At 61.0% G+C, this 115,343-nt stretch carries 99 protein-coding genes, 2 tRNA genes and 1 pseudogene (2 of these 102 cut by a window edge); 60 read left to right on the forward strand and 42 right to left on the reverse strand.

Going from position 1 to position 115,343, the window contains the following annotated elements:
- The 3 genes in view from NZ585_05635 to NZ585_05645 are tightly spaced (at most 46 nt apart) and all read right to left on the reverse strand, a layout consistent with a single transcriptional unit that may run on beyond the window.
- Window positions 1-611 carry the 5' portion of a M20/M25/M40 family metallo-hydrolase gene (locus NZ585_05635; protein MCS7079516.1) on the reverse strand. 1,207 nt of this gene lie to the left of the window's left edge, so 611 of the gene's 1,818 nt are visible here — the first part of the coding sequence; it begins with the start codon at window positions 609-611; the stop codon falls past the left edge of the window.
- 46 nt (window positions 612-657) lie between these two features.
- Window positions 658-2,031, reverse strand: coding sequence for a DNA mismatch endonuclease Vsr (gene vsr / locus NZ585_05640; protein ID MCS7079517.1), 1,374 nt, complete (start codon window positions 2,029-2,031; stop codon window positions 658-660).
- Window positions 2,024-3,331 carry a DNA cytosine methyltransferase gene (locus NZ585_05645; GenBank protein ID MCS7079518.1) on the reverse strand — a complete coding sequence of 436 codons (1,308 nt, stop codon included), beginning with the start codon at window positions 3,329-3,331 and terminating at the stop codon, window positions 2,024-2,026. The genes vsr and NZ585_05645 overlap by 8 nt, the downstream gene beginning before the upstream one ends.
- A gap of 303 nt (window positions 3,332-3,634) precedes the next feature.
- Here NZ585_05645 and NZ585_05650 point away from each other — a divergent pair, with 303 nt between their 5' ends.
- A complete protein-coding gene (locus tag NZ585_05650) occupies window positions 3,635-4,612 on the forward strand; it encodes a MoxR family ATPase (GenBank protein MCS7079519.1) in 978 nt (325 codons plus the stop codon).
- A 979-nt stretch (window positions 4,613-5,591) separates the two neighbouring features.
- On the opposite strand, the gene NZ585_05655 is transcribed toward NZ585_05650, so the two are convergent.
- Window positions 5,592-6,542, reverse strand: coding sequence for a lytic transglycosylase domain-containing protein (locus NZ585_05655; GenBank protein ID MCS7079520.1), 951 nt, complete (start codon window positions 6,540-6,542; stop codon window positions 5,592-5,594).
- A gap of 93 nt (window positions 6,543-6,635) precedes the next feature.
- Window positions 6,636-7,118, reverse strand: coding sequence for a transcription elongation factor GreA (locus NZ585_05660; protein MCS7079521.1), 483 nt, complete (start codon window positions 7,116-7,118; stop codon window positions 6,636-6,638).
- A 401-nt stretch (window positions 7,119-7,519) separates the two neighbouring features.
- Between NZ585_05660 and NZ585_05665 the strand changes: the two genes are divergently transcribed.
- From NZ585_05665 to ftsZ, 12 genes are all read left to right on the forward strand, one after another.
- Window positions 7,520-8,977, forward strand: a complete 1,458-nt coding sequence (locus tag NZ585_05665; GenBank protein ID MCS7079522.1) for a PAS domain-containing protein — start codon at window positions 7,520-7,522, stop codon at window positions 8,975-8,977.
- Between the two features lie 70 nt (window positions 8,978-9,047).
- The gene (locus NZ585_05670; protein MCS7079523.1) at window positions 9,048-10,550 is read left to right on the forward strand and encodes a UDP-N-acetylmuramoyl-L-alanyl-D-glutamate--2,6-diaminopimelate ligase; all 1,503 of its coding nucleotides are present in this window, start codon (window positions 9,048-9,050) and stop codon (window positions 10,548-10,550) included.
- A 51-nt stretch (window positions 10,551-10,601) separates the two neighbouring features.
- Entirely contained in the window at window positions 10,602-12,032 is a 1,431-nt protein-coding gene (locus NZ585_05675) for a UDP-N-acetylmuramoyl-tripeptide--D-alanyl-D-alanine ligase (protein ID MCS7079524.1), read from the forward strand.
- 9 nt (window positions 12,033-12,041) lie between these two features.
- On the forward strand, window positions 12,042-13,154 hold the full coding sequence (mraY, locus tag NZ585_05680) for a phospho-N-acetylmuramoyl-pentapeptide-transferase (GenBank protein MCS7079525.1): 1,113 nt from the start codon (window positions 12,042-12,044) through the stop codon (window positions 13,152-13,154).
- A gap of 3 nt (window positions 13,155-13,157) precedes the next feature.
- Window positions 13,158-14,555: a UDP-N-acetylmuramoyl-L-alanine--D-glutamate ligase gene (murD, locus tag NZ585_05685; protein ID MCS7079526.1), complete on the forward strand. Its 1,398-nt coding sequence runs from the start codon at window positions 13,158-13,160 to the stop codon at window positions 14,553-14,555.
- A complete protein-coding gene (gene ftsW / locus NZ585_05690; protein MCS7079527.1) occupies window positions 14,552-15,685 on the forward strand; it encodes a putative lipid II flippase FtsW in 1,134 nt (377 codons plus the stop codon). The genes murD and ftsW overlap by 4 nt, the downstream gene beginning before the upstream one ends.
- 61 nt (window positions 15,686-15,746) lie before the next feature.
- Window positions 15,747-16,811 carry an undecaprenyldiphospho-muramoylpentapeptide beta-N-acetylglucosaminyltransferase gene (murG, locus tag NZ585_05695; GenBank protein ID MCS7079528.1) on the forward strand — a complete coding sequence of 355 codons (1,065 nt, stop codon included), beginning with the start codon at window positions 15,747-15,749 and terminating at the stop codon, window positions 16,809-16,811.
- Between the two features lie 7 nt (window positions 16,812-16,818).
- Entirely contained in the window at window positions 16,819-18,186 is a 1,368-nt protein-coding gene (gene murC / locus NZ585_05700) for a UDP-N-acetylmuramate--L-alanine ligase (protein MCS7079529.1), read from the forward strand.
- Window positions 18,170-19,066 (forward strand): UDP-N-acetylmuramate dehydrogenase, encoded by an 897-nt coding sequence (gene murB / locus NZ585_05705; protein ID MCS7079530.1) that lies wholly within the window; start codon window positions 18,170-18,172, stop codon window positions 19,064-19,066. Before murC ends, murB begins: the two co-directional genes overlap by 17 nt.
- Window positions 19,067-19,083: 17 nt before the next feature.
- Entirely contained in the window at window positions 19,084-20,103 is a 1,020-nt protein-coding gene (locus NZ585_05710) for an FtsQ-type POTRA domain-containing protein (GenBank protein ID MCS7079531.1), read from the forward strand.
- A 3-nt stretch (window positions 20,104-20,106) separates the two neighbouring features.
- Window positions 20,107-21,369 carry a cell division protein FtsA gene (gene ftsA, locus NZ585_05715; protein ID MCS7079532.1) on the forward strand — a complete coding sequence of 421 codons (1,263 nt, stop codon included), beginning with the start codon at window positions 20,107-20,109 and terminating at the stop codon, window positions 21,367-21,369.
- A gap of 63 nt (window positions 21,370-21,432) precedes the next feature.
- Window positions 21,433-22,584 carry a cell division protein FtsZ gene (gene ftsZ / locus NZ585_05720; GenBank protein MCS7079533.1) on the forward strand — a complete coding sequence of 384 codons (1,152 nt, stop codon included), beginning with the start codon at window positions 21,433-21,435 and terminating at the stop codon, window positions 22,582-22,584.
- 339 nt (window positions 22,585-22,923) lie between these two features.
- On the opposite strand, the gene NZ585_05725 is transcribed toward ftsZ, so the two are convergent.
- Entirely contained in the window at window positions 22,924-23,802 is an 879-nt protein-coding gene (locus NZ585_05725) for a polyprenyl synthetase family protein (protein ID MCS7079534.1), read from the reverse strand.
- 102 nt (window positions 23,803-23,904) lie between these two features.
- On the opposite strand from NZ585_05725, the gene NZ585_05730 reads away from it, so the two are divergent.
- The 6 genes from NZ585_05730 to NZ585_05755 all read left to right on the forward strand — a co-directional run bounded on the left by NZ585_05730 (window position 23,905) and on the right by NZ585_05755 (window position 29,479).
- Complete coding sequence (locus NZ585_05730; GenBank protein MCS7079535.1) at window positions 23,905-25,149, forward strand: methyltransferase domain-containing protein; 1,245 nt, start codon at window positions 23,905-23,907, stop codon at window positions 25,147-25,149.
- A 6-nt stretch (window positions 25,150-25,155) separates the two neighbouring features.
- Window positions 25,156-26,478, forward strand: coding sequence for a 5'-deoxyadenosine deaminase (locus NZ585_05735; GenBank protein ID MCS7079536.1), 1,323 nt, complete (start codon window positions 25,156-25,158; stop codon window positions 26,476-26,478).
- A 312-nt stretch (window positions 26,479-26,790) separates the two neighbouring features.
- Complete coding sequence (locus NZ585_05740) at window positions 26,791-26,970, forward strand: hypothetical protein (protein MCS7079537.1); 180 nt, start codon at window positions 26,791-26,793, stop codon at window positions 26,968-26,970.
- A gap of 83 nt (window positions 26,971-27,053) precedes the next feature.
- Complete coding sequence (locus tag NZ585_05745) at window positions 27,054-28,211, forward strand: FAD-binding oxidoreductase (GenBank protein MCS7079538.1); 1,158 nt, start codon at window positions 27,054-27,056, stop codon at window positions 28,209-28,211.
- Between the two features lie 6 nt (window positions 28,212-28,217).
- Complete coding sequence (locus tag NZ585_05750; GenBank protein ID MCS7079539.1) at window positions 28,218-28,958, forward strand: SDR family oxidoreductase; 741 nt, start codon at window positions 28,218-28,220, stop codon at window positions 28,956-28,958.
- Complete coding sequence (locus NZ585_05755) at window positions 28,955-29,479, forward strand: VanZ family protein (GenBank protein ID MCS7079540.1); 525 nt, start codon at window positions 28,955-28,957, stop codon at window positions 29,477-29,479. The genes NZ585_05750 and NZ585_05755 overlap by 4 nt, the downstream gene beginning before the upstream one ends.
- On the opposite strand, the gene NZ585_05760 is transcribed toward NZ585_05755, so the two are convergent.
- From NZ585_05760 to NZ585_05780, 5 genes are all read right to left on the reverse strand, one after another.
- A complete protein-coding gene (locus NZ585_05760; protein MCS7079541.1) occupies window positions 29,422-30,192 on the reverse strand; it encodes a YdcF family protein in 771 nt (256 codons plus the stop codon). The genes NZ585_05755 and NZ585_05760 overlap by 58 nt on opposite strands.
- Before the next feature lie 3 nt (window positions 30,193-30,195).
- Entirely contained in the window at window positions 30,196-32,052 is a 1,857-nt protein-coding gene (gene glmS / locus NZ585_05765; protein MCS7079542.1) for a glutamine--fructose-6-phosphate transaminase (isomerizing), read from the reverse strand.
- Between the two features lie 16 nt (window positions 32,053-32,068).
- On the reverse strand, window positions 32,069-32,644 hold the full coding sequence (locus tag NZ585_05770; protein MCS7079543.1) for a hypothetical protein: 576 nt from the start codon (window positions 32,642-32,644) through the stop codon (window positions 32,069-32,071).
- A 174-nt stretch (window positions 32,645-32,818) separates the two neighbouring features.
- Window positions 32,819-33,991, reverse strand: a complete 1,173-nt coding sequence (locus tag NZ585_05775; GenBank protein MCS7079544.1) for a DUF1343 domain-containing protein — start codon at window positions 33,989-33,991, stop codon at window positions 32,819-32,821.
- 87 nt (window positions 33,992-34,078) lie between these two features.
- Complete coding sequence (locus NZ585_05780; protein MCS7079545.1) at window positions 34,079-34,675, reverse strand: 3D domain-containing protein; 597 nt, start codon at window positions 34,673-34,675, stop codon at window positions 34,079-34,081.
- A gap of 248 nt (window positions 34,676-34,923) precedes the next feature.
- Between NZ585_05780 and trxB the strand changes: the two genes are divergently transcribed.
- The 4 genes from trxB to NZ585_05800 all read left to right on the forward strand — a co-directional run bounded on the left by trxB (window position 34,924) and on the right by NZ585_05800 (window position 38,389).
- Window positions 34,924-35,886: a thioredoxin-disulfide reductase gene (gene trxB / locus NZ585_05785; GenBank protein MCS7079546.1), complete on the forward strand. Its 963-nt coding sequence runs from the start codon at window positions 34,924-34,926 to the stop codon at window positions 35,884-35,886.
- A gap of 68 nt (window positions 35,887-35,954) precedes the next feature.
- On the forward strand, window positions 35,955-36,731 hold the full coding sequence (locus NZ585_05790) for an enoyl-CoA hydratase-related protein (protein ID MCS7079547.1): 777 nt from the start codon (window positions 35,955-35,957) through the stop codon (window positions 36,729-36,731).
- Window positions 36,732-36,779: 48 nt separating this feature from the next.
- Entirely contained in the window at window positions 36,780-37,385 is a 606-nt protein-coding gene (locus tag NZ585_05795; protein ID MCS7079548.1) for a 2,3-diphosphoglycerate-dependent phosphoglycerate mutase, read from the forward strand.
- 29 nt (window positions 37,386-37,414) lie between these two features.
- Window positions 37,415-38,389 carry a hypothetical protein gene (locus tag NZ585_05800; protein ID MCS7079549.1) on the forward strand — a complete coding sequence of 325 codons (975 nt, stop codon included), beginning with the start codon at window positions 37,415-37,417 and terminating at the stop codon, window positions 38,387-38,389.
- 24 nt (window positions 38,390-38,413) lie between these two features.
- On the opposite strand, the gene gyrB is transcribed toward NZ585_05800, so the two are convergent.
- The gene (gene gyrB, locus NZ585_05805) at window positions 38,414-40,927 is read right to left on the reverse strand and encodes a DNA topoisomerase (ATP-hydrolyzing) subunit B (GenBank protein MCS7079550.1); all 2,514 of its coding nucleotides are present in this window, start codon (window positions 40,925-40,927) and stop codon (window positions 38,414-38,416) included.
- An 84-nt stretch (window positions 40,928-41,011) separates the two neighbouring features.
- Window positions 41,012-41,848: a hypothetical protein gene (locus tag NZ585_05810; protein ID MCS7079551.1), complete on the reverse strand. Its 837-nt coding sequence runs from the start codon at window positions 41,846-41,848 to the stop codon at window positions 41,012-41,014.
- Between the two features lie 290 nt (window positions 41,849-42,138).
- Here NZ585_05810 and NZ585_05815 point away from each other — a divergent pair, with 290 nt between their 5' ends.
- Window positions 42,139-42,777: a UbiX family flavin prenyltransferase gene (locus NZ585_05815; protein MCS7079552.1), complete on the forward strand. Its 639-nt coding sequence runs from the start codon at window positions 42,139-42,141 to the stop codon at window positions 42,775-42,777.
- 12 nt (window positions 42,778-42,789) lie between these two features.
- Here NZ585_05815 and NZ585_05820 read toward each other — a convergent pair whose 3' ends face one another.
- Entirely contained in the window at window positions 42,790-42,996 is a 207-nt protein-coding gene (locus NZ585_05820) for a hypothetical protein (protein ID MCS7079553.1), read from the reverse strand.
- A gap of 195 nt (window positions 42,997-43,191) precedes the next feature.
- Here NZ585_05820 and NZ585_05825 point away from each other — a divergent pair, with 195 nt between their 5' ends.
- The 4 genes from NZ585_05825 to truB all read left to right on the forward strand — a co-directional run bounded on the left by NZ585_05825 (window position 43,192) and on the right by truB (window position 46,975).
- Entirely contained in the window at window positions 43,192-44,622 is a 1,431-nt protein-coding gene (locus tag NZ585_05825; protein MCS7079554.1) for a hypothetical protein, read from the forward strand.
- Between the two features lie 139 nt (window positions 44,623-44,761).
- Window positions 44,762-45,160, forward strand: coding sequence for a YtxH domain-containing protein (locus NZ585_05830; GenBank protein ID MCS7079555.1), 399 nt, complete (start codon window positions 44,762-44,764; stop codon window positions 45,158-45,160).
- A gap of 88 nt (window positions 45,161-45,248) precedes the next feature.
- Entirely contained in the window at window positions 45,249-45,887 is a 639-nt protein-coding gene (locus tag NZ585_05835) for a hypothetical protein (GenBank protein ID MCS7079556.1), read from the forward strand.
- Between the two features lie 116 nt (window positions 45,888-46,003).
- The gene (gene truB / locus NZ585_05840) at window positions 46,004-46,975 is read left to right on the forward strand and encodes a tRNA pseudouridine(55) synthase TruB (protein MCS7079557.1); all 972 of its coding nucleotides are present in this window, start codon (window positions 46,004-46,006) and stop codon (window positions 46,973-46,975) included.
- A 591-nt stretch (window positions 46,976-47,566) separates the two neighbouring features.
- On the opposite strand, the gene NZ585_05845 is transcribed toward truB, so the two are convergent.
- From NZ585_05845 to NZ585_05855, 3 genes are all read right to left on the reverse strand, one after another.
- Window positions 47,567-47,821, reverse strand: coding sequence for a DUF433 domain-containing protein (locus tag NZ585_05845; protein MCS7079558.1), 255 nt, complete (start codon window positions 47,819-47,821; stop codon window positions 47,567-47,569).
- 411 nt (window positions 47,822-48,232) lie between these two features.
- Entirely contained in the window at window positions 48,233-49,234 is a 1,002-nt protein-coding gene (locus tag NZ585_05850; GenBank protein MCS7079559.1) for an NAD(P)-binding domain-containing protein, read from the reverse strand.
- 79 nt (window positions 49,235-49,313) lie between these two features.
- Window positions 49,314-49,826, reverse strand: a complete 513-nt coding sequence (locus tag NZ585_05855) for a hypothetical protein (protein ID MCS7079560.1) — start codon at window positions 49,824-49,826, stop codon at window positions 49,314-49,316.
- Window positions 49,827-49,996: 170 nt separating this feature from the next.
- On the opposite strand from NZ585_05855, the gene NZ585_05860 reads away from it, so the two are divergent.
- The 9 genes from NZ585_05860 to NZ585_05900 all read left to right on the forward strand — a co-directional run bounded on the left by NZ585_05860 (window position 49,997) and on the right by NZ585_05900 (window position 58,363).
- Window positions 49,997-50,800, forward strand: coding sequence for a SprT-like domain-containing protein (locus NZ585_05860; GenBank protein ID MCS7079561.1), 804 nt, complete (start codon window positions 49,997-49,999; stop codon window positions 50,798-50,800).
- 10 nt (window positions 50,801-50,810) lie between these two features.
- Complete coding sequence (locus NZ585_05865) at window positions 50,811-51,068, forward strand: hypothetical protein (protein MCS7079562.1); 258 nt, start codon at window positions 50,811-50,813, stop codon at window positions 51,066-51,068.
- Between the two features lie 10 nt (window positions 51,069-51,078).
- Entirely contained in the window at window positions 51,079-52,221 is a 1,143-nt protein-coding gene (locus NZ585_05870) for a cystathionine gamma-synthase (GenBank protein ID MCS7079563.1), read from the forward strand.
- A gap of 325 nt (window positions 52,222-52,546) precedes the next feature.
- Window positions 52,547-53,911, forward strand: coding sequence for a protein phosphatase 2C domain-containing protein (locus tag NZ585_05875; GenBank protein ID MCS7079564.1), 1,365 nt, complete (start codon window positions 52,547-52,549; stop codon window positions 53,909-53,911).
- A 21-nt stretch (window positions 53,912-53,932) separates the two neighbouring features.
- Entirely contained in the window at window positions 53,933-55,117 is a 1,185-nt protein-coding gene (locus NZ585_05880; protein ID MCS7079565.1) for a glycosyltransferase family 2 protein, read from the forward strand.
- 14 nt (window positions 55,118-55,131) lie between these two features.
- Window positions 55,132-55,680, forward strand: a complete 549-nt coding sequence (locus NZ585_05885) for a class I SAM-dependent methyltransferase (protein MCS7079566.1) — start codon at window positions 55,132-55,134, stop codon at window positions 55,678-55,680.
- A 100-nt stretch (window positions 55,681-55,780) separates the two neighbouring features.
- The gene (gene hemC / locus NZ585_05890) at window positions 55,781-56,737 is read left to right on the forward strand and encodes a hydroxymethylbilane synthase (GenBank protein ID MCS7079567.1); all 957 of its coding nucleotides are present in this window, start codon (window positions 55,781-55,783) and stop codon (window positions 56,735-56,737) included.
- Window positions 56,738-56,874: 137 nt separating this feature from the next.
- On the forward strand, window positions 56,875-57,483 hold the full coding sequence (locus NZ585_05895) for a hypothetical protein (protein MCS7079568.1): 609 nt from the start codon (window positions 56,875-56,877) through the stop codon (window positions 57,481-57,483).
- 145 nt (window positions 57,484-57,628) lie between these two features.
- Window positions 57,629-58,363 carry a hypothetical protein gene (locus tag NZ585_05900; protein MCS7079569.1) on the forward strand — a complete coding sequence of 245 codons (735 nt, stop codon included), beginning with the start codon at window positions 57,629-57,631 and terminating at the stop codon, window positions 58,361-58,363.
- 68 nt (window positions 58,364-58,431) lie between these two features.
- Here NZ585_05900 and NZ585_05905 read toward each other — a convergent pair whose 3' ends face one another.
- A complete protein-coding gene (locus NZ585_05905) occupies window positions 58,432-61,854 on the reverse strand; it encodes a hypothetical protein (protein ID MCS7079570.1) in 3,423 nt (1,140 codons plus the stop codon).
- A 258-nt stretch (window positions 61,855-62,112) separates the two neighbouring features.
- Here NZ585_05905 and rplU point away from each other — a divergent pair, with 258 nt between their 5' ends.
- The 3 genes from rplU (at window position 62,113) to obgE (ending at window position 63,874) form a co-directional block, all read left to right on the forward strand.
- Complete coding sequence (rplU, locus tag NZ585_05910) at window positions 62,113-62,451, forward strand: 50S ribosomal protein L21 (protein ID MCS7079571.1); 339 nt, start codon at window positions 62,113-62,115, stop codon at window positions 62,449-62,451.
- Window positions 62,452-62,470: 19 nt separating this feature from the next.
- Window positions 62,471-62,773, forward strand: a complete 303-nt coding sequence (gene rpmA / locus NZ585_05915; GenBank protein MCS7079572.1) for a 50S ribosomal protein L27 — start codon at window positions 62,471-62,473, stop codon at window positions 62,771-62,773.
- A gap of 90 nt (window positions 62,774-62,863) precedes the next feature.
- Window positions 62,864-63,874 (forward strand): GTPase ObgE, encoded by a 1,011-nt coding sequence (gene obgE, locus NZ585_05920; GenBank protein ID MCS7079573.1) that lies wholly within the window; start codon window positions 62,864-62,866, stop codon window positions 63,872-63,874.
- On the opposite strand, the gene NZ585_05925 is transcribed toward obgE, so the two are convergent.
- The gene (locus NZ585_05925) at window positions 63,849-64,076 is read right to left on the reverse strand and encodes a hypothetical protein (GenBank protein MCS7079574.1); all 228 of its coding nucleotides are present in this window, start codon (window positions 64,074-64,076) and stop codon (window positions 63,849-63,851) included. The genes obgE and NZ585_05925 overlap by 26 nt on opposite strands.
- Window positions 64,077-64,173: 97 nt before the next feature.
- Here NZ585_05925 and NZ585_05930 point away from each other — a divergent pair, with 97 nt between their 5' ends.
- Window positions 64,174-64,890, forward strand: coding sequence for a hypothetical protein (locus tag NZ585_05930; GenBank protein MCS7079575.1), 717 nt, complete (start codon window positions 64,174-64,176; stop codon window positions 64,888-64,890).
- A 368-nt stretch (window positions 64,891-65,258) separates the two neighbouring features.
- Here the strand turns inward: NZ585_05930 and lspA are convergent, their stop codons facing one another.
- From lspA to NZ585_05955, 5 genes are all read right to left on the reverse strand, one after another.
- Entirely contained in the window at window positions 65,259-65,762 is a 504-nt protein-coding gene (lspA, locus tag NZ585_05935; GenBank protein MCS7079576.1) for a signal peptidase II, read from the reverse strand.
- A gap of 11 nt (window positions 65,763-65,773) precedes the next feature.
- On the reverse strand, window positions 65,774-66,151 hold the full coding sequence (locus NZ585_05940) for a hypothetical protein (protein ID MCS7079577.1): 378 nt from the start codon (window positions 66,149-66,151) through the stop codon (window positions 65,774-65,776).
- A gap of 430 nt (window positions 66,152-66,581) precedes the next feature.
- On the reverse strand, window positions 66,582-69,464 hold the full coding sequence (gene uvrA, locus NZ585_05945; protein ID MCS7079578.1) for an excinuclease ABC subunit UvrA: 2,883 nt from the start codon (window positions 69,462-69,464) through the stop codon (window positions 66,582-66,584).
- 11 nt (window positions 69,465-69,475) lie between these two features.
- Window positions 69,476-70,018, reverse strand: coding sequence for a peptide-methionine (S)-S-oxide reductase MsrA (gene msrA / locus NZ585_05950; GenBank protein MCS7079579.1), 543 nt, complete (start codon window positions 70,016-70,018; stop codon window positions 69,476-69,478).
- The gene (locus NZ585_05955; GenBank protein MCS7079580.1) at window positions 70,015-70,938 is read right to left on the reverse strand and encodes a cation diffusion facilitator family transporter; all 924 of its coding nucleotides are present in this window, start codon (window positions 70,936-70,938) and stop codon (window positions 70,015-70,017) included. Before NZ585_05955 ends, msrA begins: the two co-directional genes overlap by 4 nt.
- Before the next feature lie 9 nt (window positions 70,939-70,947).
- On the opposite strand from NZ585_05955, the gene NZ585_05960 reads away from it, so the two are divergent.
- Window positions 70,948-71,100 carry a hypothetical protein gene (locus NZ585_05960; protein ID MCS7079581.1) on the forward strand — a complete coding sequence of 51 codons (153 nt, stop codon included), beginning with the start codon at window positions 70,948-70,950 and terminating at the stop codon, window positions 71,098-71,100.
- Here the strand turns inward: NZ585_05960 and NZ585_05965 are convergent.
- Window positions 71,097-71,834 carry a hypothetical protein gene (locus NZ585_05965; protein MCS7079582.1) on the reverse strand — a complete coding sequence of 246 codons (738 nt, stop codon included), beginning with the start codon at window positions 71,832-71,834 and terminating at the stop codon, window positions 71,097-71,099. The genes NZ585_05960 and NZ585_05965 overlap by 4 nt on opposite strands.
- A 199-nt stretch (window positions 71,835-72,033) precedes the next feature.
- Between NZ585_05965 and NZ585_05970 the strand changes: the two genes are divergently transcribed.
- A complete protein-coding gene (locus NZ585_05970; GenBank protein ID MCS7079583.1) occupies window positions 72,034-74,175 on the forward strand; it encodes a serine/threonine protein kinase in 2,142 nt (713 codons plus the stop codon).
- Between the two features lie 14 nt (window positions 74,176-74,189).
- Here NZ585_05970 and mgtE read toward each other — a convergent pair whose 3' ends face one another.
- From mgtE to NZ585_06000, 6 genes are all read right to left on the reverse strand, one after another.
- Window positions 74,190-75,560, reverse strand: coding sequence for a magnesium transporter (mgtE, locus tag NZ585_05975; GenBank protein ID MCS7079584.1), 1,371 nt, complete (start codon window positions 75,558-75,560; stop codon window positions 74,190-74,192).
- A gap of 205 nt (window positions 75,561-75,765) precedes the next feature.
- Window positions 75,766-76,464 carry a hypothetical protein gene (locus NZ585_05980; protein MCS7079585.1) on the reverse strand — a complete coding sequence of 233 codons (699 nt, stop codon included), beginning with the start codon at window positions 76,462-76,464 and terminating at the stop codon, window positions 75,766-75,768.
- 27 nt (window positions 76,465-76,491) lie between these two features.
- The gene (locus NZ585_05985) at window positions 76,492-79,947 is read right to left on the reverse strand and encodes a rod shape-determining protein (protein MCS7079586.1); all 3,456 of its coding nucleotides are present in this window, start codon (window positions 79,945-79,947) and stop codon (window positions 76,492-76,494) included.
- A 38-nt stretch (window positions 79,948-79,985) separates the two neighbouring features.
- Complete coding sequence (locus tag NZ585_05990) at window positions 79,986-81,689, reverse strand: hypothetical protein (GenBank protein MCS7079587.1); 1,704 nt, start codon at window positions 81,687-81,689, stop codon at window positions 79,986-79,988.
- A 213-nt stretch (window positions 81,690-81,902) separates the two neighbouring features.
- Window positions 81,903-83,801, reverse strand: coding sequence for a tetratricopeptide repeat protein (locus NZ585_05995; GenBank protein MCS7079588.1), 1,899 nt, complete (start codon window positions 83,799-83,801; stop codon window positions 81,903-81,905).
- A 294-nt stretch (window positions 83,802-84,095) separates the two neighbouring features.
- Window positions 84,096-85,658, reverse strand: a complete 1,563-nt coding sequence (locus tag NZ585_06000) for an MBL fold metallo-hydrolase (protein ID MCS7079589.1) — start codon at window positions 85,656-85,658, stop codon at window positions 84,096-84,098.
- Between the two features lie 61 nt (window positions 85,659-85,719).
- On the opposite strand from NZ585_06000, the gene NZ585_06005 reads away from it, so the two are divergent.
- Together NZ585_06005 and NZ585_06010 are read left to right on the forward strand one after the other, a co-directional pair.
- Window positions 85,720-86,712: an energy transducer TonB gene (locus NZ585_06005; protein MCS7079590.1), complete on the forward strand. Its 993-nt coding sequence runs from the start codon at window positions 85,720-85,722 to the stop codon at window positions 86,710-86,712.
- Complete coding sequence (locus NZ585_06010) at window positions 86,681-86,875, forward strand: hypothetical protein (GenBank protein ID MCS7079591.1); 195 nt, start codon at window positions 86,681-86,683, stop codon at window positions 86,873-86,875. The genes NZ585_06005 and NZ585_06010 overlap by 32 nt, the downstream gene beginning before the upstream one ends.
- Window positions 86,876-87,336: 461 nt before the next feature.
- On the opposite strand, the gene rsmA is transcribed toward NZ585_06010, so the two are convergent.
- The 3 genes from rsmA to NZ585_06025 all read right to left on the reverse strand — a co-directional run bounded on the left by rsmA (window position 87,337) and on the right by NZ585_06025 (window position 89,802).
- Complete coding sequence (gene rsmA, locus NZ585_06015) at window positions 87,337-88,212, reverse strand: 16S rRNA (adenine(1518)-N(6)/adenine(1519)-N(6))-dimethyltransferase RsmA (protein ID MCS7079592.1); 876 nt, start codon at window positions 88,210-88,212, stop codon at window positions 87,337-87,339.
- Window positions 88,209-89,192 carry a S1/P1 nuclease gene (locus NZ585_06020; GenBank protein MCS7079593.1) on the reverse strand — a complete coding sequence of 328 codons (984 nt, stop codon included), beginning with the start codon at window positions 89,190-89,192 and terminating at the stop codon, window positions 88,209-88,211. Before NZ585_06020 ends, rsmA begins: the two co-directional genes overlap by 4 nt.
- Before the next feature lie 274 nt (window positions 89,193-89,466).
- Entirely contained in the window at window positions 89,467-89,802 is a 336-nt protein-coding gene (locus NZ585_06025) for a hypothetical protein (GenBank protein ID MCS7079594.1), read from the reverse strand.
- 180 nt (window positions 89,803-89,982) lie between these two features.
- Between NZ585_06025 and NZ585_06030 the strand changes: the two genes are divergently transcribed.
- The 3 genes from NZ585_06030 to gyrA all read left to right on the forward strand — a co-directional run bounded on the left by NZ585_06030 (window position 89,983) and on the right by gyrA (window position 94,905).
- A complete protein-coding gene (locus tag NZ585_06030) occupies window positions 89,983-90,741 on the forward strand; it encodes a glucose 1-dehydrogenase (GenBank protein ID MCS7079595.1) in 759 nt (252 codons plus the stop codon).
- 442 nt (window positions 90,742-91,183) lie between these two features.
- A complete protein-coding gene (locus tag NZ585_06035; GenBank protein MCS7079596.1) occupies window positions 91,184-92,368 on the forward strand; it encodes a pyridoxal phosphate-dependent aminotransferase in 1,185 nt (394 codons plus the stop codon).
- An 89-nt stretch (window positions 92,369-92,457) separates the two neighbouring features.
- Window positions 92,458-94,905: a DNA gyrase subunit A gene (gyrA, locus tag NZ585_06040; protein ID MCS7079597.1), complete on the forward strand. Its 2,448-nt coding sequence runs from the start codon at window positions 92,458-92,460 to the stop codon at window positions 94,903-94,905.
- Between the two features lie 23 nt (window positions 94,906-94,928).
- Here the strand turns inward: gyrA and NZ585_06045 are convergent, their stop codons facing one another.
- Together NZ585_06045 and recA are read right to left on the reverse strand one after the other, a co-directional pair.
- On the reverse strand, window positions 94,929-95,753 hold the full coding sequence (locus tag NZ585_06045; GenBank protein MCS7079598.1) for a Uma2 family endonuclease: 825 nt from the start codon (window positions 95,751-95,753) through the stop codon (window positions 94,929-94,931).
- 137 nt (window positions 95,754-95,890) lie between these two features.
- Complete coding sequence (gene recA, locus NZ585_06050) at window positions 95,891-96,940, reverse strand: recombinase RecA (protein MCS7079599.1); 1,050 nt, start codon at window positions 96,938-96,940, stop codon at window positions 95,891-95,893.
- A gap of 182 nt (window positions 96,941-97,122) precedes the next feature.
- Between recA and NZ585_06055 the strand changes: the two genes are divergently transcribed.
- Window positions 97,123-98,259 (forward strand): HEAT repeat domain-containing protein, encoded by a 1,137-nt coding sequence (locus tag NZ585_06055; GenBank protein MCS7079600.1) that lies wholly within the window; start codon window positions 97,123-97,125, stop codon window positions 98,257-98,259.
- Between the two features lie 182 nt (window positions 98,260-98,441).
- On the opposite strand, the gene NZ585_06060 is transcribed toward NZ585_06055, so the two are convergent.
- Entirely contained in the window at window positions 98,442-99,008 is a 567-nt protein-coding gene (locus NZ585_06060; protein MCS7079601.1) for a hypothetical protein, read from the reverse strand.
- A gap of 66 nt (window positions 99,009-99,074) precedes the next feature.
- On the opposite strand from NZ585_06060, the gene sixA reads away from it, so the two are divergent.
- Entirely contained in the window at window positions 99,075-99,569 is a 495-nt protein-coding gene (sixA, locus tag NZ585_06065) for a phosphohistidine phosphatase SixA (GenBank protein MCS7079602.1), read from the forward strand.
- A 294-nt stretch (window positions 99,570-99,863) separates the two neighbouring features.
- Here sixA and NZ585_06070 read toward each other — a convergent pair whose 3' ends face one another.
- Window positions 99,864-101,345, reverse strand: a complete 1,482-nt coding sequence (locus tag NZ585_06070) for an NADH-quinone oxidoreductase subunit N (protein ID MCS7079603.1) — start codon at window positions 101,343-101,345, stop codon at window positions 99,864-99,866.
- Window positions 101,346-101,557: 212 nt separating this feature from the next.
- Here NZ585_06070 and NZ585_06075 point away from each other — a divergent pair, with 212 nt between their 5' ends.
- A complete protein-coding gene (locus tag NZ585_06075) occupies window positions 101,558-103,261 on the forward strand; it encodes an SPOR domain-containing protein (protein ID MCS7079604.1) in 1,704 nt (567 codons plus the stop codon).
- A gap of 25 nt (window positions 103,262-103,286) precedes the next feature.
- Complete coding sequence (locus NZ585_06080; protein MCS7079605.1) at window positions 103,287-104,549, forward strand: ABC transporter permease; 1,263 nt, start codon at window positions 103,287-103,289, stop codon at window positions 104,547-104,549.
- Between the two features lie 252 nt (window positions 104,550-104,801).
- Here NZ585_06080 and NZ585_06085 read toward each other — a convergent pair whose 3' ends face one another.
- From NZ585_06085 to NZ585_06100, 4 genes are all read right to left on the reverse strand, one after another.
- Window positions 104,802-105,692, reverse strand: a complete 891-nt coding sequence (locus NZ585_06085; protein ID MCS7079606.1) for a 50S ribosomal protein L11 methyltransferase — start codon at window positions 105,690-105,692, stop codon at window positions 104,802-104,804.
- A 47-nt stretch (window positions 105,693-105,739) separates the two neighbouring features.
- The gene (era, locus tag NZ585_06090) at window positions 105,740-106,669 is read right to left on the reverse strand and encodes a GTPase Era (protein ID MCS7079607.1); all 930 of its coding nucleotides are present in this window, start codon (window positions 106,667-106,669) and stop codon (window positions 105,740-105,742) included.
- Window positions 106,670-106,833: 164 nt separating this feature from the next.
- The gene (gene surE / locus NZ585_06095) at window positions 106,834-107,589 is read right to left on the reverse strand and encodes a 5'/3'-nucleotidase SurE (GenBank protein ID MCS7079608.1); all 756 of its coding nucleotides are present in this window, start codon (window positions 107,587-107,589) and stop codon (window positions 106,834-106,836) included.
- A gap of 122 nt (window positions 107,590-107,711) precedes the next feature.
- Window positions 107,712-107,788, reverse strand: a tRNA-Pro gene (locus tag NZ585_06100).
- A gap of 198 nt (window positions 107,789-107,986) precedes the next feature.
- Between NZ585_06100 and NZ585_06105 the strand changes: the two are divergent.
- The 8 genes and pseudogenes from NZ585_06105 to NZ585_06140 form a co-directional block, all read left to right on the forward strand.
- A pseudogene (locus tag NZ585_06105) lies at window positions 107,987-109,012 on the forward strand (J domain-containing protein).
- A gap of 963 nt (window positions 109,013-109,975) precedes the next feature.
- Window positions 109,976-110,052 (forward strand) — tRNA-His (locus tag NZ585_06110).
- 196 nt (window positions 110,053-110,248) lie between these two features.
- Window positions 110,249-110,740: an ATP synthase F0 subunit B gene (locus NZ585_06115; GenBank protein MCS7079609.1), complete on the forward strand. Its 492-nt coding sequence runs from the start codon at window positions 110,249-110,251 to the stop codon at window positions 110,738-110,740.
- Window positions 110,737-111,252 carry an ATP synthase F0 subunit B gene (locus NZ585_06120; GenBank protein ID MCS7079610.1) on the forward strand — a complete coding sequence of 172 codons (516 nt, stop codon included), beginning with the start codon at window positions 110,737-110,739 and terminating at the stop codon, window positions 111,250-111,252. Before NZ585_06115 ends, NZ585_06120 begins: the two co-directional genes overlap by 4 nt.
- Before the next feature lie 34 nt (window positions 111,253-111,286).
- A complete protein-coding gene (gene atpH / locus NZ585_06125; GenBank protein ID MCS7079611.1) occupies window positions 111,287-111,820 on the forward strand; it encodes an ATP synthase F1 subunit delta in 534 nt (177 codons plus the stop codon).
- A 27-nt stretch (window positions 111,821-111,847) separates the two neighbouring features.
- On the forward strand, window positions 111,848-113,365 hold the full coding sequence (gene atpA / locus NZ585_06130) for a F0F1 ATP synthase subunit alpha (protein MCS7079612.1): 1,518 nt from the start codon (window positions 111,848-111,850) through the stop codon (window positions 113,363-113,365).
- Window positions 113,366-113,389: 24 nt separating this feature from the next.
- Window positions 113,390-114,280 (forward strand): ATP synthase F1 subunit gamma, encoded by an 891-nt coding sequence (atpG, locus tag NZ585_06135; protein MCS7079613.1) that lies wholly within the window; start codon window positions 113,390-113,392, stop codon window positions 114,278-114,280.
- Between the two features lie 220 nt (window positions 114,281-114,500).
- Window positions 114,501-115,343, forward strand: the 5' portion of a protein-coding gene (locus NZ585_06140) for an iron ABC transporter permease (GenBank protein MCS7079614.1). It continues 192 nt past the right edge of the window; the window shows 843 of its 1,035 coding nt (coding positions 1-843); the start codon lies at window positions 114,501-114,503; the stop codon falls past the right edge of the window.

Genomic DNA, 115,343 nt, shown 5'->3' on the forward strand with positions numbered 1-115,343 from the left:
ATCAGGGCCGCCGCGCCTTGGTTGCGGGCTGTCGTTGCCTTATAGCGCAGCGATAGGAAGGGGCCGAACTTCGTATGCGGGTTTGAGCCGGCTGGGCTGTAAGGCAGCGTCAGAACGATGCGCCCTTTGACATCCAGCCCAGCGTAGTCGTCATACTGCGCGTCTTTGGCGGCGGCGATGCCGTAGCCTGCAAAGACTACCTCGCCTTCCGTTGCGCCGTTGGCGGAAAACGCCAACGGGCGAAAATCGGCGTCGGCCTTGGCTGTCAAGCGTGTTGCGCCGATGGTCGCCGTCAGGGCGTTCCGACGTCCCAGACGGACTTTGGCGATGAAGGGAAATGGCTGCCAGTAGCCTTTCTCGCCCAGCGGGCGCAGTCCGGCGCGTCGGAAGTGGCTGGTGATGTACTGCGCGGCTTTGTCCGCGCCGGGCGTACCGGGCAGGCGTCCGGCGAGTTCAGTGGACGCCAGATAACCGATATGTCGGCGCAAGGCGACTTCAAGGGCGGCGTCGGCCGGGGCGACTTCGGCGAAGTAAGCCGGCGGAGGCGACGACAGCCACAGGGTCAGCAGAGCGACTAGGACAAGGCGATACAGGCGGGCGACAACTGGCATAGACGTACGGCAGGCGGGCGGTAAAAGGCGAACGCGGTAAAGCAGGTCAGCACAGCATCACCAGGACCGCCCGGTTGGTTTCAGCTTGTGTGACGCGACGATTATAGGCTTCCACAACACGCCGAAACACCCTATCAAGCGGTTCCGCCTTCTCCGCCGCAATTTCGATAAGGTTCATCGCCAAATAATCTTCCAGAGCAAAAACAGTGACGCGGTTCTCGATGCCCATGGCTTCAGCCAGCCCGCGCGCTTTAGCGACCTTTTCCCGAAGTGTCACCACAATCGGACGACTCCCTTGACGCAGGTTCGCTTGGCATTTTTCCAAGAGTGGTTGAGTCGGGTTGGCGGTGACATGAATGACAACCTGCCCGTTGAGCAAATCAAAATCCCCACTCCGTCCGGTTTGTTGATCCGGCGCATGAGCCGGCAGCGCCGAAACGTCAAAATCTGGAAAGCGAAGCTCAAGCTTTGCGCCGACCAAGTGCTGTTCAACGACGCCGGTCGAGGTTGTGCGCGCTGCGGTCAGTAGGCGCTCAACCCAGCTTGTTGGGGACTCGTTCACATCAAGGTTAAACTGTAGCCTTTGCGCAGTCTGACTCTCCGCTTCTTGGCGCAGTCGGCTAAGTAGAACGTCAAGTACGGCGCGTCGTTGCCCGGCGTCAAGCGCCGCCAGCGGCGCTCCCCAATCAAGGGCTTCAAACAACCGCCGTCCCTCATGCGGAGCTTGGCGGGTGGTAACTTCTTTGAGGTAATCAGTTGGAAATCCGTGACGTGCGAGCGTCTGGCGCAGTGTGCGCCCGCGTGCGCCCATGATCTCGCCGCCTGAACTAACAACCGTTTTGGGCATGAGAGGAAGCGTTTCGGCGCGGAGGATGTGGTCAATGACGACCACGCCGACAGCCACGGTATTGCGTGAAAGCCTGCCCCTTCGCCGACAAGACTCAAGCCACGTGTCAAACTGCGCGCCGAGGCGCTGTTGAATGGACGCCGTTTCCATATGCTCCTTCCGCTCGGCGAGAACGGCTTGCAGTCGCCGTCGGATGCCCGGCAAGTCACGCGACAACTCATGCTCCCAGAATCTTACAACGCGCCACCCCTGTTCAGTCAGGCGGCGTGTCTGGTCGGCGGCGCGCTCGATGTTGCGGGTGATTTTACGTCGCCAGTCGTCGCGGCGCGTCTCCGGCAACGGCCGTCGGCATACCGGGCAACCGTGCCAAAAACAACCGTCGCTAAAAACGGCGATCTTGAGTGTATCCACGGCGGCGTCGGGTTGACCCGGCAGGTCAGGGGCGTTTTTTCGCCATCCGCGCACGCGCAAACCGGCGAGCAACGACCAGAGGCGGCGTTCGATGCGCGTCCCCTTGCCCTTGACCGCCTGCATTGTACGACGGCGGGCTTCCGGCGAAAGATTGTCAACCATCCGGCAGTAAGCGGGGTTGATAGGCGGCAGTGCTGTAAGCCGCCGGAGCAACGTGAGAACGACCACCGGCGGCTTGTAGTTGGAGCGCCTTTCCAAGATGGTGATCGGCCACCCAAGCGACGGCCGGCACGCACACGGCGTCGCCGAACGCCGTCACCGCCTGCGTTTCACTCAAACCCGTACCATCCAGCGGAATGTCATCCGGGACGCCCTGCAGTCGCACGTATTCACGCGCCGTGAGCGCCCGCATGCGAAGGCGTCCACATCCGGCGCGGACCAAAAACTGCCGGCCGTTGCCGCCGGCCGCCGTCCGTAGGCAACCGGCGATGTCGTCCGTGCGGACTTCGGCGCGTTGTCCATCGGCGCGACGGCGGCGGTAAAACGTCCGGCAGGTTTCAACCGGCGCAGCCGCCAGCTTCTCCACATAAACCCGGTGCGCCGCCGACATCATTGCCAGATGACGCTCGGTTTCCGCCAGGGTCCACCAGCGCGGATCATGTTCGGCGAGTGGTTCAAGGATGTCGTTCAAGCCGCCGGCGCGGAGCGGAGGCGGGAGCGGAAGGGACAGGGCAAACCACGGCAAATCCGCATTCCGGTGAACCGCCTCGCGCAGACGCGGTGAAAGCAGTCCGGCCGGCCGCGCCAACAGTCGGTTGCGGTTGCCGACTTCCGGCGCGGCGAAAAAAGCCTTCCAGCGGGGCGTCACACCGATGAGGAACACGCGCGGGCGGCTCTGCGGCGTAAAGCGCCGCGCGTCGAGCGTCAACACGTCGCAGGCGTAACCGAGGTCGGCCAGCGCGCCGACCGTGACGCGAAAATCGCGCCCGTCGTTGGCGTAGAGCCAGCCGGGGACGTTTTCCAGCAACAGGAGCGGCGGCCGCCGGTCGCCTTGCTGTTCGAGAAGGCGCGCAAAGCCCCAAAAGGCGCTCGACCCGGTTTCCGATGGTCTCTCTTTCGCGCACTTCTCGTCATCCCTCATCCCCCATCCCTCATCCCTCCAGTTGGTCTTCCTGTCTTTGATGCCCGCCATCTTGCCGGCCAGCGACACGTCAATGCAGGGAAATGAACAGGCGGCCAAGGTCGCCGGGGGTACGTCTTCGGGGCGCAAATCAAACACGTCGCCGACGCGATAAACGTCGGTTTCGTGCGGGAAAAACACGCGATAAAACGCCGCTTTCTTCGGCGACACGTCGTTGGCGAACAGGATGCGCCAACCTGAACGGCGCAGCGCCATCCCCACGAGGCCGATGCCGGCGAAGTACTCAACAGCGGTAGGTGGAGGTTGACGACGTTGAACCACGCCTTGCATCCGAGTCCATTTGTTCAGAATAAGTCAGAATCAGAATAAGTTAGCTAGGCGCTAATGCATGGCTCTGTTCAGCCGCTTGGAAACCGGCAGGGCAAGGTATCACTTTCACCCGGTCGCTTCCCAACTGATGTACGCAAACGCCTCTATCCAGAAGCAGTGCGGACTTCTTTGCGTCCGGTGGTCTCACCTACGGAACAAGGTCTTACTGTGCGCTGCCGGACTTGCAACCAAGCTGGCATGGCGTAAGCTCGCGCCGGCTTCAGCAGCTTACAAGGAAAGCGAGTCGCTCACGTCGTGACGCCGTCTTCGACTTCCGTCGCACCAAATCCGACCAGCGCTGCCGAACAGTTACATGCCCTTGAGTCCGCCATTGAAACCGTCGTGCGCGGCAAGCGCCAAGTGGTGCGACTTGCCTTGGTCACACTTGTCGCCGACGGACATCTGCTGATCGAAGACGTGCCGGGCGTCGGCAAAACCACCTTGGCGCGCGCGCTTTCCCGCGCCCTTGATTGTTCCTTCCAACGCATCCAGTTTACAAGCGACCTGCTGCCCAGCGACGTACTGGGCTTGAGCGTCTACGACCAGCCTACCGGACGCTTTGAGTTTCGCCGAGGGCCGATCTTCGCCAACGTTGTCCTTGCCGACGAAATCAACCGGACGACACCCAAGACTCAAAGCTGTTTGCTGGAAGCGATGGCGGAGGGTCGGGTGACGATTGAAAACCAGACCTTCGACTTGCCCAAGCCATTTATCGTGCTGGCAACGCAAAATCCCATCGAGCACCACGGAACGTATCCGCTGCCGGAGTCGCAGCTTGACCGCTTCATGATGCGCTTGAGTATGGGCTACCCGGCCGCTGAAGACGAACGCCAAATCCTGCTTGGTAAGGTCCGGCGTGACCCGCTGCTGGATTTACAACCCGTGCTGAGTGGCGACGACGTGCTGGCGTTGCAGGAACAGGCGCGCAATGTCCGGGTGGACGACGCGCTGGTGGATTATTTGCTGCGCATTGTCAACGCCACCCGTACGTCAGAACTGCTCGAAATGGGCGTCAGTCCACGGGGCAGTTTGGCGCTGTTTCGTGCGGCACAGGCGCAAGCGCTGTTTGAAGGACGCGACTACTGCTTGCCGGATGACATCAAGCGTCTGGCCGTACCGGTGCTGTCGCACCGCATCATTGTCAATCCGCGCTATGCGCGCGGCGCACGCGAAACCGATGACGCCAACGCTGCGCTGGAAGAAATTCTCAAAACGGTTGCCGTGCCGATGTGAAGCCGAATGGGAAGACGAGGAAGAGGAGGAAGGCGAGGCGGCGGTAGAGCTGCTTGCTGTGGACTGTCGTGCGGAAAAAGCGCTGTTACGTCAGTTGACACCATGCCGCGCCCACCGGAACAAATGCCGCTACGGTCGCCTGCTGTGCTGGTGTAGCCGCCTTGAAGCAAAACGCCTATCAGCTGACACCTGCGGAGAATGACTCCCCAACGAGTTCAGGGCTTGAGTCCAGCCTGTAGAATGTCCGCCACTGCGTCAATGATCCCCTTCAGGAATTCCGTTTCAGGGCCGCCCACTTGCGCCGTCATAAGAGCAGCGCCGGTGTGAACAACTTGCCGGGACGCGCATAGCTCGTTACACGCAAAGAACCTGTGTGAAAGCTGGCCTCGGTCAGCTTGACGGCTCGTTTGTCGCTCTATGGGTTGCTGTCAATTGACACAAAATCCAGCTCGCTCCAGCATCCGCTAAAACTACGGCTGGTCTCAACTTGGCTTGTGATAGGTCGGAAAACGAAAGAGGGGATGATCACGACGTCTCCTGTTGTAGGTATGACCACGCGGCATCTTCCTCCGGCCGATTCCGATCTTCCGCCAACGCAAGTTCGCTCAAAGTCGCTGTCTCAGAAGCGTTGCCTATCGGCTCATCTAAAAGATAACCAACGCTCGCCGCACCTCTAACAACCGGACTAGTTCCAACAAGCGAACACGTTTCCGCTCGTCAAATCATGGCCAACAGTTCTATGCATATGCTTTCTCCATACGAGTTTGCCTGTGATGACCTCGCCCCCCCCTCAGGCGGCAGAGGTCGAGACTGAAAACACCCTTCAGTCACAACAAGAAACTTAATAACGACGACGTGGCAATAGCAGGGCTTTTCCGTCCGGGCGGCGTTCAATCATAGAGGGCGTACTGTTTTTGAGCAGCCTGAGAAGGCTTTTGTCGCTTTTGCGGGCTATGCTTGTGGAGGTCAGGCCTTGATTTCAGCGATTGGTCAGCAACAACACGCCGTCCCGAACAATCACCCGCAGCGGCTCTGGTGTCGGCTCAGACGGCGGCGTGTCCGGTTTCGGCGACGGCTTTGGCGTCCGGTGGTTGGTCTTCCCATAGCGGGCGATGATGGCTCTCACGTAGTGCCGTGTCTCAGCGATATTCGGCACTTGATAGCCGCTGCGGATCACCCGGTGCTCGCCAGCGTTGTACCCCGCCAACGCCAGCGAAACATCGCCGTTGAACATGTCAAGCAGCATCCGGAGGTACTTGACGCCGCCCTCGACATTTTGGCGGATGTCGAAGACGTTGCGCGTCCCCATGCGTGCTGCTGTCTCATCAATGAGTTGCATCAGCCCTTTGGCGCCGGCAGGCGAAACGGCGTAGGGGTTGAAGCCTGACTCCTGCCGCATGACCTCGACGATGAGTCGTGGATCAACGCCGTATTTGCCAGCCATCTCCATGACAATGGCGTCCAACTCCGGCTTGCCCGTCGAAACAGGCGTCAGCGGCTTCGCCGGCTGCGCCTCTTCTTTCGGCGGAGGCGGCAGCGCTCGGCTGACCAGAATCCAGTTACCGTTGGCGTCCTGCCGTGCGATGAGTTCACTAAACGGGGTTGCGTCGGAGACGGACGCCTCCGATGCAGCAGCCGGCGTCGTCCCGTCATTTGCCCCCGTGATTGCCGGTACCGCATCACGCGCCTGACCAGGCACAGCCCCACCGCCGACCTCCGGCTCTGGTGGGGCTGGAAGCGTTCGCGGTACACGGAAGTCATCATTGGTGTGAACGCGCAGGCGCGGCACACCTTCCTGAGCCGCTATGGAAACGTTCAGCAGGCACAGCCCGCCAAATGCAAGCATTGGGACGTACCGAAACGCCGTACGACTCCCTTGACACAGCGCCGCAAAGGCAGCTGACGCCCATTGCCCAACTTGGTTCGTCATAGGCCAAGCCGATGATGGCGCTGAGTCTAGGCAGGGGTGAAAGGGCTGTCAACCGGTGAGGTGGCCGCAATGACAAAGCCTCAGCAACAAAACCTATGCCTTGTTTCCGGCTTCTTCGTCATCGTGAATGGTGCGCAAACTCAGAATCTCAAAATGCCGTACGCCCTGCGGTGTCTGCACCTCGACTTCATCGCCGACCTTCTTGCCCATAAACCCACGGCCGAGCGGCGAAGCCGTTGAAATGAGACCCTTGGAAACGTCAGCTTCTTCCGGCATTACCAGCCGGTATGTCACCTCAACATCTCTGTCGAGGTCGAGAACACGCAATGTCGAGCCGTATGCAGCGCGGTCGCGGGGCAGGGAATCAAGATTAATCGCCGCCAGCTCAGCGAGACGTTGATGCAGTTCCGCTACGCGCGCGCCGACCAAGCGAACCCGCTCCCGCGCCGCTTGATACTCGCCGTTTTCACGCAAGTCGCCGTAAGACGCTGCGCGCTGCAGCTCGCGCGGCAAATCCACTTTCAACTCTTGCTCAAGTTGTCTTAGTTCCGCCTCCAACTTTTCTCGGACATTCATCGCCGTTACTCCAAAATCAGGCTTGAATATGCGTTTGTCTTGTCTGCTTGGGTTTAATTTCCTGACCAAACCGCCGGTTTTACCACAACCGACCACCCTCACCGCAGCAACGAGCAAGTTCAGACACAACGAGGCTTGTGGGGCAAGGGGAGGTCATCTATACTCGCGGCGTATTTAGCCATAGTTCGCTACAGGAACCGTACGCCCTTCGCTAAACGCTGCGGTGGTTGCGTAAATCAACCGTTCTGTCATGTCCCATGAAAAATGGGCAGCCGATCGTAACACAGTCTGTATTCTCACCGAGTCGGTCTTTATTCTCGGCAAAACACACGCGCGGATGTGACAGCGTGGAACAAAGTCTCCGGTTTCCAATCTCATAAGGCGCCCCGGCAGAGACACAGATGGACTTCAGTAAGCTCCTCAATGCGATTCGCGGCAGCAAGGCCGCCGACGCATCGGCGGCGCCCAAAAACCGTCCGGCGGATGATAAGGTTATCCCCGTTGAGGTCGCGCCTACCGTTCTTGCTGCTGACCATCCGCCGCCGACTCGGCCATCCGGCGGTGTTGTCCAATCTATACTGAGTCCGTTGACTGACCGTCGCGAACCATCACCGCCGCCGCCGTCCAACCCGCCTGTTCTTCAGCCTGCTGGCAGGTACGCGGATGATGTGCTGGCTTCGGTTTTGCCAACGCCTTCCTCGCCACCGCCGCCAGTTGACCCCAAACCCCCAACTGGCCCGCCGCCGGCTGAACCGTTGCCGCCGTCCCTAGAAGGTGATTGGTTTGATGTCTCCTTGGAGCCGGCATTCAACGCATCCTCGACAGTTGGTGAGGCCGAAGGGGCTGTCTTAGACCTACCGCTGGAAGAACCACCAGTCTCTGGCGCAATGCCCCAAGCCGAACTCTTGGGAGACGCACTGTTGATGGAACCAACGGTCGCTCCGCCGGCAGATCCGTTTGAGGTTTCGGGTCAGGTTGACCTCAGTTGGTCACCGGTCGAGGCTACATCCACGCCAACTGCTTTTCCCTATCAAGCGGTCGGTGGAGACGGGCTTCCAGTGGTGACGCCAAACCTCAACCCAGCGTCCCCGTCACCAGTACCACCGCCAGGCCTTGATCCCCTGGCCGACTTCGCTGCTGTCGGTCACTCATCGCCGCCTGACTTCCTACCGACACCGGACGCGCCTGTAACCGAAACGGCTGTTGCGCCAACCTATCCAGTGGATGAGACGCCGCATTCCACTGACGCTTCCTTTGCCTTTGTCGCCGCCGCACCCCCTAGTTATGCCGATTGGCTCCTAGACAACCTTGATGAAGCCATTATCCTGCTTGACGCCGATGGGGTCATTCACCGGATGAATCCGATGGCTGAATACCTTCTAGGCTGTCCTCGGACACTGGCGCATGGACAAACGCTGCTTGACATTAGTCGGCGACTGGACGGCGAAAATGCTCTCCTGTGGGAGCATTTGGCGGTCACAGCCGACGCCCAGCAGTTTTCCGCCAGTGTGACGCTGCCTGACGGACAATCTATGATGGCCTCGTTTGTCGTGATGGCGTTGCCGCCGCAAGACGCTTGGCCAGGTGGTCGAGTCATCGCTGTTCGAGACGAGACCCGCCTGCGCGCCGAAATAGCTCAAACGATGGAGGAGTTGGCGGCTGCGTCGTCTTCGGCGCTCATGGTGACCCCTGAGCAACTAACCGCCATGCGTACCTCGCTGCAAATGGTGTTGGGTTTTGCCGAACTCCTACACCGTGGCGAGTACGGCCCGATGAACCCCCAGCAGTTCGAGATGTTTCGCAACATCGAACACCATGCCAAGCAACTTGCCGAGTGGATTGGGCTTCCCCAAAGCTGAACTGAATGCAGTGGCGGCGCACAAGCCTCGTGGTTGAAAAAGTTCTCATAATAAACGGAGTCCGAAGGGCATGACCGCCCTGCATGCGGTTGCGGAGGAGGTCGGCGGTCGTCTCACCGGCGAGAGTTTTGAGGTGCGTCACATCACCCACGTCGCCGGTGACTGTGAGCCGGACGGTATCTTTGCGGCGCTGACGGGGGCGCGGGCCGACGGTCATGACTTCATTCCGGAAGCGCTGGCGCGCGGTGCGCGCGCGATCCTTTCCGAACGTCCGGCCCCGGCAGGTTTCCCGGCGGCATGGCTTCAAGTCGCCGACGCCCGTCGGGCGCTCGGTCAAATTGCAGCCCTCTTGTGGGGACATCCCAGCCGTCGGTTGCAATTGGTTGGGGTGACCGGCACAAACGGCAAGACGACAACGACCTACTTGCTTTACGAGATTTTCCGCGCCGCCTACGGCCATGCAGCGTTGTTAGGCACGATTGAGCAGCGCATTGATGACGACACGCGCCCGTCGCGCCTTACCACACCAGAAGCGCCTGAAGTGCAGGCGTTTCTGCGCCGTGCCTACGAAGCGGGCTGCCGCCATGCCGCCATGGAAGTCTCCTCGATTGGGTTGGATCGGTGGCGTGTGGCGGATGTCCGGTTTGCGGCGGCCGTCTTTACCAACCTGACGCAGGATCACTTGGACTACCACGGCACGATGGAGCGGTACTTCGACGCCAAACTGCGCCTCTTCGACGGGCGCAACGGCGAAGTTCCAGCCATTGCTGTCCTCAACGCCGACGACCCACGAACACAGGACATCATTACCGCCATAGACGGACGTGCGCGCCTTGTCACCTATGCCGTACGCGACCCACAAGCCGACATACGGCTCGAACAGCTTGACATTCAGACGCGCGGTATGGCGCTGCGCGTCCGGACACCACAAGGGGCGTTGGACTTCACAACCAAGCTGGTCGGCGCGCCCCACGCCTACAACATTCTGGCGGCGACCGCGACGGCGCTGGCGCTTGATATTCCCGTGGAGGCGGTTGTGACGGGCGTGGCCAAAACCGTCGTGCCAGGGCGCTTTGAAGTCGTCGAGGGTAGCGATGACGAAGTGCTGGTCGCCGTGGACTATGCCCACACGCCGGATGCCCTTGCCAACGTGACGGCGACGGCGCGTGAACTGGCGCGGATTCGCAATGGGCGGGTCATTACCTTGTTCGGCTGCGGCGGCGACCGTGACCGCACCAAGCGCCCCCTCATGGCTGAAGCAGCCGCGCGCGGCAGCGATGTCGTCATTCTTACCTCTGACAACCCCCGCCACGAGCCTCCTGAACAGATTCTCGACGACGCCGAGGTCGGTCTGCGCGCCGTCGGTACACCCTACTACCGGCTTCTTGACCGGCGCGAAGCCATCGCCTTCGCCATTCGGACGGCGCAGCCGGGCGATGTCGTGGTGCTGGCGGGCAAGGGCCATGAGACCTATCAGATTCTCGGTAACCTGACTGTTCACTTCGACGATCGCGAGGAGGCGCAGCAAGCGCTGCGCACAATTCGTTCGGACAAGGGCGCGCGATTGGCCTAGAGTGGGTTGGCAGCGAACTGATTCAGAATTCGTTACGGAGCGTTCTCTTCTGTGAACCTCGCCGAACTCACTGCCCTGTTGGGCCTCACCTGTCCCCGAGAACTCCAGACCATCACGCCGGTTGGGTTCTCGATAGATTCACGCACCATCCGCACCGGCGACCTGTTTTTCGCCATTCACGGGAAGCGCTTCGACGGCCACGCCTTTGTACCCGAAGCGTTCGCGCGTGGCGCTTGCGCGGCAGTCATCCACCACGACATAGCGGCGTTGAACCCTGCCGACGCTGCCCGTTGCCTGCGCGTCCCGGACACCTTGCGCGCCATGCAGGATTTGGCCCATGCCCTTCTCAAACGTTGGGGACGCCCCATCGTGGGGATCACCGGCAGCATGGGCAAAACCACCGCCAAGGACTTAACCAAACTTGCCCTTGCGCCGTACGGACGGGTTTACGCTTCAGTCGGCAACCTCAACAACGAGTACGGCCTGCCGCTGGCGGTCTTCAAAATGCTTTCCGACGGGCAACGGATGGACGACTATGACATAGCTGTGCTCGAAATGGGTATGAACGAAAAGGGCGAAATCGCCCGCCTGTGCGAGATTGCGCCGCCGGATGTGAGCGTGGTGCTCAACGTTGCGCCAGTTCATATCGAAAACTTTCCCGACGGGCTGGAGGGCATTGCTGAAGCCAAGGCGGAAATCGTACGGGGACTGAAACCCGACGGCGTTGCCATCCTCAACGCCGACGACCCACGGGTGGCGCGCATGGCGGCGATTGTGACGGCGCGACGACAAGACCACAGCGGCGCGCAGGTGATGTACTTCGGCCGCAATGAAGCCGCTCACGTGACGGCATTGGATGTCAAGCCGCGCGGATTACTCGGCTCAACATTCACGCTCTCCACACTCAAGGGAATGGCGACGGTTGAGCTGCCGCTCGTTGGCGAACACCACATCAGCAACGCGCTGGCCGCCGCCGCCGTCGCCACGCACTTCGGCGTCGCGCCGGAAGCCATCGCCGCTCAGCTCAAACTGGCGCAACCGGGGGCGCATCGCGGCGTCATACGGCGCTATGCGGGCGGCTTTACCATTGTAGACGACGTCTACAACTCGAATCCGGTCGCCCTGCGGGAAGCTATTCGCCTACTTGAGCAAGTGCCCGACGCCCAACGCCGTATTCTCATCGCCGGTGAAATGCTTGAACTCGGCGCCGACGCAGCCGCCATGCACGCCGCCTGCGGTGTCGCCGTCGCCCAGTCCACCGTGGACATCCTGTTGGGCGTCGGCGGTCATGCCCGCGAACTGGTTGAAGCCGCCCGCGCGGAAAATGCGCAGCGCGGCGGCCGGCTCATCGCGGACTTTGTCGAAACGGCGGCTGAGGCCGGCGCATGGCTCGTCGCGCAGGCGCGGGCCGGCGATGTCATTCTCGTCAAAGGATCGCGCGGAGTGCGCCTAGAAACCTGTTTAGAGGCGCTGCCGGATTAGGCGACGGCCATGCTTTACTACCTGCTGTATGAAATCTTGCACCGGAAATACCAAATTCTCGGCCCACTCCGCGTCTTCGGTTATCCGTCGTTTCGGGCGATTCTCGCCGCACTGACAGCGACGCTGATTTGTCTGTTGTTGGGCAAGCCGATGATCGGTTGGCTGCGCCGCCTCAAATACGGCCAGGAAATTCGTGAAGAGGGCGTCAAGGCCCACCAAGCCAAGAAAGGGACGCCGACCATGGGCGGCGTTCTCATCATCGCTGGCGTTTTGGTCGGTACGCTGTTGTGGGCCGATCTCGGCAACCTATTCGTCTGGGTGGCGATGTTGGCGTTGTTGGCGCACGGCGTCATTGGTTTTCTAGACGACTACCTGAAAATCGCCAAGCGACAAAATCTCGGACTGCAAGGCCGGTGGAAGTTGCTAGGACAAGTGACGACGGCTCTGATCATCGGCGGCGTTTTGATCGGTGTCGGAGACTACACCACACGCCTGAGCGTCCCCTTCTTCAAAGACTTTCAGCCTGATTTGACGCCGTGGTTGTACATACCCTTCATGCTGCTGGTGATGACCGGCAGCTCAAACGCCGTCAACCTGACGGACGGCCTTGACGGGCTGGCTATCAGTACGACGTTTGTCGTTGCCCTTGCTTTGACGCTGCTGTGCTACGTCACCGGTTTGACCGAACTAGCGCGGTATCTGAACCTCCCACCGCAACCCAAAGCGCTGGAAGTCACCATCTTTTGCGCGGCGCTAGCTGGCGCGAGCCTTGGCTTTCTGTGGTTCAACGCGCCACCGGCCGAAGTCTTCATGGGTGATGTCGGTAGCCTTGCCATCGGCGGCTGCATCGGCTGCGTAGCGATTCTTATCAAACAGGAGTTTTTGCTGGTGATTTTGGGCGGCGTCTTCGTCATCGAAACCCTTTCTGTCATCTTGCAAGTGAGCTACTACAAGCTCACCAAGGACCCACAGACGGGCATCGGGAAGCGCATTTTCAAGATGTCGCCGCTTCACCACCACTTTGAGTTGACCGGTTGGAAGGAATCGAAAATCGTCTTTCGCTTTCTTATCGTACAAATTTTCTTCGCATTGCTTGCCTTGGGAACGCTCAAGCTGCGGTAACTCATGACCACGCCTGATTACACTGGTCGCAACATCGTCGTCGTCGGTGCCGGCGTCAGCGGCGTTGAGGCGGCGCGCTTTCTGCTGGCGCATGGCGCGCGCGTGACGCTTTCCGACGGCCGCCCCCTGGACAAGCTGCCGGCCGCCGTCGCGTCATTGCAGGCGCAGGGCGTGACGATTGAGGCCGGCGGGCACCGGCCTGAAACCTTTCTCAACGCGGATGAGATTGTCGTCAGTCCGGGCGTCCCACCGACGCTGGCGTACCTTCAACAAGCGCGGCAGGCCGGCGTTCCCATCATCGGAGAGATTGAGTTGGCATTTCGCCACTTACGCGGCCGAATTGTCGGCGTGACCGGCACGAACGGGAAAAGTACGACCACGACCCTTATCGGGCGACTGCTGGCCGACGGCGGCCTGCCGACGCAGGTCGGCGGCAACATCGGCGTTGCAGCCGTTTCGCTCGTTGAAACTTCGCGCGACGATGGTTGGACGGTACTAGAATGCAGCAGCTTTCAACTTGAGACCGTTGTCACGTTTCGCCCGCACATCGGCGTCCTGCTCAACATTACGCCCGACCATCTTGACCGTCACGGAACGTTTGAAAACTACGTCGCGGCGAAGTTGAATTTGTTTCGTCGGTTCGACGCAGAAACGTTGGCCGTCCTCAACGCGGACGATCCGACGACGCCGCGCGTGCAGGCCTTGCTGGCGGGGCAGTCGTCGCCGCTGACCCTGTTTTCCGCCCGCCGCGAGTTGGACGAGGGGCTGTTCGTACGCGGGGATGAGATCGTTTGTCGCACGCGCGCCGTTGAGCGCGTGCTGTGCTGCTGCGCCGACGTACCGCTTCCCGGCCGCCACAACCTCGAAAACACGTTGGCAAGCTTGGCGGTCGCACTGGCGGCCGGCGTCGCGCCAGAGGACGCGCGCGCAACCGTCCGCAACTTTCGGGGTCTTGAGCACCGGATGGAGTTGGTCGCCGAGGTTGGCGGCGTTCGCTACTTCAACGATTCCAAGGCCACCAACGTTGCGGCGGCGCAGGTCGCTATCGAAGCCTTTCCGTCGGGGCTGCACGTGATTCTAGGCGGCCTCGACAAGGACGGTGACTTTGCGCCGCTGGCGACGGCGCTGGCCCCACGCGCCGCTTCAGTGGCGCTGATTGGCAAGGCCGCCGACAAGATCGCCGCTGCGCTTGCCGGACGCCTTACTCAACCGGTGACGCGCCACGAAAGTCTGGCGGAGGCGGTGCGCGCGCTGGCGGCACGCGCCGCGCCGGGTGACACCATTTTGCTCGCGCCGGCCTGCGCCAGTTTCGATATGTTTGACAACTTCGAGCATCGGGGGCAGGTCTTCAAGGCGGTTGTCAAGGAGGTGATTTCCAGTGTGCGGAGCGAAGCGTCATGAAACTGACCCTCGCCATCCCCAAAACGGTTCCGGTCGCGCGCAACTTTGTCTCCTTTGTTGATCCATGGCTGCTGGCGGCAACGGCGGCCCTGACACTGTTCGGACTGGTGATGGTGTACAGCGCTTCGGCGACACTGGCGCGCGAAGCCTACCAGACGCAGTTTCACTTCGTCCTGCGACAGTTTCTGGCCGCGCTCGTTGGGTGCGGCTTGCTCGTCGGTGGCTTGTGGATTGGCTACCCACGCCTTGAGCGTTCATGGGTGGTGTACGGGCTGCTGGGCGTCGCCGTCGGGTTGCTAGTGTTGGTGTTGCTGCTGCCGCCGGTACGCAACACGCACCGCTTCATTCGCCTGCCGGGGATGATGTTTCAACCGTCGGAACTAGCCAAGCCGGCGCTTGTTTTGTTCTTGGCGTTTTTTCTGAGTCGGAAAGACGCGCTTGCGCGCCGTGATCCGTTCCAAACACTGCTGCCCGCCGGCTTGGTTACCGGCGTGCTGGCCGGCCTGGTTTTTCTGGGGCGCGATCTAGGAACGGTCTTGATACTGGGCGGCACGGCGGCGGCGATGCTGCTGGTCGCTGGAGTGCCGTGCCGCCAACTGGCGGCGGCTGGTTTGGCTTGCGCGCCGCTTCTACTATACGCCGCACTGAAAGAACCTTACCGCCGCGCGCGGCTGCTAGCGTTCCTCGATCCGTGGAAAGCGCCGCGTGAGGAAGGCTTCCAGATCATCCAATCCCTGCTGGCGATTGGCAGCGGCGGCGTGTCCGGCGTCGGTTTGGCGCAGAGCCGACAAAAGCTGTTTTACCTGCCGGAGGCGCACACGGACTTCATCTTCTCCGTCATTGCTGAAGAAATCGGTCTGATCGGCAGCCTAATGGTGATTGGTTTGTTCGGCGTCCTACTGGTGCGCGGACTGCGGGCGGCTTATTTAGCGTCAGATGAGTTCGGCAAACTGCTGGCTGTCGGCGTTACCGTACTGTTGGTCGGACAGGCGTTGTTTAACCTGAGCGTGGTGTTGGGGTTGGCCCCAGCCAAAGGCATTCCGCTCCCATTCGTCAGCTACGGCGGCAGTTCGCTGATGATGAGTCTTCTGGCCACCGGCTGGCTGTTGAGCGTCTCGCGGCGGACGTGAATGCAGAACGCTCAAGTCGGAACGTTTTGGGTGAAAGCGAGGGCAGGAGGTGCGCGTCCTCATGGCAGCCGGCGGCACCGGCGGACATATTTTTCCTGGCATCGCCATCGCACGGGCGTTTGTGCGCCGCGACCCAACAACCGAGGTGCATTTTGTTGGTACGGAGCGTGGGTTGGAGAAAAAACTTGTCCCGGAAGCGGGCTTCCAGTTGACGTTGATTCCGGCGGGCGCGCTCAACAATGTCTCTTGGGGGCGACGGCTGCAAACGCTGGGCACCATGCCGTCCGGTCTCTGGAAGGCATGGCGGTTGGTGAGAAGCTTCAAACCAGACATCGCCGTTGGCGTCGGCGGTTACGCCTCGGGGCCGGCGATGCTGGCCGCCATCGTCCATGGCGTGCCGACGCTGGCGGTTGAGGTCAACGTTCTGCCCGGTCTTACCAATCGCCTGCTGGCCCCTTTTGTGACCGGGGCGGCTGTGTCATACCGCGAGACCGCTGTGTATTTTGGCGCAAAAGCCGTCCTGACCGGCACGCCGGTGCGCGTTGAGTTTGAGCAAATTCCACCGAAGCCGTCTGATGCGCCGCGCGGGCGGGTGCTCGTCTTTGGGGGCAGTCAGGGCGCACAGGCCATCAACCGCGCCATGGCGGACGCCGCGCCGCACTTGGCGGTGCGACCGGGGTTGTCCATTGTCCATCAGACTGGCGAACGCGACGTTGAGTTAGTGCGTGCCGCCTATGCGGCGGCTGGTCTCCAGGCGGAGGTTCTCCCGTTCATTCACCACATGGCGGAAGCGATGGCGGCGGCGGATGTCTTGGTCTGCCGGGCCGGGGCAGCGACCATCGCTGAGATTGCCGCCGCCGGACGCGCAGCGATTTTTATTCCCTTTCCGCAAGCGGCCGATGACCATCAACGGAAAAACGCCGAGGCGTTTGCCCAAGCAGGTGCGGGTGAAGTGATTCTGCAAGCCGATCTTACTGGAGCGAAGCTTGCCCAAACCATTCTCAACCTTCTTGATGACCCTAAACGATTGGCCCGCATGGAAGCCGCCGCCCGTGCTTTGGCGGTTCCACGGGCGGCGGAACGCACCGTGGACGTTGCGTACCAAATTCTCCGTCGCGCAAGATGACGTAGCTATGGTCGAGCATGTGCACTTTATCGGCGTCGGCGGGAGCGGCATGAGCGGCGTGGCGGAAATCGCGTTGCGGCGCGGCTGGCGGGTCTCCGGGTCGGATCTCGTAGCGTCGGCGACGACGGCGCGCTTGGAACAACTGGGCGTGCGTGTGTTCATTGGCCACGATCCTCGGCACATCAGCGGCGCGCACCGTGTTGTCGTCTCCAGCGCCGTCAAGCCTGACAACCCAGAACGACGGGCGGCGCAGGAGCGGGGCATTCCCGTCATTCATCGCGCGGCAATGCTTGCCGAGTTGATGGCGGGCAAAACGGCTATCACCATTGCCGGAACCCACGGTAAAACTACGACCAGCGCGATGGTCTTCAGTTTGCTTCGGGCAGCCAAGGCCGATCCAACAGCTGTGATTGGCGCGGCGTTGGACGGCATCGGCGGCGGCGCCGTCGCCGGCGACGGCTGCTGCTTCGTCGCAGAAGCCGACGAGAGCGACGGCTCGTTTCTTCTCCTGCCACGCGACATTGCCGTTGTCACTAACATTGACCGCGACCATTTGGACTTTTACCGCGACTTGGACGCCATCACCGACCACTTTGTACGCTTTGCCGAAGGTGTCCCGGATGCAGGATTGGTTGTCGCCTGCGCCGACGATCCCGGCGTACAAAGGTTTTTGCCGCGCCTGACAAAACGAACCGTCCTCTATGGACTGACAGCCCCGAATGTGCATTTGCGCGCCGCCGAACTTGCTTCTGAGAAGCCTTTTGGTTGGACGTTTATCATCCGGCACGCCACCGACCGGCTTGGAAGAGTGCGTCTTCAAGTTCCTGGCCGGCATGCTGTCTTGAATGCTTTAGCCGCTGTCGCCATCGGTCTTGAATTGGGGATCGGCTTTGAGGCCATACAAGTCGGGCTGGAAATGTTCAAAAATGCTTCTCGACGGTTCCAAATCCGTGGGGAAAAGAATAATGTTCTTGTCATTGACGACTATGGCCACCACCCGGTTGAAATCGCCGCCGTTCTGGATGCGGCGCGCAAAACCGAGCGCCGTATCGTCTTGGTATTTCAACCACACCGTTATTCGCGTACACGGCATTTGTTTGCAGATTTTGTGACGGCGCTGGGTGGCGCGGATGTAGCGTGTATTGTGGATGTTTACGCGGCGGGCGAAGCGCCGATAACTGGTGTGACATCGGCGGCGCTGGCCGCCGCCCTACAGGCCGCCGGTCATCCGGCGACCTACTATGTCGGTGATCTCGAAGCGGCGTTGCCGGCCGTGGTTGCGCTGACCCGGCCCGGCGACGTGTTGTTGACTGTCGGCGCTGGGGATGTCTGGCGGCTAGGAGAAAGGTTTTTAGGGCATGCCGAAGTCGCTTGAGCAAATTTGCGCCAAGCTGAACGTGGACGCTCGCTTTCGCCAGCCGATGCGCCGGCTGACTTCGCTGCGCGTCGGCGGTGAGATTGCCTGTGTAGCCTATCCCGACACACCAGAGAAGGCGGCGGCGTTGGTACAGGCGTTCAATGAAAACGGCGTCCGCTGGAGTCCGTTGGGTTACGGAACAAACCTCTTAGTGGCGGATGAGCCGCTCAACCGGGCGGCCATTAGTTTGCGCGCGCTCAAGACCCAGGTGGTGTTTGATGGGCTGCGGGTGACGGCGCCCGCTGGCTACAGCCTGCCGCGTCTCGTCAATCAATGCGTGGAGCGTGGTTTGTCGGGCGTCGAGGGGTTAGCCCCAATTCCAGGCAGCGTCGGCGGCGCAGTCAAGATGAACGCCGGGTCACACGGCTATGAAATTGCGGATGTGATTGTGTCCGTAGATGTTGCGCGTGACGGTCGGATCATCACACTGCCCCGTGAAACGCTGGACTTCGCCTACCGACGGTCGCCGTTCACCGACCAAGATTTGATTCTTGGGGTTACGTTGCAACTTCGTCCCGGCGACGCTGGAACCAGCCGTGCTGAAATTGCAGAATACCGCCGACGCCGCGCAGCGACGCAGCCTGTCAACGCCAACAGCGCCGGATGTATGTTCAAAAACCCGGGGCCAGACCTCGCCGCCGGGCGTATCATTGACGAACTAGGCATGAAAGGCGACGCCGTTGGCGGAGCAACCATTTCGCCGTTGCATGCCAACTTCATTGTGACGAACGGCAACGCCCGGGCAGCGGATGTCTTTGCGTTGGTTGAACGGATTCGGTCGCGCGTCCGTGAGGCGCGTGGGATTGAGCTTGAAATGGAAGTCGAAGTTTGGGACTAAAAACGTAAAGGAGTCTCATGGTGTTCGCCGCCCGTACCCCTCGCCAAGTCCTGCCGTCGCGCCGTAAGCGGATGCACGAAGCCGCTGTTGTCTCCAGCGCGTGGGACGTGGTGTCTTCCGTAGGCCGTCGCCTTCGGAGTTGGCAGTCGGGAGTAATCTGGATGGCGCTGCTGGCTAGTCTCACCGCGATGGGGACGGCGATGACGCGGTCGAGTTTATTCACACTGCGGCGTGTGGAGGTCATCGGTTGTCAGTCGCCGCTGGCCGAGGACGTTGAACGCGCTGTGCGGCAGCAGGCGACCGGCTCGCTCCTGACGGTATCTCTTCCAGGGTTGCGCCGGCATCTAGAAAGCCTAGCCCGGGTGCGGCGGGTGAGTGTCGTGCGGATTTTGCCCGATACGGTGCGGGTTGTGGTTGAGGAACGAAAACCGGTCGTTCTGGCGCAAATGGCGGAACGCGGCAGTCTGGTTTGGCTTGACGATGAGGGCGTTGTCCTTGGCGCGTACAACCCGGAGACAGATGGCGAACCGCCGAGTGTGGTGGTTGGGTTCGCTTCGGATCGAGAGCCGAGTGGACAACGTGAAAATCGAATGCGGTTGCAGCTTTACCGCAACCTGATGTGGGCGCTCGACGCCGCTGAGCCGCGTCTTTCTGAGCGGATTGAGTCGGTGGATTTGTCGCACTTGGAGGATGTGCGCGTTCAGCTGCGCAACAGCCGGATTGTTGTCGGCCTTGGGCGAGAGGATTTTCGCGCGCGCCTGTTGCATGCCTGTGAGATTATAGACGCGCTCCAGCGGCGTGACGTCGCTATTCTTGAGCGTCTGCGTTCTTCCGAGCCGCACATCTTTGAGAAAGCGCCGTTTTTGAAGTCTGTCACGATGGTCAGCCTGCGCGATGTGCATCTTGGCTTTGACGAACGCGCCGCCGCTGTCTCGTCCCGCTCTTCGTCTGGGACACGCCGCCCAGCGCCGCCGCGACCGACCAGGGCAACGCCAACAACAAATCCTCGCTCACAGGGTGTGACGTCGCGGAGGTAGTCCATGGCCCGAGCCTTCCCCTACACAGCGAGTCTTGATCTTGGCTCTACCCGAACCCGGATGGTGATTGCGACGCCTGTCCCAGACCGCGACCGCTGGGCGGTGGCCGGCTATGCTGAGGTACCGTCCAAGGGAATCCGAAAGGGCGTGGTGGTCAACATTGAGTTGGCGGAAGAAACCATCCGGCAGGCGTTGCACGAAGCTGAAAAAATGGCCGGCTTTGAGGTTTCCTCCGTCCATGCGGGTCTGTCAGGTCTGCATATCCGCAGCCTTAACGGCCATGGCGTCGTTGCAGTAGCCCAGCGCAACCGGCAAATTACGGCGGCGGATATTCAACGAGTCATTGAGCAGGCAAGCGCCGTCAGCCTGCCGTCTGACCGGGGGATCATCGAGGTTCTCCCACAGGAATTTGTCGTGGATGAACAGGACGGAATCGGCGATCCCCTCGGTATGTTGGGCATGCGGCTGGAAGTCACCGTACATATAGTGACTTCACCTATAACGGCCTCACAAAACATCGTGACAAGCGCAAACCGGCTAGGTATGATTGTGGAAGACCTCACCCTTAGTTCCCTAGCCGCTGCCGCCGCAACGCTCACGGAAGAAGAACGTGAATACGGGACAGCCATTGTTGATATTGGCGGTGACATTACTAGCCTTGCTGTGTTTCAGCGCGGTGCAGTCCGCCACACGGCGATGTTTGGGATCGGTGGGGCGCATTTTACCAACGATATTGTGGTTGGGCTGCGGTCATCCGTGCCTGAAGCGGAGCGCATTAAGCAGACATTTGGGTGCGCCTTTGCACCGTTATTGCATCCACATGAACGCGAAGAGCAACTTGAATTTGCAGCTTCTGGTGGGCGGGCGCGGGTCCTTTCCCGCCAAGTCTTATGTGAAATGCTCCAGCCGCGGGCTGAGGAAATTTTCAAGCAACTCCGGGAGAATCTTCGAGAGGCAGGATTTGAGCGAAAATTATCAAGTGGTTTGGTGCTGACTGGCGGCGGCAGCCTCCTTTCGGGGATTCCCGAACTGGCGGAACGCATGCTGGATGTCCCTGTACGCATTGGTGTCCCCGATGGACTGGATGGTCTCAATGAGGAACTTCGCCGGGCTGAATGGGCGACGGCAATTGGATTGATTCTTTCAAGTATTCGTCCACGCGCACATCATTACTTACGACCGCGTGGGACAAGTTGGCGAGACTGGTTGACAGGCATTGGGGCAGGTATCAAGAGTTTGTTCTCTTTGTCGAGTTCAGCGCGCTAACTATTACGTTTTCCATTATACAAAAGGTCCTGACCACGGTCACGGGTAGGAGGCAATCATCCCATGGGAGTAGATAACAAGCGACCATCAAGTCCACCATCAGTGAGGTTTGAATTTGTGGAAAACACCATCTCGAAGGGTGCAAACATCAAGGTCATCGGCGTCGGCGGCGGCGGTGGCAACGCCGTCAATCGGATGATTGAGTCTGGTATTGAAGGCATTTCTTTTCTCGTGGTGAATACCGACATGCAGGCGCTGAGTATGTCAAAGGCCGCCGTCAAAATCCAGATCGGCAGCAAGCGGACGCGGGGGCTAGGCGCCGGCGCCGACCCGGTCGTTGGCCGTGAGGCCGCGCTCGAAGACACTGAAAAAATTATTGACGCCCTTGAAGGAGCTGACATGGTGTTTATTACGGCCGGCATGGGCGGCGGGACGGGCACCGGCGCTGCGCCGATTGTCGCCGGCCTAGCGAGTGAACTGGAAATTTTGACCGTCGCAGTCGTCACCAAGCCGTTCAGTTTTGAAGGCCGCCGTCGGATGATGAATGCTGAGAAAGGTATCCGTGAACTTCACGAATGTGTGGACACGATTATCACCATTCCTAATGATCGCCTGCTAACGACCGTGGATCGGAACACATCGCTGGCCGACTCCTTCCGTATGGCGGACGATGTGCTGCGCCAAGCCGTGCAAGGGATTTCAGACCTCATTACCGTGCCCGGAATGATCAACCTTGATTTCGCCGATGTCCGCACCATTATGCGCGGCTCCGGCATTGCTCTAATGGGAACGGGGCAGGCTTCCGGCGAAAACCGCGCCATTCAAGCGACCAATGCAGCCATCGCCAGCCCACTGCTCGAAGAAGCCTCGATTGAAGGAGCGCGCGGCGTTCTCGTTAACATCACGGGCGGTCACGACTTGACGCTGCACGAAGTCAACGAAGCCACCTCGATTATTCAGAAAGCGGCGCACCCGGAGGCCAACATCATTTTCGGCGCGGTCATTGATGATCGGATGAAGGATGCGATGAAAATTACGGTCATCGCCACCGGCTTCGATCAATCCACCCAAGCCGCCAACCAGCCGCCGTCCACAGCGACGACAACCGCCGTGGGGAACGTTGTCGCGCCGTCTTCGTTTGGACGACCGCCATCGCCGGCGGCGGAAGCCGACGTTCTCGATAGGCCGACCTTCCTGCGCCGGAAAGCCGAGTAAGCGCCTCTGCACCAGGGGCCGGCTCCCGCGGAGTTGAGCGATAACAATAGGCGTGATAGGGCTTGGCCTGCATAGATCGCTCTGCGCAACAGGTGGACGCCGACTCGCCCAGAAAGCCGACGCCCAGCGCCTTGTTGCGCAGCGACGAGAGGCATACAGCGGCGTCCCCCGTCAGGCTCGGCGCAGCGAGGGCTGACGCCAGCGTCGCACGCTCAGCATTCGACTGCGTCGCCACAGGTAAGGCGAGCGTCGCCGGTCCCACAAAGTCAACGCCGGGAGATACAGCCAAAGGGCTAGGTGTTCCTCGGATGGCTCTGTAAGAGGATGGGATTGGCTGCGCTACGACGTACGATGAACGACAAACCGCGCCACTTCCACCAAAAGCTCTGCGCGGCGGCCGAGCGGCGCTAGGATAGTGATGGCTTCTTCAGCGAGCGCTTCGGCATGGCGGCGGGACACCTCCAAGCCGTACAGCGCCGGGTATGTTGCCTTACCGGCAGCGGCGTCTTTGCCCGGCGTTTTCCCAAGCTGTTCGGCGGTCGCCGTTTCGTCAAGGATGTCGTCGGCGATCTGAAACGCCAACCCAACGCGGTCGCCGTAGGCCGCAAGCAAGGCAATATCATCTTCGGATGCGCCCGCCATGATGCCGCCGCACACCAGCGCCCCGCGAATCAGCGCTCCGGTTTTGGCGCGATGGATGAAGGTCAGCCGCTCAGCGTCAATTGGCTTACCCTCGGCTTCGAGGTCAACCACTTGACCGGCGATCATGCCTTCAACCGTACCGGAGCCGACGGCCAATTCCCGAATGACGCGCACTTTTTGCTCCGCCGGGGCGTCCATTTCGGCCAATATCCGAAAAGCATGCGTCATCAGTCCGTCTCCAGCCAAAATGGCCGTCGCTTCATCAAACTGCTTATGGCAGGTTGGCATGCCGCGCCGCAAATCGTCGTTGTCCATCGCCGGGAGATCGTCGTGAATCAGCGAGTAGGTGTGAACCATCTCAAAGGCACAGGCGACGGGATACAGGCGCTCCGGCCGGCCGCCGAAAACTTCGCCGGCAGCCAGAACGAGGATCGGACGCAAGCGCTTGCCCCCAGCCATGAGGCTGTACCGCATCGCTTCATGGATGCGCGGCGGAGGCGTTGTTGCAGGCGGCATGAGTCGGTCAAGCCAACGGTTGACTTCGGGAACTTTCTCCGCGAAGTAAGCCTCAATCATGGCGCGCACGCTCCCGGAAGATTGAAATCCCAGCCTGCAACGATAAGATGCGCCGCCTGTTCAAGACAACCGCTTTCGCAGGCGCAAAGGGAGGCGACGGTGATGTTCGCAAGAGGCGATGACTTCCTGCGACAACTTGAACGCCGTCAAGTGGCGCACCAGCTCGGTCCCGAAGCCTTGGCGCAGTACGACCGAGGACCGGTGGGGAAAGTCTTTCTGGCGCCGATCGCCGACGCCTTGGTGCGTCTATCGAATGATTTTACCCGCCGCCGGGGGACGCTGACTGAGGCGCTTCCCGGCGGCTACTGGCAGGATGCACGGCGGCTGGCGTACTTGTTTCACTTCTTGCCGCGCAACTACGTCAAGGCGGCCTGGGTACTGACCGAAGCTGGACGCCATGCGCGGCTTGCTGAGGAACTTGCGGCAAAGTCGCACTTCACCGTTTTGGACATTGGCTGCGGCCCAGGAACCGCCGCGTTAGCGACGCTGAACTTTCTGGCTTCCCTGCGGCCGACGGCCTTCCGTGTGGACATCGTTCTGGTGGAGGCGTCGCCGACGGCGATGCAGGAGGCGGTTAGCTTGCTGCGCCAAGCCGCCGATCAGATCAATGCCGAACGCCGCGAAACTCTGGCAGTGCGCATTAGCTCGCATGTCGGCGACGCTGCGCAGGTCAAGGCGTATCTTCCGCGCGGCGGAGCTGACTTCATTTGGCTCGCCAACCTGCTTAATGAGGTTACCTCAGACGCCACTGCGCCTGCTTGGGTGATAACTCTGGCGCGGGCAGGGCTGAAGCCTGACGGTGGGCTGTATGTCATTGAGCCGGGTTTGCATGAGACCGCTCGCGCGGCGATGCGGCTTCGTGACGCTCTACTGGAAGCTGACCCGATGCTGGGGGTTTTTGCGCCATGCACCGCTGACGGCCCATGCCGCATGCTGGCGGAGCGCCCACACCGCGATTGGTGTCATGTGTCGATTGTATGGAAACCGACGCCGTTGGTTGCACAGCTCGACGGCCTGACAGGGCTGCGCAGCCACAACCAAAAGTTTTTCTACTTTGTGCTGCGGCGAGATGGGAAGCGGGCAGCCGAGCCGCGTCATGGCTGGTCGGCATGGCGCGTCATCGGGGACCTGCAACGTGAGAAAGGACGCGAAAAACGTCTGGTGTGCGGTACCGACCGCTGCGCGCTTTTGACGCGCCTCAAACGTGACCGGCGGACGGAAAACGCCGCCTTTGGCGACGCCGTACGTGGCGATATACTCTGGCTGTCGGAAGCGCCCGTGTCTTCAGGAGAGGGCTTGCGCCTGCCGCCAACCGCGCGCGTTGAACGCCAAACGCCGACTGAGTAGCGCCCTATGCCCACACTGCGGATTGCTGATGGAACAATTCTGACAAGCGGCCCGAAACATCGGGTCGTGAAGGGCGACCTGTACGTGCGGGACGGTCACATCACGCACGTCGGCGATGCGCCGCAAACAGCGGACGAGACGCTTGACGCGCACGGCTGCGTAGTCATACCGGGCTTCGTTCAATCGCATGTTCATCTGTGCCAAACGTTGTTTCGTGGCGCAGCTGACGACCTCGAACTCCTCGACTGGCTGAAAACGCGTATTTGGAAGTTTGAGGCTGCGCACACTCCGGAAAGCCTTCGCATTTCGGCGCAGTTGGCAACGGCGGAGATGATGCGCGGCGGCACGACGTGTGCGATGACAATGGAGAGCGTCTATCACACGGAAGCGGCGTTGGAGGTCGTCGCTGAAAGCGGCTTCCGCGCCGTGGTGGGCAAGTGCCTGATGGACGCCGGGGATGATGTTCCGGCCGGGTTGCGCGAGACGACGGCGCACGCCCGCGCCGAGTCCTTGCGCCTACTTGAAACATGGCACGGCGCGGCCGAGGGGCGTGTTCGGATTGCCTTGGCGCCGCGCTTTGTCCTGTCGTGTACGCAGACCTTGCTGCGCGACATAGCGGCGCTGGCGCGCGAGAAAGGGGTGCGCGTGCATACGCATGCCTCGGAAAACCGCGACGAAGTGGCGTTGGTTGAACGCCTCACCGGCCGGCGAAATCTGGCTTATCTGCACGAACTTGGGCTGACAGGCGCGCACGTCGGCGTCGCGCACTGCATCTGGCTGGACGAGGCGGAACTGACAATTTTGGCTGAAACGGGGACGCATGTTTTGCACTGTCCGTCGTCCAATCTAAAGCTGGGTTCCGGCGTCGCTCCGGTGGTGGAGATGCTGGAACGCGGCGTATCGGTTTCGCTCGGCGCGGACGGCGCGCCTTGCAACAATCGGCTGGACGCTTTCACGGAAATGCGGACGGCGGCGCTGCTTCAGAAAATGCGGTGGGGCGCAAAGCGGCTGACGGCGTTGGAAGCCTTCCAGATGGCGACTTGGCAGGGCGCACGCGCGCTCGGGTTGGAACACGAAATCGGCAGTTTGGATGTCGGCAAGGCGGCCGACATCGCCGTGGTCAATCTGGACACCCTGCATGCCGCGCCGCATCCCGATCCGCTTTCGGCGTTGGTCTATGCCGCAACCGCCGCCGATGTCCGGCATGTGGTCATCGCCGGCCGGGTGGTCGTGCGCCATGGGGAACTCACGACCTTGGATGAAGCCGAAGTTCGGGCGCAGGCGCGGCGGGCGTTCGTCGCTTTAGCCGCTCGCGCCGGTGTTGCTTGAGTGTCCTTTGCGGCGACTGTTTCGGTGTTCAGCAGCTGTGAACAACCACGAAATGCTGTTGAGTAGCTCACCTTGAGCATCTCTGTCAGAGTAACCGCTCAGAGAGCGCCTTTCAGACACCAGCCATCTGCACAAAGTATCGGCAAAGTACGTTACGCTACGCACAATCTCATTGGCTTTCACTTACACTACTAAAAACTTGCCTTTCGGCTGGCGATTACCAAACCATAGGTAACTTCACTCGGTTTTCAGCACTGGTTCCGACCGCCCGGCGGTGTATCCCGCCCCTTCCTTATCCAGGGTGAAACGACGATGCCTACGCGAGCCTTCTGCGACTGTTGCGATGAACCTGCTCGGCAGCTCTTCGACATCACGCGCATCCCCGAACTGGCGGAAGTCGTGCGGCAGTTTGGGTACCGGGCGGTGTGCCAAGCTTGTTACGACAACCTTTTTGAAGAGCTTGAGCGTGAAAAAGAGGATGTGGACGCCTAACATCCAAGCCGGGTTGCTGTCCACACGCCCTGTCGTGTTTCAAATCGACGGCTTCAAGTCCGGTGATGAGGTGCTCCGATTGTATGCCTAAACAAGCTGAAGTCGTCATCATTGGTGGCGGCGTCATTGGTTGCAGCATCGCTTACTTTCTGACCCGGCACGGCTGCCGTGATGTGCTGATCCTCGAACGCGAAAACTTCCAAGGCAAGCACTCAACCGGACGCAGCGCCGGCGGCGTCCGCCAGCAGTTCGCCACGCCGGTCAACATCCGCATGTCCCGGTTCTCGATAGAGTTTTTCACCCACTTTGAAGAACTCACTGGCCAGGACCCGGAATATCGGCGCTACGGCTACCTCTTTATCGCCACCGAACCGGCGCACGTGGACTATCTGCACCGCAACATGGATGTCCAGAGGGCGGAAGGCGTACCGGTGGAATTTCTGACCCGCGACGACATCGTTAGACTCGTCCCGCAACTGTACGTTGAGGATGTTCTGGGCGGTACGTACTGCCCGACGGACGGTTTTGTTGACCCCTACAGCATTATGCAGGGCTTCAACCGCAAGGCCCGCGAACAAGGCGCGCGCATCGAACTGGAAACTGAAGCGCTGGACTTCACCGTTGAGCATGGCCGCATCACGGGCGTTGTCACCAATCGCGGCCATATCGCCACTCGAACGGTCGTCAACGCCGCCGGCGCATGGGCGCATCTGGTCGGACGTAAGCTGGGCGTGGAGATTCCTATCCGTCCCACCAAACGACAGATCGTGACGACGGAAAGGTTCGATGAACTGCCCCGCGAGCTGCCGATGCTGGTTGACCTGAGCACCGGCTGCTACATCCGCAGGGAAGGCGACGGCGTGATGCTCGGCTGGGCCGATCCGAATGAGCCGGAAAGCTTTGATACGACCTTTAACCCTGACTTTATTGACGCCATCATCGAGCGCGCGCTGCCGCGCGTCCCCTGCTTGGAAAACGCCTCCATCAACCTGCGTCGCTGCTGGGGCGGCCTCTACGACATCTCGCCGGACCACCACGCTATTGTCGGCCCCGTCCCGAACGTCGAAGGCTTTTACGTGTGCGCTGGCTTCAGTGGCCACGGCATCATGCATTCGCCGGCGATGGGTACGGCCATTGCGGAAATGATCCTGTTTGGCGAGTCGCGGACGCTGGATGTGACGCCGCTTTCCATCGAACGCTTCGCCAAAGGCGAACTACTGCACGAAACGGCTGTCATTTGAGACTCAATGACGCCGACTTACGCCATTTTTGGGGCTACGTCGGGGATTGCGCGCGCCGTCGTCGCTGAGTTGGCGAAACGCGGTGCAACGCTCATCCTCGCCGCACGTAACCTCGCTGAAGCGGAACGCATCGCCGCCGACGCCCGCCTGCGGTACGGCGTGCAAACGTCCACCATCGCCTTCGACGCCTGCGATCTTGCCAGCCACGCTGCCGTCTTTGCGTCGGTGGTTGAACGCGCTGGCCGACTGGACGGCGTCCTCGTCGCCTTCGGTACAATGACTGACCAGAAGCAGGCGGAACGCGACGTAACCGCCGCTGAAGCGATGATTGCCTCCAACTACACTGGCGTGGTGTCCATCGTGACGCACGCAGCGAACTACTTTGAAGCGCAGGGGCGTGGCGTGATTGGCGTTATTTCCTCTGTCGCCGGGGACCGCGGCCGCCAAAGCAACTATGTTTACGGGTCGGCTAAAGCCGGCGTCACCGCGTTTTGTCAGGGCTTGCGGCAGCGACTGTTCAAGAAGGGCGTGCGGGTCGTCACCATCAAGCCGGGCATTGTAGACACGCCAATGACCTACGGTATGCAACTGCCGCCCATCGTCGCTAAACCCGAACGTGTAGCGCATGACATCGTACGCGCGCTGGAGCGCGCCGACGGCGATGTTTATACACCGTTTTTCTGGCGCTTCATCATGTTCGTCATTCGGGCCATTCCCGAGCCGATCTTCAAACGGCTCTCGCTATGACCAACGCTAAGGGTCGCTGGTGGTGGCTGCTCCTGCCCATCGGCTGGATGGGAGCGATATTTGTGTTTTCCAGCGATTGGCTGGCATGGCGCAACACCGCCCCGCTGGCGCGGATTTGGTTGCACTGGTGGCTGCCGAATCCTGACCCACAAACCACCGAGACGTTCCATCTCATCCTGCGCAAACTAGGCCACGTTACGGAGTACGCCCTACTAGCGCTGCTTTGGTACGTCGCCCTGCGGCGCGCAAACTGCTGGTCGCCACGGCAGGCCGGTCTTGGCGCGGCTGTTGTGTCTATTCTGTACGCGGGACTGGACGAATGGCGGCAAACCTTCACAGTGGAACGCATCGGTTCGCCGGCTGACGTCGGGTTTGACAGTTTGGGCGTTTTGTTGGGACTGTCCGGCGTCGCCCTGCTGCACCAGCTGCGCGCTTTGCGCAGTCAGCTGGCGGCGCAGGACGCCTACCGTACACGTCCGCGCAAGCGGCCAAGGTACTCATACGTTGCGCGCTCCGATTGATGCAGCGCCGCGCCGCTTGGGTAGAGGTCGCCCGGTGTCCACACGTCGTCATCCTCCGTCGCCTGAAAGTCGGTCGGGGCCGGTATTGGCGTCAAACCCTGTGCGCGACAGGCGGCAAGGGCGCGCGGCATGTGGGCGGCGGAAGTCACCAGCAGGAACGGCGCCGTCCCAACGAGCGACGCGACGGCGGCGATTTCTTCAACCGTGTTGCGCCCTACAGGCTGAACGGTTACCCGCTCCGGCGGAACGCCCAGCGCGCAGGCGGCGTCGCGCATGACTTCGCCTGCTGGCCGCGTCATAAAGACTGCGCCGCCCGAAGTCACAAGTTGGGCGGTTGGGAGAAGTCGCTGTAAGCGAATCCCCTCGACGAGTCGCTGCAGGGAGGCGGTGGATAAACACTGAGTTGGCGGTAGGTTTTCAGCCCCGCCAGCGCCGCCGCCAAGGACGACAATCCAACGAATGCTTTGTTGTTCGGGTGGGACAGCGCCGGTCGGCGCAAACACGGGTTGGTTGCGCTCCAGTGGGCGCAGCAGAGCATTAGCCGTCCAGCCATGGCTGACGACGGCCAAAAATGCGACGGACGCTGTAACGACTAGCTTGCCCGCAAACTGCCGCCGTGAAAACCACAGCAACCCGACGCCCACGCCGAGTCCAAGGAGCGCCAGCGACAGCGGGAAGAAGAGCGGTGCAAGAAACTTCTCAACGTAGAACACGCGCTACTCAACCGTGACGCTCTTGGCGAGATTGCGCGGCTGATCCACGTCGCAGCCGCGCCGAACGGCGATGTGGTAGGCCAGCAACTGCAACGGCACGACGGCCAGCACCGCTGAAAGCACATCGCTCGCGGGTGGAATAGAGATGACGCGCTCGGCCAGCGCCGTCGCTTGCGTATCGCCTTCTGTCACCACGGCAATGACGCGCCCATCGCGCGCCTTAACTTCCTGAAGGTTCGACAATGTTTTTTCATAACGCAGTTCCGAAGCCGGATTGCCCACTTCGCGCGGCATCACCATGACGACCGGCAGCCGTTCGTCAATAAGCGCGTTGGGTCCATGCTTCATTTCTCCGGCCGGAAAGCCTTCGGCGTGAATGTAGCTGATTTCCTTGAGCTTGAGCGCTCCTTCGAGCGCGATGGGGAAGTGAACGCCGCGCCCTAAGTAAAGAAAGTCCGAGACGCGGAAGAATTCCCTAGATAACTCCGCCACAGTCGCCTCTTGGCCAAGGACAGCTTCCAATTTGGTCGGTAACGCCAGCAGTCGCTCAATGTGCGTCATCACGGCGTCCGGCGTCAGCGTCGCACGGTGTTGCCCAAAGTGAAGCGCTAACAGATAGAGAGCGACCATCTGGGACGTAAACGCCTTGGTTGAAGCCACCGAGATTTCCGGCCCAGCGTGCGTGAGTAGAACCCCGTGGGCTTCGCGCGCCGCCATCGAGCCCGGCACATTGCAGATCGCCAGCGTGTAGCAGCCACGTTGTTTCGCCTCGCGCAGCGCCGCAACAGTATCGGCCGTTTCACCAGACTGCGTAATGACGACAACCAACGTTTGCTTATCCAGCAGTGGATTGCGGTAACGGAATTCGCCAGCGTAGTCCACCTCAACTGGCAAGCGCGCCAGTTCTTCAATGATCCACTTCCCCACCAGCGCGGCATGCCGACTCGTGCCGCAGGCGGCGATCATGACGCGGTTGAACGTCCGCCAAGCGTCGTCGGGAATGGCTGTTGGATCGAGATACACGCGGCCTTCGTCCAAGCTGACGCGCCCGGCCAGCGTGTCGCGGACGGCGCGCGGCTGCTCGTGGATTTCCTTGAGCATGAAGTGTTTGAAGCCACCCTTTTCCGCCATGACGGGATCCCACATCACACGCTGCACTGGCGGCGCAACCGGACGACCGGCGAAGTCGGTGAAGGTCACGCCGTCGCCGCGTACGACCGCGATGTGTCCGTCGTCAAGAAACACTACATCGCGCGTGTGATGCAGAATGGCCGTGACATCCGAAGCGACAAAGTTTTCATCCTGCCCCAACCCCACGACGACCGGCGGGCCAAAGCGCGCCGCAACAATTGTATTCGGCTCATCGGACGCAATGACCGCAATGGCGAACATCCCGACAAGCTCGGCTAACGCCCGCCGAACGGCGTCGGCGAGCGCAGCACCGCCGTGGTGATATTTGCCAATGAGATGGGCGATGACTTCCGTATCGGTTTGAGTAACAAAGGTATGTCCTTCCCGTTCCAACGCTCGTTTGAGCGTTAGGTAATTTTCGATGATGCCGTTATGGACGACGACGACGCGGCCGGTTGCGTCGCGGTGCGGGTGGGCGTTTTCTTCAGTCGGGCGGCCGTGCGTCGCCCACCGGGTATGGCCAATGCCGCAGCTTCCGGCGAGAGGCGCGCGCTGAACGGCAGCCTCCAAGTTGAAAAGCTTGCCGGAAGCGCGTCGGATTTCCAGTTGACCATCGGCGACGACGGCGATACCGGCCGAGTCGTAGCCGCGATATTCAAGGCGCTTGAGGCCATCCAGTAAGACCGAGACGACCGGCTTCGCGCCAACATAGCCCACAATACCGCACATGGCGCAGTGTCCTTCTTTAGAAGAAGCGTCTTTGCTCCGGTGGTTGCTCCGGCGAGGTTTGGTCGGGTGCAGCGTCTATCGGACGCCCGTACCGTTTTTCGACCAGCCGCCGGTTGTTCAGACGAAAGAGAATGCGGCCCGGCTCGATGCGTTCAATGACGCCGTCGTAGAAGCGCATGCCGGGACGGACAACAAGCGTCGTGTTGTCTTCAACGCGAATAAAAGCCGTGTAGCCGCGCGCCGTTTCGGAAATTCCCAGCACCTCGACGCCGTCAATGAGGTAAGGCTGTGTATCTTCACGCTTGATTTTCTTGGCTTCGAGTTGCTCGCGATAGGCGGCGACGCGCGCCTCAACCGGCGGGTACTTGTCTTGCTGGGGGCGCGGGGCGGTCTCGGTCGGCTTCGGCGGACGATGTTCTGGAGCGGATGTGCGAGACGGCCGGCGCTTGGTGGCCGGGCGAGTTGTCTGCGCGAAGCCGTCTCCGGCGCTCAAAACCAAGATAGCTGTAGAAAGGCAAACCCATCCGGTCGCCATACACCGCAGAACCGTCAACCCCGACAAACCGAACAAACACGGTAAGCAAGCCTTCATGGTAAGTCTTCGCCAACGGTTGAAAACGGTTTTCGCCAACGGTTGAAGTAAGGCGCAATGACCGGCGCGGTCCGGCGTCAAGCGTGGCATGAGCGGCCGTTGCACGGCAAGCCGACGGGGTGAAGCGCCGGGCTGAACCAAATTTTGTTTTGCATCGGTTTCTGCGTCCTACGCTTATGATGAGTAGAGCAAATACGCCGCACGCTGTTGGTAAAAGTCGGCCAGCGCCGGTTCGTCCGCCGCTGCGATGTCTTCCCAAGCAGCGTCCGCCTCAATCGCCGCCCGTAGCCGATCTGTGCCGGCGATGACATCAAACGGCCGCCGATCATACACGTACTCATAAGGCGGCTCGCGCCACAGCGTCTCCTGCGGATAGAGCCGCCGAACGGCTTTGAGAATCTCTACCGCTGTCCGGTATGGGCGAAAGGTCGCTCGATTCTGCACATGCAGTTGCAGTCCGCCGCACAGCTGACCGGCGAACTTGTTGAATGTTGGCTGAAACCACATCGGACGGAAATGCACGCCAGGTAGCTGAAGCGGTTCTAGCGCCGCCGCCAACTCGTATGGGTCAATGAACGGCGCGCCAAAAATCTCAAACGGGCGCGTCGTTCCACGTCCTTCCGACAGGGTGGTCCCTTCCAGCAACACCATACCGGGATAGACCGTCGCCGTTTCTAGCGTCGGCATGTTCGGCGAAGGCATCACCCATGGCAGCCAGGTCGTGTCAAACCACTGCGGACGCGACCAACCCTCCATCGGCACCACATGCAGCTCACAGCCAATGCCTTCGGTTTCGTTGAACATCCGCGCCAACTCACCCACCGTCATCGCATGACGCATTGGAAGCGGGTACATCCCGACAAACGAAGCCCACTCGCGCTCAAGAACAGCGCCTTCAATGTCGAGGCCGCCAATCGGGTTGGGACGATCCAGAACGACGAACGGTATGCCCTGCGCTTGCGCCGCCTGCATCGCCAGCGCCATTGTCCAGATGAAGGTGTACACGCGCGTTCCAACGTCGGGCACGTCAAACACCAGTACGTCTACTTCGGCTAGCATCTCTGGCGTTGGCTGGCGGGTGCGCCCGTAAAGACTGAACACCGGTACGCCAAGGCGCGGATCGCGCGGCCAGCCTTCCCATTCGATCATGTTGTCCTGCGTTTCTCCGCGAATGCCATGCTGGGGGCCGAACAACGCCGTCAAACGAAACGCCGGACAGGCGGCGAACAGGTCGGCGGCATGCCGATACACGACATCCACCGAAGCCGGACTGCAAATCAAACCCACGCGCCGGTCACGCAGCAGGTCAAGGTGGTGGGTGAATAAGCGGTCAAGCCCGGTCTGCATTCAGTTCAAACCAAAACCTACAGTCAAGTCAGGCGCGGACACCAGCCGCCCGCGCCCGATGTTCGGCGTGCCTAGGAAAACCAGCGGCTACCGCGTGCCAAACTTGGCGCGTTGCGGCCGTCCGGCCCGAAGAACCTCAACCCGCACAGTCCGCCGCCCGAAGCGAACAGCCTCGCGGGTGGACGGCATGTAAATGTCAATTCGGCGTCCGCGAATGCGGCCGCCCGTATCCTTGACGTGATACACGCCTGAATACTGACCGGCGTGAACCTTGACGACCGACCCAAGCGGCAACACACGCGGGTCGGCCGCCACAATGCCCGGCCGGACGCGCTCTCCCGATGCCGTTCTTCCCTTCAAACTGTACGCCGTGGCAATGAACGGCAGGGCGTTGGGGGAAGGCTCTATGCTGCTGCGGAGAGGAAAAACACTCAACACCGACGACACTGCCGGTAAGTCGAGCGCCTGTTCAATCGGGTTGGATGAGGGGTTGGAAAGGTCGGTTTTCGTTTCCAACGGCTTTGGCGTCTGGGAGGCATCCGGCGTCGGGCGGCCCTGCTGGGCGCGGACGGCGAAGTCGCCGACCGTCGCCAGTAGGACAAGGACGAATACGAACAAGAGCTTGAAGGGAAAGGGAGGCAGTAGCCCCCGACACACTGAAGCCCTAGTGGCGCATAAGCTCATGCCAAGTCCTCCTTGTTTGGAAAATGACCGTGGGACAGCCCGCCGTAAGGGAGGGCCCGTCACAACGGCTTGCAATCAAGCGGGGAACTCTATCACGGCCTGTCAAGCCGACCTGTCAGACGATGTAACCGCAGCAAGCTGCGCCAACCATGGCGCGGAAGCTTGCAGCCGCTAAAGCAGCGGACGTAAGATGCCGGGCTAATTGTGCGTTTTCGACAAAGCTATGTCGGTTTTTGGAGGCGTTCCCAGTGGCGAGTAATCATCGGCGTGTCATCATCATCGGCGCCGGGCCGGCGGGCTTCACGGCGGCGATTTACGCGGCGCGCGCCAATCTCAAGCCGTTGTTATTCGAGGGCGAAGGACCGGAAAACATCCCCGGCGGCCAGTTGATGATTACGACCGACGTGGACAACTATCCCGGCTTCGCGCATGGCATTCAGGGACCGGAGTTGATGGCGAACATGCGCGCACAGGCGATGCGTTTTGAGACGGAAATCCTGACGCGCAATGTGACGGCGGTGGATTTCAAAACGCGCCCGTTCCGCGTGTGGGCGGGCAACGACGAGTACACCGCCGACGCTGTGATTGTTGCCTGTGGCGCGTCGGCTAAGTGGTTAGGCTTGCCGTCGGAAGAGCGGTTGAAGGGATACGGCGTTTCGGCGTGCGCAACCTGTGACGGATTCTTCTTCAAGGATCGGGAAGTCGCCGTCGTGGGCGGCGGCGATACGGCGATGGAAGAGGCGCTCTTCCTCACCAAGTACGCCACGAAAGTCACGCTCATTCACCGCCGCCGCGAACTGCGGGCGTCGAAAATCATGCAAGCGCGCGCCTTCGCCAATCCCAAAATCACCTTCCTCTGGGATACTGTTGTTGAAGAGATTTATGGCGCGCGCGAGACGGGTGTGACCGGTCTTCGGCTGCGCAACCTCACAACGGACGAAGTGGTGGACTACAAGTGCGACGGCCTGTTTGTCGCCATTGGTCACCGCCCCAACACGGACTTGTTCGCCGGTCAGCTTGATCTCACCCCGCAGGGTTACATTGTGACAAAGCCCGGCTCAACGCACACCAGCGTGCCGGGCGTTTTTGCGGCCGGGGATGTGCAGGACGCCGTGTACCGCCAAGCCGTGACAGCGGCCGGCACAGGGTGTATGGCCGCGATTGACGCTGAGCGGTGGCTCGAAGAACAGGCGCATGCGGCGGCGCACTAGAACGTCTGGGCGCAAGCGGATGCCCCGACTGAATGCGCTAACGACGCTACCACGGACGGCTAACTACGATGTACGAGAACCTGCTCCTTGAAAAGCATGACCGGATTGCGGTGCTGACGATCAACCGGCCGGAGAAACTCAATGCCCTCAACATCGCCACCCGTGATGAGATTTTGGCGGCGCTGGATGCGCTCCAAGCCGATGCGGACGTGCGCGTGTTAATTGTCACCGGCGCCGGCGATAGAGCCTTTATCGCCGGTGCGGACATCAACGAGTTTGCTGGACAAACGGCGCTGTCGCAGCGCGACGTGATGACCCGGCGGCGGGCTTTTGACGCCATGGAGTCCTTTCCAAAACCGGTCATCGCCATGATCAACGGCTTTTGTCTGGGTGGCGGACTGGAGCTTGCCCTGTCGTGCGACATCCGCACAGCAAGCGACAACGCCAAGCTGGGGCAGCCTGAGATCAATCTGGGGGTCATCCCCGGCGGCGGCGGCACGCAGCGCCTGACACGCCTCATCGGCGAGGGCAAAGCGATGGAAATGATCCTCACCGGCGAGATGCTGACGGCGGCGGAAGCCCATGCCCTAGGACTGGTCAACCACGTTTTTGCGCCGGAGGAACTACGCGACAAAACCATGGCGCTAGCCGCCAAGATTGCGGAAAAGAGTCCGATCGCGCTCCGTATGGCGAAAGAAGCCGTCAAAACCGCCGCCCGCGCCGGCCTTGACGAAGGATTGCGCCGTGAGGTGGACTTGTTCGCCTTGTGTTTTGCCAGTGAGGACAAAGAGGAAGGCGTCCGCGCTTTCCTCGAAAAACGCAAACCCAACTTCGTCGGGCGCTGACGGCGAGGGCCTTCGCCGTGCGGCGAACGGCGCTTTGAGGCTCCGCCTATGCCCTATCTTGTGTTGCTTCGCCACGGCGAGTCCCAATGGAACCTTGAAAATCGTTTCACCGGCTGGGTGGATGTGCCACTGTCACCTAGAGGCGAGGAAGAAGCGCGGGCGGCTGGCGCGAAGTTGGCCGGCCTGACCTTTGACCACTTGTTCACCTCCGTTTTGCAGCGGGCTATTCAGACGGCCGAGCTGGCCTGTGCGGCCGCCGGCTTCACTAACCTGCCCGTCACCCGCGATCAAGCCCTAAACGAACGCCACTACGGCGACTTACAGGGGCTTAACAAAGCAGAGGTCGCCCGCCAATATGGCGATGAGCAAGTCAAAATCTGGCGGCGAAGCTATGACGTACGGCCGCCGAACGGTGAGAGTTTGGCCGATACAGCCGCGCGGGTGCTGCCGTACTACGAAGCCCACATTCTGCCCTTGCTCAAAGCCGGAAAAAACGTGCTGGTCGTGGCGCACGGCAACAGTTTGCGGGCGCTGGTGATGCACTTGGATCGGCTGTCGCCGCAGGAAGTACTTGAACTCAATATCCCCACGGGCGCGCCGCTGTATTATGAACTGGACGCCGAGGGCAACGTCGTCACTCGGCGGTATCTCTAGTGAGGACGCCCGTCCTGGGTGCGCAACCCATGAGTGACGCCCCACGAAAGCGCTCCTTTTACTTTGCAGCGTTTCCTGCTCTGGAGCGGTCGGCAAAGCCTCGTCCGATCACCCCCCCAACACCGGCTGACCCGCCGACAGAGGCGGCGCTCGATTTGCCCTTTCCTGAGCCGGACGAAGTAACGCGGTTGCCGTCTCCACCTGCCGAGCTTGCTCCTGATCCGACAGCGCCGCCGGAAAAGCATTTCAACTACTTCAACTATTTCAGTGAGATTGAGGCGGCCTTTGCGGCTCACCGTGGCAAGCCATACCGCCTGTCGCCGTTGGATTGGGCGCTTATCGAGGGTTGGCGGAAAGACGGCGTGCCTTTGCCAGTCGTCCTCCGCGCGATTGCGCAGACCTTCGCTGCACGCGCCAAGGCCGCTGGGCGACAACCGAAAGGTCGCCCACGTCCGGTTCGGTCGCTGGGGTATTGCCAACCAGCGGTAGAGGAGGCTTTCCGCGCCTACCAAGCCGGGCGCGTAGGCAAGGCCGTCCCGGCTGCGCCGGCCGCGGCAACCGACGGCGCATCGTGTACGGCGGTGGTTGGTTTTCTGGAGGCGGCGGCGCAGGCGCTCCTCACGGCGCACCGGAATCTGGCGACCCACCTGCGCCCGGATGCGCCCCATGCGCGGCTTGGAGAGCTCCTGCCAGCGGCGGCCGCGCAACTACAAACCTTACTCCGGCAGGTGCAATCAGAAGCGCCGCCGTCGCTGGAAGATTTGGAAACGAGCTTGTCCGAACTGGAAGACGCGCTGCTAGCGGCGCTGGAAGCCGACGCTCCAGTGGAGGTGCAAACCGCCGTCGCTGAGGAAGCCGCCGCCACGCTGAGGCCGTACCGCAAAGGGATGTCAGCGGCAGCTTATAGGCAAGCGCAGGCTAACTACGTTGCGCGGTTGCTCCGTCGGCGCTACGGCGTCCCTCGCCTGAGTCTGTTCCATCTTGAAAGCGCTGAAGGCGGTTGAAACCGCCGCCCAACGGCGTGGCGGTCACACATCCAAGTTCTTGACATCGAGGGCGTGTTCTTCGATGAACCGGCGGCGCGGTTCAACTGCGTCCCCCATCAGCACCGTAAACACCGCGTCGGTTTCCACCGCGTCGTTGATGCGTACCTGAAGCAGGGTTCGCTTTTCGGCGTTGAGCGTCGTTTCCCAGAGTTGCTCCGGGTTCATCTCGCCCAACCCCTTGTACCGCTGAATCGTAACGTCCCGCTTGGCCAACGCGAGAATTTGCTCACTCAAGCCGGAGCGTTCGGGGATGGTCATCCTTGTCGTCCCCTGCACAACGGTGTAGGGACCCGTCATCACATCGCGCCACTCGGCGTAGATCGCCACGCACTTCTGAAACTCAGCGTGCGTCGCTAGTTCCCAGTCCACAGGGATGGTCGGCTCTGGCGCGGTACGTCCCGTCGGCGTCACGACGACCCGGAAGAGCGCGTGTTCTTCGTCACGAGTCAAGCCTGCGTTATACCCGGCGGCGGTCAGTTTCTCTACCAGCCGACGCGGCCAGGCCTCCGTTTCAAACAGCGCATGGAGTTTGCGTCCGGGTTGGTAGGCTTCCTCGTCGGTGCACGCTTGCAGCGTCAACTCCACCAACCGCGCGTCACGCTGCAACCGCCGCTCAAGCTTGGGCAGGAAGGTTTCAAACTCCAGCAACTTGTCGAGAAACTTCGCCAACTCGCGTCCGGCCAGCGTGCGTCCGGTCGGCTCAACGGTGACTTGAATATCCTCCGTCGCCCGTTTGAGCAGGTATTTGTTCAACTCACGGTCATCCAGCAGGTACTGCTCCGATTTACCTTTTGTAACCTTGTACAACGGCGGCTGGGCGATAAACACATGCCCGCGTTCGATCAGCTCCGGCATCTGGCGGTAGAAAAACGTCAGCAACAGCGTCCGAATGTGTGATCCGTCCACATCGGCGTCGCACAGCAGAATGATTTTGTGGTAGCGCAGTTTCTCGATCGAGAAGTCCGATTTCCCAATACCCGTGCCGAGCGCCATAATCAGCGCGCCGATCTCGCCGTGCGACAGCATCTTGTCGTAGCGCGCCTTCTCAACGTTGAGAATTTTGCCTTTGAGCGGCAGGATGGCCTGTGTTCGCCTGTCACGTCCCTGCTTGGCGCTGCCCCCTGCGCTGTCGCCCTCGACAATGAAGAGTTCCGCCTTGGCTGGGTCGCGTTCGGAACAGTCCGCCAACTTGCCGGGCAGGGTCAGATTGTTGAGTGATGATTTACGCGAAATTTCCCGTGCCCGCCGCGCCGCCTCGCGCGCCCGCGCCGCATCCACCGCCTTCATGATGATGCGCTTGGCGATGGCCGGATGTTCGCCGAAGTAGGTCTTGAGTCGTTCGCGGAGGATCGAGTCCACCAGACCCTTCACGTCGCTGTTGAGCTTGTTTTTGGTCTGCCCCTCAAACTGCGGCTGCGGAAGTTTGACGCTGACCACAGCCACCAGACCTTCACGCACGTCGTCGCCGGTCAAGTTCTCCTTGAGTTGTTTGGTCAAGCCTTCGCTGACGGCATAGGCGTTAATGCTCGCCGTCAGCGCCGTCCGAAAACCGGACAGGTGCGTGCCGCCGTCCACGGTGTTGATGTTGTTGGCGAAGCTGAACACTTTCTCGTCATAACCGTCGTTGTACTGAATTGCTACCTCGACGGTGACATCGCCCTGCGTCGCCTCGCAGTAAAACGGCTCCGGCATCAGCACCGTCTTGTTGCGGTTGAGGTGCGCGACGAACTCGGCAATGCCGCCGCGATAGAAAAATTCCTGTCGCCGCTCCTGCTCGCCGCGTTCGTCGGTAAGCGTGATGGTCAAACCTTTGGTTAGAAAGGCTTTTTCACGCAACCGCTGCGCTAGGGTGTCAAAGTCGTACGTCGTCGTGGTAAAAATCTCGCCGTCCGGCTTGAAACTGACGCGCGTCCCACGCTTGGTCGTCCGGCCGGTTTGCCGGAGCGGCCCAACCGGAATGCCGCGCTCGAATTCCTGTTCGTGAACAAACCCGTTGCGGTACACCTCAACGCGCAGCCACTCCGAGAGGAAGTTGACGCAGGACACGCCGACACCGTGCAGACCGCCCGAAACCTTGTAGGTGTTGTCTTCGCCAAACTTGGCGCCGGCGTGCAACTCCGTGAGGACGATTTCCACCGCCGAGCGCTTCTTCGGATCGTCCTGCTTGATGTCCACCGGGATGCCACGCCCGTTGTCAATCACAGAAATGGAGTTGTCAGGGTGGATGATGACGTCCACGTGCGTACAGTAGCCAGCTAGGGCCTCGTCCACGGAGTTGTCAACAACTTCGTACACAAGATGGTGTAGGCCCAGCTCACCGGTAGAGCCAATATACATCGCCGGACGCAGCCGAACGGCCTCGCGGCCGGAAAGCGACGTGATAGAGTCGGCAGTGTAAGTCTCAGCCGCATCCATGAGGGGCGTCGTATCGGGCGGAGACGAAACACCGGCGGCCGTTGCGGATGCGACTTCTGGTTGGGTGCGTGGTGTGGTCATAGGCTTGGGTGATGCAGCCTTTCTCCAAAAAGATGCCGTCGCTTGGAAACACGCGGCTGCGGCGGATTGTGTCAGCGCTCCGCCCTACGCCGGACGAACCGTGAAGAAGAGACTGCGAGCAAAACAGGTAAACTGACGTTCGTTGTCCACATATTCGGTCATCTCGGTTGAGACCTTGCCGATGCCGGCGCGTTTGAACGGTTGTCGGCTGCTGGTTTTGGTCAGCCCCCAGATGGGTTCGAGGGCGCGGGCAACGGTGCGAAAATCACGGTTGACGACTGTTGCGTCGCCGACTGAATTCAGTAGCCAGTCACCTAACCGAGCGTGATTTTCCGCCGCAAGCAAGCTGCGCTGCGCGCCAAGGCATGAGTAGTCAAAACCGTCGGCGCGAATGCGGACATGAGTCGCCAACGTTGGCCCGAAAAAGTCTATCACGGAAACCTCTTCATCAGTGGTGCAGATTTCTTCCCGTTCCGTCTTAGTAGCGCGGCGCGTTGTAGCTTCCCGCGCCAGCACCTGACGAAACCGCAACGTGCCGAACACCACAAGTGAAATCTCCTTCCAAGCAAACCGAAGCGGCGCAGCGGGATCGTATCCTAAAACTTCAAGGTATTCGCCGGCTGAGGCCAGCGCCCGCGCGCGGCGCGGCGGCTGAAGCGGAGCCAGTTGCGTGTCGGACAGGATGAGCGTTCGCAAGCCGGAGCGCGCCAGCCGTTGTACCAACAGCTTGGCGTCATGGGCGGTCGCTGCACGGGCAATCGGCACCGGGGACGGTGACGCCAGCAAGCACGCCGCTTGTTCGGGCGTCAGCCGGCCGACCGTAGCAACCTCCTCTACAACGCCAGAAGTCAGGGTCGGGCCGGGCAGAAAGATCACATTGTAGCCCGGCTCAAGGTCAGCGGCGTCCCGCAAGCTGGGCAAGACGTGCGCCTCCTGCCCAGGTATACTCAGCGGACGCCCACAAAACAGGCATGTAGCGCGGTGCGCGCCGTTCGGACGCCCGCACTGGGGACAGGCAACAACGGAGCGTTCGGCTGTCGTCATCGTGGTTTCCAAGCCGCCCAGAGAGGTAGCGATCATTGCCGCTTAGGTTATCATTCCGGCGTCGCCAACGAATGTTAAGTTCGCTTGACATGGCACCCAACTAACCGTTTTCTGCTGGGCCGCCGAACCTTGCCGTTTGTGAATCGGAATCTGAATCGAAATCGCCTGTGAAACATCTGACAATTGCCGTTACCGGCGCCAGTGGAGCGATCTACGCCCAACGGTTGTTGCACTACCTCGACGCCAGCCCTGATGTGGCCCGGATTCATCTAGTCATTAGCGCCCTGGGTGCGACGGTCATCCGGGAAGAGCTTCAGCTGCCTGTCACTGGCGTCAAACAGCGCGACGCCGAGGTGCTGCTCGGTCGTCCAACCACCAAGATTACGCTGTTGCCAGCGAAGGATGTTGGCGCCGCCATCGCCAGCGGGTCCTATCCCTGCGACGGCATGGCGATTGTACCGTGCAGCATGGGAAGTCTAGGGTATATCGCCGCCGGCATCGCTCGTGACCTGATTCATCGGGCGGCAGATGTCATGCTCAAGGAGCGCCGAACGCTGATTCTGGTACCTCGCGAGACGCCCTTCAACGCCATTCACCTTGAGAATCTGCTGCGTGTGGCGCGCGCTGGAGCGCTCATCCTACCGGCTTGTCCGGGCTTTTACCACCGTCCGCAATCCATTTCGGAACTGGTTGACCATTTGGTGTTTCGCATCATGGCGCACCTTGGCGTTCCCCACCCAGCAGAGACAATCTGGCGAGGCCGACGTGCGTCTGAAGAGGCGGCGTCGACCGAAGCGATGGACTGAGGAAGCAGCGGACTAAGCCAGATGCAGGTCTTCGAGGATTTCACGTCGCCCGTACCCCCGCTGGCGCAGATCGCGCCCCCAGCGGACATCGGCTGCAATTTGCCGCAGGTCAAGCAATGGAAACTTGGCGCGCAGTTCCAGAATCGCCTCCTCAGGGGTCGGCCGGCGAATTGCCTCTAGCAAGGCGTCGAGGTACTCCTGCGTTGTGGAAGCTGGCATAGAATATCCCTACCGGTTGAGATACGCCCCACGGCCATGAACGGCTCGGTTGTGTTCCGCGAGGGAAACAATGTTGTCGTTGATGGTTTACGTTACACTTTTTTCGTCACTGGCTTCAATGAGCTCATCACCGAATCACACAGTCGCCTTAGCCGGCTAAGTAGACGCCGTCGTCCACGGTTGTAAGGAGCAGTTATGAAACGTGACGACTACCGACAAGCGTTGGCGGCGTTCCAAGCGGCCCGAGCGGAGGCGCGGCAAACTGGATGGCGACAAGGCTCGCCCTTTGAGCCGCTGCCAGCGCGAATCGCCGACCGCTTTGGCGATCTGTGGTCGGCCTCAACAGTCGAGGCGCTCCGCCGAGCGTGTGAGGCGGATGCATCGCGCCCGGAGACTGAACGACGCGGCGGACAGATGCTGCGGCTTATCGCGGAAGCTTGGTTTATCCGCGCCCAATGTGAGGAAGTCGAAGCCGAACTGCACCGGGCGTTGACTCACCCCTACATTCTGTGGCGTGGGCAACGTTATGCAGCAATCACCTTGGCTCAGTGGCGCGAAGATGAGTCTGACGACCCGGCTGCGCAGCGTGAACGGCAAGCCAAACTCGCCGCCCACTACGCTGCACTGGTGGATTTGCGTGAGCAGCGCCGGGAACTCATCGGGAAAGCGGCGCAGCGGCTGGGCTATACCGCGTTGTCCGCTTGGGTCGCCGAGTACGCTCAGTGGCTTCTAGGCGACGGCCTTGCGGCATGGATCGCTGCTTGTGAACGCTTCCTCGCAGAAACGGATACGCCGTACCGCCGCGCGGTTTCGGCTGCGGTTTCAGCTTCGGGCGTGGATGCGTCGCTGTCCGATCCCTTTGAAAGCCAGCGGCGACGGCGTATTGCTGAAGATCTTCTCCGAGGCTTTGGCGTCCGTCCGTGGCAGCAGACGAACGTCACAACGTACTGGCGCACAGCCGGCGCAGCGGGCGTCTTTCGCATCCAAGTGCCTGATGACATTCGCTGGGCGGTTGCTGCGCAAGCTGGATGGCGCGGCTGGCGGCGCTTTCTTGGTGAACTGGCGCGCGTCCAGCAGGCCGCTTGGACCTCAAAGAATCTGCCGGTGGAGTTGCGGTTGTACGGCGATCCGGCCGTGGCGGAGACTTGGTCTCAACTGTTTGCCGACCTTTTGCTGGACGAACGGTGGGTCGTCGCCCAGTTTGACTGTCAGACGCCGCGGCCTATCCGTTGCGCTATGACGGCTGACCGGTGGCAATCAGCGCGGCGTGCGGCGTTGCGTTGCCTCGCTTGGTACGGCCGTGAAACCGCCGGCTGGACGCTGGAGCGCTTACGCACGGAGTATGAGCAATACCTTGATCTAACGCTGTCCGACTGGGAACTATATGATGAACTCGACGCCGCCGCACCGGCCGCCGCGCAGTTGCGTGGAACTTGGCTGGCCGCCGCGCTTGATGATTGGCTGCGAACACGGTACGACCGTTGGTATGCTGGTCGGCGGGCCGGCGACGACTTGATAGACCTGTGGAACACCGGCTTTCGCTACACTGCGGGCGAGTTGGCCGCATTGGTCGGCGTCGGGCCGCTGTCACCGGAGGCTTTCTACGCGCAGTCGCCGTCCGCTTGAGCGCCTCTGAAAGGCTGCCCGGACACGTTGCGAGTTGCTCCCAACGGCGGTCGCGTGGTAGTGTTGAAGTACTTCGTGGCCTTTCTCACGCTTGACGTGCCCGCCACCACCACCATCCCCATACGGAGGACCTTTCGCCATGTCCGAAAGCTCGAACAAGATTACGTATTTTCTCGCCGGTGCCAGCATCGGCGCGCTGGTCGCGCTGCTGTTTGCGCCGAAGTCGGGACGCGAGCTGCGGAGCGACATCAGCGACGCGGCACGGCGGGGGATTGAATACACCACGGAAAACGCCAAAGCGCTTGGCGAGAAGGCGTCCCAGTTGTACACCAGCGGTTACGAAAAAACATCGGAACTTTACGCGCTGGGTAAGGAGAAGGCGGCGCATTTGTTGGAGTCGGGACGCGGACTCCTTGAAGAGCAGCGGGAGCGGGTTACTGCCGCGATTGAAGCTGGCAAGCAGGCCTACCGTGAGAAAAAAGCGGAAGCTTTGGCGCTCGACCGGAAAGAAGCCCCCGACAGTGAGCCGGCGCTGTAAGCCTTCGTCCCTGCCCGTTGCTTAGAACACGCCGGCCGGTTTGTCGTTTAGGCCCCCGGAGCGCAACCGACGACGGTAAGGTGTAACCGTGACGACGAACGATGTTTTCCAAATCGTGATTAGTGTGGCGTTGGTGGTGGTCTTCATTGCGCAGTTGGCGCTGCTGATTGTGCTCTACCGACTGGTCACCAAAGCCATAGGTTTGGTCGAACAAGTGCGCGGCAAAACCGACCCGGTTGTGGAGCAAACGCGCCAGCTGCTTACCTCGTCCAAGCCTATCATTGAAAAAGCCCACGCGACGGCTGAGGCGATAGCGCCGATACTTATGCGAACCAATGAGCTGCTGGGCATGGCGCGCGAAACGATGGTGTTGGTGCGGGATACGGCGGCGACGCTCAAAACCGAAGCCCAAGCTTGTCTGGCGGCCGTGACGGCGACGACCAAAGAACTATCCCGCCTGACCACGGAAAGCGCGCAGGAGGTTTCAACGCTGGTCAGGAACACGTCAGAACAACTGCGGACGCAGGTGGACACCTATGCGCATGTTGCGTCGCGTACAGCGCTGCGCATTGAAGACACGGCGGCCATCATTCAGCAGGACGTGCTCCGGCCGGTGCGCGAAATTTCGGCAATGTTGTCCGCCGCCCGCGCCTTCTTGGCCGTGCTGGTGGCTCCAGAACGCAAAACCGTTGACCGCGCCTACCAAGACGAAGAAATGTTCATCTAGCGGCGCTGCTTGTTGACAGGTGTGAACATCGCTGAAACTGGGTTGGCGGCGCAGCCTGCTTCCGCTAGTTTTGACGTTACAGCAGCGCATTTTTAGGGTCGGCGGACGTTTTTGGCATGTCCCAACTGCTTTCCGGCGGCTTGCTGATTGACAAGCCGCCCAACGCTACATCACACGATGTCGTCGCTCTCGTCCGAAGGTTTATTGGGATCAAGCGGGTGGGACATACCGGTACGCTCGACCCCTTTGCGACGGGGCTGCTGGTGTTGTGTGTCGGGCCGGCAACGCGCCTTGCGCGCTTTCTCACCGACACTTCCAAGAGTTATCGAGCAGTTTTACGGTTTGGTTTTGCCACGGACACACAGGATTTGACGGGACAGCCGCTGTCGCCGCCGCGCTCCACGAGCGACCTGACTGAAAACCGGTTACGCGAGGTGGCGCGCAGTTTCATCGGCAAGCAAATGCAGACGCCGCCGATGTACTCCGCCAAGAAGATAGACGGCGTAGCGCTTTACCACTTGGCACGGGCGGGCAAGGTCGTCGTACGGGCGGCGACGCCGATTGAGGTGTTCAGCTTTGATTTCATTCCTGATGCCGAAGGACGCATCATCCGGCAGGACGAGCAAGGGGCGACTATTGTGGAATGCGATGTCGCTTGCTCTTCAGGAACGTACATCCGTACGCTGGCGCACGACATCGGCGAGCGAATTGGGTGTGGGGCGCATCTGGCGGCCTTGCGCCGAACCGCTGTAGACGGCTTCACGGTAGAAGAAGCGGTGACGCTGGAAGAACTTCAACGCATGGTGGCGACTGGCTCGTGGACACGCTGCCTTCTTTCACCGCTCAATCTGCTGCGCGGCTGGCCGCGGGTTACGCTCGGCTGCCGAGCGGCGCAGCGTTTTGTCTGTGGTCAGCCGCAGCCGATATCGTCCGACGACATCATTCAGGGTACCGGACGCCCCCGACCAGTTACACCAGAGGTTGGGATCGCCGTTCTAGATGACGCAGGAAACTTTCTTGGCGTAGGGCGCTATGTTCCTCATGAAGGCAAGCTGCGCCCGCAGACCGTGCTGCCACCAGCGGGTTAGAGCCGTTTCACAATGTGTGGCGAACTACCCGCTGTAGAACGGCATTCAAGCACCTGGCGTGCGGTGGTCGACGCCGCACCGTTATTTGCCGAGATGGGACGATCTGCGTTGAGTTCGCCTCAGGAAGCGGCACAGAGACATTTCTGTTGACAAAATGTGCGCTCTGTTCTGGAACGCGGAGGACGCTGGCCGGCGTTCGGCTCGTCTGCTCTCAAGGCTGATTGAGAGAATCAAAACCATTAGGCTTATGGTGATATACGTATTCGGCCCGGCTGCACAACAACAAAGCGTCTAACTATTCTTTGCGCTTGTGAGCTTACCAACTGCATGGCCGTTTGCGCCAATTGCTTGCGCGCGACTGCCGGAAACCGCATCAAGATGACGCCGGCTGATCCGGCGCCGGCGAAGACAAGTCGTCCAAAATCTTTGTCTTCAGTCAGCAGGAGTCGAGATTCCTGTAAAGCAAGGTTCATAACCGTTTCGTCAGACGCTCCCGAAACACATCCCGAACCGCCATCACGTCATACCCGGCGCTTCGCAGAGCACAGATGACGGCGAAATCGTAGCTTTCATCGGCCAGAAAGCGCATTTTTAGCTGATTGCCATATCGCCTGGCGGCGACAGGAAGATAGTTTCTTCGTGCGCCAAAGTATCGGCCGCGTAGGCTGCTGCAGCCCGGATGTCCGTTGGCGTTAGTCCAGGGTAAGCGTCACAAAGGTCCTTTTCCGTCGCTTCTTCCCCCAGCTTGCGCAAGATGAGTTCAACGGTAATGCGTGTGCCACGAATGACGGGCTTGCCAAGCATAATCTTGGGATTTACCTCGATACGGTCTGTGATCGTCATCATCATCTCCAGAAAAGCAAATGGTCGGGATGAAGGATTGGGATGGATTGTCCACGGCTCTCTTTTCCGCGCCGACCGACAGACGACTCACTTGTGCCGCTCTCGACTTTTCAGCCTGCAATCGCTTAATCGTAAACGATTACGGGTTGACTGCAGCGCGGTTCTCCTTACCGGAGTTCCGCGTTCAGCTTTTTCCTCAGTTCCCATTTTATTTTCCCTGATTCACTTCTTCATTTATGATTCATCCCTTGCACCGCCATTTGCCGACGACGGGCTGATCCGTGTCGAGTCCTTTGTGAATGGGCGACGGGAACGGCGGCGTCCTGCTCGACTCCAAACAAGCGACGCGGCTTCACGCTGAAGCATTGCCGCACAGCTCTAGCGCACTTGATGTCGCGCTAGCCGTGCTTCAGCTCAGCTGGTCGCCGCGCCGCCGGCGCGACCCAACTCGCGCGCAATCGTTTCCACAATCCGACGCGGAACAACCGTCGCGTTCTTCATGTGCAGCTCGCGGGTCAGATGACCAACCACGTAGAGACCAGAAACGTTGGTTTCGTTTGTTTCCGGGTTATAGAGCGGTCGTCCGTCAGGGGCAATGGTGACGCCGGCCGCCGCCAGTAGGGTTACATCCGGGACAGCCCCCAACAATGCGAAAATCTGGTCGCACGGCACATCGTACACCACACCTCCAGCGTCCTGAAGCTGCGCCGTCCGGGGTGTGACGCCGACGCAGTTGGTGGCGTAGTGGATCTTGACTTCGCCGCGCGCCTCGCATTCAAGCAACGGTTCGCGCACCCATGGCTTGATGCCCACGCGGTCGGCGTCCTCTGGACGAGGATCAAGCGACGGACGACGTAACGACCAATCCACCTGCGCGCCGACACGACACAAATCAAGCACTGCCTCCGCAGCCGAGTTGCCGCCGCCGACCACCAAAACATTCCGCCCGGCGTACGGAAACGCCTCTACAAACCGGTAAGATACTCGCGCTGGGGTTTCACCGCGCACATTCAATCGCCGAGGACGTCCGAAGCCGCCCGTCGCCACCAGCACCCGCCGCGCCTCATACACGGCCCGGTCGGAAATGACCTGAAACCCATGGCCGGTTGGGAGAATGGCTTGAGTGGCTTCATACGTGTGGACGCACAACCGCAACTCACAGACGGCCAGCCTGGTATAGTACACCAGCACTTCTTCACGGGTCGGCTTCGGGCCGCACTTTGGGTGCAGTGTTCCGGGGATGATTTCAATTTCGTTGGGCGTGGAAAACAGCGTCCGACCAATCGGGTAGTCAGCGATTGTCTGGGCAATCGCCGCCCGTTCCAGCACCAAATAATCAAGTCCAGCCTGCTGGGCGGCGTAGGCGGCGGTCAGTCCCGCCGGACCTGCGCCGATAATCACAAGATCACAAGCCATACAGGTACTTGCGTAGGCTGCCGTTGCGCGTTGAGCTAGTAAACGCCGAGATGCGCTTCCAAGGTCATCACTTTTGCGCTTACGGCACTGGGATGACCTCTTCGATGACGCCGCTGCGAATCACCACTTGACAGGGGCTGCCGACCCGCAAGCGTGCAAAAACTTCCGCTGAAACCGGGTGTTCATACACTTTTGGACTCTTCGACGACCGAACACGCGCCACATAGCGTTCAGTGCGTTTGCCAGCGCGGTAGTCCGGCCCCGGCGGCAAATCGGGCCACCGAGGATTGGGGGTAGCGTCAGCCTCGGTCAGTTCTCGCACGGCCACCCACCGCTCGCCAGTTTCACCGGGGAGTGCTGGCTGGCGCTGCTCAAGTTGAATTGTTCGCTCCCACGCTAATCCGACCACCGTCATTAGCGTCCGCTGTGGGCGTGTGGCGTAATACAGCAGGCCCGAAAAAACAACAGCGATGAGCAGCAGCATACCGCCCACAGCCAGCAGAAACGATTTGAGCGGGAAGCTGGCATCCTGCAGCGCAGACGGCGGAACGTCCTGAACCAGCGTGGCAGGTTTGATGTCCGGCTGGGGCATAGCGCGTCAGGTACGGTTGGCGGCCGGCCCATTTTGACTAGGCCGCAGTTGCCGGTATTGTGTAAGAAATGACAAGCCCGGTCAAAAGCTTGTTCCCCGAAGACGGCCGGCGCGTAAGCTTATAGCGTCGGCGAGCGCCTCCTCGCTGTGACATCGCATGTTTTGGCTGTATGGCTCATCCGGCACGACCGCTTCGCCAGCTAACCAGCACTGAATTGGCGCAAATTTTCGCTCGCTGGCGGCAGTTTATTGCGCCGCGCGCCAAGCCGCCGCGCGCCATCCAAGTCACCTTCTACCCCTACGTCGGCATCAACAACACCATTCGTTTGCGCGACGGCGTGATGCAGGTTCGTCTCTCTGACATGCTGGCTGAGGCGCCGACGCCGGTCATTGAGGCCGTCGCTGGCATTTTGTTGGCGCGCTTGTTTCGCAAGCCCGTTCCGGAGCGTTGTACGACGGTGTTCCGCGAGTATGTGCGCTCGCACCCGATCGCCCGACTGGCGGAGCAACGGCGACGCGAGCGGGGCTTCAAGCTGATTTCCGGGGCGCGCGGTCGGTATTACGACCTTGAACAGCTTTTCCACCGCCTCAACCAACGATATTTCGCCGGCCGGTTGCCGCAGCCGGCGCTCACCTGGAGTCAACGCCGGACGCGCCGCACCTTCGGACACTATGATGCGACGCATCGCACGATTGTCATTAGCCGAACGCTGGATGACCCTCGGACGCCGCCAATGGTCGTCGAGTACGTGCTTTACCACGAAATGCTCCACATCAAGCACGGAGTAACGCACATCAACGGGCGGCGCTGTGTCCACACGCCTGCCTTTCAGGAAGAGGAACGACGATTTGAACACTATGAAGCGGCGTCGCGCTGGCTGTACGCCCTGTCGGAAGACCTCTGCGCAACTAGTCGTCGCCCTCGTCGCTGCTCGGTGGAGCCATCTTGCGCCGCCGGCCCCCAGCAAGCGTAGAACAACAACCATGACCTCGGAAACCACGCCGAACATTGCGCCGTCGCCGCCGGTCAAACCACCAGCCGAGCCGATGATCGAGCTAATTTGTTGTGTGGTGTGCCGGGTTCAGGTGGTCATGACCGCTGATCGCCACGGTGTACAATGTCCGCGTTGTCACCGGGTGTATCCGATTGAAGACGGCATCCCCCAAATGCTTCTTGAAAGCGCCCGACGCCCCTCTGAAACGGCGACCGAGGATGCGCCCCGGTTTGGTGAAAGCACGTGAGGAGTTGTGTATGGGCTTTGCAACGGATGTCATTCACGCAGGGCAACCGCCGGAACCGGCCACCGGGGCCGTAGCCGTCCCGATTTACCAAACCTCAACCTACGTTCAGGAAGGACTTGGGCGGCACAAGGGTTATGAGTACGCCCGGACGCACAACCCGACCCGCGCCGCGTTGGAAGCCAACGTCGCTGTGCTGGAAGGTGGGGTGGCTGGATTCGCCTTTGCGTCGGGGATGGCCGCCATTCACGCTGTGATGACGGCTTGTCTTCAGATGGGTGATCACGTGGTGGTGTCGGACAACACCTACGGTGGGACGTACCGCCTCTTTGAACGTGTTTTGAAGGATTTTGGGTTGACGTTTGATTACGTGGACGCCAGTGATATCGCGCAAGTTGAGGCGGCGCTCCGCCCCACAACGCGGATGGTGTTCCTTGAGACGCCGACCAATCCCGTTATGCGGTTGTGCGACATTGCCGCTGTCGCCCAAGCGGCCCGTCCGCGCGGTATTCATGTTGTTGTAGACAACACTTTCATGTCGCCCTACTTTCAACGACCGTTGGCGCTTGGAGCGAATATTGTTGTGCATTCAACGACGAAATACCTCAATGGCCACAGCGACAGCGTCGGGGGTGTGGTCGTGGTTACGGAACCGGAAACGGCTGAACGTTTGGCGTTTATCCAAAACGCCGCCGGCGCTATTTTGTCGCCGATGGACGCTTGGCTGACGCTGCGCGGCATTAAGACGCTCGTCGTACGGATGCAAGCCCATGACAGCAACGGTCGCGCCGTCGCCCGCTTCTTGCACGAGCATCCGCGCGTGGAACGAGTGTATTATCCGGGCTTGGCGGAGCACCCGCAGCACGCGCTGGCCGCCCGGCAGATGTCTGGCTTCGGCGGTATGCTGGCGTTCGATGTGGGTAGCTTTGATGCAGCGCGACGAGTGCTTGAGTCTTTGAGGGTCTTTGCCCTGGCAGAGTCGTTGGGTGGCGTTGAGAGTCTGGCCTGTCATCCGGCGACTATGACGCATGCTGGCGTCCCGCCGGCTGAGCGCCGGCGCTTGGGCATTACGGACGGCCTTGTGCGGCTTTCCGTTGGCATTGAGGACATTCAAGACCTGTTGGCCGACCTCGACCACGCGCTGGCGCAGGTATAACTCCCGAAAGCTATACATGCCGGGGTGGATTTACCCTGTAGGTTTGCATATACTGACGTGTTCATTCTTTCGAGCCACAATGTTGTGTTATGAACGACGAGGCGTCGTTCGCGAGCGCGAAGCCTCAACAAAGGTGGAATGGTCAGTGACTTGCGCCGGCGGACGCCGTTCTCAGCGTTGCTCCTGCAGCGGCGGCTCCCTACTTTTCAGCCCTGTGCGTCAAGGAGGTCGCTGCCATGAACGATAACCGCTGCGCCACGGCTTGGCGTGAAGATTGAAAGGCTTCTGTTAGGGGACAAAGCACGCCCCGCCACGTTATGATGCTATGACCACTGCAACGACCGCCAACGGTGTGAGAAGAATCGAAGTCTATGCGATAACCGACGTTGGCGTGGTACGGCCACACAACGAAGACAACTTCTTGATCGTCAACCTCAGTGACGGTCAAAGCTGGACTGCCGAGAATCAGCTCCCTGATCACCCGCTGGTGGTTGAACTGCGTCCAACAGATTATGGGGTTCTGCTGGCGGTTTCAGACGGGATGGGCGGCGCGCTTGCAGGCGAGGTAGCGAGCCATTTAGCGGTGACGCAAGTATGTGACAGCATGATGCGTCTTCAGAAGGACGCCAAGTTCAAACGCTTCAAATTCCATGAACATCTTCGTTTTGCCATTGAGCGGGCCAACCTCTTCATCAACAGTCAAAGTCAGCGCAGTCCTGAGTACGCTGGCATGGGGGCAACATTCACCGGGGCTGGACTCAATGGAACAACGCTTTATCTAGCGCAAGTCGGCGACTCCCGCGCCTATCTGTTCCGGCAAGGTCGGGGCATCCAAGTAACAACTGATCAATCACTCGTCGAGCAGCTCATTCAATCTGGGCACATTACCCGTGAGGAGGCCGAAACTCATCCTTACAAAAACGTCATCCTCCAGGCTCTTGGCGCACTGCCGAGTGTGACTGTCACCGTGGATAGTCTTCCAGTATGTCGGGACGATGTGCTGTTACTGTGCAGCGACGGTCTCTCCGGTAAGCTCAACGAAAAGGATATGAGCGACATTCTTGAGGCAACGGACGGCGATTTGCGCCTAGCCTGCCAGCGGATGGTGGACCTCGCCAACGAGCGCGGCGGCGAGGACAACATCACCGTGATGCTTTTGCGTTTCACGGGAGACGGTTTCCCGGTGTACGGCGAAGTGGAAGGAGATGACTGGATTACGCCGATTGAACGGGACCAAGAGCTGCCTGACCCGACGATGGACGGCAACTTTGGCGAGGAGCCAACCCAAGAGTTTCCCGACGGCTCGCCCACCATGGAACTGACCTCCGAAGGTGGACCGGTACAGGAGCCGACGCCCGCTGAGATGGCCATCACCGGCGGCCTCGGGTTGACACAGCAACTCCCTGCCGTTGGCGTCTTGCCGTCGTCACCAGCCGACCCACCGCCTACGAATGACGCACTACCTCCCACTGTCCAACCAACTGACGTGCCCGCCACTCAGTTCACAGTCGAGCTTCCGACTGACGACGGACTGCGTATGTACCGTCTAGTTGCGGCGACAATGCTTGTGATTCTTTCCATCTGCGCGCTCCTTTTGACCTTCATTCGCAGCCGGGCCGCTGGCCGGCCGGACGGACTCGACCCGCCGAACCTCGACCAGACACGGTTTGCTGCCCCTCCGTCGCGCTAACTTCACACATTGCTGCACGCAATGTCCGCTGCCGCTTCCTCATTAGAACCCGCTTCAATCGAATTGACCATTGTCATGCCTTGCCTCAACGAGGCTGAAACGCTGGCGACCTGCATCCGCAAGGCGCAAGGGTTTTTGGAGCGATATGGGGTCGCCGGTGAGATTGTCGTCGGCGACAACGGCTCAACGGATGGTTCACAGGCTATTGCCGAACGCCTTGGGGCGCGCGTTGTCCATATCCCGACACGTGGCTACGGCGCAGCGCTGTACGGAGCGACACTTACCGCTCGCGGTCGCTACGTCATCATGGGCGATTCCGACGACAGCTATGATTTTTCAAACCTGATGCCGTTCCTCGAAAAGCTCCGCGCCGGTTACGACTTAGTGATGGGCAATCGCTTCAAGGGCGGCATCCAGCCCGGCGCAATGCCTTGGAAAAACCGTTACATCGGCAACCCAGTGCTGACCGGCATTGGGCGTCTACTCTTTCGCTGTCCGGTCGGCGACTTCCACTGCGGGCTACGCGGCTACTCGCTGGAAGCCTTCAAGAAGATGGATTTGCGAACGACCGGCATGGAGTTCGCTTCCGAAATGGTTATCAAGGCGACGCTGATGGGCATGCGTATCGCCGAAGTGCCGACGACGCTTGCTCCCGACGGACGTTCCCGCCCGCCGCACTTGCGTCCATGGCGCGACGGCTGGCGACACTTGCGCTTCATGCTGCTGTACAGCCCGCGCTGGCTTTTTCTCTATCCGGGATTAGCGCTGATGTTGCTCGGTCTGGCCGTCGGGGTCTGGTTGCTGCCCGGCCCGCAGCGCGTTGCGGGTGTGGTCTTTGACGTTCACACGTTGCTTTATGCGGCGTTGGCTGTCCTGATTGGTTTTCAGTGTGTGACGTTTGCGCTGCTAGCCAAAGTGTTCGCCGTCAATGAAGGACTGTTGCCGGAAGACCCGCGTCTGACGCAGCTGTTCAAATACATCACGCTGGAAATCGGCTTGATCCTTGGCGGGTTGCTCACGGTCGGCGGGTTGGTCGGGTCGGTGACGGCTGTCGCCTCGTGGAATGAGGTCGCTTATGGGCCGCTGGACGCCGGCCGCACATTACGCTTGGTCATCCCATCTGTCCTCTGCCTGATGCTGGGATGTGAAACCATCCTTGCTAGCCTGTTTCTGAGCATCCTTGGCTTGCGCATACGGCGCATGTAGGCGGCGGCTGTCGTATGAAACCGCTTGACTACTACCTGCAAAGTTGGCGGATTGCCGTTGTACGCCCACATCTGACGCCGACCGACCGCATTCTCGACATCGGCGCGTTTGACGGCGCGCTGGCGCGCAAGGTGCGCGATTTCAGGACCTACGTTGGGATTGACCCGGAAGCCGACCCGACGCGGTCCACAGCGCGCATGCGGTTTATCCGTGGGCGCTTCCCGGACGACCTGCCGCCGCCGGATGAGCCATTCGACGCCGTGACGCTGCTGGCGCTGCTGGAACACATCCCCGACGCCGAACTCGACGCCTTTGCACGCGCTTGCGCCGCCGTCCTGCGCCCCGGCGGGCGGCTGCTGATCACCGTGCCCCACCCATTTGTTGACCGGATTCTCGATGTTCTGATGGCGTTGCGTCTGCTCGACGGTATGGAAACGGACGCGCACCATGGTTTTGACGTGGCGCGCACCCGCGAGATTTTTGAAAGCGCCGGCTTTGAACTCACCGTGCATCGTCGCTTTCAGCTTGGTCTCAACAACTTCTTTGCTTTCCGCAAACGCTGAAGCCGCGTTCGCCAGTCGGATTTTTCCATCGTGAATCGGCGCAGCGCGATATAGGCTGGGACTAACTGCTTTTGTGATTTTATGGCCTGTTGATGTGTTCATGAATCCAACCATTCCCACCACTCGCCTTGACGCCGACCTGATTATCGGCTCGCGCGGCAGCGCGCTTGCACTCTGGCAAGCCGAATGGGTCAAAGCGCAACTGGAGCAAGCTGTACCAACACGCCGCGTCGCCATTCAGATCATCAAGACCACCGGCGACGCGATTCTTGACGCGCCGCTTTCGAAGATCGGCGGTAAAGGCGTTTTCACCAAGGAAATCGAAGAAGCCCTGTTGGCTGGCGTTGTGGATCTGGCCGTCCACAGTTTGAAGGACTTACCAACCCGTTTACCCGAAGGTTTGATGCTGGGTTGCGTGACACGGCGGGAGGATGTCCGCGATGCGCTAGTGGCTCGCGAAGGGATTCAGTCGCTAGACGATCTACCACCCAACTCGGTCGTCGGCACCAGCAGCCTGCGCCGTCAGGCGCAGCTCCTAGCCCGGCGGCCCGACCTGCGGCTGGTTGACCTGCGCGGCAATGTCGGCACGCGCCTTCAGCGTCTTGATGAGGGGCGCTATGACGCCGTCATTCTAGCATCGGCCGGACTAGTACGGCTGGGTTTCGAGTCGCGCATCGTACAGCGCCTGTCGACCGATGTTATGCTGCCAGCTGTTGGGCAGGGCGCGTTGGGCATCGAGATTCGGGAAGAGGATGTCGCTACCCGCGAAGCAGTGCAGGTCCTTGCCCACCACTCGACTTGGCGGGCGTGTGAAGCCGAGCGCGCCTTCCTACATGGCCTTGGCGGCGGATGTCAGGTCCCTATCGCGGCGCACGCTGTGGTAGATAACGAAGGCCGTCTGCGTTTGCGCGGTCTGGTGGCGCGAATAGATGGAACGCGCCTTGTGCAAGATGAACTGACCGGCGATGCCCGCTTCGCTGAAGATATCGGCCGGGAACTAGCTGAGCGTGTTCTGCAGCAGGGCGCAGCCGAGCTGTTGAATGAACTGAGCGCCTGAGACCCCCTTTCCGGTCTTTCACTGTGCGTGTGCCTAGGCTGCTCGTCCGGCAGGCGCTTGACGGATTCGCCTCCCCTTTCCCACGATACGGCGCACAGGCGCAACGCCTGTCCTGTTTATTAAGGAGAGTTGGTCTCATGCTGGAGCACTGTTGCCAAGTTTACCGCCAAGTCCGCCGAATGAGCGGACTGCTCGGCGCATCCCTTGTCTTGTCGGCTATGATCGGTTTCGCCCAAGAGGGGACGCCTGCACCAAAACCGGCCAAGGTCAAGCCGGCGAAAAAGCGTGCCAGAACAGCGCCAAATGCGGACGGAAGTACGCCTCCACCAGCTAACTTAGCCGACCTGCCGCTGGGGGTGCAGGACAATCTAACCGAAGCCAAACGCCTTCAAGAGCGATATCGACGTGAAGAAGCCGCCCGGCGACGAGCCGAGGCGGAAGCGCGCCGGAAGGGGTTGCCATGGCCGCCGCCGGAGGAAACCAGCCCGGAAAGCCTACCGCCCGCCCCATCCACTCCTGATACGCCGCCGCCCCCACAGCCGGCCGTCTCACAACCGGCACCACCGTTGGAATACAACCCGCCGCCAGCCGCCCCGCCGGTCGAAACTCAGGCAACAACCTCTCAAAGTGGGAACAACCCTCAGAATCCGGCGGGACCTCCGCCTTCTCCACCCGCCGACGGTAGAACCGTCATTCGGACATGGCCGTCGTCCAAAAAACCAGCCAAGCCGATGCCGCCGCAATAAGGCAAGTCACGCAAATTTTTCTACCTCTGCGCCTAAGCAACACGGTGGAAACACGCGGTGCGTACAATGTAGGCGAACCGTTTCCTGAGGACTGCACCCGCACAACACCACTGCTCAACGAGCTGACTGGAAAGGAAGGACGATAATGAGTCGGAAGTACAACATCGTTGGCTTGGCGCTAGGGACGCTAGTTGCTCTTGCTCCTGCAACCACTTACGGGCAGGGCGCAAAACCCAAACCACAGGTGCGTCAGAAGTCCACTATGCGCAGCGCTGCGGCATCCGGCGCGATGCAAACAACGACCATAGACACGTCGGACCTGCCGATTGGTGTGCAGCAGGGGTTGGCCGACGCCAAACGCTATCAAGAGATGCAGCAGCGCGCCGGAAAGCAAGGGCAGGCATCGCCGCCGCTGCCGTACACGCCACATACCCCGTTCATCATCGCGCCAGCGACCGGCACCGGCGTCCCAACGTACACGACGCCCACGCCTGGCGTCCCATACGCTGCACCAGGTGGACCGGCAACAGCACCGTATCCGCCGTTCTGGCCTGTTCTGCCATCCGGCGGCTACGCACCGGCGGAGACACCGCCGCCCGCCTATGGGCTTCAATCGCCGCTGACTTCTCCGGTGCAACCGAACTTTACCTTCGGGCAAACGCCGCCTCCGCCGCCAGCGCGGCAAATGTCTCCAGCAATGCGGCAGCTGCAGCAGTTGCAAGAATACCTAGACTACATTAACGGAATCTCGATTGACACCCCACCCAACATTGGCCCGGTAACGCTGCCGAGCGCTCCAGAGATGCCGTCGGGTGGTGCAATTCAAATGTCCGTTCCGGCGTCAGGCGGTGGCGGACTGACGCTAAGTGGGCGTCCATAGCCGGCGCTCAAGGCCGAATGCCGGCTAGCAAGCGCCACTAGGCCACCAGCCTACGTCTCCTGAGGAATTTATGGGACGGACACCGGCGGTTGCTTAGGCTGTCCGTCCCAGTTGCCGATGAGCGGCACATCGCCGGGCACGCCGTAGTTCACCCGAATATCCGGCCCGCCGCTTGTATTTGAGTTCCGCAACTGGAACTGAATCGTTCCGCCTAAGTTCGTCACCACGCCCACTGTTGCAAACCCCTGCCGCGTCCAGTCCCCGGCGACCGGCGCGACAAGGTTGCCTGTCGTCGTCATCACAAAGTCGGCGTCCGGCGCGCCGCTGGTGTTGGCGTTCTTGAGCAGAAAACGTCCCGTACTCGGCCGATACAGTCCCAATCCGGTCACGTTGCTCCCGGCCGTCCACCGTCCGGCGATGGGCAGGTCAGTCGCCTGCGCGCCCGTGATCGTCACCGTCAGGTCGGCATTCCCCGCCGCCAACGCATTCCGCAGGAAAAACGTCTGTGTACTTGGACGGTACACCCCAACCGTCACCGTCCCGTCCCCGTCCCAGTCACCGGCAATCGGAATGTCGCCGGGCTGCCCGAAGGCAAACGACACGTCGGCAAAACCACCCGTGTTGTTGTTGATGAGGAAAAACGTCATCGCGCCGTTGACGTTGCGGTAAATCCCCGGCGTATCAATCCCGTCGCCGTCCCAGTCTCCCGCAAGGGGAATGTCGCCGCCTAACCCATAGAAGAAGTCCTGATCGGCGAAATCCGAGATGAGCTGGTTTTTGAGGTACATATAACCGTTGGATGGGCGGAACATTGCCATCGTGGAACCAACCGGCGCGCTTGCTCCCGACGAGCCGGCCTGCGTGACGGTCACGACCTGCCCGGCGACAAAACACGTTCCGGTACGCGGCGTGGGGCGCGGGTTGCGCCCGACGGCGATGGTCACTGTGCCGTTGCCGATGCCGGAAAGCACCAGCCGCCGGTTGACATCTCCCAGCGCCCCGACCATGCGGGGGAGAACAAGACGCCCACCCGCCAACTGTGCGGCGATGACCTTAATCCACGGCGCGTCCGTGTTGCGTACCGTCGCTTCCCACGCGCAGCTTGACCCGGTTGTCACCGTCAGTTGGACGCCGGTCAGACTGTCGCCGCCGACGTTGACGGTGGTCGGCGTCACGGCGAACGTGCAAAGTCCCTGTCCGACCGTCACTGTCAGGTTTTGTGTCACGGCGCCTAGGCTGTTTGCTGCGCGCACCACGAGGGAATATGCGCCGGTGTCGCCGGCTGTCGGCGTCCCGACCAACGAGGCGATTCCGAGACCGCCCGTAAAGGTCAAGCTCGGCGGCAAGTTTCCGCTCACCAATGTGATGTTGGGCGGTGGAAAGCCGCTCGCCGTCACCAAGAAGCTGGACGCCTGCCCGACCGTGAATGTCACCGCACTCGGGCTGGTGAAGCTTGGCGCGACTTCCCCTGCACCGCTCTGCGTAATCGTGAACGTGTTGCCGCCGGGATTGAGCGTCAAGGTCGCCGTTCGCCCCGGCCCCGGATTCGGTGCAACTTGAAAGTTCACCGGCGTCAGTAGATTGCCGGCGGCAGGGAATCCGGTCACCCAGTCGGGAATCCCTGAAATCGTCCACTCACCGACCGCATTGACGGCGACCTGCTGCGGCGCACTCGATCCGCTCGCCGGAACGACCACCCCGCTTGCCGAAAAAATCGGGTTCACCGTCCACCCAAGGTCTCGCAACAGGTTAAGCGTCAAATCCTGCGTGCGCGGCAGGCGCGGCGTAATCGCCGGCTCCATCAGCAGGCGCGGACGTACCGTGTTGTCCCAGTGCGAAACCGACGAGCCGGCTTGACGCGGATTCGGCGCAAACATCCGCAGCCGCCCGTTGGTCGTCCCGGCCAAGCGCGTCGGGTCGAGCCGCAGCGTCGCCGTGACGCTTCCGCTCGACAGAAAGCCGCGCAGGGTCGCGCCGTCCGCCTGAGAAATCCCCACCACTGGAATCGTGATATTCGCCGCCGTCCCACCGGGAGTGAAACCGCCCGCAACGTTGTTGGCGATGATGACGCCCTGCGCGCCGGCCTGCTGTGCATTGAACGCCTTGTCCACAAACGGGCAGTCGCCCCGATCCACCAACGCTAGATTCCCGTTGACCGCCCCCGGATTCGACAGCGGCCCGCACGCCAGCGGCGGCTGCGCCGCGATGAGCGGGCGGGTCAGTCCGCCCAGCGTAATTGCGCCGCCAAACGTCGCCTGATTGACCGCGAACGTTACCGGCGGGTCGCGCTCGATACGCAACACCGGGGACGGCTCCAGCGCCACCGGCAGCGCGCTCTGCGTCGTCGCGCCTGTCCACGTCAGGTTGCTGGTATTGATGGCCGACGCCTGCCGTTGCGCCGCCGTCATCTGATTCCAGTTCAGATTGAGATTCTCATCGCGCAGCAATCGCGCGTAGCAATCCGTAAAGCCGCCGTCCGGGTTCTCGTCGCTCGCCCCTGCATTGCGCCCGTTCTCTATGTTGACAAACGTGCTGAACCCTAGCCCGTGGGCGAGTTCGTGGAGCACTACGGTCAACAAGTCCACCTGGTCGGGCGGCGCGTTGTTGTCAAGACCAAGGTAAAACGTGAAGTTCGTGCTGAAGTTCGTGTTGATCTGCGCACGCAGTGGCTCTTGCGGTGCCAAATCCCATCCAGCCAGCGCGTTTGCCAGCGCGTAGTGATACCACGTGTCGCCAAACGGTGCATTTGGGAAACTGCGAAAAATCGAGGTTGTCCCAGCGGAGCCGAGAACGCCGCTCGGCAACGACGTGAACCGCCCATTGACGATAATCGGAACGCTGCTACGGAGTGTCGCACCCCAGATTTCAGCTGCCCGCTGGAAGACGTTGAGCCGCTGCTGCCCAAGGGTGGTGCCGGGATTGCCGCCGACCGGCGTCGCCGGGGTCGGATCGTTGAAGCCGACGCCGGGGTCGTTCTGGTTGCGAATGATGATGGTCGAGCCTTGTACGTTTTCGTGTTTGGCCGCCGGCCCAGTCGCCGCGCCGGCCTGCATCCATGTCGGGGGCAACACGATGTCGCGGTTGGGAAGCCGGCCGGGAGTGTTGTCGGCGTGGCCGCCTCGCGAGCCGTCAGTGTCGCCGCGCAGGAACGCCTCCGCTTCGGACACGCTGCCAACGCAGGCAACGGTCACACGTCCGTCGGCTTCACGCCGCGCTAGCGCGACGTGCTGAAAGCTGTCGCCGAGGTCGAGCATGACGGCCCCGGATGCAAGGCGCTGCTCCGCCTGACGACCAAGATCGCGGCGTGTAACGCGGGCGACGAACTGAAGCGTTTCGTGGAACGAGTCGTCCTTGTCGGCGGCGCGTCCGGTCAAGCGCGAAGCAGGTGCAAAGCCTCCTGTAGGGAGACCGCAGACGCCAATCAAAACAACCACCAGACACGTCCCAACCCGTAGGGCGACCGATGGGTGATGAGAACGACCGTGCAACATGGCCAATCTCCAAAAGCATAAGTCTCAAGGAAGTTACGCAGCAGGGGCGATGCGCCGGGCACATTAGTCGGGACTAAAAGACAAGGCAACGGGCGGCATTGCCGAGGTTGACAAACGCCCGCTGAAATCCGGTGTTGCGGTTGGCGCGAAATTGAGCACTTGACAGCGGCTGTTTCCTGTCAATAGAGTCACGGCTTTGACCTAAAACGTCGCCGCCCATCACAAATCAGCGCGGGGGGTGAGGGGAGCGTTGAAGTTATGTCGTATGCGATTATCGCCACGGGCGGGAAGCAGTTTCGAGTCGCTGAAGGTGATATTATCCAAGTGCCGAGTCTTGATGTGGAGCCGGGACAAACCGTGCAGCTCGATGTTCTGGCGCTACACAACGGTACGGAACTCAAGGTCGGCACGCCGCGTCTGACGGATGCGCGCGTAACGGCTTCGGTCATCGGTCACGGCCGCGCCAAGAAAATCATCGTCTTTAAGTTCAAACGGCGAAAGCAGTACCGACGCAAGCGCGGTCATCGCCAGAAATTCACGGCCTTGCTAGTGCAGCGCATTGAGGCGGCGGCCGAGCCAAACAAACCACAGAACTGACTACGCGAGGGAACAGGTTATGGCTCACAAAAAAGGCGTCGGGAGTTCGCGCAACGGACGCGACTCGCACTCCAAACGATTGGGCGTCAAACGCTTCGGCAATCAGTTTGTCAAGGCCGGTGAAATTCTCGTCCGGCAGCGCGGCACGCGCTTCAAGCCAGGCAAAAACGTCGGCATGGGGCGTGATCATACGCTTTTTGCCTTAACGGCCGGACACCTGCTGTTCCGCGATCGCGGTCGGCTAGGGCGTTACATCGAGGTGATTCCACTCGAAGCACCGGCTGCCGCAGCAGCTGGCCCGGAGACCGCCGCCGCTGTTTGAACGGCGTTCGCCGAACTTCCCTAGACTTCCCAATCCTTAACGCCCAAGCCCAAGGTCGCGCGCGGCCTTGGGCTTTGCTTTCCCCACCCGATGTTTGTTGACGAAGCCATCATTCACGTCGCGGGCGGTGACGGCGGCAATGGCTGTATGGCTTTTCGCCGTGAAAAGTTTGTCCCGCGTGGCGGCCCGTCGGGCGGTGACGGCGGCAAGGGCGGGACGGTATACCTCCGCGCCAGCCAACATCTCAATACCTTACTGATGTTTCGCTACAACCCGCGCTATGTAGCCGAACGTGGCGGCCATGGCGAGGGCAACAATCGCCATGGGCGCGATGGCGAAGACTGTATTGTGGATGTTCCCGTGGGGACGCTCGTCTATGACGCTGATACTGGCGAGTGCCTAGCTGACCTGACGACGGTGGGGCAAACCGTCGCCGTTGCACGGGGCGGACGTGGTGGACGAGGCAATGCGCGTTTTGCTTCATCGGTCAACCGTGCGCCGCGCCGCCACGAACCGGGCCGCCCCGGCGAACGGCGGACACTGCGGCTTGAACTCAAGCTCCTTGCCGATGTCGGACTGCTTGGCTACCCAAACGCCGGCAAATCCACATTCATTGCGGCGGTTTCCGCTGCGCGCCCCAAGATCGCCGATTATCCGTTCACGACGCTAGTCCCCAACCTTGGCGTCGTTGGATTGGAAGACTACCGGAGCTTTGTCATCGCCGACATTCCGGGCATCATCGAAGGCGCACACGAAGGACGTGGGCTAGGTCTTCAGTTTTTGCGGCACGTCGAGCGTACGCGCTTGTTGCTGCATCTGGTGGATGTTTCAGTGTCGGCGGAACGCGAGCCGGTCGCAGCCTATGACGCCATTGAGCGCGAGTTGGCGCTTTACAATCCTGAACTCGCTGCCCGACCGCGTCTAGCCGTCGCCACCAAGCAGGATATCGCCGATCCAGCGCGGACGGCGGCGTTGAGCGCGCACTGCGCAGAATTGGGCATCGAGTGCTTTCCGGTGTCGGCTGTGACAGGCGAAGGGATCAAACCGCTCATTCAACGCATTGCGCAGATGCTTTTTAGCGCACATCCCGAATCAGTGTAGCGATAATTCGCCGTTTGGCGTGCGGTGGTTGGACGCGCCGCTTTCCCGTGTGGCGGCGTTCCGTCATGCACTGCCCGCACGGCGCGGTGGTTTCCCCGGCGACAAGTTTTTCGGCGCGTTTACGCCAAGCATTGCCACATAGTCTTGAAAACTGCGCCAGCACTGAAAAAGTCTTGATGGGGCAGACCTTTTTTGTTGTCATACCCGTCTGTCAGTCCGTCCAACACGCTTTTCCAGCCGACGCGCTGCGTTCGGTGTGTCGGCTGAAACGCAAACCTTTCAGCAAGGAGGCGTTCGTTATGTTTGTCGTGCGGGTGGCGAACAATGCCCACTACATGGATGACGAGGAGACATACATACACTCCCAGTACCCAACTTGGGCCGAAGCGGTCGCCGCCGCCCGCCAAATCGTGGACAGGAGTCTGACCGAGTACTTCCAGCCGGGTATGGACGCCGAGAGTCTCTACGCTCAGTACATGGCGTTCGGGGACGACCCGTACATCGTGTCACCACCGGAGGGAGAAGGCTTCTCAGCTCGAGAGTACGCCAAGCAACGATGCATCGAGCTGTGCAGTCAGGGTGCCGTCGCATCGGAAGCTCGCGCCGCTTCCACAGCAGATGCCGCTCGAACAGACCCCAAGGCGAGGTCAACCGCGACGAAATACCTGCGAGTGACAATCAACGATACGCTTGGGTTTTGGGACGACAACTTAGGGACGCATGTCTTCAACCCAAATTTCAAGCAAACATTCACCGTCTGGTATCGCGTACCGGAAAACTGGGTCATGGAGGGCACGGTCGGCGCTGAGCGACGTGAAGCGATCTTTAGACATCTCTACGGCGACAGCTGGCGGTTGGGCAATGCGGACGGTTCAAAGTACTTTGTGCTGGCGTGCGACATCCACGTGTTGACGCCTCCCGAAGTAGAGCAACGCCCGTGGTTGACGACAGCGCAGCCCTGCTATGTCGTCGCCGAGGCAGACACTGTGGAAAAAGTCAGCCCTGAGACGCTATAGCGAAACATTCGCCGGGACTCGTAACCGACGCGATCTCTCGCGCCGCCCGTCCCTGATTTCGCTTGGAATCCGCTTGGGATTCGGCCTCGTGTGTTCGGCATCCGCATACCGGCAAGGCAGCCAAATCGTACCGGCGCAGTACCCACCAGATGGCGTTGGGCGTCGGGCTGGCGAAGTCGTCCGGCGTGACCCGCTCGTGCGTCACATTGGGCACCCACTGCCCGTGACCAGAATCTTGCGCCAAGCCGCGCTGCCCTGTCGAGCGCGATGATCTGAGCGTTGTGCGTCCAGCCCACATACCGAATCGCTAATCCAGTGACGCCCGCGCCGACAATACGATGTCTGCATCCCAACCCGCCATACGCGGTTTACGCGCTTGGTTTCGGCGCACGTCGTAGATCGCCCAGTGTATCCAGCGCCAACAGGAACGCGCCGATGGTGATGCAACTGTCCGCGACATTGAACGTTGGGAAATGCCACGTTCCCCAGTGAACGTCGAGGAAATCAACGACTGCGCCGTGAACGACGCGGTCAATGGCGTTACCCAGAATGCCGCCCAGCAGACACGTCAGCGTCACCCGTAGGAGGCGGCGGTCGCTCGGCGTCCACCAGAGATAGAGGCTCACGCCGACGGCGGCGCAGACGGCGATACCCAACAGCGTTAGCCGCATAGTGGGCGTACCGCTGTTAAAGAGGCTGAAGGCGATGCCTGGATTTTCGGCGTACCGAAGGTGAAAAAAGCCCGGAATGATCCGTACAACGGCGTCTGTTGGGCGCAGCGACCAGTAGGCCCACGCCTTGCTCAGTTGATCCAGCGCGACCAACCCGCCGGCCGCCAGAAACGCTTGGTAGGGCGGCCTATGGTTGTGCACGGCGGACGCCGTCACGCCACACGGCGCTTGTAGTAGTAGTCGTCCAGCGCCCGCACAGCAAAGCTAAGGATTTTCCCCACGTCGCCGTCCTCACGTCCACCTTCCTTGGGGTCGGTGTTGAGCGTTGCCGTGATTTCGCCCTGTTCATTAGCTTGGCAATCCACGTTGCCAAGCTTGGTTTTGACTTCAACCAGCGCGCCAAGCACATCCTGATTGATCACCACCACGCAGTCGAGGTTGCCAAAGGCATAGATCAGCTCATCTCCAGCGCGGGTGGGGGAGGTGCGATGTTCTTGCCAGAGGCGTTCAATAAGCTTGTAGAGTTGTTCAACGAGTTGGGCGTGCTCGCCCCCAAAGCGGCAGGCGGCGGCGGATTCAATGACCGGCACGATTGGACATTCTCCTTAGTACACGAGGCATCTTGGTTCCGACGTGGATTATGGAAAGCCCGACTCCGGGCTACAAGCCATGATTAGCGGCAGGGCAGGAAAGAGGCAACGTAAGTACGTAACCTTTCCGAGAGCCGGTGCACTTCAACAAAATGTGGCGAGTTAACCTGCCGGTCGGCGGCGGGAAGTGGTCACAGCGCGTCAGAGCAGGACAACCGCGCGGCGGAAAAGTTGGGGCGTTCTTCGTCGTCATGTCCGCCATAGATGCTGGTGTGCGCTCCCTACGTGAACCTATCGAGGCGTCGCTACCGCCGCCCTCCAAGCCAGCGCACGCGCTATCTCTACTCGAAAAAAAAACAGCTCTGGCACGGCTGCGCTTCTGTTTGGGCGCTTTGTTCACGTTCCAAATAGGACGGCGCTTCCAAGCTCTTTATGGAGCAAGTCGTCCGGTCGCAAAAAGCGATTGTAAAAACCGCCCCGTGTGCGACGCCGCAACAGCCGCCACGGCTTCCGGCGGGCCGACGGCGACTACCTCGCCCCCGCCAACACCGGCTTCCGGCCCCAAATCAATCACCCAATCCGCCGTCTTGATCACGTCCAGATTGTGCTCAATGACCAACAACGACGCCCCGGCCGCCAGCAGCCGTTCAAATACCCCCAGCAACACGGCAACATCGGCGAAGTGTAAACCCGTCGTCGGCTCATCGAAAATCAACAGCGCCCCGGCAGCCGCGCCCTCGGCGATATGCGCCGCCAGCTTGAGCCGCTGTGCCTCGCCGCCGGAGAGCGTCGTCGCCGGCTGCCCTAGTCGCAGGTAACCCAACCCTACCTCATCCAAAACGCGCAACCGCTCGGTCAGCTTCCGTACGCCGTCGAAGTGCACCAGCGCCTCGCGGACGGTCAACTGCAACACTTCGTGAATGTTTTTTCCACGAAAGCGTACGGCCAGCACCTCCGGCGTAAAGCGCGTTCCGTTGCAGGTCTCACACGGCAACTCGACATCGGCGAGAAACTGCATCTCAATCGTCACCGTTCCCGCGCCCTGACACGTCTCACACCGTCCACCCGGTACGTTGAACGAAAAATGGCCAGGACCAAAACCGGCGCGCTGCGCTTCCGGCGTCTGCGCAAAAACTTCCCGGATGACATCGTAGGCCTTGATGTACGTCGCCGGATTCGACCGCGACGACCGCCCAATCGGCGACTGGTCAACCACGATGGTCTGTGTGACGCGCTCATGACCCTCAATCGAAGCGCAGACGGCGGCCGCCGCTTCCGGCGAAGCCAGCGCCCGACACAACACCTCGTGAACCAACGTGGACTTCCCTGATCCCGAAACACCCGTGATGCACGTCAGTACGCCCAGCGGGATGTCCACGTCAATCCCCTTCAAGTTGTGGACGGCCGCCCCGCGCAAACGAATCGCATGCGTCCACGAACGGCGTCTCGCCGGCAGCGGAATCCGTCGGTCGCCGCGTAGGTAAGCCGCCGTCAGCGAGCGTTGATCGCGCAGCAGCGCGTCATACGTCCCCTGAAACACGACTTCTCCGCCTTGCTCACCCGCGCCGGGGCCAATGTCCACAATGTAATCCGCTGCGCGAATCGTCGTCTCATCATGCTCGACGACAACGACCGTATTCCCGCCGTCGCGCAAACGCGCCAGCGTCGCCACCAGCCGCGCCGTGTCGCGTGGATGCAGGCCGACGCTCGGCTCATCCAAAACGTACAGTGCACCAGTCAGCGCCGCCCCCAGATGCGTGGCGAGCTGAATGCGCTGCGCCTCACCGCCGGACAGCGTCCCGGCCGTCCGGTCGAGCGTCAGATAGTCGAGGCCGACGTCACTCAGAAAGCGCAGCCGACTGGTGATTTCCTCAAGCAGGCGGGCGGCGATTGTGCGGCCTTCCGGCGTCAACCGGTCGGGCAACGCCGTAAACCAGTCCAGCGCCTCCCGGATGGAAAGTCGCGTGACGGACGGCAAATCGCGTCCGCCGACCCGTACGGCGCGCGCTTCCGGGCGCAGGCGGCCGCCGTTGCAGTCCGGGCAGGTCGTGTAGCCGCGATACTTCGCCAGCAACACGCGGACGTGCATCTTGTACTTCTTCGTCTCAAGCCAATCAAAAATGCCCCGCACGCCGCCCCAGTCGCCCTGCAGCTCGCCGTCAATCACCAGCCGCTTTTGTTCGTCCGTCAGGCTCCGAAAAGGCGCACGCCATGGAATCCGATGTCGCTTGCAAACCGCGTATAGCTCGCGCTTCGCCCAATCAAGCTGCGGCTTTTCGAAGGCGTCCACCGCGCCGTCGGCCAGCGAGCGGCCGGCGTCGGGAATGACTTTGGCCATGTCCACGCCGATGGTGCTGCCGAAGCCCTGACAGGTCGGACATGCCCCGTACGGGCTGTTGAAGCTGAACAACGTCGGTTCGGGCGGCGGGTAGGTCAGCCGGCAAGCCTTACAGGCGAACTGTTCCCCAAACCGCATCACGGCCGGCGTCGGACTCACCACGTGAACCGCCATCTCGCCGTGACCTTCACGAAAAGCCATTTCAACGGAATCCGTCAGGCGCGACGCCGCATCGGGACGCGCCGTCAACCGGTCGGCGATGACCTCGATGCCTTCCAACGTCTCGTGGGGAAAGTCGTCCGGCGTATTCAGCTCAATCACCCGCCCATCCGCAAGCAAGCGCCGAAACCCGCGTTGCAGCAGGCTCATCAACTGCGCGACGACCTGTACCCGCGTCGCCGCCGCGTCTTTCTTGCGCGGGCGCTTGGGCTTGGCGTCGGGCGGCGGCGCGGCGGTCGCCGCCAAGGGGAAAGTCACGTAAAAGCGCGCGCCTTCCGGCAAAGCCAAAACCTCTTCGACCACCGACTGCGGCGTATCGCGCCGCACGCGCGTGCCGCACCGGTGGCAGTACACCTCGCCGACGCGGGCGTAGAGCAGCCGCAGGTAGTCGTAGATTTCCGTCTGCGTGGCGACGGTCGAGCGCGGCTGGCGCGTCTGATGTCTCTGCTGGACGGCGATCGCTGGGCATATCCCCGAAATTTCATCCACGTCCGGCTTTGGCAGGCGCTCTAGAAACTGCCGGGCGTAGGCCGACAGCGACTCGACATAACGGCGATAGCCTTCCGCGTAGAGCGTGTCAAAAGCCAGCGACGATTTGCCCGACCCGCTCACGCCGGTGACAACCGTCAGCTTTTCGTAGGGGATGGCGACCGTAATGTTTTTGAGGTTGTGGACGCGCGCGCCGCGCACCACGAGTGGTTCAACGTTTGATGCGGCGACGACGGACGCAGTGGGCGGCGTGGCGGCGTCAGGCATAGGCCGACGGTTTATGACTTGACCTTGTCGAAGAAATGCTGGCGAAACTTGGCGACTTTGGGGGCGACAACCGCCATACAGTAGGGTTGATACGGATGGCGCGCAAAGTAATTCTGATGATAGTCCTCGGCCGGATAAAAGTTCCGCAGCGGCTCAATCTCCGTCACGATGGGCGCGTCAAACACCTTCCGAGCCGTGAGTTCCGCAACGACGGCTTCGGCCGTCGCCTGCTGTTCGGGCGTTAGGTAGTAAATGCCGGAGCGATACTGCGTACCGACATCCGCCCCCTGCCGATTGAGCGTCGTCGGGTCATGGATGACGAAGAAGACATCAAGCAGGTCACGGTAGCTTGTCGTCTGCGGATCGAAAGTGATTTCCACGGCTTCCGCGTAACCGGTTTGACCAGAACACACTTGTTGATAGGTTGGGTTGGGCGTCCGCCCGTTGGCGTAGCCGGAAACCACTTTTTCAACGCCGCGCATGGCGAGGTACACGGCTTCCAAACACCAGAAACAGCCGCCGGCCAGAACGGCGACTTCGCGCGCTTGAGTCATACGGACGCTTCCTCTGCGTTCAGAGCGTTTGAGGCGGCGGTTTCGGCCGGTTCAAGGTGGATGGTGATGTGGGCGATCCCGTACGCCTGTCGAATCTCTTCCTCCAAAAGGTCGCTGGTCGCATGGGCGCGGCGCAAGTCGTTGTGCCGAAAAACCAGCGTGAGTTCGGCGAAACCGTACGCGCCGCGTCCCCGCGACCGGACGTGGCGGACATCTGCGACATCGGGATGTCGCCGCGCCAGCGCAATGAGGTCGTCGCCGTCCACGGCGGCGGCGTCCATCAGGTCGTCAATCGCCGTCACCAGGACGTGGTATGCGCCCCAGCCCACCGCCGCAACAACAACCAGCGCAATGACGGGATCGAGCCACACCCAGCCGAGCCGCATCCCGACAAGACCGGCCAGAACGCCCAGCGTGACGTACACGTCGCTGAGCGTATGCTGGGCGTCCGCCAGCAGAAACGGGCTGCCGAGCCGTTGTCCGGCGCGGCGCTCATACCAGACGACCAGCAGGTTAACGACGAGCGTACCGAGCATGACGGCGAAGGTGAGGGTGGTCAGGTCGGCCGGCGCGGCCGTCCCCGACCACAGACGCCGGACGGCTTCCCGCCCAATTTCGTAAGCGATAATGCCCATCAGCGCCGACACCACGAATGCGCCAATCGGCTCCAGCTTGGCGTGGCCGTAGGGGTGTTCGCGGTCGGGAGGTTTGGCGGCGGCACGCATGAGCCAGACGCCGACGAGGTTGTTAGCGGCGTCGGTCAGCGAGTGGGCGGCGTCACTCAGGACAGCCAGCGACCCGGCCTGCCAACCGGCGACGGCTTTGGCGATAACCACTAGCAGGTTGGCGCTCAGGAGCGTCCAGAGGACGCGCCGGACGGCGACCGAAGCTGAGGTGGGGTGAGTGTTTGCGTCGGCCATGGCGCAGCCATGAGACCACGTTTGTACGGAAGCCGTCTATGCCGGGCGCTTTTTGCCCTAGGGGCGGAAGCCGGTGCGCTTTCCGAGGCGATGCAGCGATTTGGCCCGCATTTGGCGTGTTTCACACTGGGTTTCGCTATGCTGACGCAGAAACGGCTCTAAAATGGACGTCCACCGCCCGACCACTCCGCCCGCATCGTCCGCGCTTTCTCGGCGCTGAGGAGAAGCCCTTTGAAGGGCGGCAGCAGAGGCAACGTCATGGCATACGCACCTTTGAGGGTCAACCGCTCCGGGTTGCGCGCCGACAAAAAGCCCCGTCGGATGAGATGCTGCACCTCGTCGTTGCAAAAAGCTTCAATGTCGGTAAGTTCAAATCCCGGTGTAATCGCCTTCGGCGTTCGTTTTTCCCGACTTCGGATGGCTTTGAAGACTTGATACAAGCGGCCCAAGTCGGACTCACCAGGCAATCGGTACACCGTTTTCCGTTCCCAAGTGGGAAAAACCGACGGAAACGGCGCATTCGTCAAGGACAAGTTGAAACCGTCCGCATAAGGCTGGGTGAAATCCACCGTGACCGTCCCACTGATGACTGCAAGGGTGACGAAGCAGGTGTCTATGGAACTTCGATAAACCCCCAGCCGGTTTTCCACGCCCAACGATGAGGCGGCGACAAGCCTGAAGCCGAGCAGCTTGAGTTGGTCGTCTAAGGCGCGAAACACCGGGCCGCCCTCTACCAGTAGCCTATCCATCGGCTCCGGCGGCAGACGATACCGAGCCGGCTGGCGGTAGGTGAATTTGATAAGAAGCGGCAACCCGCCGTACACCAAAAGCGGAACGCCTACGAAAACAGTCCCAAGGACAACCAAGAGCGCGGTTGGATTCACCGGAATATCCATACGTCCTCCACCATTCGCCGACCGCCGGATCAGGCAAGACAAAGCGCGGTGATGTTACATCGGCAACTATGGGGCTGAAATTTTGCTATACTTAGCCGTCAAAAGCCGAGCTTCAACGCTGAGTTGTCAGGCGGCGTGGTTTGGCGCAAAATAGCGGCTTATCCCGCACAGCTTCGGTTCTTCGTGGAGACACCAGACCTTGACGACGATCCCCGATCCTTTCATTGGTGTCACCCTCGACGGCAAGTATCGCCTCGACGCCAAAATCGGCGTCGGCGGCTTCGGCGCGGTGTACCGGGCGACGCACTTGAATCTCAATCGCCCGGTGGCGGTCAAGGTCTTGCACCATAACGTTCACAATACTACGCCTGAAAACCTTGAACGCTTTCGGCAGGAAGGCGTCTCCGCCTGTTCGGTCTCCCATCCGAACGCCGTCGCCGTTCTCGATTTCAGCATCACGCAGGACGGCTATGCCTACCTCGTGATGGAGTTGCTGGACGGCCGACCGCTGAGCGACGAGTTGCAGGAGCGCTTTGTTCTCCCCTTAGAACGCTGTGTGGAAATCATTATCCCGGTGTGCGACGTACTAACCGAAGCCCATGCTTCGGGCATCGTTCACCGCGACATCAAGCCGGACAACATCTTTCTGCACCGGACCCGGCGCGGCGAAATTGTCAAGGTGCTGGATTTCGGCATCGCCAAGCTGGCGCGTCCGCCCAAGGGACCGGGCCGACCCAACCTGACGGCGACCGGCATTTTGATGGGGACGCCGGAGTACATGTCGCCGGAACGCATGCGCAACAAGCCCTACGATGGCAAGGCGGATGTCTATAGTTTAGGCATCATGATGTACCAGATGCTCACCGGCAAACTGCCGTTTGAGTCGCCGGACAATGATTTTGTCGCCGTGATGTGGATGCAGGTCAACGATCCGCCGCCGCCGCTACGGGGCTACAATTCGGCGATCCCGGTGGAAATTGAGCGGGTCGTCATGCATGCGCTTGAGAAGGACCCTGCTAATCGCCCCACAGCGGAAGAACTTGCACGCGAATTGCTGGCGGCGATGGGCGAGACGACATTTGGTTACTCATCCGGCAAATTCACGCTTGGTGGTGCGACGTCGGCTTCACCGGCGGTTGTCTCCGGCCTGCCGGCGCTGACCGCCGAGGGATCGGGCGTGCCGCTGCTTTTCGATTTGAGTTCGACCCTCGAAATTGTGACAACTCCGCTGACCGAGGTGGCTCCGATTGTGCATAACGGCCCTGTCCGACTTCAGGAAGTGGCCGCCGTTGCGCCGCCTCCGCCGCGCGTCGCGGAGAAAATTGGTGAAATCGCTGTCTTTGCTGGTCACAGCTATCCCAACAGCATCGCCTTCTCACGGGACGGGGAGTTCTTTCACTCTGCGCGCCGTGATCAGACCATTGGTATGTTCGCCACGGAGGACGGACGGGAGATTACTCGTTTCGCCGCCGGGCGGATGTTTCCGGTGCGCTGCATGGCGCTGAGTCCTGACAACCGGACAGCCCTGTTTAGCGGTGCGGATGACAGCCTCCGGTTGCGCGACGCCCAGAGCGGCAGTGAGTTGCGCCGGTTGTTCGGGCATACGTTGGTGACGACAGTCGCCTTTTCGCCGGACGGCCGCCAAATCGTCACCGGCGGGCAGGATAAGACGGTTCGGTTGTGGGAGACAGCTTCCGGTCGTGAACTACGGCGTTTTACCCAACACGCTGACGAAATCGCTTGCGCCGCCTTTGCGCCGGACGGTCAATCGGTGATTGTCATGACCGTTGCGGGCGACATTCATCTGTGGGCGACAGAGACCGGCCGCCGTCTGCTGTACTTGCCGCCGGATGAAACCACCTACGATTCGCTGAGCGTTTCCATCTCGGACGACCGCCAACGCCTTGTCGGCAGTGAACTCAAGCAGGTCAAAACCGCTGAGAGCGAGGCTCGCCGCCGCATCAAGCGGCTCGATATTGGGCAAATCCCCTACGGCTCATCGCAGGTAGTCTTCACGCCCGACGGGCGGCGGGTCGCCTCCGTCAGTCTGGATTCGACAATTCGCCTTTGGGAAGTCGCCGACGGCAAACCGCTTCAGGTTTTCATCGGCCATGGCAACTACGTCAACAGTCTGGCGATTTCGTCCGACGGCAAACGCCTGCTGTCGGGCAGTGACGACTGGACGGTTCGCCTGTGGGATATTGAAAGCGGCCACGAAATCATCCGTTTCACCGGCCACACGGATCGAGTTCACCATGTCGCCCTTCACCCGAACGGCGCGTACGCTTTCTCATGTAGTGCGGACGGCACAGTGCGTCGTTGGGGACTGCCGCCGGTGTGAGCGCCGCATTACGGCTACACGCCAAGCAGCCAGCGCGCTGTGAAGAAGTAAATCAGCAAACCGGTGATGTCCACAATCGTCGTCAGCGCCGGGCTGGCGATCACAGCCGGATCAAACTTCAAGCGCGCAGCCGCCAGCGGCAACAGCGCGCCGATGAGCGTCGCCGTTACCACCTGCACAGCAAGCGCCACGGCAATGACGCGCGCAACGCCCGCCAAGGTAACGCCGTGGGGCAATTCCGCTCCCTGCGACAGCCACATCACCTTCGCCCACGCCAAAAAGCCCAGTACGGCGGCTAGAAAGACGCTGACTTGCAGTTCTTTGAAAAACACGCGCCAGGCGTCGCGCGGTGTGATTTCACGCAGAGCCAGCGCCCGGACGACAACCGTCGCCGATTGACTGCCGGTGTTGCCGCCGGTGTCCGCCACCATCGGCATGTAGAGCGCCAGAATGATGACCTGCGTCAACGTCTCCTCAAATTTGTGGATAATGACGCCCGATACCAACCCTAGCGCCGCCAGACCAACCAACCACCCTACCCGATGTTGAACATGCTTCCAGAAGGGCGTCCGCAAATAGCCGTCCGTCCCCGTGCTTCCGGTGATCGCCATGAAGCGCCGCATGTCCTCGGTGTGTTCCTGCGTGATGATGTCAATGGCGTCGTCGTGCGTGATGATGCCGACCAGTGCGCCGTCTTCGTTGACAATCGGCAGCGCAATGAGATCGTACTTTTGAATGATGCGCGCGGCGTCTTCCTGGTCATCGCTCGTCCGGGCAAAGATGACATCTTCGTGCATAATGTCGCGCACAGTAGCGTCGCGTCGCGCCAAAATCAGGTCCTTGAGCGACACGAAGCCAAGCAGGCGGCGGTCGTCGTCCACAACATACGAGTAGTAAATCGTTTCCTTGTCGGGAGCGACTTCGCGCAGGCGCTCAATCGCGGCGGCGACCGTTAAATCCGGCGGCAGCGTGGCGTAGTCGGAGGTCATCACCGCCCCCGCCGTCCCGTCTGCATAGTTCGTCAAGCGCCGAATGTCCTCACGCTCGGCTTCAGCCAGCGCCGGCAGCACAGCGTCGCGGTATTCTTCCGGTAACCGCCGAAACAGGTCGGCGCGGTCATCAGGCGGCATGTCAGACAGCAGCCGCGCCATCTCGGCGCGCGGCAGCGTCCCGACCATCTCCACCTGAAGGCTGGGCGCAAGGTGGCTGAAAATCTCCGTACGCACGCTTGGCGTCACATCGCGGAGAACCGTCCAGACCGCCTTTGCTTCGAGCTCAGAAAGCGCCTCGGCTGCAACCGCCGGATGGCTTTTTTCGCACAGCGCCCGCAGGGCGTCCGTCGGATTAACAGTCGTCGCCTGGGCGTCGGTCTGCTGGGGTTTCACCGGAGCGCACCTCACAACAGGCGGAGTCGTGCGGGGCCGGCGACGCGGCACAGTGCGTCGCACAAAAGGCGCGATTGTGCGCCGCGTTGCGCGGCGCGTCAAGTGACAAAGTCAAGGCGCTCGGTGGAGAAAACGTTTGTACCGTCGCCGTTTGGTGTACAGCGGTTCCCTCTGGACGCTGAGGACAGCCCTACCCCCCGAACTGCTACTCGATGCGCAGGCGTCCCCGTGCAATGACTTGCCCCTGCGCGTCAAGTCGCGCCGGCGACTCAACAACGACATAGCCGCTCCCTGGCTGGGCGCAGTCGAAAACAAAGCGGTAGTTCTGCTCAAAATCGCCGGCGTAAATCACTTCCTGCGCCGGGAAGACCAGTCGTTCACCGTGTTCGTCCAACTCCAGAAACAAGCCGTTGGGATTGACGGAAAAATGCTGGGTGAGGGCGTCAATGTGGCCTCTCCGTAGGCGCTCCCGATAACGCGCCGTGATGTCCGAAATCCGCTGATTTTCAAAGGCGGCGGGCGGCGGCGCGGGCAGTGCCGTGTGCGGTGACGCCTCCCTCAGCCCCGCCGCATACCCTATGCTTGGCAACGGATGCGGCGGCGTCTCCGGCGGCGTTAGTAGCGTCGAGAGTTTGTTTTTCAAGTAATCCACTTCCCGCCGAAGTTCCTGCAGGTCAGCTTCCAACTTGGTGTTGCTCCGGTCAGTTGGTCGGTCGCCGGGTGACGGCGACCGCTCTTCAAGCCGTTCAAGCCGCGCCGCTTGTTTGCGCCACTGTGCGGTGTCTTCAGCCTGCTCGCGTACCTGCACCTGAAGCGGGCGAATCACGAGGAGATAGAGCGCCGCCAACCCTAGCAAACTCAACGCCGCTAGCGCCGCCGCCGCCACTGCGAGTACATCGTCCATGCTGGTTTCCTCCTCCCGGACGCTGCCCTACTCGTAGCTCACCGGCGACCGACGCGGTTCGGGTTCGTCAGGGAGCGGCGGCTGGTCGTCATACAAACCAGCCTTGCGTGCCATGTCCTCAATCAGCGGATACGGATGATCCGGCAAACTCGTCACCAGCTTAAGGTCGGCGTCGGCATAGAGAACGCCTGTGAGAAATAGCGCCAGCGGTGTCAGCGCCGGATAGTGCCGGCCGCCCGTCAAATACCCATTGATGGTCGCCCACTTGCGCTGCGGGATGAGGTCGGTTGAACCGCGCGACGTAAACAGCGTTAGCAATGGGTCAAGCGGCTGCGCCGTCCCCGGCGGCTGGACTGTAACCTGCCGAATATCAGTATCCGGCTCCATCTCGAACAAGCGCTTGAGGTCGGGCTCGCTCCAGCGGTCAAACCACCGTACTGGACGCGGGCCATGCATCATCGCGCCGTCGCTGACCATCACTTCCGGCAGATTCAAGCCGGCAAACGGCGCGGTGCGCCGCTGGACGGTTTGCGCTCCCGCCACCGCCAGCGCCCCAATCGGCACGTTAGTTTTAGCGCGGCTGATGTCGCCTTCATTGAGCAACGTCACGTCGTGAATACGCAGGTCGTCCAGACAGGCTTTCGCTTCAGGCGACAGTCCAGCCCCCGCCCGCCGTTTGAGTCGGTCTAGCAGCGCCTCGGCTTCGGTCAGCAGCGCCGCGCCGGAACGCTCGAAGTCCGCAAAAAGCAACAACCCCCAGGCGTTGCCGCCCAACACGAGATGGACGCCGTGGGGCAGCCGCGCTTGATTCAGGTTGCGCTCAATCGCCGCCGCCGCCGCTTGCACCAGCCCGTAGGCGAGCAAGTGCCGGAAGAAGAACTGCGCGCAAAATCGCTGGTAGGCGTCGCGGTAGCTCTGATGCTCCGGCAGCGTCGCGTCGCGCTGACGCTTCAGGATGATGTGCTCACGGTGGACGAACACTTCACTTTTGAGTTCATTGACGCGCAGCAGGTAGAAGGTCGGCAGCGGCAGGTTGTGTTCGCGGAGTCCCGGCATGTCGGCGACATCCATTTCGGCGGCCGCTAGGTCGTCCGGGGCTAGCAACAGCCCCAGGTGGCGGCGGAACACCTCGGCTCGGCGCAGTTTCAGACGCGGCGACAGGTTTTGTTCGGCGGTACGGAAAAATTGCCGTCCCGCCAATCGTAGGCTGTCCAGCACAAGAATCTCCGTCCCACGCCGCACGGCGATGTCAGCCGTCCCGCCGCCTACGTCAATGAATAAATCGAGCCGATCTGGGCTCGGCGGTAAGTTCGCGCCGGCCGCCGCTGCTGCGCTTTCGTCTACGTCCGCTCGGTAGTGCGCGGCGGCATCAAAATTACGCGCGCCATAACAGAGCTGCTGCACGACGCTGATGCTGCGCCGGTTCTGCTGATGGAACACATCCCGGTCGGTTTTATTCATCGCCAACGGGAAAGTAAACGTGTAGTCCATCACACGCGCACGCCGATTGAAAAACAGTTCGGCGTGGGCGAACAACAGCAGCAGGCGCAGGAACAGCGCGCGGTACGCCGAAGTGCGCGCCTGGTCCCACTTGAGGCTGTCGTGCAGGTCCCAAGCGTTCACGCCGCCGCCGGCCGCTAGCATCCGGTTGAGGCCGTCGGCGTAGAGGTTTGGGATGGCGGCGGCGAAGAAGTGCTCAACGGCGAGCGTGTCCGGCGTGACATTTTGCAGACCGGCGGTGCGGCGCGTCAGCAGGGTGGTAGAGAAATAGCCCTTTGCACCGCCCCAGTTGAACGGGGCAAACCCAAGGCGATTCGCGCCGTCGCCGTTCCACAGGCGCAGCGGCGCCAGTGAAAACCGAAGCGTATCAGTGACGCCGGCGGCGGCGAAGGCGACCGACGTGTTGCTTGTCCCGAAATCTACGGCAAGGTGAGCATCGGCAAGTGGCCGCGCGCCGGCGTCAGGCAGGCGAGCCAGTAAAACCACCCCGCGTTCAACGTCGCGTCCTTGGACAGGCCACCACCAACTCAAAGCGCGCGGCCGGTTCGGCGTACGCTCATCGGCGGCGGGCGGCGTCAGCAACGTGACGTATTCATCCTGCGCCGCGCCCAGTTCGTAGAGATCGCCCAGCCGTCCGGCTTCGTCCACGAGTCGCCAGCGCCCGGCGCGTTCACGTTGTCCCAAGCCATGCGCGGCGTAAAAGTGCCACTGCGGGTCCACTTTCGGCGGCCACAACGACAACGAGGCCACCGTCAGGTCGCGCGCCTCGAAGTAGCGCGCCGTCCAAGGAACTTCCCGTCCGCAGAGTTGGAACGTCCATTCCACGCTTTGCCCATCGAAGGCCAACTTGGCGCGTAAGTTCGCCCCGTCCTCCGCCAGGAGTTCGGGAAAATAGCTCAACAGCCGCGTCGTGACCGGCGCCATGCAGATGGAAACCTTTGAGGCGTCGGCCAGACCTTGCAGCCGATGCACCGGATGAATGAGCGCCAACCGCTGGTCGTCGCGGGGATAATCCACCCGTCCGGTGAAGTCGCTGAGAAACAGGCTCGCCAGATCAACAATTTCGTCCTGCGGCCCCAGCGGGAGCGTCTCCAGCCGCCCGCGCGTCTCAACACCGAGGGCGTTCGGCCCCAGCATCCGGTAGCTCACCGGCGACGGTCGTCCCGGCCCCAGCGCCGTCGTCATCCAGCTCGGCGGCGCTGGAAACCGATCCACGAGAAAGAAGGTTCGCCCGCCGTTGGCGTTTGGTTTTTGCAGCGGGTACAACTCCAGCAGTTCCGTCGGCTGCGCCTGCGCGCGAACGAGCGGCCAGCTGGCTGGACTCGGCGACAGACGGGGCGTTTGGTCAAGGCCGTAGGGCGCAGGACCAAACGCTGCGTCGCACAGCGCGTCAAGGATTTTTCCGAAGGTCAGCGGCAGCGCATCGCGCGCTACGCACCGCAGATGACGGTGGCACCGGTCGCGCTCAAAGCCGTCCGTCAGCAGTGCGTCCCGCGTCCGCGCCCAAGAAAGCAGGTCGCCGTCAAGGTAAGGGCGCAGATAGCCGTCGGTTCGCCAGCGGGAACGCGCTCGGGCCGGGAAAAAGATCACGTCGGGATAGACGCCGCCCACCGTCGTTGCACCGACGCTCAGGATTTGCACGTCGTGAAATTGTCCGGCCTGCGGATGGGTGGTTTCCAGCGCCGGCTGCAAGGCGGGCGGATACTCGCGCCCCAGCACGGCAGGCGTCAGCGGCTCGGTCAGGTAGGCGACGCCCATGGCGTGCAGGACAAACAATGTCAACCACTCCCAGCGAGCGGTTTCGTCGCCCTGCTCGACGGCCTGCCGAAACCGGTACGCCGTCGCCCAGACGGTCGGCAGGGTCTCGAAGAAGCGTGGGTCGGGCGTCGGCGGCGTAACCCGATGCGGATCAATCGGGAAGAACGTGCGGGGACGAAACCCCCCGACTTCACCAAGCATCCCCTGGTTGATGAGCAACCCCATAGGCTATTCCTAGGTACTTCCTAAGCCGGTCGGTGATGCTATGCGGCGGCTCCTCCGGCTCTGGCGAAAACTTCCGCCCAGACGAGTCGGGCGTAGTCGCCGCGCTTGAACCCCGGCGGCGGCGTCCAGCCGTAGAAGTCAAATGAAGTCAACGCTACCGCCGACTGCCCGAAGCGCAGCGCCTCCTGCGGCGTATTGTCGGCGGCCAGACCAAACAGCCGTGTCCGTCGTTTCATTCGCTCAATCACGGCGCGCTCCGCGCCGGGCGCAATGAGCTTGTCGAGGTCAGCGCGGATGTCAGGACTCCACCCTAACGTACGGTCGGGCGACACCATATCCACCATGGTGTCGCGGATGAGGTCAAGCGCCGTTTGGTAGGCGAGCCGGTCACGTTCCTGCCGGGTTGGGTCAAGCTGGTAAAGCCGGCGCAGGCCGCCAGGGTCGTCGCTCCAGCCACGCGCGTCCGCGTCCCAATCAATTTGGTATTTCAGCAAGTGAACGAGCACCGCCGTCGCCAGAAAGACTTTTTCAGCGTCCACCGGCCGACCGTTGACGGTGTAAATGGGCAAATCGCAGAGGCGCAGCGTCCCCAGCGCAAGCGTCGCGTCGCCCGACGCAAGGCTATACTCCCGTCCGCCGCCGACGCTGTTGCCGGCGAAGTAGTTGAGGGCTGCGACGGCGGCGACGACTTCCGTCGCGTTGAGCGGGTTGCGTTGGGTTTGTCCGCCGTTGCTCCAGCGTTCGAGGGCGTCCGGCTGTGGTTTGCCGATGAGGTAGAGTTCGTCAAAGGTCGGCGCGAGGATGTCGCGGTAATAGACGAGGCTGTGACGGGCGCGCAGCGGCAGGTCGGTCGGGTCGGCGTAGAAGCGGGTGAGGATTTGCCGCGCCAAGGCGATGCGTTCTTCGTCGTTGAGGACGGCGAAGGCTTCATGCGCGGCGTACTGCTGCGCCATTCGCCGGGCCTCTTCTTCCACATAGCGCGCGTCCGCCTGCCGGTCTTCAGGCAGCGGGCTGAAGGGCGGCGGTGGCGGCAGGAAGTAGGGCATCAGCAGACAGCCGCCGATGGTCCAGTTGAGGTTGCCGCGCTGCCGTTCGCGGGCGAGGAACTGTCCGATGACGGGCAGGGCGCAGGCCCCCGTGCCGCCATAGACGCTGCCGCAGATGAAGAAACGAACCTGACTTTGTTTGAGCGTATTGAAGTCAATTTGGCTGCCGGCCGGCGAGTTCCGGTCGGTCAGCGACGCGGCGAAGGCGGCGATGACGGGCGAACCGATGAAGGGCTTCTGGTAAAAGCCCCGGTTGATTTTCACATCGAGGTCTTTATCTTCGTAGAAGGCGTAGAGCAGGGGCGTCCCGTCGCGTTTGCCGGGCGCGTGGGCGAGTAGTTCGCGCAGGGTTGAAATCGGTTTGTCAAACCCCGGCAGCGCGAGCGGGTCAAAGTCTCGAATCTGGGTGTTGACCGTCATCGCCCATGGACTGGTCGCCAACGACGCCACGCCCGGCTCGCCGTCGCCGTCCTGCATCAGGTGTTGGATGTGACGGTAGCGACGCAGGGTGTCGTTGAGGACGTTGAGCGCGCCGGAGCTACGGTCGGGGTCAATGCGCCAGATTTCGAGTTCGTCGCCGGCGCTGGTCGGCCGTCCTTGGTGCAGGCGTGTCGGGAAGCCGACGGCGAGGAGTCTCACGAGCGCGTCGGCGACGCGCGTGCCATTCCCGCCGGTGACGATGATGATGTTTTTCATAACAGGTAGTTTACAAACCGCCGCGTTTCAATCCGGCTTATGAACTGAGGCTTCCCGGAACAACCCCAAGTCCGGCTTCGGCGCGCGGCCGCCGTGTCTGTTTCCGCCGATTGTGTCTAACCATTGTATACACCCAACCCGCCTCTCTAAAAGAACGCCTCTTTCCCCGCCGCGCAAAGACCCCCGTACTTGTCGAAGCAAGACCCGCAAGGGTCATGGCGCGGTGTCCGGGGACGACCGGCGAACAACTTCCAGCGCGGCGTGCGCCGGAGCAAAGTTTGGGTCTAGACGCAACGCCGACTCAAAGCATGCCTGCGCTCCGACCCGATCGCCCCGTTTGAGCCGGACGGCGCCAAGATTGAACCGAACCACGGCGGTGTCCACGCCAAGCGCCAACGCTTCCTGCAGTAGTGTCTCCGCCTCACTCAGGCGTCCAAGCGTCACGTAGGCGATGGCGCAACTCGTCAGCGTCGGCCCGTCCTGCGGCCCGTAGCGACGCGCTTCCGCAATTTGCGCCGTCGCGCCGGCGGCGTCCTGACGCAACGCCAGCGTCCGCGCGTAGAGCGCATGCGCCAGCGCCCAGTCGGCGTCCGTCGGCGTGACTTCCGGCGGTTTGGCGGCGATGATCCGCGCCAAAGTCGCATGCGCTTCCGCCTCACGTCCCTGACGCAAGTCAAGCTGCGCCGAACCCAGCAACGCTAGGAAAAAATTCGGCTCCCGCGCCAACGCCTGTTCGTAGTAGCGCCGCGCCCGCTCCGGGTCGGTCGTTTGACAGGCGTTGGCCAGCAGGACGTAGGGCAGCGGGTGCTGCGGGTCAGTCTCCAAAAAGCGCGAAAACAGCGTGATGTCGTTCCGCCAGTCGAGATTGCGCCGCGCCGCGCCGTAGGCGTAACTCGCCGTCAGTACGATGCCCAATCCGACGCTCACCGCCGTCCGCCGGTGAACGGCGGCGGTCGGCTTCGCCGCCGCGCCCAGCTTGACCAGCGCCCACCCAAGCGCAATCGCGTACGCCGCCGACGGCACATAAAGCCACCGCTCGCCAATAGCTGTCCAGATGGGAACGAAGACGTTGCTGACCAGCGCCAGCGTTGTGAACCAAAAGCCCACGACGAAGGTCAGCAGCGGACGCCGTCGGACGGCCGCCGCCGCGCCCGCCGCCAGCCCGATTGTCAAAAGCGCGCCGACGACGGTTCGCCAACTCCAAGTCGGGGTCAGGACAAGGTTGTGCGCGTCGTACCATGGCTTAAGCGGAAAGCCGAAAAAGACCAGCCGATACCATTCGAGCGAAACGCTCGACATTGTCACCAGTCGTTCCCAAAACGTCTGCGCGTACAGCGGGTTGCCGGACAACGCCCCCACCGGACGAAACCCCTGCCCACTCGCCAGCCGCAACCAAGCATACGGCAGCCACGGGAGAACCAACCAAAAGTACGGTTGCGTCACACGCCGCCAAAGCGACCATCCACTACGCCAGAGACGCCGCCGCATCCGTAGAGCTTCCGCCAACCACAGTCCCGCCGGCAACACGACCATATTTTCCTTTGCCAGCGTTGCCGCAAGGTACGCCGCCGCCGCGCCCGCGCGCCACCATTCGGCTCTCCGCGGTGAACGTCGCGCGCGAATCCAACTCCACCACATCAGCCCGCCGAAAAACATACCAAGCAACTCGGCGCGTCCAACGACGTTGGCGACGGCTTCCGTGTGGACGGGGTGGACAGCGAAAATCAGCGCCGCTAGGGCGCTGATCGTCGGTGCGACCCGGTACGCCCGCAACAGGTAAAACAACCAGCCGACGTTACAGGCATGGAGCAGGATGTTGGTCAGGTGGTAGCCTGCCGGCCGCAGCCCCCACACGGCGTAGTCCACCGCCAGCGTTACGGCGAACAGCGGACGGTAGTTGCTCAAGCCGGCCTGCCGGTGGTCCCAGTACCCGCTGAGGAACAGGCGCGGCGCGTCAGTCAGCGACCGGATGGCGGGGTTGTTGACGATGATCGGTGTATCGTCGTAGGTGAAGCCGTTCGCCAGCGTATTGGCGTACACTAGTACCGCCAGCCCCATAGCCGACCAAGCCATAGCGGACGGGCGGTTGGCGAACTTTGTCACGGTGAACATCTGTGCATTTTTGGTAGCGTAACCAGTCTGTCGGCGGGAAATCTTTTGCGCGCAGGAACACGCTCGACGCTCATGAAGCCTGTGATTTGTACCTTCTGTAACTCTGAAATTTACACCTACGTCGGCCCGGAACCGGTTGAACTAAAAGCGGTTCACTTCAAGCCGACCCGCCCTGCGTGGCCCGCGCCGAAGTCGGGCGACCCGTTGTTTTGTCCGGTCTGCGGCAGCCGTTTCGTTGGCGTTTCTGTTCAAAATCGGCAACTGCGTATGGTGGTTAGCTCTGCGTACACCGGCTCAGGCAACGTCGGTAAGCTCTAGTTCGCCAGTTGTCCGCCAGGCGACCTTGCCTTCGCGCGCCAGTTTGATGAGGTGCGCCTGTACCGACCGTGCCGCCAATGGGTGCAGCGCGGATGGCGTGTCGGCATACACCGTCGCCGTCAATGCCGCGACGGTCGTTTTTCCTTCCCGAAGCGCCGCCAGAATCTTCGCCTCACGTTGTAGGCGATGCGCGATATAGCTTTCAATGACGGCGTAGGGTTCAGTCAGCGCCGGCCCGTGACCGCCGGCGATCAATCGGATGGGCAAGCCCAACAGACGACGCAGCGACGCCAGATAGTCCGCCATATCGCCCTCGTCTGGATCAATCAGGACGCTCCCCAGCCCCACCACCATGTCGCCGCTAAGGAGCGTGCCGGTAGTCTCCTCAAGAAAGCACAGGTGTCCGCGCGCGTGGCCCGGCGTGAAGACGGCGCGCAGCCGCCAGCCGGAGCACATTGTCGCCGTCAAACTGTCGTTGCTGGGCGCTGCTGGCAGTTCACAGACATCGCCGTCGTCCAGCGTTCGGGAAATTGTCACTTTACCGTTTAGTAGCGCGGCTGTAATAGGGTGCGCCGCAACCGGGACGTTCCAGCGCCGGCCTAGATGCGCTGCACCGCCGACATGATCTGGGTGGTGGTGCGTCAACCAGATTTCCCGCAAGCGCGCGCCGGTTTTTTCAGCCAGTTGCGTCAAGTGAGCGTCCAGTCGGGCTTGTTCGTCGGGATAAGGTGAAGCCGGGTCAATGACGATAATTTCGCGCTCGCCAACTAGATAACAGTTTGTGTGGGTCGCTGGGGGGAGCGTTGGCGTCCGCACAGGAAATGTCACAACGCCGGGCGCTAGTTCGATAAACTCCGGCGGCTGACCGTGAGCGGCAGGGTGGTCGTGGGATAAAACGCGCAGGCGGTCAAAATCGCCCTGCTGCGCTGCGCCTTCCCGAATCCAGCGATAGAGGCTGCGGATACTGTGAAGCGTCGGCGGCACAAGCCGTACATCGCCGCGCGCCCAAGCGCTCAGTGCATCGGCGGGCGTCGTCCAGTTGCCTTCCACCATTTCGGCAGACCAAAGGTGCGGCTCTTGGTGGTCATCCAAGGGGCTGACAAAGAACGTCGTGTCGTAGCGACGCGGTACGCCGACCGGCGTCACCCACCGACCGGCGGGGATGAAGCGACGCGCATCAATCTGTACGGCAAACTGCGCACAAACTTCCGCAAACGTCAGGCGTCCGGCCATTAGGTCAGCGCGGACGGCGAGGCGCATTTCCGTGCTGGTCAGGCGGCTTTCGGCCAGCATCACGCCGGCTTCTTCAAAGACCTCGCGCACAGCGCAGGCGCATTGGGCGGCGTGTTCGGCGTCGGCGGCGTAGTGCACCGGAATCCGGCTGTCCTCTGGGTCACGGCGACCGCCAAGGAACGCATGGTAGCCGCCCAGAAACGGCATAGCTTCGGCGCGTTTGGCCCAGAAAAAGCGCCAGACGCCGGAAGAGTCTTGGCGGAGTAGAATGACAGCTGAAGCAGGCTTCGGAACAACAGGCGTCATAGGGCAATGATTAGCGTACACTGCGCTGGGTGGACGATACACGCTTTGGAGGCGAGCCGTCATGTCGCGTCGGCTAGTGTGGGTTGTCGTTTGGCTGACGGTTTGGTTCGCCGGGGCGCAGGCGCAATCGGGAGATGCGTTTACCGTCGCCGTCCTGCCACCGCGTCTAACGGATAACGTTGGCGGCGCATTGGGGGATACGATGGTAACGGCGCTTGAGCGGGCGCTGGCGCACGTCGGGTTGGTGGTATTGCCGCGCGCGCAGGTGTGGTCGGCCGTCGGCGACGCCGCTCCCAACTTCAATCCAACCTGCATTGAGGCGCAGGCGATGGGCGCGCGGGTAGGGAGCGCCGGGTACGTGCTGGCGGCGCTGCAACGCGGCGAACGCAGTACGACCGACCGGCGAACCGTCATTGGCGGGACGCTGCATCTCTTCGCCGTGGAGACGCGCACCGGGCGGTTGTTGGCGAGCGAACACTTGGATTTTATCGAAGACAGGGGTGGGTTTCTTGCAGCGATAGCGCCGTTGGTGGAAGCGGCGGCGGCGCGTTTCGCTGAACGGTGGCGTACGGCGCAGGCGCAGCTCGCTGCGGCAGCCGGACGGGACGAGATCAACTCAACGGCGATTGACTTACGGACAGGAGACATTCCGCCCGGCGTGACGCCGCCGGTTCCACAAACGCGCATCCGGCCAAAGCCGACGGACGCGGCGCGGAGTGCAGGGGTGGTAGCAACGGTGAGCGTCGAAGTTGTGGTGACGGAAGGCGGTGATGTCGGCGAAGTAACGATTGTGCGTTGGGCCGGCTACGGGTTGGAGGCGGCGGTAGAGGCGGCGCTCCGGGCGACTCATTTCAAACCAGCGACATGTTATGGAAAGCCGGTTGCGGCGCGTTTTCTGGTGGACTTCAACTTTCGGGCGGCCTCCCAAGCAGATAGGGTTCAAAGCCGACCCCACTGCGTCGCAGTAGATCAGCGCCAGCGCGAAACGCCAGCGCCGACCGGGCGTACGCGGTTTCTAAAATGTGCCGTTTGTCCTGTATCGGCTGGTCGCTAAAGAAGCGAGCGACTTCATCGGCGGTTGGCGGTTGCGGGTCGGCGTGCTGTGGGCGGAGAACTACGATTTCAAGCGGCTTATCCGCTTTTTGCGGCGTCTCGGCTTGGAGCGGGCGCGGCCAACGGAGCGCCGTCGCCGGAGCGGCAAGCAACAAGACCAGTAGGTTCACAGTCAGGAGTCGCCAAGTCGGCAAACAGGCGGGACGGCTCATCAGAAAGCGCCTCCGGTTTTGGAGGTCGGGAGGGTTTTCGCGGGGTGGCAATACTGCATGCTTGCAGAGGTCCCTACGTAGGCTTTTTGGGTATGTCAAGCAGTGTCATAAGCGGCATGCCGACAAGAATGAAGCTGTTCGGTGAGACGACCCTGCGCTGCGCCGGATGGGCTTGCCTCTCCCGTCGGCGACAAGGGACACACAGCCTCAGCGTAAACCGTTCAACGGCGCAGGCGGTGGGTGATTTCGAAATATCTCCTGAGGCAATCACACAGCCGTCGGCGCGGCGCACGGCGGCTCACCTGCTACGCCGGAAAGCGGTGGAACGCCGCCGCGCTCAAAACGGCAGGCCCCGTTCCGCTACATTGCTTCGGAAAGTGTCCTAAATGTGGTTGAAGCCGGTCACTTTGGGCTTAACCGGCTTTAGTTGGCGCAACGGCAGTCGAAGGAACGGCGACCTCGCAGCCCTGAGCCGCCAAAGCTTGCGTCAGCCGGACAAACGCTTCTACGGAAAGCGTTTCAGGCCGGGCGTCGGGCGCAACGCCCGCCGCCGCCAGCGCCTCGCGGACGCTCTCCCGCGTCAGCCCAAATCGTGTCAGAACGCCGCCGAGCATCTTGCGTCGCTGTTCAAAGGCGACGCCGACGACCCGCTGAAAGCTGTGTTCCAAATCGGGCGGGACAAGGCTTTGTGTGCGCGGCGTGAGGCGTACGACGGAGGAAACGACCTTCGGCGGCGGCTGGAACGCGCCGGGCGGTACATCAAACAAACGCCGAACGTCACAGTACGCTTGGACGATGACCGAAAAGTAACCATAGTCCTTCGTGCCGGGGACGGCCGCCAACCGTTGCACGACTTCGCGCTGAAGCATCACCACGATGTCGTCCAGCAAACCCCGGACGGTCAGCAGCTTTTCAATGATCGGTGTTGAGACGTTGTAGGGCAGGTTGGCCACGACCTTGACGGGCGCTTCCGGCAAACCGAAGTCGGCGCGTCCCTGCGTGATGCAGGCGGGAAGATCGGCGGCAAGGACATCGCCGGTGTGTAAACGCCAGCGTGTGTTGGCGAAACGCGCCGTCAGCCAAGCGGCGAGATCGCGGTCAAGCTCAAACGCGACGACACCGCCCGCCTGCTCGATGAGGAACGCCGTCAGGGCACCCCGTCCCGGGCCGATTTCCAAGACCAAATCGCGGTCGGTGACGGCGGCGGCGGCCAGCATTCGGCGTAAAACGCCGGCGTCGCGTAGGAAATGCTGACCGAATCGTTTGCGCGGCGGCGGGAGAGCGGTCATCGCCGGTCGTAGAGCCGGTTGAGCAGGGCGGCCAACCGGAAACCCGCCAGCCGCACTCGTGCGCGGGCGACGGCTTGCGCCTGCGCCTTGTAGGCGGGGGAAAGCACCGGCGGCTCCGGTGTGTCGTCCCGCCCGGCTTGGTAAACCACGTCACGCGCCAATTGCGCGCTTTCGTCAATCCAGCGCGCTGGCGGGGCCGCCGTCCGCCGCCGGGATGGGCGAACGCGGGACAACGCACGCGCCAGGGACTGCACGGCCGGCAGCGAAAACGTCTCCAATGCGGCGTTGTCCCAGAAAGCGTGCAAATTCGGCTTGTACGGCCCATCCAGCGGCGTGTCGGCCGTCGGCCGTACGATGAACAGATTTCCGCCCTGATCGCCTCCGGGGTTGTTTTTCGAGCAGCGCGCCACCGTATGGAGCGGCTGATGTACGTCCCCCACCAGATGAATCAACCACGCCAAGTAGTAAGCCTGCCGGGGGCTGTCCGGTGGGCTGTGGCGAAGGATGTCTTCGATTTCGACAATCTTGCCCAACGCGCCGCCGTCCGGCGCGACGATCTGAAAGTCGGGTGGGATGGCGACGCCCGGCGCCGCCAGCGGGCGATTGAGGTAGTGCCACGTACTATGCACCCGCATGTCCGGGTAGGCCAGATGCGTGCTGGGTGGCGGTTCGCGGTCGGAGAAGCCCTGTCGTCGGTCGAATTTGATGTCGTCCACCCAGTAGGCGGCGCGCAGGAAAGCGACCAGCGCCGCCTGCTCCGGCGCGGCGTCGCGCGTCCACTCCGGGTATTCCGGGTGCTGTTTGAGAATGGCGTCCACCCGCATGCGGGCGCGCGGCGTCAAGTGAGCGTAAGCGATAGCGGCGACGGTGGCGTGGCCGGCTTGGTTCCACGCCCCGGCCGGTATCGCTCCCAAACTCAGCAGGCATAGAATCAGCCAAAGCCGAAACCAAAGTTTGTTACGATAGGCGGCCACGGACATTTTGCGCGGAGTGGAAAAATCATAGCCGGTGGTCGGCGCAGCACCTACGGCGGCCGTGAACACTATACGGTATCGGCGTATGGAGCTGAAACCGGCTTTACGTCGGGCGACGCTAGGTGGCGGCTTCAGAGTCGGAACGGCGTTTTAGCGAGAGATTTAACGAGAAGTATAGAGGTAATAAATGTTTCCGGGGCAGCAGCGTACAGCGGCTTACCCCGGAATGATGAAGGTGTCAATAGTCGGGTGTGATGCTTGTATCAAAATAAGGTGCAGCCTAGGCTGCGCGGCGTAGGCTGCGGGTTGGCGCGGCTTGAGTTTGAACAACAGTCAAGCGCGGGCGATGGTTAGTTTCGATAGGCGGGCGGCTTACGTAGTAAGGGCCAACCATTTTCCACTGCTGTAGGTCAAAGGCACGGTGTGCGCCGCAGCTAAGGCACATCCGATAGGTTTCTTGGTTGATGGTGAATGGCCGGCTCATGTTGGTATGCCAGCACCCAAAGATACGGTGGTAAGTATTTTCCACAGCTCTGAGCACGCGCTGGAGAACCAACTTTGGCCAGGTGATTTCCGGCACATGCGGGAAGGTAAGCGTCAGTGACTTGACTTGCATGGCTGGGTCCTCCTTTCCTTACAAAAACCTGTAACCACTACGGACGCGCCGAGCCGGAACTCAACCGGGTTGGGCGCTGACAATTTAGAGACGCTTAGTGCAGCCATGAGGTTCACCTGAATCGCCTGATTCTTGCCGCTCTGCACTAGGTTTGGCGCGGAGAAAGCTTTCAAGAAGGGTATGGCGCAGACATTTCAGAACACTTCGGCGCTAATCACAGGTGGGGCGTCAGGCATCGGCCGCGCTGTTGCGCTGGCGTTCGCCGCCGCCGGCGCTAAGGTCGCCGTCGCCGACCGGAACGTAGAAGGCGGACGTGAAACCGTTGCGCGAATCGAGGCGGCAGGAGGGCAAGCTGTCTTCATTCCAACGGACATAACAGATGCTCTTGCCGTTGCGGAAATGGTCAAGACCGCGACGCATGCCTTCGGAAGGCTAGATGTCGCCGTCAACAACGCCGGTGTCCTCGGCATACCGGCTCCGCTCCACGACACGAATGACGAGATGTTTGACCAAGTGCTCAGCGTTAACCTGCGCGGCTTGTTTCTGTGTATGAAGTATGAGATTCGCCAAATGCTCAAGCAGGGCGGTGGACGAATTGTGAACGTGGCGTCGCTTGCTGGGCTAGTGGGTTTTTCAGGCTTTGCGCCCTACGCAGCAAGCAAGCATGGTGTTTTGGGGCTGACGAAGACGGCGGCGCTGGAGTACGCCAAGTCCAACATCCGTGTGAACGCGGTGTGTCCCTCCATCATCGAGACGCCGATGACGACAAGCGAGCAGATTCCGCCAGAGTTGGTCGCCAAGTACCTCAATGCCCATCCAATGCGGCGAGCCGGTCGGCCCGAAGAAGTCGCCGACGCTGTGCTATGGCTGGCCTCGGATGGAGCGTCGTTTATCAACGGCACGGCGTTGACCGTGGATGGCGGCGCCTTTGCGCAGTGAGAAAATAGTAGGCCGCCGCTCTCCCCGGTAAGCAGCCGCCACGCCGCCCACTGCTCGGTCGGTTTCTGACGCTTTAGCGTGACGAATGGCGTCGTCCCTAGGCGACGGCAACGACTAGTGCGGCTTCCATAAAGGCCACCGGCTAGCTATGAGCAGAGCTACAACGACCTGTGCGGCGTGTGTGAACGTAGCAACGACGCGACCCTGCTGGCGCAGCAGCGATTGTGGCTCGGATTGGTAGCAAGGAAACAGCGGCGCGGCCGGTTTGAGGAGACGTTGCACGGCATCTGATGGGCAATCCGACCGGCGGAGCGGCGGCGGGCTGGATGGCTCGCCGCTGCGTGCCTTTGGTCGCTGCTCGACAGCCGCACGGTTTTGGGCCACAATCGCTGTCCGCCGGTCCAACAGCACCGTAGAACAAGGTTTTTTTTGAGGAAGCGCTATGGTTTCGTTTCGGCGCGCTTTGCGGCTCGATCAGATGCAAGCCTCTTCAACGATGGCCGCGACGGCGGCGGCGGCGCGGCTCCGCGCCGAAGGGCATACAGTGATTGACTTGGGGGCCGGCGAACCGGATTTCGACACGCCGCTCAACATCCGCCAGGCAGCCGTTCGTGCGCTTGAAGAGGGAAAAACGCGCTACACGCCGGCGTCGGGTACAGCCGAACTCAAACAGGCGATTGTGGATTACATTGCGCAGGAAACCGGAACGCGCTACCCAATCAGCGCGGTCATCGTTTCAGCCGGCGGCAAGCAAACGCTTTTCAACGCACTGGTCAGCCTTATCAATCCGGGCGATGAGGTCGTCATTCCTGCGCCCTACTGGGTGACGTTTCCTGAGATCGTCGCGTTCTGCGGCGGCGTCAGCGTCTTCATCCCGACTCACGAGCATGACTTTCGTTTGACAGCAGAGATGGTGGAGCGCGTCCTCACGCCGCGTACCAAAGCGGTCATCCTTAACTCGCCGTCAAACCCATCGGGTGTTGTCCTGCCGCCGGACGCCATCTATGACATCGCCGAACTGTGTGCGGCGCGCGATCTATGGCTCATTTCAGACGAGTGCTACTACAAGTTCGTCTATCCGCCTGCCCGGCCGTTTTCGGCGGCAAGCCTGCCGGCGAGTTTGCGCGAGCGGGTATTGGTTTCTGGGTCGCTATCGAAGACCTACGCGATGACGGGATGGCGCATCGGCTACGCGCTGGCGCACCCAGACTGGATCGCCGAAATGACCAAGGTACAGAGCCACTCAACCTCAAATCCAACGACTTTCGCCCAATGGGCTGCGATTGAGGCGCTGCGCGGCGACCAAAGTTCCGTAACGGCGATGCTGGCTGAGTATCAAGCCCGCCGCGACTGGATTGTGCCGGCGCTGGCCGATGTGCCCGGCGTCCGGTGTCGGCGGCCGGAAGGCGCATTCTACGCCTTCCCCGACTTTTCGGCTGTCCTTGAGAAAACCGGCTTGCGTGATGTGGACTTCGTCCAACGGCTGCTTGAAGAGGCGCACGTCGTCGTTACCGCCGGTTCATCTTTCGGCGCAGCCGGCTATTTGCGGATTTCTTACGCTAATTCACTCAATAATCTCCGGCGCGGTGTGGAAAACATTCGCACCCTAATCCAACGACTGACTTAGTTCGGCAGTAGAGACTGCTTGAAAAACAATAAAGGAAGTCTTACACGTCAGTTGTAGGCGAATACGTTGCATATTTTCAGGAAATCACCATGGATGAGCAGAAACTCATAACGGCGAACATCGAAGATGAAATGCGCCGGAGTTACCTTGACTATGCCATGTCGGTCATCATCGGTCGGGCGCTGCCGGATGTCCGTGATGGCTTCAAACCGGTGCATCGGCGTGTTCTGTGGACGATGCATGAATTGGGCAACACTTACAACAAGCCTTATAAGAAAAGCGCCCGCGTTGTCGGTGACACAATTGGCAAATACCACCCACACGGCGACCAAGCAGTTTATGACACCATTGTTCGGCTGGCGCAGGATTTTTCCATGCGCGTCCCGCTCATTGATGGGCAGGGTAACTTTGGCAGTGTGGATGGCGACGCTCCGGCGGCGATGCGGTACACCGAGGTACGTCTAGCTCGCATCGCGGAAGCAATGCTAGCCGATATTGAGAAGGAAACCGTTGATTTTCAGGAAAACTATGACGGTTCACTCCGCGAGCCGGTCGTGCTGCCGACACGCTTCCCCAACCTGCTGGTCAATGGGTCGTCGGGCATTGCAGTGGGCATGGCGACCAACATTCCGCCGCACAACTTGGCGGAAGTGCTAGATGCGACCATTTATTTGGTCAACAACCCAACGGCGACCGTTGATGACCTGATGAAGTTCATCCAAGGGCCGGACTTTCCAACGGCGGGCTTCATTTGCGGGCGGAAGGGTATTCGTGACGCTTACATGACGGGGCGTGGCTCGATTACGATGCGCGCGCGGGCGGCGATTGATTACGTCGGCGGCAAAGGTGAGCGTGAACGACAGGCGATTGTTGTCACGGAACTGCCCTATCAAGTCAACAAAGCAAAGCTGTTGGAAAAAATCGCCGAGCTTGTCAACGAGAAGCGCCTCGAAGACATCGCCGATCTGCGCGACGAAAGCGACCGCGAAGGAATGCGCATTGTCATCGAACTCAAACGTGGCGCGGTGGCTCAAGTCGTACTCAACAACCTGTACAAGCTGACGCCGATGCAAACCAACTTCGGCATCATCAACCTGGCGATTGTCAACGGCCGGCCGCAACTGCTCGACTTGGCTGAAATGTTGCGGCATTTCGTGGAACACCGACGTGAGGTGGTTCGGCGGCGGACGGCGTTCGAGCTGCGCAAGGCGGAAGCGCGCGCGCATATTCTTGAGGGACTAAAGAAGGCGCTGGATGTTCTCGACGCCGTGATTGCGTTGATTCGCACAGCGAAGTCAAGCGCTGAAGCACGCGAAGGCCTGACGACGCGCTTTGCTTTCAGCCAACTTCAGGCGCAAGCAATTCTGGAAATGCAACTCCAGAAACTGACTGGGCTGGAGCGCCAAAAGATTGTGGATGAGTATGAAAGCATCATCAAGCGCATCGCCGAGTTGCGCGAAATTCTTGAAAAAGAGAGCGTCTTACGTGCCGTCATTGTGAGCGAGTTGCAGGAGATTCGGAGAGAATATAGCGACCCGCGCCGGACGCAGATTGTGGATGAAGACACTGAATTGACAATTGAGGACCTGATTCCGAACGAAGAGGTTGTTATTACGATTACGCGCGGGGGCTATATCAAGCGAACCCCCCTTTCGGCTTACCGGACACAAAAACGCGGCGGTACAGGGCGGCGCGGGATGGCGACCAAGGCTGAAGATGTCGTGGAGTCGCTCTACATTGCCTCGACTCACAGCTTTTTAATGATTTTCACAACGAAGGGGCAGGTTTATAAAATCAAAGTGCATGAGATTCCTGACGCCGCAACGGCTGGGCGCGGCAAGGCGATTGTCAACTTGATTGAATTGCCGGAAGGCGAAAAGGTGGCCGGTACGATTCCGGTTCGGGACTTTGCGGCCGGTCAGTTCGTCGTGTTGGTGACGCGCCGTGGGATGATCAAAAAAACGGAATTGGTTGAGTACGCCAACATCCGCTCAAATGGAATTATCGCCATGGGTGTTGAGGAAAATGATGAGCTGATGGCGGTACAGATGAGCGACGGCGCTAAAAACATTCTTATTTCGACCTTCAAAGGACAAGCAATTTGCTTCAATGAAAGCGACGTACGTCCGATGGGCAGGCCTGCCTATGGCGTCATCGGCATCCGTTTACGTGAGGATGATTATGTGACCGGTATGTCCGTCGTCGCGGGAACTGAGGATATTCTGGCGATATCGGAGCTGGGGCTTGGGAAACGTACGCCGATGTCGGAGTACCCGGTTCATCACCGTGGCGGGCAGGGCGTGATTACTATGCGTGTCACAGAACGTACGGGCGGCGTCATTAAGACGTTACCGGTAAGGGATGAAGATCAGGTGGTCGTCATTACTGAGAAGGGGCAGCTACTCCGAGTGGATGTCAAGCAAATTCGGCAGACCGGACGCGCAGCACAGGGTGTCAAAATCATCAACTTATCTGAGGATGACAAAGTAGTGGACGCTTCGCTTGTTGAGGCTTCGGGAGAGGACATGGCAGCGTAGTTGGAGTCATATTTTTTGCATCTTCATTCAGTGTCTCTGCTTTCCAAGGCGGCTTTGAGGCGGCGCACTTCCGTTTCCAGCGCCGCCGACCGTGCTTCAGCGGCTTCTGCACGGGCACGCTCTTCTTCCGCACGCCGCCGCGCGGCCTCCGCCTCGGCTTGCGCACGCGCGGCCTCCGCCTCAGCCGCTTCCGCCGCCGTCGGCACAAGCCGCCCTGTCGGGTCATACAACCGCAACCACCGACTCGCCACCCCGTGGTACTCTCCCTCCCACTCTCCCAACCACACCTCAAGCTGCTCACTCCACAGCCACCCTCGCCCGTCCCGCTCCAAAGCCTCATACCGCCCACGCACCAATCCCCGCCCTACCAACTCCGCCGCCATGCCCCAACTCGGATCAGGGCCGTAACAGTAATACTCCGCCGCCCGAAACACCCGCTCGTACAACACTTTCTTCGCCCCCAAATCCTCCCCCTGCGTTGAAGGGGACAGCAGCTCCACAATCACATCCGGCAGTCGCCCGCCTTCCCGCCACACCACCCACGACCGCCGCGCCAGCGTTCCGTCCACTCCCTTTACCACGAAGAAGTCCAGCCCTTTGGAGTTCCGCCGCCGCGCTTGCTCCAAGCTGTAGTACACAAACATGTTTCCGCCGGCGAGAAAGTCTCTCCGCCCACGCCAGTGCTGGCGCAGGCAGTCATCGAGCAGGTTGATTTGCAGGCGATGCCAGACGCTTTCCAAAGGAACGCCATCCTCGTCAGGGAGGTCAAGCGCCAAGTCTTCGGTCACCTCAGCCTCGTCGGTGATGGCAGCCGATGCAACGGCGGTGGACTCAAGTTGAGGCGTCATCGTCAACCCTCTCAGACACGTAGAGCAACCGTATCAGCTGTTGGCGGCATTCCAAGGCGATTCAAAACAAGGCGTTTCCGACCGCGCAGGATAGGCTCATCTGCGTGACAGCTAGGGCAGGCGAAGAATTCCAAACCCTACTCGGCCGCACCTTTTGCCTTTGCCGCGCTTTCCGCCGCCGATACCCGATGCGGCATCAGGATGGCACGCAACTCTTGCTCCAAGCGCTCACGCAGGGCCGGATTCGCCGCCAACGCCTGCTTGGCGTTTTCACGTCCTTGCCCTAAACGCTCGCCGCCTTTGATGGAAAACCAGGCGCCGCTTTTTTCGATGAGCTTGTGTTCGACGCCAAGATCCAACAAATCGCCTTCGCGTGAAATGCCTTTGCCGTAAATAATGTCAAACTCGACCTCCTTGAACGGCGGCGCTAGCTTGTTTTTGGCGATTTTAGCTCTGGTACGACTTCCAATGACCTCTTCGCCGTCTTTGATGGGTCCCACGCGGCGGATGTCTATCCGTACAGAGGCGTAAAACTTGAGCGCGCGGCCGCCGGTGGTGGTTTCCGGCGATCCCCAGGTCACGCCAATTTTTTCGCGGATTTGATTGATGAAGATCAGGCACGTATTTGTGCGATTGGCGACGGCGGTCAACTTCCGGAGCGCCTGTGACATCAACCGTGCTTGGAGTCCGGGAAGCGCTTCCCCCATGTCGCCTTCCAGTTCGGCCTTCGGTACGAGCGCCGCCACGGAGTCCACCACGATGAGATCAAAAGCTGTGGAACGCACCAGCGCCTCAGCAATCTCAAGCGCTTGCTCACCATTGTCCGGTTGCGACACGAAGAGGTTGTCAATATCCACACCGAGGTTCGCCGCGTAGTTCGGATCAAGCGCATGCTCGGCATCAATAAACGCCACCTGTCCGCCGGTGCGTTGCGCTTCAGCGACGACGTGTAACGCCAAGGTCGTTTTGCCGCCGGATTCCGGTCCGTAGATTTCAACGATGCGCCCACGCGGCATGCCGCCAATGCCAATTGCCGCGTCAAGGCTCAGACAGGTTGTAGAAATCGCTGGGACTTCAAGAGCCCGGCGTTCACCAAGTCGCATCACAACGCCCTTGCCAAACTGTCTTTCGAGACCGGCGATGGCGGCGTCAATGGCTTTGTTGCGTTCCTGTCGTTCGTCAGTCATAGGCGGTGCTTATTAGGTTGGGCGTGGTGGTTGAACTGGACGTGTACGGTTCTGAGAGTGGATTTTGAACCTTACCCAGTCGGCGTTAGATTGAAAAGAGCGGCGCAGCCGCGGCAGCCGCCCATCCATACTCAGTAGCGCAGAGGTTGTCGGCGGCAGGGATGTTCGAGGAGGGGTTTACAATGGCGACGCCCATGCATCCACTGTTATCCATCGCAACCCGTTCCGACGGGCAGGCGCGCGGTTTATGCCCTGCGCTAGCCATGTATCTGTCTTGTGTAAACTGCCCCTTTGTCGCGGCCTGTCCATACAAGACGCGCCTTGGTGATTTCGGCCTAGAAGCCGCCGCTCAAGAGCGACAGGAACGCGAACGTGCCCGCCAGCTCATAGCAGTCCTTGGCGATGAGCAGGCTTCAGATGCTCAACGCCGGCAGGCCGCCGATGAAGCGGCGGACTGGTTGGCATCTGACCCGGCTCTGTCGCCTCACGTGCGCGGCGGACTGGCGGTAGCGCTTGGCGACTACGGCGACATTCGGGCGTTCGAGCCGCTTGTGGCGACCTTAGGCGACCTGCGACTGAGCGAAAATTACGCCGTCCTGCGAGAAGACGCCGCGCTGACCCTTGGCGAACTCAACGATGCGCGCGCCCAAGAACCACTGACACAATGGCTGACTGACTGGCGTCCGGGCGTCCGCTTCGCATGCGTCGTCGCCCTAGGTAAACTCGGTGCGTCGGAAGCCATTCCAGCCCTGCATCGCCTCCGCGAGGTCCGTATTGGAGATGACTTCGGGCAACTCAATGAGCAAGTTCACGAAATGTGTCTTCACGCCCTAGCTCTGCTGGGTGACGCCAGCGTGCGTCCCGCGCTGGAGAACCTGCTCACAGCGGAACGGCGGGTGGCGCTATCGCGCGCTGAAATCGTCTTTGCCCTTGGTGAGTTGGGTGATGTCGCCAGCCTTCCGGCGCTAAGAGCACTCCACAACAGTGACATTGGCGAAGGGCTGCGCGCTTACACAACCGTGGCGTTGGGGCGGCTTGGACAAGATGTCGGTGCTGACCTGCACCCGCTTCTGTCCGCCGCCGATGAAGACTTAGCTTTTCACGCGGCGCGGGCGTTGGCGACGCTTGGTGATCCAGAAGCCGTTGAACCGCTCATTTTGCGCGGCCTCACTTCGCGACGCGGCTACATACGGCGGTTGGCTGTGTCGGCGCTGCGGCCATTTGAAGCACACCCAGTTGTGCAGGCGGCGCTCAAAGCGTACGCCGAGCAAGAACCGGTGGCGACGCTGCGGGCGGCAGTGAACAGTCGCTTTGCTTGATGCAAGCCGCTTGGGACAAAAACGGCTTCGCGGCCTAGCCAACACTGGGATGATCCGGCAGGTTGGGCGCGAGCAGATCCAGTGCAGGCTGCGCGACTGCTCCAGCGTCCTTTGTATCGAGTTTTTGAGACACGCAACTGCTTTGCGTTGTGCTGCGCCGGTCATCTGATTATGGGTTCGGCTTAGCGTGCCTGAAACAACACAAAGCAGGTCGCATTGTCGGCGCAGTCGGCGATGTTTTCCGCCAGAACGCTCAACCGATAGTGTACCGCCGCGCGCCGCGAGGCAATGGCCAGTAGGTTGCGCCTCCCATGAGCTTGAACGAGCTTGGCTGCGCCAGCAGTGTCATAGACGGTCGTTGGACGTAGCCGCAGGTAGCGCGCAAAAAACTTTGCGCACTGGCGTAGCGCTTGCCAGTGCGACAACACGTGCGTCGCCTCGGCGACGGTTGCGCCGGGAAGCCCAAGCAGGCAATGTTCAATCGGCAGCCAGAATTCATCCAGCACCTGCAGCCTAGGTGACCGCAGTAGCGCTTGCGCCTCTGGCACGTCGCCGGCGATGACGTTCCTGACCGGCAAGACCCCAAACTCGACTTCGCGCGCCAGCGTTGCTGCGCACACGGCGGCGAAGGTTGGATAAGGTGTAGGCGCGCCGAAGCGCGCGGCGGCAATTTCACCATAAGCGCCGAATTCGCCCTGAAAGGCAATGCGCGGCGCAGCGTTTGGCGGTAAGCTGGGGGAACAAAGCACGGCGCTGTCTCCAAGTCGTTGCAACGTTTTCAAACGAGGTGGTCGTCAGCAGTGGAACTGTACTTGATGCGACATGGCATTGCGCATGAACTCGGAGCCGACGGCTCGCGTTCAGATGCAGAGCGTACCTTGACCAACGAAGGCCGCGCCAATACTCGCGCCGCCGCCCGCGCCATGGCGCGGCTGGAGTTGGACATTGACGCGATTTGGACTAGCCCGCTGGCGCGTGCGCGTCAGACGGCGGAGATTGTTGCGGAAACACTGCAAAAGACCCAACTGATGGAGGAAATGGCAGAACTAGCGTTGGGAGGCGGGCCGGAACGGGTAGTTGGCGCATTGACACGCCTTAGTCGCGGGACAGGCGTGCTGCTAGTCGGTCATGAGCCTGATCTCAGTCGGTTGGTCGCTTATTTGGTCTGGGGTGGTCTGGATGCCGACCACGTCGCCTTCAAGAAGGGAGGACTCTGCCGGGTGGATTGTCCGTTCGGGTTGCGTCCGGGGAAAGCCGTCCTGCGTTGGTTGCTGACGCCAAAACAGCTTCGGTTATTGGCGTCGGCGTAAGCGCCCCGTCATGCGAGTTTCACTCTTTGGGATGTTGGAAGTTTCGCCATTTCTGACGTAGTCCGCAGCGGACGCCTCCACGAGGGAGAGCAGCGTCACGCCGCCGCATACCAGACTGTTGACGCGGTTCTCGCTGGAGCTCGCCTGCTAGGCGCAAACCACGCCAAGCTGGTTCTAGCGCAGGGAAGGCGCAACCTAACTAGCTATCGCCTCGCGGCGCGCCGCCGGTTGAGTGTTCTGGCGGAAAACATCGCCGAACCCTTGGCTTAGCATCCGTCTTGTTTTTTGCTTTGTTTACCGCTCGACAGGCGGTAGTGCAGTTTTGCCGGCGCTCGGCTCACGGTTGAGCCCAGCGAGAATCGGTTCCGGAACAATGCCGATATAGAGCACCGCCGCCAGCGCTAGCGCCAGCGCTGTCGTCAGCGGCCAGGGCGGTTCCGGCAGTTCGTCTTCCGACGACCGGCCTTCCCCGAAAAACATCGTCACGACAGGTCGCAAGTAGTAGTACAACGACGCTGCGCTGTTGAGCACGGCCATGATCACCAACCATGCGTAGCCGCCCTGCCAAACTTCCCGAAACAGCACGAACTTCCCCATAAAACCCGCCGTTAGCGGCAGACCGCCCAACGCCAGCAGGCAGACGGCCAACGCAACGGCCGCCCCCGTCGCTTGCCCGCCAAGTCCAGCGTAGTCGGCAATATTCGTCCGGTCGTCGTCCGCGCGCGCCACGTACGTCACCACTGCAAACGCGCCCAATGTCGTTGCCGCGTAACCGATCAGATAAAACCATGTCGCCTTCCAGTTCCCAACCAGAACACCCAACAGCGCATATCCCGCATGCGCAATTGAGGAATAAGCCAGCATGCGCTTGATGTCGTCTTGCACAATGGCGACAGCGTTGCCAATCACCATTGAGAGGACGGACACGACGGCAAGCATGAGCGCCCACGTTCGATGGAGCGAAAAAACCTCAGACGGAAACAGTCCGCCGAACACCCGCAGTAAGGCGACAAACGCCACCGCCTTTGAGCCGGCCGCCATGAAGGCCGTCACCGGCGTCGGCGCTCCGTGGTAAACATCCGGCGCCCAAAAATGAAACGGCGCAGCGGCGGCTTTGAAACACAGCCCGACCAGCATCAGAGCTGCACCTGTCAACAGCAAACTTTCCGAAGTCAACCCGCCGTTCTGGATAACCAACCGGATGGTCGTCAGGTTGGTCGTACGGGTCGCGCCGTAGATCAACGCCATGCCATACAGCAGGAAACCCGTCGCAAACGAGCCTAAGATGAAATACTTGACGGACGCTTCGTTTGACCGCAGGTCGCTGCGTCGAAAGCCGGCTAAGGCATACGAGGCGATTGAAAGAATTTCAATCCCCAGAAACAGCATGGCGAGATCGCCCGCCCCGCCGACCAACAGCATGCCGACCGTCCCAAACGTCAGGAGCGCGAAGTACTCGCCGCCGTTGCGCGCTCGGCCGTCAAACATTGGCATCGCCAGCAGCACCGCCAGCGCCGTTACGAACAAAAACAGCAAAGCAAACGCCGTGCGCATCGGGTCGGTGATGAGCATGCCGTTGAAACTCGCACCGGGCGGTAGGTTAGTCCAGCGCCATACGCCGTACGCCGCCGCCAAGACGCCAGCCAACACCAGCGGTCCGGCCCACCGCCGGCTTCCCTGAGCAAAAGCGTCGTACAGCATGACGCCGAGACCCGTCGCCGCCAGACAAATCTCCGGAAGAACTGCGCTATAGTTGATGTCTGGATGGACAGGCATCGTGGGGTGCGTTACGCAAGAGATAAAAACGGCGTTGCTCGCCGCACCATATTCATCCGCGTCGGAGACGGCAAGCCGCCCGCCGCGCCGTCCGTACGTTTACACACAGGCCTGCGTATCATCCTTGGCTCTTCTCTGAATGACTTCTAACGCTCATCGGCGTCGCGGCCGTCTCCGGCCGAGGCCGCTCACACTTCAGCCAACCGCAAGCCATGACCACAAAACCAGACATTATGACGATGGGAAGCACCTTGGTCAGTGTGCTGTTGCTCTGGCTGACGGCCGCCGTCGGCTACGGGCAGGGACGTACGCACACGGTTCAGGTTGCATCGGTCAATGATGAAACGGTCGCCCGCGAGACGGTCGCCGACTATCGGGCGCGCGGCGCGACAGCGTACTACGTGAAGGTTGAATTGCCGCAGGGAACGTTCTACCGGGTGCGGGTCGGGCGCTTCGCCACGCCGGCTGAGGCTCAACGCTACGCGCGAGCGATTGGTGTCCGCGACGCCTTCATCACGATTTACGACGGCCCGGCGGATGCGCCATTGATGCGCGCGCCAATCACACCGATCAAAGCGCCGGAACCGTCATCCAACAACGCCGCTTCGTCCACACAGCCAGGAACCAAATCCTCGCCGCTCCCACCGCCTGTGCTGGTCATTAAGCCGAAGGGTAAACCGACGCCGCCGACCATGCCTGCCTCATCGCCATCTGTGGCGCCGCCGGAAACCGCGCCGGCGGCCGCCGACCGCGACTCGGACAGTGACGCCGGTCCAGGAGCGGTTGCCGCTGCGCCTACTCCGCTCCCACGCCAGGAGATGCCACGGCGAAAGGCGCTGTCGGCGCAGTTACTGCTAGATGTTGTAGCGTCGCCTGTCGCACCGGAAGAGGCGGTGTCGCTCCCCGATCCTTCGCCGTGGGTGCGCTTGACAACCCCAACGCGCGCCGATCTCCACTGCGCCTACTTCATCAGTCGGGACATCGGCTGGGTGGGCGGCCGGCGGGGTGTTCTGCTGCACACGGAAGACGGCGGCCGCCGGTGGGTTGAGCAAGTGACGGGGACGCGAGCGAATGTGACGGGCTTATTCTTCCTGAACGCCAAAACCGGTTGGGCGGCGGTCGGCGGCAGCTATGGACTTGACCCGCGTGTGGATGGTGCGGAGCCGGCCGTGCTCTTCACCAACGACGGTGGAACGGTGTGGCGGCCGCTGGCCGAGCTTGACGTGCGGGCGTTGTGGTTCGTCAGCGAACAAGTCGGCTACGCTGTGGGGAACTACAGTGCGGTGTTCCGTACAACGGACGGCGGCGCTACTTGGATCGCCTGCGACGGCATCCAGCGCGCCGTCGTTCGACCGGAGGGGTTGCCGGACGCCGTGCTGACGTTTACGCATGTCCAGTTTCTCGACGAGCGGCGTGGGTGGGTGGCGGGTAACTTCTTTGGGCGCGGCGTCGTGCGGCCGGCCGGCGTGTTTTTCACAGAAGATGGCGGTGCCACATGGACGCGCTGCCCGATTCCCTTCGCGGCGACGACGGCGGACATCACCTCGATGCGGTTTATTGATGCCCGACGCGGCTTTGTCGTTTCGGAGTTGTACCGTGGCGATGCGCGGTTCGTCACGCTACATCTGACGAATGATGGCGGCGCGACGTGGAGCGAGCGCCGGATGGCGGTGCCCGGCTTTCACGTCACGCACTTTCTCGACGAGCGGACGGGCTGGACAATGGGCGCGCTGCTGGCGCGGGATGGGTCGGCTCCGCCCTATGAAGTCGGCATCTGGGTGACGCACGACGGCGGCCGGACGTGGCGCGAAGAGAAAACCTTGGCCGGGACGCAAATCTACGCCGCGTTTTTCCTTGACGCGCAAACCGGTTGGGCGGTCGGTCAAGGTGGAACGGTGTTGCGCTACCGCCCCTAAACAATCGGATGGAAAGGCTTTTGCCGTGCAACTGCTGCTAGAAAACTTGCGGCTGGCAATTGCGAACGTCTGGGCCAACAAACTGCGGTCACTGTTGACGGTGTTAGGGGTGCTGGTTGGAACGGCGACGGTGATTGCTGTGTCATCCGTGATGACTGGCGTCAAGGACCGGACAGCAAAGCTGGCGGCGCAGGTCGGCCCGGAAGTCCTCTACGTGAGTCGGTTTGACTCCATCGGCCCGCGCTTTTCACGCCTGACGCCGGAGGAGCGCCAGCGCAAGCCTCTAACAGAGGAAGACGCGGCGGCCGTCGCCGCGCTACCGTCAGTGCGGGCGGCGACGCCGCAGTTGGTGGTGGGGAGCTTCGGCCCGAGCGCGACGCAATATCGCTTGAGGTACAAAGGGCAGGAGGCGACGCGCCCGATTGCGTTTGGCGTCTGGGCAAATTACCCGGAAGTGCGGTGGCTGAACCTGCGCATAGGGCGCTTTTTCACCCCCGAAGAGCATGACCGGAAGCTGGACGTAGCGGTGCTTGGTCCTGTCGCCGCTCAGCAGTTGTTCGGCGACCAGAATCCGTTGGGCGAAATGGTGGAGTTTGAGGGGCGTCTGTACCGCGTCATTGGCGTCGTCGAGAAAGGCCCGACGGGTATTTTCGGCGACACGCCGGAGGATCGGCAAATCATCATTCCTTATGCGAACTTGGCGCAGCGATACCCGGAACTGCTGCGCGAGCGCGGGATTACAATCATCGCGCACGCCCGTGAAGGTCGGCTGGAGGCGATGCGGGACGAAATTACGGAACTGCTGCGCCGGCGGCGGCGGGTGCGACCGGATCAGCCGGACAATTTCGGCGTCAGTACGCCGGACGCCATCTTCGCCACCTTTGACAGCATCACATCGGTCTTGGGTGTCATCGCGGTGTCGTTGGCGTCAGTCAGCCTGCTGGTCGGCGGCATTGGCGTTATGAACATCATGCTGGTGTCGGTGACCGAGCGGACGAAGGAAATTGGGACACGCCGCGCTATCGGTGCACGGCGACGCGATGTGTTAGTGCAGTTTTTAGTTGAGGCCGTGGTGCTTTCGGTCATCGGCGGGGCGTTAGGGATTGGCATTGGCATGGGATTGAGTACGGCGTTGACGACATTTGCGCCGAGTATCCCCTCGCTAGTGCCACTCTGGTCGGTCGGCGCAGGGTTCGGTATTTCGGTGGCGGTCGGGCTGCTATCGGGTTTTTTACCGGCGCTGCGCGCCGCACAGCTCGATCCGGCCGAAGCGCTGCGGTATGAGTAGCCAAACGGCAGGCCAATCCGTTACGCCCGCGCAAGACACCCTCCTCCTAAGCTTTGGCGCGCGGCGGTGGCTTCCACTGTGGCCGGCCCGGCGGCTCATAGAAAAACAACGGCTCGCTATCCAAGACGGTGGCCTCTTTGAGAGGCGCAGAGGTGTGTCGGCAGACAGACGGCCTGGGTAGGCTTTTTAGGCATGCCATGCGGCGCTTCGCTTAGGGTACGCCGCACCCGTGAATCCTGCTTGAAGCTGCGATTATGAACCGGGTGATTGCGCCAGCCCGGTCCACCATTCGCCGTCAGTGCGTTCGGCGACAACAATAAGGCCGACAGAGTTCAGGGCAGTGATGACGCCTTCTCGACGGTCGGCCAAGACGCCGGCCGTGATCAGTTTTCCACCGGGACGTAGCGTTCGCGCCAAGTCCGGCGTCAGCGATATGATGACCTCCGCCGTCAGATTGGCTAACACAAGGTCGAAGTCGCTTTTCGGATAGTCCGCCGCGCTCCCCACCAGCCAGCGAATCCGTTCGCCGACGTCATTGAGGCGTGCGTTTTCAGCGGCAATGGCGACGGCTTCAGGGTCGGTGTCACACGCTTCACAGCGCGCCTGTGGAAACAACTTAGCGGCAGCGATAACAAGGATGCCTGTTCCCGTACCAACATCCAAGACGGTTTGCGGCGGCGTTGGCAGGTCTTCCAACAACAGCAAGCAGGCGCGCGTTGTTTCGTGCGTACCCGTCCCAAAGGCCATGCCGGGTTCAATGGTGAGACGAATCCGCGCCGCCCAGTCGGGTCGCGCCTGCGCTTCGGCGCGGCGCCACGGTGGAACAACTAGCCAACGCCGCCCAACAGGCTGTACCTGCCAGTCCGCTTTCCACTTCGCCAACCAATCCTCGTACGGCTGTTGGTCAATCAAAAAGCTGTGCAGCGACTCAGCTGGATAACCGAAAGCCGCCAGTGTTCGCGTCAGCGCCGCCCAAAGCTCTGCAGCGTGGGGAGCAACTGGGAACGCAGCCCGCAAGGTCGTAGCGGTCGCCGTCTCAGCCGGTGTTTCGAGTCCCTGTGCGCCGGCTTGCCAGAGAATTTCACCAACAGCGTCGGCGGCGTCAGGAGGGACGGCGACGGACACTACGTAATAGAAGCGCATCGTTCTCATCCGTAATGAAGGGGTGACGGTGATGAGCTAGAGGACGATTAGTGGATGCCCAGTTCATCTAAGCACCGTTCATTGTTGCGCCAGTGGGGTTCGACCTTGACAAAAATCTCAAGAAACACCTTGCGTCCCAGCATGGCCTCGATCTCGGCGCGGGCGGCCGCCGCCATATCCCGCAGACGCAACCCACCGCGCCCTAGAACAATGGCCCGTTGCGATTGGCGCTCAACAAGGATAACGCACGCCAAGTTGAGACCCCCATCGGCGCGTTCCTCCCATTTCTCGACAGTGACGGCGGTAACAAACGGTAGTTCGTCCGATAGACGCCGTAAGAGCTGCTCACGCAGGAATTCCGCCGCCAATGTGCGTTCGGTTTGATCGGTCAAATCGTCTTCAGCAAAGGGTGGCGGCGCTACCGGCAAGTGTTTGAGCAAGCAGTTGATTAGGGTGTCCGTTCCGTCGCCTGTCAGCGCCGAAATCGGTATGTAATCTACGAAGTCATGTTCGTGACGATAGAAGTCAATCAGAGTAAGCAACCTGCGCTTGTCCTTGAAGCGGTCAATTTTATTGAGCGCTAGAAGAGCCGGCCGGCCTGACTGTTTGACCAGATTGAGTACGAAGCGGTCGCCATTGCCGGTTGATACCGACGCATCGCGCAGTAACAGGACAACATCTACCGTCGCCAGTGCGTCAAACACCGCCTGCATCATCCGTTTGTTGAGGCGGTATCCGGGCTTGTGAATACCAGGGGTGTCCACAAGAACAACTTGTCCTTCCGGGCGCGTGACAATCCCCAAAATGCGGGTGCGCGTCGTCTGCGGCTTGTTTGAAACAGCAGCAATCTTTTCACCAACCAAGTAGTTAACAAGCGTAGATTTACCTGCATTGGGACGGCCGATAACCGCGACAAAACCGCTCCGCACAGTTGTGGCTTCAGCCGAGGATTGTTCAACGGGCGTCTGCAGCATCATTGCTTCAAAAAGCTTGGCGTTTATGAGAGAAGTTTGCTCTCCTTGTTTTGATTTGGTCCAAAAGGGCGGGGCGATGAAGTCTGGCGGCGGACCTAAGGTTAGGTCGCCGGAAGCATGGGGGGCGTCGCCAGTTGCAACGCCGTGATATCACAAAGGAGGCGCCTTCAGAGGTCTTCCGCTTCCCAGCTTTTGAGTTGGGCGAGCGCGTTGCGGTCGGTCAGATCGTTGCGCAACGGCGTGATGGCCACCAGACCGTCAGCGATGGCGGCGTAATCCACATCCGGCGCTTCGTCGCGTCCGTCGGTTTCTGTCCCAATCCAGTAGTAGGGCCGGCCACGCGGGTCAATCCGTTCTTCAATGTTGGTGCAGAGGAGCTTGGTTCCCGTGCGCGTGAAGCGATAACCCCGAATTGGGCCAGGCGGAATGTTGACGTTAAGCAGGGTGTTTTTGGGAAGCCCTGAACGCAGCACCCTGCGCGTCAACCGCTGGGCAAAGTCGGCGGCGTATGTGTAGTCAAACTCGGTGTGTGACACCAGCGAGAACGCCAAACTGGGAATGCCGTTGACTGCCCCTTCAAGGGCGCCAGCGACCGTCCCAGAATACGTGACGCTGTCGCCTAGGTTGGCGCCGCGATTGATGCCGGAAACCACAAGGTCCGGGCGCGGTCGCCCTTTCAGAAGCCAGTGTAAGGCAAGGATCACGCAATCGGTCGGCGTGCCTTCAACGGCGTACCAGCCGTCCCGCTCACGCTGCTTGCGGACACGTAACGGCCGTCCCAGTGTCACAGCGCGGGAGCAGCCACTGTGTTCACCAGCCGGAGCAACGACCATGACCTCCCCTAGTGGTTGAAGGCATTCCACAAGCGCCCGCAAACCCGAAGCGTAAATGCTGTCATCATTCGTTACGAGAATCAGCGGCATAGTGTGCTCGAAAAGCCCAATTCCCAAAAATCAAGGCCAGTCGAAGTGATTTCGCTCAAGCGGTTGAAAACAAAACGGCGAGGCAGTCACAGCACCGTCTCGCCGCGCAGGTCGTTCAAACGTGGTCGGGATGACTGGATTTGAACCAGCGACCTCACGCACCCCAAGCGTGCGCGCTACCAGGCTGCGCCACATCCCGTTGAGTTCGCCGCCACAAGCGACGGAAGGCAATTCAACCATAACCTACGGCGGTTGTCACGTCTGAGCGTAACGTCCTTAGGGAAGCGACAGACTTGCCAAACCTAGGCCTTCGGTGAATACTACCCGGACAAATGACCATTGCTGCCGAGTTGTGGTGCAATACCCCGCACACGTTCGCGTTTTGGGAGTCGTTTGAATGGCGAAGCGACTCGAAGACACTTGTGTTCCACGTCTGTTGGGCGCGTGCTACCAACAGCGATTGAGCGGAATCTTGACCTTCCGGCAACCGGCGGTGGTGCGCCATGTGTACTTTGAGAGCGGGGCAGTAGTTTACGCCGCCAGCGAAGTTGTCACCGAGCGGTTTGGCGAGCGTTTATGCGCGCTGGGTTGTATTTCCCCAGAGCAGTTGGCTCAGGCGGTGGCGGCGACTAAGCCTGGAAAACGGCTTGGCGTCTGCTTGGTGGAGTTGGGGTATCTGACGGCCTCCGACCTACAAGCGATGCTGGTGGGACACATCACCTACCTAGTCCAATCCCTGTTTGATTGGACGACTGGCGAGTACCAGTTTCAGGCGCAGCACGTCAAAGTGGATGGATTTGGGCAGGCGTTGTCGCCGGTCAGCCTGATTTTCGACGGCGTCCGTAACTTGCCGGACCTCAATCTTATCCGTCGTTGGCTAGGCGACCCACAACGAGTGCTTCAGCCAGTGCTGCCTTCTCAAGTCAATCTGTCCGACGTGACGCTGACGCCGGAAGAAGCCTTTGTCTTATCACGGTTGGACACGCCGTTGCGCGTTGCAGAAGCTTGTATGGCTATCCCCTTGCCTGAAGACCGTGTTTTGCGTGCGTTGTGCGCCTTGACCCTGTCTGGGATAGTCAAGTTCGCCGACGACCGACCAGAAGCGCTGATTGAGCCAGTCGCCAAGCCCTCTACGGCGACGACCGGCGAGATTGACGCCGCACGCGCCGCCGAGTTGTGTTTTGAACTGGAGGAAAAAATTCGGGTGCTTGAGTCGGGCGGCACGCACTATCAGGTGCTGGGTATCAACCGTCGCTTCACGCCGGAAGAACTCAAGAAAGCCTATCGAGAACTGGCGAAAAAATTTCACCCCGACCGCCACTCGCAACTGGCGGCGTTTGACTTTCAAGTCAAGGCCGAACTGGAGCGCGTCTTTATCGCCATTCAGCAAGCCTACGAAGTGTTGAGTGATGAGGAGAAGCGGCGCAAGTATGACGCTGCTCTAGGCGGACAAATGGCACGTTCAACACCGGGCGGCGACCGTTTTCCAACCGGCGCGTATCCAGTGGCGCGACCAACGCCGCCAAGTCCACCTTCCGTTCGCGCGCCGTCCGATGGTAAGCCCAAGCCACCGCCCTCAGCGTATCCAAGACCCCCAGGCTCGGTTTCAACGCCGAGTCCGCCCGCTGTGCCGCCGCCCACAAAGGCTGGTTTCCGAACACCGCCGACCCTGAAGCGGCCGCCGCAACCACCAGTAGAGTCGCCGCCCGTTTCTCCGGCAGCCTCGCCGCCGCCTAAACCGCCGACCCCGCCCAGTATGCCGCCGCGTATGCCGACCGGCGCATACCCAAAGGCGACGCAGAGTAACCCGCCGGAGCCGCCGCCAATTCCAGCCTCAGAGCTTTACCTGCGAACCGTTGAGTACATGGGCAACGGCGATGTAGAGCGGGCGTATCAGTCCATCCGCCGCGCAGTGGAACAGAAACCAAACAACGCTGATTACCAGGCGTTGCTGGCGCGCGTCCTGCTGCGGATGCCGGGCCGAAACAAGGAAGCGGAAAAGGCTTTCCTCGCGGCGATTGATCTGTGCCGCGACCCGGATGAAGTGCCAGAGTTGCTGATGGAACTTGCCGACCTGTACCTCAAGTTTGGGCTAGAGTCGCGGGCTATTGAATGTCTTGATCGTGGTCTGGCTCTGGCTCCAGAGCATGAGGAACTCAAAAAACGTCGCCAAGCGATTAGCGCAAAACGGCCGTCCACACCGCGCCGAACCAGTAGCTTTCGTGTTGCCACCGGCAAGCGGTTGCAGGCTCTAGTGGGCAAGGTTTTTGGTCTAGACGAGGCGGGGGATGACGGCGAAGCTACATAGCCTGATTGGTTGCGTCGCTCTGCTGCGCCACAGTTGCATGCCCAAACGGGGCGCACTATGATTGACGACTGCTTCGTGGCGGGTGTAGCTCAGCTGGTTAGAGCGCTTGATTGTGGCTCAAGAGGTCGTGGGTTCGAATCCCATCACTCGCCCCACTTTTCCTCCATCTCAATCTGTTGTGAAGCGAACGCGCGACGCCAAGCCTGGCCAGGTTATCGCGTTCAGGGGTTAGTCCGCTGTTTCTCCGAAGTTTCCGTTGACAGTCACAACCTCCACGAGTAACTTCGCAGCTTGCTTTTCAGATCATTCGGTAGGCGCGTAAGGCTGCCGCGGCCTGCGCCGTCGTTGTTTATGATGGAATCGTTATTGGGCTTCAGTAGTGGACAGCTAGGTCGCTTCCTCGCCGCCGAAAGCAGCTTACTGACGCCTGATTGGTCGCTGTTTGTCACAGTTGGCGTATTCCTCATCGTGGCGTACCTGCTGAACGTTCTGGTCTTCAAGCCAGTTCTGGCAGTGCTGGAGGAGCGTACACGTTTGACGAGCGGTGCCCGCCGAATGCTCGGTGACTACGACCAACGTCTAGCGGCGTACGAGGCAGCGTTGCGTGACGCCCGAGTCGCAGCGGCGCAGCTTATTGCGGAACGTCGGGCCGCCGCCCTGCAGCGGCGTACCGAAATCATCGAACAAGCCAAGCAGGCCGCCGCCGCTGAGACAGCAGCCGCGACGCAAGCGCTCAGCGCTCAGGTCGCCGCTGCCAAAGAAGCCCTCTTGCGCGACGCCGAACAGTTGGCGGCTTCTATTGCCGAAACCATCTTGGGTCGCCGGATTGGAGCGTCCCGATGAGTTTGATGCCGTTTCCGCCGCTGTTTGTCGCCGCCGGCGTTCCGCTGTGGGCGAAATTTCTGAATTTCGCCGTTTATGCCGGCCTGCTGACGCTCCTGCTCGCCAAACCGGTGACGGAAGGGTTGCGCAAACGCGCCCAAAACATTCGGGATGCTCTTGCCCGCGCCGGCCAGGAGCGAGCTTTGGCTGAGGCCAAGCTGCGCGAGCTGGAAGAGCGTCTGGCGCGTCTTGAGTCGGAGCTGGTCGCCATCCGCACTCAGGCCGAGCAGGACGCTCAAGCCGAGTACGACCGCATTCTCGCCGCCGCTGAAGCCGACGCTGAACGCCTACGTCGTCTCGCCAGGCTGGAGATTGAGGGCGCAAGCCAAGCGGCGCGGCTTGAGCTCCAAGCCTTTGCCGCCTCCAAAGCGGTCGAGCTGGCGGAGGCGCTCCTTCGGCGCGAACTCTCCGCCGATGACCACTCGCGTCTGGTGGCGACCTACACCGCCCAGCTTGAGAAGCAGCGCGCTTGATGGAAACCGTAATAGGCTGACAAAACGCCGTTCTATGACTTCACTCGCCAATCGTTACGCCCGCGCAGTGGCCGACGCCGCCGGCGCGGATTTTCCAACCGTTGTTGAAGAGGTCAAAACGTTCCACCAGCTCATGACGAGTCACGCCGAGTTGACCGAGGCGCTGACTAACCCCACGATTCCGCTCGACCAAAAGGAGCGATTTCTACGCGCCCTCTGCGCACGCCTGAAGCCCCATCCGACCACGACAAACTTTCTGATGGTTGTCCTACGCCACCAACGGATGGCCGTGTTGGGCGATATCCAGAAAGCGTTGGAGGCGTTGCTGGACGCGCGTTCCGGCGTGGTTGCCGTTGAGGTGGCCAGCGCCAAACCGCTGAGCGTGCGAGAGCGACGTGCGCTTGAGGAGCGTTTGCGGAAGTTGGTTGGCGGCGATATTCGACTGACCTACAAGGAAGCGCCGGAGTTGCTCGGCGGCGTTGTCGCGTGCGTTGGCAGCACGTACTACGACGGTTCCATTCGCACCCAACTTGCCGAAATTCGAGAGCGACTGACCCGGCGCTACTGAGCCGACCGGATGAGGTTGAGGAATGACATGGAAGCCATTCGAGCTGATGAAATTAGCCAGCTAATCCGTGAGCAAATTGAGACTTTCCAAACCGGCGTGACCGTCGCCGAGGTCGGGACGGTTATTAAAGTCGGCGACGGCATTGCCGAAATCCATGGTCTGGACAAGGTCATGGCCGGCGAGTTGCTTGACCTGCCGCACAACGTCAAAGGCATCGCCCTCAACCTTGAAGAAGACAAAGTTGGAGCGGTGCTCTTTGGCGAGTATCAGGCCATCAAGCAGGGCGATTTGGTCAAGCGCACCAAGCGCATTATGTCCGTCCCCGTCGGCGAGGGCTTTCTGGGGCGCGTCGTCAACGCGCTGGGTGAACCGATTGACGGACGCGGCCCAATCGCCAACGACGGCTACAACCCGGTTGAGCGACTTGCGCCGGGCATCGTCGAGCGGCGCTCGGTCAAAGAACCAATGATGACTGGCATCAAGGCGATTGACGCCATGATTCCAATTGGGCGCGGTCAGCGCGAACTCATCATCGGCGACCGGCAGACCGGTAAGACGACCATCGCCATTGACACCATCATCAACTCCAAGGGGAAAGACCTCATCTGTATCTACGTGGCGATTGGTCAGCGCAAAGGCTCTATCGCCCAACTCGTCAAGCGGCTCGAAGAGTACGACGCCATGAGTTACACCATTGTGGTGTCGGCCTCGTCATCCGACCCGGCCGCCATGCAGTACCTTGCGCCGTACGCTGGGACGGCGATGGGTGAGTACTTCATGGATCGTGGTAAGCATGTCCTGTGCATTTACGATGACCTGTCGAAGCATGCCGTCGCGTATCGGGAAATCTCGCTTCTGCTGCGGCGGCCGCCAGGGCGCGAAGCCTATCCGGGCGACGTGTTTTACCTGCATTCGCGTTTGCTGGAGCGGGCGGCGAAGTATAACGAAAAGCGCGGCGGCGGTTCGCTGACCGCCTTACCGATTATTGAGACGCAAGCGGGGGACATTTCTGCTTACATCCCTACGAACGTCATTTCGATTACCGACGGGCAGATTTTCCTCGAAACCGATCTGTTCAATGCCGGCGTGCGTCCGGCCATCAACGTCGGCAACTCGGTGTCCCGCGTTGGCAGCTCGGCGCAGACCAAGGCGATGAAGCAGGTCGCCGGGATGCTCCGGCTCGAACTGGCACAGTACCGCGAACTGGCGGCCTTTGCCCAGTTTAGCTCTGACCTCGATAAAGCGACGCAGCGCCTGCTAGCGCGCGGCCAGCGCCTAACGGAAATTCTCAAGCAGGGGCAGTATTCGCCTATGCCCTTGGAGGAACAGGTGTTCGTCATCTGGGCGGCGACCAACGGCTATGTGGATGACATTCCGGTGTCGGAAGTGCGGCGGTTTGAGGCGGAGTTACTGGCCTACCTCAAAAACAACCATGCGGCGCTGCTTCAAGAAATCGCCACAAAAAAAGAGCTCACCGACGACATCAAGGCCAAAATGAAGGCAGCGGCGGATGCTTTCAAACAAACCTTTGTCGTTCGCGCGTGAGCCGCCGTCGTTAGAGAGGTTGCCATGCCGAATTTGCAGGGTCTTCGACGGCGCATCAAAGCCGTCAAAAACATGCGCCAGATTACCAAGTCATACAAACTTGTTTCGGCCTCAAAGCTCCGCCGTGCGCAGGAACGGGTGACGGCGACGCGACCCTACGCGCGAAAAATGCAGGAAGTGCTGCGCAACTTGTCGGCGGCGACCGACTTCACCAGTCCGCTAATGGAAGAGCGGGCAGGCAACCGAACGCTGCTCGTCTTGATCACAGCCGACAAGGGTCTGTGCGGGGCCTTCAACGCGAATCTCATTCGAGCGGTACAACAGTACATCACAGAGCATCCTACCGAGCGCGTCGAGTTAGTGGTCATTGGACGCAAGGGCAGGGATTTTTTCCGCCGGCGCGCCATCCCAATTCGCAAGGAGTACATCAACGTCACGTCGAAGACCTTCGGCTATGAGTTGGCGGTTGAAATCGCCCAAGACATTTTGAATATCTACGAAGGCGCTGCTGAAGACGAAGAAACCCTTGCGGTACGACCCGATCGCGTCTGCCTTGTCTATGCTGAGTTTCGGTCGGCACTCTCACAGGTTGTGCGGATTGAGCAACTGCTGCCCGTTGTACGTCCGGCGAGAGACGAAGCGGTCGCAAGCCAGAGCGGGCCAGACTACATTTACGAGCAACCGCCGGCGGAGATTCTTGGACGCTTGCTGCCGCGCTTTGTCGAAACCTGCATCTTTCAGGCCTTGCTAGAGTCAGTAGCCTCGGAGCATGGCGCACGCATGGCGGCGATGGATTCCGCCAGCCGCAACGCCGGTGAAGTCATCGCTCATTTGACCTTGACGATGAACCGCATTCGGCAGGCGGCGATTACAAACGAGATTATCGAAGTCATCAGCGGCGCGGCGGCCCTGTAGGGGGCGTGGTGGCCCTGACGCGCTCCGGGAGATGTTGCGTCCAAACGACCGTAGGTGGCTCATTACCGCCTGCGACGACTTGAAAAAAGCTTTGCGATGTCCGAAGAGGCTGACTGTCGCCGGTGGCGAGTGGTGTATGCAGTGACCCTGCTGTACACGGCGCTGCTCATTGGGCTGCTTGACTGGCTAACGCGCTGTTTCCGTTAGAGGTGGGCGCTGTATGGGCGTACGCCGTACGGTCTCCCCGCTGTTGTTTTTTCCGTTAGCGATCGGTCTATTGGGGGCGTCCGTAGTGTTGGGCGTAGCTATCGGCAGTGTGACCGTGCCGCCGGCGACTGTCGTTGCCGTCCTTGTCTCGAAATTATTGCCTTGGTTGAGAGCTGACGGTTTGTCGCCGACCGACGAAGCAATTGTCTGGGCAATGCGTTTGCCGCGGGTGCTGGTCGCTGCGTTGGTTGGGGCGGCGTTAGCGACGGCGGGTGTCCAGATGCAGGGCTTGTTTCGCAACCCACTGGCGTCGCCGGATATTGTTGGAACGAGCGCAGGCGGAGCGCTAGGGGCGGTTGTCGCCATCGCCGCTGGTCTGTCGGCGGTTTCACCTGTTTATATTCCGGCGTTTTCGTTTGGAGGGAGCGCCGTAGCGTTAGTGACCGTTTACGCGCTGACAGCCCGTGCTGGACGAGCGCCTATGACGACGCTGTTGCTGGCCGGCGTTGCGATTGGGTCACTATGCGGCGCACTGACGGCGCTAGTCGTTTCGCTGGCGTGGAAGCGGTGGGAGGTCGCGCAGGAGATTTCATTCTGGCTAATGGGCGGCTTCGACAGCCGGACGTGGCTGCATGTTCGGCTGTTGCTGCCGTGTGTTTTGGTCGGTTTTGGTGTGGCGCTTGCTTATGCGCCGGAACTGGATGTGATGTCATTAGGTGTTGAAGACGCCCGCGCCTTGGGCGTCGAAGTCCGTCGGACGACTTGGATAGTGCTTACCGCGGCGGCTTTACTGACCGGCGCAGCGGTCGCGGTTGGCGGGATCATCGGCTTTGTCGGCCTCATGGTCCCACACGCT

The organism is Chloracidobacterium sp. (genome assembly GCA_025057975.1).
In the GTDB taxonomy this organism is placed as follows: domain Bacteria; phylum Acidobacteriota; class Blastocatellia; order Chloracidobacteriales; family Chloracidobacteriaceae; genus Chloracidobacterium.

Coding starts and splice junctions, on each gene's coding strand:
- NZ585_06075 (MCS7079604.1), top strand. CDS start 101,558: ATGACCACAAAACCAGACATTATGACGATGGGAAGCACCTTGGTCAGT.
- recA (MCS7079599.1), bottom strand. CDS start 96,940: ATGACTGACGAACGACAGGAACGCAACAAAGCCATTGACGCCGCCATC.
- NZ585_05865 (MCS7079562.1), top strand. CDS start 50,811: ATGACCTCGGAAACCACGCCGAACATTGCGCCGTCGCCGCCGGTCAAA.
- atpG (MCS7079613.1), top strand. CDS start 113,390: ATGCCGAATTTGCAGGGTCTTCGACGGCGCATCAAAGCCGTCAAAAAC.
- NZ585_06085 (MCS7079606.1), bottom strand. CDS start 105,692: ATGCGCTTCTATTACGTAGTGTCCGTCGCCGTCCCTCCTGACGCCGCC.
- glmS (MCS7079542.1), bottom strand. CDS start 32,052: ATGTGCGGTATTGTGGGCTATGTTGGCGCGAAGCCGGTCGTCTCGGTC.
- NZ585_05905 (MCS7079570.1), bottom strand. CDS start 61,854: ATGTTGCACGGTCGTTCTCATCACCCATCGGTCGCCCTACGGGTTGGG.
- era (MCS7079607.1), bottom strand. CDS start 106,669: ATGATGCTGCAGACGCCCGTTGAACAATCCTCGGCTGAAGCCACAACT.
- NZ585_05735 (MCS7079536.1), top strand. CDS start 25,156: ATGCCCACACTGCGGATTGCTGATGGAACAATTCTGACAAGCGGCCCG.
- NZ585_05740 (MCS7079537.1), top strand. CDS start 26,791: ATGCCTACGCGAGCCTTCTGCGACTGTTGCGATGAACCTGCTCGGCAG.
- rplU (MCS7079571.1), top strand. CDS start 62,113: ATGTCGTATGCGATTATCGCCACGGGCGGGAAGCAGTTTCGAGTCGCT.
- msrA (MCS7079579.1), bottom strand. CDS start 70,018: ATGACTCAAGCGCGCGAAGTCGCCGTTCTGGCCGGCGGCTGTTTCTGG.
- NZ585_05985 (MCS7079586.1), bottom strand. CDS start 79,947: ATGGGGTTGCTCATCAACCAGGGGATGCTTGGTGAAGTCGGGGGGTTT.
- NZ585_05655 (MCS7079520.1), bottom strand. CDS start 6,542: ATGACGAACCAAGTTGGGCAATGGGCGTCAGCTGCCTTTGCGGCGCTG.
- sixA (MCS7079602.1), top strand. CDS start 99,075: ATGCGACATGGCATTGCGCATGAACTCGGAGCCGACGGCTCGCGTTCA.
- NZ585_05875 (MCS7079564.1), top strand. CDS start 52,547: ATGACCACTGCAACGACCGCCAACGGTGTGAGAAGAATCGAAGTCTAT.
- murB (MCS7079530.1), top strand. CDS start 18,170: ATGCCGAAGTCGCTTGAGCAAATTTGCGCCAAGCTGAACGTGGACGCT.
- NZ585_05960 (MCS7079581.1), top strand. CDS start 70,948: ATGAGACCACGTTTGTACGGAAGCCGTCTATGCCGGGCGCTTTTTGCC.
- NZ585_05900 (MCS7079569.1), top strand. CDS start 57,629: ATGAGTCGGAAGTACAACATCGTTGGCTTGGCGCTAGGGACGCTAGTT.
- rpmA (MCS7079572.1), top strand. CDS start 62,471: ATGGCTCACAAAAAAGGCGTCGGGAGTTCGCGCAACGGACGCGACTCG.
- NZ585_06055 (MCS7079600.1), top strand. CDS start 97,123: ATGGCGACGCCCATGCATCCACTGTTATCCATCGCAACCCGTTCCGAC.
- mraY (MCS7079525.1), top strand. CDS start 12,042: ATGCTTTACTACCTGCTGTATGAAATCTTGCACCGGAAATACCAAATT.
- ftsZ (MCS7079533.1), top strand. CDS start 21,433: ATGGGAGTAGATAACAAGCGACCATCAAGTCCACCATCAGTGAGGTTT.
- NZ585_05980 (MCS7079585.1), bottom strand. CDS start 76,464: ATGGACGATGTACTCGCAGTGGCGGCGGCGGCGCTAGCGGCGTTGAGT.
- NZ585_05670 (MCS7079523.1), top strand. CDS start 9,048: ATGACCGCCCTGCATGCGGTTGCGGAGGAGGTCGGCGGTCGTCTCACC.
- NZ585_05780 (MCS7079545.1), bottom strand. CDS start 34,675: ATGAGCTTATGCGCCACTAGGGCTTCAGTGTGTCGGGGGCTACTGCCT.
- NZ585_06020 (MCS7079593.1), bottom strand. CDS start 89,192: ATGTCCGTGGCCGCCTATCGTAACAAACTTTGGTTTCGGCTTTGGCTG.
- NZ585_05855 (MCS7079560.1), bottom strand. CDS start 49,826: ATGCCCCAGCCGGACATCAAACCTGCCACGCTGGTTCAGGACGTTCCG.
- NZ585_06005 (MCS7079590.1), top strand. CDS start 85,720: ATGTCGCGTCGGCTAGTGTGGGTTGTCGTTTGGCTGACGGTTTGGTTC.
- NZ585_05745 (MCS7079538.1), top strand. CDS start 27,054: ATGCCTAAACAAGCTGAAGTCGTCATCATTGGTGGCGGCGTCATTGGT.
- NZ585_05860 (MCS7079561.1), top strand. CDS start 49,997: ATGGCTCATCCGGCACGACCGCTTCGCCAGCTAACCAGCACTGAATTG.
- NZ585_05755 (MCS7079540.1), top strand. CDS start 28,955: ATGACCAACGCTAAGGGTCGCTGGTGGTGGCTGCTCCTGCCCATCGGC.
- uvrA (MCS7079578.1), bottom strand. CDS start 69,464: ATGCCTGACGCCGCCACGCCGCCCACTGCGTCCGTCGTCGCCGCATCA.
- NZ585_05725 (MCS7079534.1), bottom strand. CDS start 23,802: ATGATTGAGGCTTACTTCGCGGAGAAAGTTCCCGAAGTCAACCGTTGG.
- NZ585_05820 (MCS7079553.1), bottom strand. CDS start 42,996: ATGCCAGCTTCCACAACGCAGGAGTACCTCGACGCCTTGCTAGAGGCA.
- NZ585_05750 (MCS7079539.1), top strand. CDS start 28,218: ATGACGCCGACTTACGCCATTTTTGGGGCTACGTCGGGGATTGCGCGC.
- murC (MCS7079529.1), top strand. CDS start 16,819: ATGGTCGAGCATGTGCACTTTATCGGCGTCGGCGGGAGCGGCATGAGC.
- truB (MCS7079557.1), top strand. CDS start 46,004: ATGTCCCAACTGCTTTCCGGCGGCTTGCTGATTGACAAGCCGCCCAAC.
- obgE (MCS7079573.1), top strand. CDS start 62,864: ATGTTTGTTGACGAAGCCATCATTCACGTCGCGGGCGGTGACGGCGGC.
- NZ585_05955 (MCS7079580.1), bottom strand. CDS start 70,938: ATGGCCGACGCAAACACTCACCCCACCTCAGCTTCGGTCGCCGTCCGG.
- NZ585_05800 (MCS7079549.1), top strand. CDS start 37,415: ATGAGTGACGCCCCACGAAAGCGCTCCTTTTACTTTGCAGCGTTTCCT.
- NZ585_05795 (MCS7079548.1), top strand. CDS start 36,780: ATGCCCTATCTTGTGTTGCTTCGCCACGGCGAGTCCCAATGGAACCTT.
- NZ585_05665 (MCS7079522.1), top strand. CDS start 7,520: ATGGACTTCAGTAAGCTCCTCAATGCGATTCGCGGCAGCAAGGCCGCC.
- gyrA (MCS7079597.1), top strand. CDS start 92,458: ATGGATGAGCAGAAACTCATAACGGCGAACATCGAAGATGAAATGCGC.
- NZ585_05885 (MCS7079566.1), top strand. CDS start 55,132: ATGAAACCGCTTGACTACTACCTGCAAAGTTGGCGGATTGCCGTTGTA.
- atpA (MCS7079612.1), top strand. CDS start 111,848: ATGGAAGCCATTCGAGCTGATGAAATTAGCCAGCTAATCCGTGAGCAA.
- NZ585_06120 (MCS7079610.1), top strand. CDS start 110,737: ATGAGTTTGATGCCGTTTCCGCCGCTGTTTGTCGCCGCCGGCGTTCCG.
- NZ585_05965 (MCS7079582.1), bottom strand. CDS start 71,834: ATGGATATTCCGGTGAATCCAACCGCGCTCTTGGTTGTCCTTGGGACT.
- NZ585_05990 (MCS7079587.1), bottom strand. CDS start 81,689: ATGAAAAACATCATCATCGTCACCGGCGGGAATGGCACGCGCGTCGCC.
- NZ585_05825 (MCS7079554.1), top strand. CDS start 43,192: ATGAAACGTGACGACTACCGACAAGCGTTGGCGGCGTTCCAAGCGGCC.
- murG (MCS7079528.1), top strand. CDS start 15,747: ATGGCAGCCGGCGGCACCGGCGGACATATTTTTCCTGGCATCGCCATC.
- NZ585_06045 (MCS7079598.1), bottom strand. CDS start 95,753: ATGACGCCTCAACTTGAGTCCACCGCCGTTGCATCGGCTGCCATCACC.
- NZ585_06115 (MCS7079609.1), top strand. CDS start 110,249: ATGATGGAATCGTTATTGGGCTTCAGTAGTGGACAGCTAGGTCGCTTC.
- NZ585_06025 (MCS7079594.1), bottom strand. CDS start 89,802: ATGCAAGTCAAGTCACTGACGCTTACCTTCCCGCATGTGCCGGAAATC.
- NZ585_05845 (MCS7079558.1), bottom strand. CDS start 47,821: ATGATGACGATCACAGACCGTATCGAGGTAAATCCCAAGATTATGCTT.
- NZ585_05870 (MCS7079563.1), top strand. CDS start 51,079: ATGGGCTTTGCAACGGATGTCATTCACGCAGGGCAACCGCCGGAACCG.
- NZ585_05995 (MCS7079588.1), bottom strand. CDS start 83,801: ATGTTCACCGTGACAAAGTTCGCCAACCGCCCGTCCGCTATGGCTTGG.
- NZ585_06000 (MCS7079589.1), bottom strand. CDS start 85,658: ATGACGCCTGTTGTTCCGAAGCCTGCTTCAGCTGTCATTCTACTCCGC.
- NZ585_06070 (MCS7079603.1), bottom strand. CDS start 101,345: ATGCCTGTCCATCCAGACATCAACTATAGCGCAGTTCTTCCGGAGATT.
- NZ585_05730 (MCS7079535.1), top strand. CDS start 23,905: ATGTTCGCAAGAGGCGATGACTTCCTGCGACAACTTGAACGCCGTCAA.
- NZ585_05930 (MCS7079575.1), top strand. CDS start 64,174: ATGTTTGTCGTGCGGGTGGCGAACAATGCCCACTACATGGATGACGAG.
- NZ585_05775 (MCS7079544.1), bottom strand. CDS start 33,991: ATGCAGACCGGGCTTGACCGCTTATTCACCCACCACCTTGACCTGCTG.
- NZ585_05770 (MCS7079543.1), bottom strand. CDS start 32,644: ATGAAGGCTTGCTTACCGTGTTTGTTCGGTTTGTCGGGGTTGACGGTT.
- murD (MCS7079526.1), top strand. CDS start 13,158: ATGACCACGCCTGATTACACTGGTCGCAACATCGTCGTCGTCGGTGCC.
- ftsW (MCS7079527.1), top strand. CDS start 14,552: ATGAAACTGACCCTCGCCATCCCCAAAACGGTTCCGGTCGCGCGCAAC.
- NZ585_06030 (MCS7079595.1), top strand. CDS start 89,983: ATGGCGCAGACATTTCAGAACACTTCGGCGCTAATCACAGGTGGGGCG.
- NZ585_05850 (MCS7079559.1), bottom strand. CDS start 49,234: ATGGCTTGTGATCTTGTGATTATCGGCGCAGGTCCGGCGGGACTGACC.
- rsmA (MCS7079592.1), bottom strand. CDS start 88,212: ATGACCGCTCTCCCGCCGCCGCGCAAACGATTCGGTCAGCATTTCCTA.
- NZ585_05710 (MCS7079531.1), top strand. CDS start 19,084: ATGGTGTTCGCCGCCCGTACCCCTCGCCAAGTCCTGCCGTCGCGCCGT.
- NZ585_05880 (MCS7079565.1), top strand. CDS start 53,933: ATGTCCGCTGCCGCTTCCTCATTAGAACCCGCTTCAATCGAATTGACC.
- hemC (MCS7079567.1), top strand. CDS start 55,781: ATGAATCCAACCATTCCCACCACTCGCCTTGACGCCGACCTGATTATC.
- atpH (MCS7079611.1), top strand. CDS start 111,287: ATGACTTCACTCGCCAATCGTTACGCCCGCGCAGTGGCCGACGCCGCC.
- NZ585_05660 (MCS7079521.1), bottom strand. CDS start 7,118: ATGAATGTCCGAGAAAAGTTGGAGGCGGAACTAAGACAACTTGAGCAA.
- NZ585_05790 (MCS7079547.1), top strand. CDS start 35,955: ATGTACGAGAACCTGCTCCTTGAAAAGCATGACCGGATTGCGGTGCTG.
- surE (MCS7079608.1), bottom strand. CDS start 107,589: ATGCCGCTGATTCTCGTAACGAATGATGACAGCATTTACGCTTCGGGT.
- NZ585_05830 (MCS7079555.1), top strand. CDS start 44,762: ATGTCCGAAAGCTCGAACAAGATTACGTATTTTCTCGCCGGTGCCAGC.
- NZ585_05895 (MCS7079568.1), top strand. CDS start 56,875: ATGCTGGAGCACTGTTGCCAAGTTTACCGCCAAGTCCGCCGAATGAGC.
- ftsA (MCS7079532.1), top strand. CDS start 20,107: ATGGCCCGAGCCTTCCCCTACACAGCGAGTCTTGATCTTGGCTCTACC.
- gyrB (MCS7079550.1), bottom strand. CDS start 40,927: ATGACCACACCACGCACCCAACCAGAAGTCGCATCCGCAACGGCCGCC.
- vsr (MCS7079517.1), bottom strand. CDS start 2,031: ATGGTTGACAATCTTTCGCCGGAAGCCCGCCGTCGTACAATGCAGGCG.
- NZ585_06035 (MCS7079596.1), top strand. CDS start 91,184: ATGGTTTCGTTTCGGCGCGCTTTGCGGCTCGATCAGATGCAAGCCTCT.
- NZ585_05925 (MCS7079574.1), bottom strand. CDS start 64,076: ATGACAACAAAAAAGGTCTGCCCCATCAAGACTTTTTCAGTGCTGGCG.